102 protein-coding genes, 1 tRNA gene and 3 pseudogenes (2 of these 106 cut by a window edge) are annotated in these 115343 nt (G+C 73.7%); 44 read left to right on the top strand and 62 right to left on the bottom strand.

All coding sequences use genetic code 11. The features are described from left to right. Positions 1–410, top strand: the 3' portion of a protein-coding gene (locus GA0070560_RS16050; RefSeq protein ID WP_091297603.1) for a hypothetical protein. 307 nt of this gene lie to the left of the window's left edge; the window shows 410 of its 717 coding nt (coding positions 308–717); its start codon lies beyond the left edge, outside the window; the stop codon is at positions 408–410. A 182-nt stretch (positions 411–592) separates the two neighbouring features. Here GA0070560_RS16050 and GA0070560_RS16045 read toward each other — a convergent pair whose 3' ends face one another. From GA0070560_RS16045 to GA0070560_RS16035, 3 genes are read right to left on the bottom strand one after another with little or no spacing between them, the layout of a single operon-like run. After that, positions 593–1642, bottom strand: coding sequence for a type III polyketide synthase (locus GA0070560_RS16045; RefSeq protein ID WP_091297599.1), 1050 nt, complete (start codon positions 1640–1642; stop codon positions 593–595). Positions 1643–1677: 35 nt separating this feature from the next. Further along, a complete protein-coding gene (locus tag GA0070560_RS16040) occupies positions 1678–2844 on the bottom strand; it encodes an acyl-CoA dehydrogenase family protein (protein ID WP_091297596.1) in 1167 nt (388 codons plus the stop codon). Positions 2845–2887: 43 nt separating this feature from the next. Beyond that, complete coding sequence (locus tag GA0070560_RS16035) at positions 2888–3643, bottom strand: methyltransferase domain-containing protein (RefSeq protein ID WP_091297592.1); 756 nt, start codon at positions 3641–3643, stop codon at positions 2888–2890. A 45-nt stretch (positions 3644–3688) separates the two neighbouring features. On the opposite strand from GA0070560_RS16035, the gene GA0070560_RS16030 reads away from it, so the two are divergent. From GA0070560_RS16030 to disA, 4 genes are all read left to right on the top strand, one after another. Next, positions 3689–4528, top strand: a complete 840-nt coding sequence (locus GA0070560_RS16030) for a UbiA family prenyltransferase (protein WP_091297587.1) — start codon at positions 3689–3691, stop codon at positions 4526–4528. A gap of 141 nt (positions 4529–4669) precedes the next feature. Beyond that, positions 4670–5392, top strand: coding sequence for a copper chaperone PCu(A)C domain-containing protein (locus GA0070560_RS16025; protein ID WP_091297583.1), 723 nt, complete (start codon positions 4670–4672; stop codon positions 5390–5392). Between the two features lie 88 nt (positions 5393–5480). Next, a complete protein-coding gene (radA, locus tag GA0070560_RS16020; RefSeq protein WP_091297580.1) occupies positions 5481–6935 on the top strand; it encodes a DNA repair protein RadA in 1455 nt (484 codons plus the stop codon). A gap of 143 nt (positions 6936–7078) precedes the next feature. Beyond that, positions 7079–8260 (top strand): DNA integrity scanning diadenylate cyclase DisA, encoded by a 1182-nt coding sequence (gene disA / locus GA0070560_RS16015; RefSeq protein WP_091297718.1) that lies wholly within the window; start codon positions 7079–7081, stop codon positions 8258–8260. Positions 8261–8270: 10 nt separating this feature from the next. On the opposite strand, the gene GA0070560_RS16010 is transcribed toward disA, so the two are convergent. The 3 genes from GA0070560_RS16010 to GA0070560_RS16000 all read right to left on the bottom strand — a co-directional run bounded on the left by GA0070560_RS16010 (position 8271) and on the right by GA0070560_RS16000 (position 10173). Next, positions 8271–8999 carry a hypothetical protein gene (locus GA0070560_RS16010; RefSeq protein WP_091297577.1) on the bottom strand — a complete coding sequence of 243 codons (729 nt, stop codon included), beginning with the start codon at positions 8997–8999 and terminating at the stop codon, positions 8271–8273. 104 nt (positions 9000–9103) lie between these two features. After that, the gene (locus tag GA0070560_RS16005) at positions 9104–9664 is read right to left on the bottom strand and encodes a peptide deformylase (RefSeq protein ID WP_091297574.1); all 561 of its coding nucleotides are present in this window, start codon (positions 9662–9664) and stop codon (positions 9104–9106) included. Beyond that, positions 9661–10173, bottom strand: coding sequence for a glycine cleavage system transcriptional repressor (locus GA0070560_RS16000; RefSeq protein ID WP_091297570.1), 513 nt, complete (start codon positions 10171–10173; stop codon positions 9661–9663). Before GA0070560_RS16000 ends, GA0070560_RS16005 begins: the two co-directional genes overlap by 4 nt. Before the next feature lie 96 nt (positions 10174–10269). Between GA0070560_RS16000 and GA0070560_RS15995 the strand changes: the two genes are divergently transcribed. Beyond that, positions 10270–11172 carry an HhH-GPD family protein gene (locus GA0070560_RS15995; RefSeq protein ID WP_091297567.1) on the top strand — a complete coding sequence of 301 codons (903 nt, stop codon included), beginning with the start codon at positions 10270–10272 and terminating at the stop codon, positions 11170–11172. Between the two features lie 173 nt (positions 11173–11345). Here the strand turns inward: GA0070560_RS15995 and GA0070560_RS15990 are convergent, their stop codons facing one another. From GA0070560_RS15990 to GA0070560_RS15945, 10 genes are all read right to left on the bottom strand, one after another. Then, positions 11346–13877 carry an ATP-dependent Clp protease ATP-binding subunit gene (locus GA0070560_RS15990; RefSeq protein WP_091297564.1) on the bottom strand — a complete coding sequence of 844 codons (2532 nt, stop codon included), beginning with the start codon at positions 13875–13877 and terminating at the stop codon, positions 11346–11348. A gap of 469 nt (positions 13878–14346) precedes the next feature. Further along, the gene (locus tag GA0070560_RS15985; RefSeq protein ID WP_170839434.1) at positions 14347–14697 is read right to left on the bottom strand and encodes a histone-like nucleoid-structuring protein Lsr2; all 351 of its coding nucleotides are present in this window, start codon (positions 14695–14697) and stop codon (positions 14347–14349) included. Positions 14698–14805: 108 nt separating this feature from the next. Continuing rightward, complete coding sequence (gene lysS / locus GA0070560_RS15980; RefSeq protein ID WP_091297554.1) at positions 14806–16314, bottom strand: lysine--tRNA ligase; 1509 nt, start codon at positions 16312–16314, stop codon at positions 14806–14808. Between the two features lie 196 nt (positions 16315–16510). Beyond that, positions 16511–17269, bottom strand: coding sequence for a type III pantothenate kinase (locus tag GA0070560_RS15975; protein ID WP_091297551.1), 759 nt, complete (start codon positions 17267–17269; stop codon positions 16511–16513). A gap of 13 nt (positions 17270–17282) precedes the next feature. Continuing rightward, positions 17283–18179: a carboxylating nicotinate-nucleotide diphosphorylase gene (gene nadC / locus GA0070560_RS15970; protein ID WP_091297548.1), complete on the bottom strand. Its 897-nt coding sequence runs from the start codon at positions 18177–18179 to the stop codon at positions 17283–17285. 117 nt (positions 18180–18296) lie between these two features. Further along, on the bottom strand, positions 18297–19991 hold the full coding sequence (locus GA0070560_RS15965; RefSeq protein WP_091297544.1) for an L-aspartate oxidase: 1695 nt from the start codon (positions 19989–19991) through the stop codon (positions 18297–18299). A gap of 73 nt (positions 19992–20064) precedes the next feature. Beyond that, positions 20065–20958: a septum formation family protein gene (locus tag GA0070560_RS15960; protein ID WP_091297540.1), complete on the bottom strand. Its 894-nt coding sequence runs from the start codon at positions 20956–20958 to the stop codon at positions 20065–20067. Between the two features lie 190 nt (positions 20959–21148). Next, entirely contained in the window at positions 21149–21574 is a 426-nt protein-coding gene (panD, locus tag GA0070560_RS15955; RefSeq protein WP_091297537.1) for an aspartate 1-decarboxylase, read from the bottom strand. 31 nt (positions 21575–21605) lie between these two features. Further along, positions 21606–22454, bottom strand: coding sequence for a pantoate--beta-alanine ligase (panC, locus tag GA0070560_RS15950; protein WP_091297533.1), 849 nt, complete (start codon positions 22452–22454; stop codon positions 21606–21608). Beyond that, positions 22451–23482, bottom strand: coding sequence for a Rossmann-like and DUF2520 domain-containing protein (locus GA0070560_RS15945; RefSeq protein ID WP_091297529.1), 1032 nt, complete (start codon positions 23480–23482; stop codon positions 22451–22453). The genes panC and GA0070560_RS15945 overlap by 4 nt, the downstream gene beginning before the upstream one ends. A 275-nt stretch (positions 23483–23757) precedes the next feature. On the opposite strand from GA0070560_RS15945, the gene GA0070560_RS15940 reads away from it, so the two are divergent. Together GA0070560_RS15940 and GA0070560_RS15935 are read left to right on the top strand one after the other, a co-directional pair. Further along, positions 23758–24927, top strand: a complete 1170-nt coding sequence (locus GA0070560_RS15940) for an SAM-dependent methyltransferase (RefSeq protein WP_091297526.1) — start codon at positions 23758–23760, stop codon at positions 24925–24927. Next, positions 24924–26093, top strand: coding sequence for an NADH-quinone oxidoreductase subunit D (locus GA0070560_RS15935; RefSeq protein WP_170839433.1), 1170 nt, complete (start codon positions 24924–24926; stop codon positions 26091–26093). Before GA0070560_RS15940 ends, GA0070560_RS15935 begins: the two co-directional genes overlap by 4 nt. A gap of 53 nt (positions 26094–26146) precedes the next feature. Here GA0070560_RS15935 and GA0070560_RS15930 read toward each other — a convergent pair whose 3' ends face one another. The 4 genes from GA0070560_RS15930 to GA0070560_RS15915 form a co-directional block, all read right to left on the bottom strand. Continuing rightward, positions 26147–27568: a hypothetical protein gene (locus GA0070560_RS15930; RefSeq protein WP_091297519.1), complete on the bottom strand. Its 1422-nt coding sequence runs from the start codon at positions 27566–27568 to the stop codon at positions 26147–26149. A 168-nt stretch (positions 27569–27736) separates the two neighbouring features. Next, entirely contained in the window at positions 27737–28741 is a 1005-nt protein-coding gene (locus GA0070560_RS15925; RefSeq protein ID WP_091297516.1) for a glycine betaine ABC transporter substrate-binding protein, read from the bottom strand. Positions 28742–28900: 159 nt separating this feature from the next. Beyond that, on the bottom strand, positions 28901–29623 hold the full coding sequence (locus GA0070560_RS15920) for an ABC transporter permease (RefSeq protein ID WP_091297513.1): 723 nt from the start codon (positions 29621–29623) through the stop codon (positions 28901–28903). A gap of 52 nt (positions 29624–29675) precedes the next feature. Continuing rightward, positions 29676–30362, bottom strand: a complete 687-nt coding sequence (locus GA0070560_RS15915; RefSeq protein WP_091297509.1) for an ABC transporter permease — start codon at positions 30360–30362, stop codon at positions 29676–29678. 2 nt (positions 30363–30364) lie between these two features. On the opposite strand from GA0070560_RS15915, the gene GA0070560_RS15910 reads away from it, so the two are divergent. Further along, a complete protein-coding gene (locus GA0070560_RS15910) occupies positions 30365–31357 on the top strand; it encodes an ABC transporter ATP-binding protein (RefSeq protein ID WP_091297505.1) in 993 nt (330 codons plus the stop codon). A 41-nt stretch (positions 31358–31398) separates the two neighbouring features. Here the strand turns inward: GA0070560_RS15910 and GA0070560_RS15905 are convergent, their stop codons facing one another. The 7 genes from GA0070560_RS15905 to folP form a co-directional block, all read right to left on the bottom strand. After that, positions 31399–31899, bottom strand: coding sequence for a hypothetical protein (locus GA0070560_RS15905; protein WP_091297501.1), 501 nt, complete (start codon positions 31897–31899; stop codon positions 31399–31401). 62 nt (positions 31900–31961) lie between these two features. After that, on the bottom strand, positions 31962–32267 hold the full coding sequence (locus GA0070560_RS15900; RefSeq protein ID WP_091297715.1) for a hypothetical protein: 306 nt from the start codon (positions 32265–32267) through the stop codon (positions 31962–31964). Between the two features lie 50 nt (positions 32268–32317). After that, on the bottom strand, positions 32318–33544 hold the full coding sequence (locus GA0070560_RS15895; protein WP_091297712.1) for an ABC transporter permease: 1227 nt from the start codon (positions 33542–33544) through the stop codon (positions 32318–32320). A 98-nt stretch (positions 33545–33642) separates the two neighbouring features. Beyond that, positions 33643–34179 carry a DUF3180 domain-containing protein gene (locus GA0070560_RS15890; protein ID WP_091297498.1) on the bottom strand — a complete coding sequence of 179 codons (537 nt, stop codon included), beginning with the start codon at positions 34177–34179 and terminating at the stop codon, positions 33643–33645. Beyond that, positions 34176–34703: a 2-amino-4-hydroxy-6-hydroxymethyldihydropteridine diphosphokinase gene (gene folK, locus GA0070560_RS15885; RefSeq protein ID WP_091297494.1), complete on the bottom strand. Its 528-nt coding sequence runs from the start codon at positions 34701–34703 to the stop codon at positions 34176–34178. Before folK ends, GA0070560_RS15890 begins: the two co-directional genes overlap by 4 nt. After that, positions 34700–35059 carry a dihydroneopterin aldolase gene (gene folB / locus GA0070560_RS15880; RefSeq protein ID WP_091297490.1) on the bottom strand — a complete coding sequence of 120 codons (360 nt, stop codon included), beginning with the start codon at positions 35057–35059 and terminating at the stop codon, positions 34700–34702. The genes folK and folB overlap by 4 nt, the downstream gene beginning before the upstream one ends. Further along, a complete protein-coding gene (gene folP, locus GA0070560_RS15875) occupies positions 35056–36009 on the bottom strand; it encodes a dihydropteroate synthase (RefSeq protein WP_170839432.1) in 954 nt (317 codons plus the stop codon). The genes folB and folP overlap by 4 nt, the downstream gene beginning before the upstream one ends. A gap of 356 nt (positions 36010–36365) precedes the next feature. On the opposite strand from folP, the gene GA0070560_RS15870 reads away from it, so the two are divergent. Genes GA0070560_RS15870 through GA0070560_RS15840 form a run of 7 tightly spaced genes read left to right on the top strand, consistent with a single transcriptional unit; the run spans position 36366 to position 44956 of the window. After that, positions 36366–36680 carry a hypothetical protein gene (locus tag GA0070560_RS15870; protein ID WP_091297484.1) on the top strand — a complete coding sequence of 105 codons (315 nt, stop codon included), beginning with the start codon at positions 36366–36368 and terminating at the stop codon, positions 36678–36680. Positions 36681–36693: 13 nt separating this feature from the next. Then, positions 36694–37056 (top strand): hypothetical protein, encoded by a 363-nt coding sequence (locus GA0070560_RS15865; RefSeq protein WP_088976442.1) that lies wholly within the window; start codon positions 36694–36696, stop codon positions 37054–37056. 49 nt (positions 37057–37105) lie between these two features. After that, entirely contained in the window at positions 37106–40660 is a 3555-nt protein-coding gene (locus tag GA0070560_RS15860) for an ATP-binding protein (RefSeq protein WP_091297481.1), read from the top strand. A gap of 1 nt (position 40661) precedes the next feature. Further along, entirely contained in the window at positions 40662–42611 is a 1950-nt protein-coding gene (locus GA0070560_RS15855) for a hypothetical protein (protein WP_091297478.1), read from the top strand. Next, complete coding sequence (locus GA0070560_RS15850; RefSeq protein ID WP_091297475.1) at positions 42608–43165, top strand: hypothetical protein; 558 nt, start codon at positions 42608–42610, stop codon at positions 43163–43165. Before GA0070560_RS15855 ends, GA0070560_RS15850 begins: the two co-directional genes overlap by 4 nt. Next, positions 43162–44340, top strand: a complete 1179-nt coding sequence (locus GA0070560_RS15845) for a M23 family metallopeptidase (protein ID WP_091297471.1) — start codon at positions 43162–43164, stop codon at positions 44338–44340. The genes GA0070560_RS15850 and GA0070560_RS15845 overlap by 4 nt, the downstream gene beginning before the upstream one ends. Positions 44341–44353: 13 nt before the next feature. Next, positions 44354–44956 (top strand): hypothetical protein, encoded by a 603-nt coding sequence (locus GA0070560_RS15840; protein WP_091297465.1) that lies wholly within the window; start codon positions 44354–44356, stop codon positions 44954–44956. A gap of 4 nt (positions 44957–44960) precedes the next feature. On the opposite strand, the gene GA0070560_RS15835 is transcribed toward GA0070560_RS15840, so the two are convergent. Further along, on the bottom strand, positions 44961–45524 hold the full coding sequence (locus GA0070560_RS15835) for a hypothetical protein (protein WP_091297461.1): 564 nt from the start codon (positions 45522–45524) through the stop codon (positions 44961–44963). A gap of 201 nt (positions 45525–45725) precedes the next feature. Here GA0070560_RS15835 and GA0070560_RS15830 point away from each other — a divergent pair, with 201 nt between their 5' ends. Together GA0070560_RS15830 and GA0070560_RS15825 are read left to right on the top strand one after the other, a co-directional pair. After that, positions 45726–48281 (top strand): FtsK/SpoIIIE domain-containing protein, encoded by a 2556-nt coding sequence (locus GA0070560_RS15830; protein ID WP_091297457.1) that lies wholly within the window; start codon positions 45726–45728, stop codon positions 48279–48281. Then, positions 48278–48982 (top strand): hypothetical protein, encoded by a 705-nt coding sequence (locus tag GA0070560_RS15825; RefSeq protein WP_425412653.1) that lies wholly within the window; start codon positions 48278–48280, stop codon positions 48980–48982. Before GA0070560_RS15830 ends, GA0070560_RS15825 begins: the two co-directional genes overlap by 4 nt. Before the next feature lie 76 nt (positions 48983–49058). Here GA0070560_RS15825 and folE read toward each other — a convergent pair whose 3' ends face one another. The 4 genes from folE to GA0070560_RS28745 form a co-directional block, all read right to left on the bottom strand. After that, positions 49059–49721, bottom strand: coding sequence for a GTP cyclohydrolase I FolE (gene folE, locus GA0070560_RS15820; RefSeq protein ID WP_091297454.1), 663 nt, complete (start codon positions 49719–49721; stop codon positions 49059–49061). Between the two features lie 35 nt (positions 49722–49756). After that, positions 49757–51769 (bottom strand): ATP-dependent zinc metalloprotease FtsH, encoded by a 2013-nt coding sequence (gene ftsH, locus GA0070560_RS15815; RefSeq protein WP_091297451.1) that lies wholly within the window; start codon positions 51767–51769, stop codon positions 49757–49759. A 408-nt stretch (positions 51770–52177) separates the two neighbouring features. Further along, the gene (gene hpt / locus GA0070560_RS15810) at positions 52178–52753 is read right to left on the bottom strand and encodes a hypoxanthine phosphoribosyltransferase (RefSeq protein WP_091297447.1); all 576 of its coding nucleotides are present in this window, start codon (positions 52751–52753) and stop codon (positions 52178–52180) included. Between the two features lie 100 nt (positions 52754–52853). After that, positions 52854–52991: a hypothetical protein gene (locus tag GA0070560_RS28745; protein ID WP_170839431.1), complete on the bottom strand. Its 138-nt coding sequence runs from the start codon at positions 52989–52991 to the stop codon at positions 52854–52856. A gap of 151 nt (positions 52992–53142) precedes the next feature. Here GA0070560_RS28745 and GA0070560_RS15805 point away from each other — a divergent pair, with 151 nt between their 5' ends. Further along, positions 53143–54105, top strand: a complete 963-nt coding sequence (locus GA0070560_RS15805; protein ID WP_091297443.1) for a GlxA family transcriptional regulator — start codon at positions 53143–53145, stop codon at positions 54103–54105. A 20-nt stretch (positions 54106–54125) separates the two neighbouring features. Here GA0070560_RS15805 and GA0070560_RS15800 read toward each other — a convergent pair whose 3' ends face one another. The 4 genes from GA0070560_RS15800 to dacB form a co-directional block, all read right to left on the bottom strand. After that, entirely contained in the window at positions 54126–55760 is a 1635-nt protein-coding gene (locus tag GA0070560_RS15800; protein WP_091297439.1) for a gamma-glutamyltransferase family protein, read from the bottom strand. Positions 55761–55965: 205 nt separating this feature from the next. Next, on the bottom strand, positions 55966–56952 hold the full coding sequence (tilS, locus tag GA0070560_RS15795) for a tRNA lysidine(34) synthetase TilS (protein WP_091297436.1): 987 nt from the start codon (positions 56950–56952) through the stop codon (positions 55966–55968). 10 nt (positions 56953–56962) lie between these two features. Next, positions 56963–58030: a zinc-dependent metalloprotease gene (locus GA0070560_RS15790; RefSeq protein WP_091297432.1), complete on the bottom strand. Its 1068-nt coding sequence runs from the start codon at positions 58028–58030 to the stop codon at positions 56963–56965. Between the two features lie 59 nt (positions 58031–58089). Next, positions 58090–59916: a D-alanyl-D-alanine carboxypeptidase/D-alanyl-D-alanine endopeptidase gene (gene dacB / locus GA0070560_RS15785; RefSeq protein ID WP_091297429.1), complete on the bottom strand. Its 1827-nt coding sequence runs from the start codon at positions 59914–59916 to the stop codon at positions 58090–58092. A gap of 153 nt (positions 59917–60069) precedes the next feature. Between dacB and GA0070560_RS15780 the strand changes: the two genes are divergently transcribed. Further along, positions 60070–60576 (top strand): inorganic diphosphatase, encoded by a 507-nt coding sequence (locus GA0070560_RS15780; protein ID WP_091297426.1) that lies wholly within the window; start codon positions 60070–60072, stop codon positions 60574–60576. 51 nt (positions 60577–60627) lie between these two features. Here the strand turns inward: GA0070560_RS15780 and eccD are convergent, their stop codons facing one another. Continuing rightward, a complete protein-coding gene (eccD, locus tag GA0070560_RS15775; protein ID WP_091297423.1) occupies positions 60628–62028 on the bottom strand; it encodes a type VII secretion integral membrane protein EccD in 1401 nt (466 codons plus the stop codon). 100 nt (positions 62029–62128) lie between these two features. Between eccD and eccCa the strand changes: the two genes are divergently transcribed. From eccCa to GA0070560_RS15760, 3 genes are all read left to right on the top strand, one after another. After that, entirely contained in the window at positions 62129–66085 is a 3957-nt protein-coding gene (eccCa, locus tag GA0070560_RS15770; protein ID WP_091297419.1) for a type VII secretion protein EccCa, read from the top strand. Positions 66086–66160: 75 nt separating this feature from the next. Continuing rightward, positions 66161–67519, top strand: a complete 1359-nt coding sequence (gene mycP, locus GA0070560_RS15765; RefSeq protein ID WP_091297415.1) for a type VII secretion-associated serine protease mycosin — start codon at positions 66161–66163, stop codon at positions 67517–67519. Between the two features lie 40 nt (positions 67520–67559). Beyond that, entirely contained in the window at positions 67560–68321 is a 762-nt protein-coding gene (locus GA0070560_RS15760; protein ID WP_091297412.1) for a phosphatase PAP2 family protein, read from the top strand. 34 nt (positions 68322–68355) lie between these two features. Here GA0070560_RS15760 and GA0070560_RS15755 read toward each other — a convergent pair whose 3' ends face one another. The 6 genes from GA0070560_RS15755 to GA0070560_RS15730 all read right to left on the bottom strand — a co-directional run bounded on the left by GA0070560_RS15755 (position 68356) and on the right by GA0070560_RS15730 (position 73736). Further along, on the bottom strand, positions 68356–69534 hold the full coding sequence (locus tag GA0070560_RS15755; RefSeq protein ID WP_091297408.1) for a MarP family serine protease: 1179 nt from the start codon (positions 69532–69534) through the stop codon (positions 68356–68358). Between the two features lie 58 nt (positions 69535–69592). After that, entirely contained in the window at positions 69593–70315 is a 723-nt protein-coding gene (locus GA0070560_RS15750) for an NUDIX hydrolase (protein ID WP_091297705.1), read from the bottom strand. 14 nt (positions 70316–70329) lie between these two features. Beyond that, positions 70330–70980 carry a TlpA family protein disulfide reductase gene (locus GA0070560_RS15745; protein ID WP_091297403.1) on the bottom strand — a complete coding sequence of 217 codons (651 nt, stop codon included), beginning with the start codon at positions 70978–70980 and terminating at the stop codon, positions 70330–70332. Next, positions 70977–71765: an endonuclease III gene (gene nth, locus GA0070560_RS15740; protein ID WP_091297398.1), complete on the bottom strand. Its 789-nt coding sequence runs from the start codon at positions 71763–71765 to the stop codon at positions 70977–70979. The genes GA0070560_RS15745 and nth overlap by 4 nt, the downstream gene beginning before the upstream one ends. Positions 71766–71850: 85 nt before the next feature. Then, entirely contained in the window at positions 71851–73014 is a 1164-nt protein-coding gene (locus tag GA0070560_RS15735; RefSeq protein ID WP_091297395.1) for a CapA family protein, read from the bottom strand. Positions 73015–73070: 56 nt separating this feature from the next. Continuing rightward, positions 73071–73736 carry an adenosylcobinamide amidohydrolase gene (locus GA0070560_RS15730; RefSeq protein ID WP_091297701.1) on the bottom strand — a complete coding sequence of 222 codons (666 nt, stop codon included), beginning with the start codon at positions 73734–73736 and terminating at the stop codon, positions 73071–73073. Positions 73737–73959: 223 nt separating this feature from the next. Between GA0070560_RS15730 and GA0070560_RS15725 the strand changes: the two genes are divergently transcribed. From GA0070560_RS15725 to GA0070560_RS15685, 9 genes are all read left to right on the top strand, one after another. Beyond that, on the top strand, positions 73960–74637 hold the full coding sequence (locus GA0070560_RS15725; protein ID WP_088976469.1) for a Crp/Fnr family transcriptional regulator: 678 nt from the start codon (positions 73960–73962) through the stop codon (positions 74635–74637). Positions 74638–74837: 200 nt separating this feature from the next. Further along, positions 74838–75542, top strand: coding sequence for a metallophosphoesterase family protein (locus GA0070560_RS15720; protein WP_091297698.1), 705 nt, complete (start codon positions 74838–74840; stop codon positions 75540–75542). A 333-nt stretch (positions 75543–75875) separates the two neighbouring features. Beyond that, positions 75876–76553 (top strand): TetR/AcrR family transcriptional regulator, encoded by a 678-nt coding sequence (locus GA0070560_RS15715; protein WP_091297392.1) that lies wholly within the window; start codon positions 75876–75878, stop codon positions 76551–76553. Positions 76554–76593: 40 nt separating this feature from the next. Then, entirely contained in the window at positions 76594–77397 is an 804-nt protein-coding gene (locus GA0070560_RS15710) for a TIGR03084 family metal-binding protein (RefSeq protein ID WP_091297390.1), read from the top strand. A gap of 65 nt (positions 77398–77462) precedes the next feature. After that, positions 77463–79136: an acyclic terpene utilization AtuA family protein gene (locus GA0070560_RS15705; protein ID WP_245675546.1), complete on the top strand. Its 1674-nt coding sequence runs from the start codon at positions 77463–77465 to the stop codon at positions 79134–79136. Continuing rightward, the gene (locus tag GA0070560_RS15700; RefSeq protein ID WP_091297384.1) at positions 79133–80323 is read left to right on the top strand and encodes an acyl-CoA dehydrogenase family protein; all 1191 of its coding nucleotides are present in this window, start codon (positions 79133–79135) and stop codon (positions 80321–80323) included. Before GA0070560_RS15705 ends, GA0070560_RS15700 begins: the two co-directional genes overlap by 4 nt. Before the next feature lie 56 nt (positions 80324–80379). Then, a complete protein-coding gene (locus tag GA0070560_RS15695; RefSeq protein ID WP_091297379.1) occupies positions 80380–81981 on the top strand; it encodes an acyl-CoA carboxylase subunit beta in 1602 nt (533 codons plus the stop codon). A 12-nt stretch (positions 81982–81993) separates the two neighbouring features. Next, positions 81994–84105, top strand: coding sequence for an acetyl/propionyl/methylcrotonyl-CoA carboxylase subunit alpha (locus tag GA0070560_RS15690; protein ID WP_091297376.1), 2112 nt, complete (start codon positions 81994–81996; stop codon positions 84103–84105). Further along, the gene (locus GA0070560_RS15685; RefSeq protein ID WP_091297373.1) at positions 84102–85265 is read left to right on the top strand and encodes an acyl-CoA dehydrogenase family protein; all 1164 of its coding nucleotides are present in this window, start codon (positions 84102–84104) and stop codon (positions 85263–85265) included. The genes GA0070560_RS15690 and GA0070560_RS15685 overlap by 4 nt, the downstream gene beginning before the upstream one ends. Positions 85266–85275: 10 nt before the next feature. On the opposite strand, the gene GA0070560_RS15680 is transcribed toward GA0070560_RS15685, so the two are convergent. From GA0070560_RS15680 to GA0070560_RS28170, 3 genes are all read right to left on the bottom strand, one after another. Beyond that, complete coding sequence (locus GA0070560_RS15680) at positions 85276–86283, bottom strand: hypothetical protein (RefSeq protein WP_170839430.1); 1008 nt, start codon at positions 86281–86283, stop codon at positions 85276–85278. A gap of 29 nt (positions 86284–86312) precedes the next feature. Beyond that, complete coding sequence (locus GA0070560_RS15675; protein WP_091297368.1) at positions 86313–87251, bottom strand: transporter substrate-binding domain-containing protein; 939 nt, start codon at positions 87249–87251, stop codon at positions 86313–86315. 144 nt (positions 87252–87395) lie between these two features. Beyond that, positions 87396–87878, bottom strand: coding sequence for a hypothetical protein (locus tag GA0070560_RS28170; RefSeq protein WP_139131501.1), 483 nt, complete (start codon positions 87876–87878; stop codon positions 87396–87398). Positions 87879–87992: 114 nt separating this feature from the next. Between GA0070560_RS28170 and GA0070560_RS15660 the strand changes: the two genes are divergently transcribed. Further along, positions 87993–88310 carry a hypothetical protein gene (locus GA0070560_RS15660; RefSeq protein WP_091297357.1) on the top strand — a complete coding sequence of 106 codons (318 nt, stop codon included), beginning with the start codon at positions 87993–87995 and terminating at the stop codon, positions 88308–88310. Here the strand turns inward: GA0070560_RS15660 and GA0070560_RS15655 are convergent. The 7 genes and pseudogenes from GA0070560_RS15655 to GA0070560_RS15625 all read right to left on the bottom strand — a co-directional run bounded on the left by GA0070560_RS15655 (position 88297) and on the right by GA0070560_RS15625 (position 96442). Further along, positions 88297–89841: a serine/threonine-protein kinase gene (locus GA0070560_RS15655; RefSeq protein WP_091297352.1), complete on the bottom strand. Its 1545-nt coding sequence runs from the start codon at positions 89839–89841 to the stop codon at positions 88297–88299. The two genes, GA0070560_RS15660 and GA0070560_RS15655, sit on opposite strands and share 14 nt — an antisense overlap. Positions 89842–90006: 165 nt before the next feature. Next, positions 90007–90426, bottom strand: a pseudogene (locus GA0070560_RS15650) (hypothetical protein); the annotation flags it as partial. A gap of 232 nt (positions 90427–90658) precedes the next feature. Beyond that, positions 90659–94240 (bottom strand): adenylate/guanylate cyclase domain-containing protein, encoded by a 3582-nt coding sequence (locus tag GA0070560_RS15645; RefSeq protein WP_091297350.1) that lies wholly within the window; start codon positions 94238–94240, stop codon positions 90659–90661. Continuing rightward, positions 94237–95043 carry an MBL fold metallo-hydrolase gene (locus GA0070560_RS15640; RefSeq protein WP_091297342.1) on the bottom strand — a complete coding sequence of 269 codons (807 nt, stop codon included), beginning with the start codon at positions 95041–95043 and terminating at the stop codon, positions 94237–94239. The genes GA0070560_RS15645 and GA0070560_RS15640 overlap by 4 nt, the downstream gene beginning before the upstream one ends. Before the next feature lie 122 nt (positions 95044–95165). Continuing rightward, positions 95166–95627: a RidA family protein gene (locus tag GA0070560_RS15635; protein WP_091297339.1), complete on the bottom strand. Its 462-nt coding sequence runs from the start codon at positions 95625–95627 to the stop codon at positions 95166–95168. 129 nt (positions 95628–95756) lie between these two features. Then, entirely contained in the window at positions 95757–95912 is a 156-nt protein-coding gene (gene sp36 / locus GA0070560_RS15630) for a Sp36 family protein (RefSeq protein ID WP_013289021.1), read from the bottom strand. A 47-nt stretch (positions 95913–95959) separates the two neighbouring features. Beyond that, positions 95960–96442 carry a hypothetical protein gene (locus tag GA0070560_RS15625; RefSeq protein ID WP_091297336.1) on the bottom strand — a complete coding sequence of 161 codons (483 nt, stop codon included), beginning with the start codon at positions 96440–96442 and terminating at the stop codon, positions 95960–95962. Between the two features lie 325 nt (positions 96443–96767). Here GA0070560_RS15625 and GA0070560_RS15620 point away from each other — a divergent pair, with 325 nt between their 5' ends. Genes GA0070560_RS15620 through bagB form a run of 3 tightly spaced genes read left to right on the top strand, consistent with a single transcriptional unit; the run spans position 96768 to position 99553 of the window. Further along, positions 96768–97346 (top strand): Rv0361 family membrane protein, encoded by a 579-nt coding sequence (locus tag GA0070560_RS15620; protein ID WP_091297333.1) that lies wholly within the window; start codon positions 96768–96770, stop codon positions 97344–97346. Between the two features lie 26 nt (positions 97347–97372). Next, positions 97373–98350 carry an ATPase BagA gene (gene bagA / locus GA0070560_RS15615; protein WP_091297330.1) on the top strand — a complete coding sequence of 326 codons (978 nt, stop codon included), beginning with the start codon at positions 97373–97375 and terminating at the stop codon, positions 98348–98350. 54 nt (positions 98351–98404) lie between these two features. Further along, positions 98405–99553: an ArsA family ATPase gene (gene bagB / locus GA0070560_RS15610; RefSeq protein ID WP_170839429.1), complete on the top strand. Its 1149-nt coding sequence runs from the start codon at positions 98405–98407 to the stop codon at positions 99551–99553. Between the two features lie 6 nt (positions 99554–99559). Here the strand turns inward: bagB and GA0070560_RS15605 are convergent, their stop codons facing one another. Continuing rightward, positions 99560–99877, bottom strand: coding sequence for a WhiB family transcriptional regulator (locus GA0070560_RS15605; RefSeq protein WP_091297322.1), 318 nt, complete (start codon positions 99875–99877; stop codon positions 99560–99562). A 405-nt stretch (positions 99878–100282) separates the two neighbouring features. On the opposite strand from GA0070560_RS15605, the gene GA0070560_RS15600 reads away from it, so the two are divergent. Beyond that, the gene (locus tag GA0070560_RS15600) at positions 100283–102730 is read left to right on the top strand and encodes a penicillin-binding protein (RefSeq protein WP_091297319.1); all 2448 of its coding nucleotides are present in this window, start codon (positions 100283–100285) and stop codon (positions 102728–102730) included. 67 nt (positions 102731–102797) lie between these two features. On the opposite strand, the gene GA0070560_RS15595 is transcribed toward GA0070560_RS15600, so the two are convergent. Further along, positions 102798–103253 (bottom strand): GatB/YqeY domain-containing protein, encoded by a 456-nt coding sequence (locus tag GA0070560_RS15595; protein WP_091297316.1) that lies wholly within the window; start codon positions 103251–103253, stop codon positions 102798–102800. A 25-nt stretch (positions 103254–103278) separates the two neighbouring features. On the opposite strand from GA0070560_RS15595, the gene GA0070560_RS15590 reads away from it, so the two are divergent. After that, entirely contained in the window at positions 103279–104172 is an 894-nt protein-coding gene (locus GA0070560_RS15590; RefSeq protein ID WP_091297310.1) for a metallophosphoesterase, read from the top strand. A gap of 118 nt (positions 104173–104290) precedes the next feature. Further along, positions 104291–104364: transfer RNA gene (locus GA0070560_RS15585), tRNA-Pro, on the top strand. Between the two features lie 78 nt (positions 104365–104442). Here GA0070560_RS15585 and GA0070560_RS28740 read toward each other — a convergent pair. Continuing rightward, positions 104443–104589: pseudogene (locus GA0070560_RS28740) on the bottom strand (site-specific integrase); the annotation flags it as partial. A gap of 104 nt (positions 104590–104693) precedes the next feature. Here GA0070560_RS28740 and GA0070560_RS15580 point away from each other — a divergent pair. Next, the gene (locus GA0070560_RS15580) at positions 104694–105890 is read left to right on the top strand and encodes a helix-turn-helix domain-containing protein (protein ID WP_091297305.1); all 1197 of its coding nucleotides are present in this window, start codon (positions 104694–104696) and stop codon (positions 105888–105890) included. Between the two features lie 670 nt (positions 105891–106560). Next, positions 106561–106869, top strand: coding sequence for a hypothetical protein (locus GA0070560_RS29900; protein WP_091297300.1), 309 nt, complete (start codon positions 106561–106563; stop codon positions 106867–106869). A gap of 396 nt (positions 106870–107265) precedes the next feature. Here the strand turns inward: GA0070560_RS29900 and GA0070560_RS29485 are convergent. The 4 genes and pseudogenes from GA0070560_RS29485 to GA0070560_RS15545 form a co-directional block, all read right to left on the bottom strand. Next, positions 107266–107712: pseudogene (locus tag GA0070560_RS29485) on the bottom strand (SRPBCC family protein); the annotation flags it as partial. Between the two features lie 154 nt (positions 107713–107866). Beyond that, positions 107867–108094 carry a hypothetical protein gene (locus GA0070560_RS15555; protein WP_091297295.1) on the bottom strand — a complete coding sequence of 76 codons (228 nt, stop codon included), beginning with the start codon at positions 108092–108094 and terminating at the stop codon, positions 107867–107869. Further along, a complete protein-coding gene (locus GA0070560_RS15550) occupies positions 108091–108987 on the bottom strand; it encodes a right-handed parallel beta-helix repeat-containing protein (RefSeq protein ID WP_139131500.1) in 897 nt (298 codons plus the stop codon). The genes GA0070560_RS15555 and GA0070560_RS15550 overlap by 4 nt, the downstream gene beginning before the upstream one ends. A 332-nt stretch (positions 108988–109319) precedes the next feature. After that, positions 109320–109793 carry a hypothetical protein gene (locus GA0070560_RS15545; protein WP_170839427.1) on the bottom strand — a complete coding sequence of 158 codons (474 nt, stop codon included), beginning with the start codon at positions 109791–109793 and terminating at the stop codon, positions 109320–109322. Between the two features lie 134 nt (positions 109794–109927). Between GA0070560_RS15545 and GA0070560_RS15540 the strand changes: the two genes are divergently transcribed. Next, entirely contained in the window at positions 109928–110218 is a 291-nt protein-coding gene (locus GA0070560_RS15540; protein WP_245675539.1) for a hypothetical protein, read from the top strand. 188 nt (positions 110219–110406) lie between these two features. Here GA0070560_RS15540 and GA0070560_RS15535 read toward each other — a convergent pair whose 3' ends face one another. Next, entirely contained in the window at positions 110407–112119 is a 1713-nt protein-coding gene (locus GA0070560_RS15535) for a bifunctional metallophosphatase/5'-nucleotidase (protein ID WP_091297290.1), read from the bottom strand. A 320-nt stretch (positions 112120–112439) separates the two neighbouring features. Here GA0070560_RS15535 and GA0070560_RS15530 point away from each other — a divergent pair, with 320 nt between their 5' ends. Beyond that, positions 112440–113237: an alpha/beta fold hydrolase gene (locus GA0070560_RS15530; RefSeq protein ID WP_091297288.1), complete on the top strand. Its 798-nt coding sequence runs from the start codon at positions 112440–112442 to the stop codon at positions 113235–113237. 397 nt (positions 113238–113634) lie between these two features. Here GA0070560_RS15530 and GA0070560_RS15525 read toward each other — a convergent pair whose 3' ends face one another. Beyond that, positions 113635–114414: a phosphodiesterase gene (locus tag GA0070560_RS15525; RefSeq protein WP_091297285.1), complete on the bottom strand. Its 780-nt coding sequence runs from the start codon at positions 114412–114414 to the stop codon at positions 113635–113637. Positions 114415–114666: 252 nt separating this feature from the next. Between GA0070560_RS15525 and GA0070560_RS15520 the strand changes: the two genes are divergently transcribed. Further along, positions 114667–115343 carry the beginning of a sensor domain-containing diguanylate cyclase gene (locus tag GA0070560_RS15520; protein ID WP_425412656.1) on the top strand. Its footprint extends 700 nt past the window's final position, so the window shows 677 of its 1377 coding nt (coding positions 1–677); the start codon lies at positions 114667–114669; its stop codon lies beyond the right edge, outside the window.

Here is a 115343-nt window from a genome sequence, read left to right as displayed (position 1 = left end):
CGTCGGCCGAGCCGCCCGTGCTGACCGGCCGGCCGCTGCCCGCGCTCGACCTCGTCGACGTCGAAGAATCGCCGGTGCCGCTGCGCGGGCTGCTGCCCGCGATGATCATCCTGGTGGACGCCTGCGTCTGCGCCGCGCAGGTCGCCGCAGCGGCCGACGCGGCGCCCGAGGGCGTCTCCGTCGTCACGGTGACCGGCAGCCGTACGGTCGCCCCCGCCCCGGCCACCGGCGGCCCGGTCACCGCCCTCGCCGATCCGGCCGGCGGCCTGCGCACCGCGCTACGCCTCCCGCCACGCCCCGACACGGCCCCCGCGCTGCTGGTCGACCGGACCGGCACGGTGGTCCGCGTACTGCCCGCCCTCGATGCTGCCGGTGACTACCGCACCGACCTGACCCGCCTCGCCGCCTGACACACCCCCGCACCCCGCACCCCGCACCCCGCACCAAGATCCAGTAGCAGTTTCCGACACGACACGCCGAGCGGATTGTCAGAATCTGCATCCCGATCATGAGTTCGGCCCGGCCCGGCCCGGCCTGGGCCGGCCCAGGCTGGCACGGACCGGCCGCACAGCCGGACGCACGGGCGGGTGGGTCAGGCGCGTTCGAGCAGGGCGGCGTAGAGGGTGAGGCCCGGGCCGAAGGCGAGCATCACCACCCGTCGCGGCGGCGCCTCGCCGCGCAGCAGCCGGTCCAGGATCAGCAGCACCGTCGGGGACGAGCAGTTGCCGTGCTCGTCCAGGACGGCCCGCGAGGCGGCCAGCCCCTCCGGCGGCAGGGCCAGCTCGCGCTCCACCACGTTGAGGATGCGCGGCCCGCCCGGGTGGACCGCCCAGCCGTCGACCTCGGTGACGCTCGTGCCGTGCCGGGCCAGCAGGTCGTCGACCAGGCCCCGGACGTGGGTGGAGAGCACCTGCGGCACCTTCGGTGACAGGCCCATCCGGAAGCCGGTGTCGGTGACGTCCCAGGTCATGTGGTCGGCCGTGGAGGTGTCGGTGACCGAGGTGACCTCCCGCACCCGGTAACCGCCCGCCGCCCCCGGCACGATCACGGCGGCGACCGCGGCGTCGGAGAAGAGCGCGTGCGAGACGATCTGCTGGGTGTCCAGCCTGGCCGTGGCCGGCTGGATGTGCAGGCTGGTCAGCTCGGCGCAGAGCAGCAGCGCCGGCCGCCCCCGCGCGGTGACGAAGTCACTCGCCGCGCCCAGCCCCGGCAGGGCCGCGTAACAGCCCATGTGGCCGACGAACATCCGCTGCGTGTCCGGGGCCATGCCGAGGTCCCGGGCGAGCAGGATGTCCAGCCCAGGAGTGGCGTACCCGGTGCAGGAGCAGACGACGAAGAGGCCGACGTCCCCGGCGTCCAGGCCGGCGGCGGTCAACGCCCGGCCCACCGCCTCCTTGCCCAGCGGCAGCGCCTCGACCTGATAGCGCCGCATCCGGCGCTCGGTCGACCAGTCCGAGACGTCCTCCAGCAGCGGGTTGACCGCCGCCTGTCGACGGGACACCCCCGAGTTGGCGAAGATCCGCTCGGCCAGCGCGCGGGTGGTGCCCGAGAAGTGCCGGGAGAAGAAGCCCTCCCAGAGTTCGTCCTGCGCGGCGGCCGGCGGTTGCGCCGTACCGAGACCCGCGATCACTGGCACGGCCATGTCCCCCACCTCTCGTCCGGTCCTGCCTGCCCGCCCTACCAACGAGGAGCCGATCCGTCCCGGTCCGGGTCGCCGCCCAACGCCGCCACGCCCAGCCAGTCGGCGCAGACGTCCGAGGTGGCCGGGTGCAGCGAGCCGCACCGGGCGTCCCGGTACAGCCGCTCCAGCGGATGGCCCCGCCGAGTCGCCGAGGTGCCGGCCGCCTCCAGCACCGAGGCCGCCACGTCGGCCGCGGTCGTACCGGCGAGCAGCTTGGCCCGCCACACCCAGCGGTTGGTCTCGGCGTCCCCGGGGGCGTCGTCGACCCGGCGGGCCGCCTCGGCCACCACCAGGTCGGCCGCCGCCACGGCGGCGTCGGCCCGGCCCAGCCGCGCCCGGACCGCCGGCAGGCCGGCCAGGTTGCGGGCGTTCAGGTGCTCGACGGCGGCGTCGACCGCCGCCCGGGCCACCCCGACGTAGACGGCGGCGTAGCTCGCCACCAGCCAGTGCGGCATCAACTGGGCGACCACCAGGGCCAGCCCCTCCACGCCGCCGAGCAACCGGTCCGCCGGGACGGTGACGTCCAGGTGCAGGTCGTGCGAGGAGGTGGCGCGCATGCCGAGCGAGTCCCAGGTCGCCTCTACGGTCAGCCCCTCGCCGGCCGGGACCAGGAACTGGGAGACCGTCGACTGGTCGGCGGCGCTGCGGGCGGCCACCAGGTACCCGTCGGCGTGCCCGGCGCCGGAGCAGAACGTCTTCGCGCCCCTGAGGTGCCACCCGCCGTCGACCGGCTCGTAGACGGTGCTGAGCTGGGAGAGCCGGGCGCCCGCGCCACGTTCGCTCATCGCCACCGCATACCAGGAGCCCTCGGTGGCCGCACGGAGCAGACGGTCCCGGGCGGCCAGCGCCTCCTCCGGTACGCCCAGCGCCTCGGCCAGTTCCTCGGTGACCGCGCCCAGCGCGCCGGTGACCGAGGCGTGCATGTTGAACACCAGCGCCGTCGCGCCGTTGCCCCGGGCCAGTTCGGTCGCGACCGCCACGTACTCGGCGAAGGTCGCGCCCAGGCCACCCAGCTCACGGGGGACCATCAACCCGAACAGCCCGGCCTCGCGCAGGTCGGCGAAGTCGTCGACCGGGAACGAGCCGTCCCGGTCGTGCTGCGCCGCCCGCGCGGCGAACCGCGGCGCCAACCGGCGGGCAGCCTCCAGCGCGTGCACCGTCATGTCGCTCCCTTCTCGGCGTCCCCACTACCCTCACCCGGGCCCTTCATCCGTGCCGGACGCCACGCCCCTGGTACAGCACCGCCGTGGACCGGGTCGGCTTCATCCGGGGCTCCCGGCCGGCCGTCCGGACCGGACCGCCGCGCAGCCGCCGGAACAGCCACGCCGCCGTGCCGCGCAGCCCCGGACGGATTCCCCGCACCCGCAGGTGGACGCCATTCCGGGCGGCCTCGGCGATCAGTTCGCGAGCGTCCACGAACAACCGTGGATCATGGATTCCCCGGGGCACCGTCGGCAGCCGCTCCCCGATCCGCACCGCCACCAGACGGGCCAGCGCGGTGTCGTTGAGGGTGTCCAGCACCAGCAGTCCGCCCGGGCGGAGCAGCCGGCACGCCTCGGCGACCGCGCGCCGCCAGTCCGGCACGTGCTCCAACACCTCACCGGCAGCCACCACGTCGGCGCAGCCGTCGGCCAGCGGCACGGCGGTGGCGTCGCCGACGAGCACGGTCACCCCGTGGTCGGCGGCCTGGTCCAGGGCGGACCGGGTGAGGTCGACCCCTACGTGCCGGTAACCCTTGCCGGCCAGGTGCGGGGCCATCAGCCCGGCGCCGCAGCCGAGGTCGACCAGGAGCGCGCCGGGACGCCCCGCCGGCGGCACCAGGGCCGCCCGCGCCCGGGCGAGCCAGTGCAGCATGGCGAACGCGCCGTCCGGCCGCCACCACTCACCGGCCAGGTCGTCGTACTGGCGCGGGTCGTTGCGGGGGAGGACGCGGGGCGGAGGTGGAACCGGACCGTTCCGCATGGACCGAGCGTGGCACGACTCCCCGGTAACGACCAGACTTCCCTTATGTCGTCGACGGTGTTAGGGCTGGTCAGAGCGAGCCACCCGGAGCCGACGATCGCGGTCACCGCGGTCGCCGGGCTGCTCGCACAGGGGGTGGGCCACTCCTGGCCGGGCGTCTCCGCCGTCGTCGGCACCGTGCTGGCCAGCCAGCTCGCCACCGGCTGGGCCAACGACGCGCTGGACGCCGGACGGGACACCGCGGTGGGGCGTACCGACAAACCGGTGGCCGCCGGGACGGTGCGCCGCCGGACGGTGGCCGTGGCCGCCGCGGTGGCCGCGACCGCCACCCCGCTGCTGGCGCTGACCACCAACCCGGCGGCGGCGCTCTGGGCCACCGTCGGCCTGCTCTCGGCGCTGCTCTACGACTGGCCGCTGAAGTCCAGCCCGGTCTCGGTGCTGCCCTACGCGGTCTCCTTCGGGGCGCTGCCCGCCTTCGTGGTGCTGGCGCTGCCCGGGGCCCCGGACCCACCGGCCTGGCTGGTCGTCGCCGCCGCCCTGCTCGGCGCCGGGGCGCACTTCGCCAACGTGCTGCCCGACCTCGTCGACGACGCCCGCACCGGGGTGCGCGGCCTGCCACACCGGCTCGGCCCGGCCGGCAGCCGGGTCGCCGCCGCCGGGCTGCTGCTCGCCGCCACCGTCGCCCTGGTCGCCGGCCCGCCCGGGCCGCCGTCCTGGCTGGGGTGGTCGGCGGTCGCGGCCGCCGTCGTGGTGCCACCCCTCGGCTGGTACGGCGGACGCGCCGGCACCCGGGTCGGTGGCCGTCCGGTGGCCGCCTTCCGGGCGGTGATGGTGGTCGCCCTGATCGACGTGGTGCTGCTGGTGGCGAGCGGCCGGGTGGTGTGACCGGCACCCCACCAGGTGGCAATACCGGGTCGGCGTGCGACCGTCGATCCGGCCCAACTACCCTGGAGCGCGGTCTGCGCGGGTATGACCACCCCGCGCCCGGGGAACGGCCGGGTGGGGATCGTGACGAGGAGGACCGACGTGACGCGCTCGATCAGGGGTTCCCGGCGGGCGGCCCTGCTGCTGTCCGGCATGGCGGCGGCGACCGCTCTGCTGGCCACGGGATGCGGCGCCGGCCAGGTGGCCGAGACCGCGAACAAGGAGCCGTCGATCCAGGGCGTCAATGTCCAGACTTCCGACAACGCCTACAAGGTGCGGGGCCTCCACCTCGAGTACCCGGGCACCGAGGGTTTCGCCGCCGGCGCGAACGCCGGTGTCAACACGGTCATCTACAACGACACCCGCGAGCCGGTGACGGTGACCGTCACCACCGACAGCGCGCGGGAGATCGTGCTCGTCGGCGCGACCGGCTCGCCGAACCCGTCCGCCACCGCGTCGCCGTCGGAGAGCCCCTCGGAGAGCGCCACGCCGTCCGGGAGCGGGTCGCCCTCGGCCAGCCCGTCGGAGAGCGCCTCGCCGAGCCCGTCCGCCCCGGCCGGCGAACCGGCCCGGATCGAGATCCCGGCGCTGAGCTACGTGCAGCTCACCGTGGCGGGCGGCCGCCACCTCCAGCTGGTCGGCCTCAACGAGAAGCTGCTCGCCGGCCAGCAGGTCAACCTGACCTTCGACTTCGGCAACGGCCGGACCATCAGCACCCCCGCCCCGGTCGGCGTCCCGCTGACCCCGGCCGCCCCGCCGTCGCCGATCATCCACCGCGAGGGTGACCTCGGCAAGGAAGGCGGCGCCGAGGGCGGCCACGGCTGAGCCACGGACGAACTGCCGACGACACCGTCGGCGTGGTGACCACCACGCCGACGGTGTTTTCGTCACAGGAGGGGGTTAGCGTCCTCGGGTGACCACCTCCCGATCGACATCGGCGCGCGGCGGCGCGGCGGGCGCGTCCCGCGGCCGGTCCGCCCGTGAGCCCCGCCCGGCCTACGAGTGCGACGCCTGCGGCCACCAGCCGCCCAAGTGGGTGGGGCGCTGCCCGGAGTGCGGCGAGTGGGGCTCGGTGGTCGAGTGCACCGTCACCGGCCCGCTGGTCTCCGGCAAGGTGGTCAGTTCCCGGATGCCGTCCGAGCCGGCCCGCCCGATCGCCACCATCAGCGCCGCCCCGGCCCGGGCCCGCCCCACCGGGGTCAGCGAGCTCGACCGGGTGCTCGGCGGCGGCCTGGTCCCGGGCGCGGTGGTGCTGCTCGCCGGCGAGCCCGGGGTCGGCAAGTCCACCCTCCTGCTCGACGTGGCCCAGCAGTGGGCCGCCGGCGCCGGCAGCCCCTCGCTCGTGGTCAGCGGCGAGGAGTCGGTCAGCCAGGTCCGGCTGCGCGCGGAGCGGATGGGCACCCTGCACGACCAGCTCTACCTGGCCGCCGAGAGCGACCTGAGCGCCGTGCTCGGCCACCTCGACGCGGTCAAGCCGGGCCTGCTGGTGCTCGACTCGGTGCAGACCATCTCCACCACCGGCACCGAGGGGGTGCCCGGCGGGGTCACCCAGGTCCGGGCGGTCACCGCCGCCCTGGTCGCGGTCGCCAAGGAGCGCGGCATCGCCACCGTCCTGGTCGGTCACGTCACGAAGGACGGCCAGGTCGCCGGTCCCCGGGTGTTGGAGCACCTGGTCGACGTGGTGCTCCACTTCGAGGGCGACAAGCACTCCTCGCTGCGGATGGTCCGCGGCGTCAAGAATCGCTTCGGTGCCGCCGACGAGGTCGGCTGCTTCGAGATGCACGAGGGGGGCATCAGCAGCCTCGCCGACCCGTCCGGGCTCTTCCTGACCCGCTACTCCGAACCGGTGCCGGGCACCTGCGTCACGGTGGCGATGGAGGGGCGGCGGGCGCTGGTCACCGAGGTGCAGGCGCTGATCGGCGCGACGGTCGCCGGGTCGCCGAGGCGTACGGTCTCCGGCCTGGACGGTGCCCGGCTGGCCATGGTGCTGGCCGTGCTCCAGCGCCGCACCGAGCGGCTCACCCTGCACGACCGGGAGGTGTTCGCGGCCACCGTCGGCGGCATCCGGGTGGTGGAGCCGGCGGCTGACCTCGCCGTCGCGCTGGCCGTCGCCTCCGGCGGGCTCAACCTCGCCATCGCCCCGCACCTGGTGGCGATCGGCGAGGTCGGGCTGACCGGCGAGGTGCGACGGGTGGGGGCGGTGCCCCGGCGGCTGGCCGAGGCGGCCCGGCTCGGCTTCCGGGTGGCGCTCGTGCCGCCCGGTTGCGGCCCCGGCAGCACCGGCGTCACTCCGGAGAACATGCAGGTGACAGAGGTCACGGACGTGCGGTCGGCGCTCCAGGCTGCCGCCCGCGCATCCGCGGCGTGACACACGGTGGCGACCGCCCCGGGGCGGCCCGGCCATACCCGGACAACGCCCGCCACGTCCGGCAGGGTGGAGAGGGCCGACGCCGTGACACATCACAGTAACCACGACAGCACCCACCGCACGCCAGTCCGTAGACTGTGCGCGTGCCGATCGACCGCGACACCACCAAGCCTGCCGGCGCGACACCCCACGCCCGCACCGGTGCAGTGGGCTCGCCCGCCCGCGCGATCAGCGTGAGCGTGACCGGAGGCGCCGGGAGCGCCGGTGACCCGCTGCGCGCCAACCTCGCCCTGATGGCGCCCGGCACGGCGCTGCGGGACGGGCTGGAGCGCATCCTGCGCGGCCGCACCGGCGCGCTGATCGTGCTCGGCTACGACAAGGTCGTCGAGCAGATCTGCACCGGCGGCTTCCCGCTGGACGTCGAGTTCTCCGCCACCCGGGTCCGCGAGCTGTGCAAGATGGACGGCGCCGTGGTGCTCTCCAGCGACGGCACCCGGATCGTCCGCGCGGCGGTGCACCTGATGCCCGACCCGTCGATCCCGACCGAGGAGTCCGGCACCCGGCACCGCACCGCGGAGCGGGTGGCCCGACAGACCGGCTACCCGGTCATCTCGGTCAGCCAGTCGATGCGGATCATCAGCCTCTACGTCAACGGCCAGCGGCACGTCCTGGACGACTCGGCGGCGATCCTCTCCCGGGCCAACCAGGCCCTGGCCACGCTGGAGCGCTACAAGCTGCGGCTGGACGAGGTCTCCGGCACCCTCTCCGCGCTGGAGATCGAGGACCTGGTCACCGTACGGGACGCGGTCGCGGTGGTGCAGCGGCTGGAGATGGTGCGCCGGATCGCCGACGAGATCGCCGGGTACGTGGTGGAGCTGGGCACCGACGGTCGGCTGCTCGCCCTCCAGCTCGACGAGCTGATGGCCGGTGTGGACGCCGACCGCACCCTGGTCATCCGGGACTACCTCCCCACCGGCCGCAAGTCGCGCACCCTGGACGAAGCGCTGGTCGAGCTGGACCTGCTCGGCGCCACCGAGCTGATCGACCTGGTGGCGGTGGCCAAGGCGATCGGCTACCCGGCCGCCTCCGACGCGCTCGACGCGGCGGTCAGCCCGCGCGGCTTCCGGCTGCTGGCCAAGGTTCCGCGCCTACCGGTGGCGATCGTCGACCGGCTGGTCGTGCACTTCGGCAGCCTCCAGCGGCTGCTCGGCGCCACCGTGGAGGACCTGCAGGCCGTCGAGGGTGTCGGTGACGCCCGGGCCCGGGGCGTACGCGAGGGGCTGTCCCGGCTCGCCGAGGCGTCCATCCTGGAACGGTACGTCTGACCGCTCCCGGTCAGTTGGCCGCGATGGTGAGCTTCACCGGCTCGCTGAGCTTGCTGCCCACCCGGGCGAAGACCTGGTACGGCCCCGGCGGCGGTGTCGGCCCGGCCGCCACCCCGTCGGCGCACTTGCTGACGTCCCGGCCGTTCCAGGTGAGCTGGTAGAGCCGCTCGAAACCCGGGGTGAACGACTGCACGTCGGAGCCCTTGCCGGTGCCGCAGGTGTCCGACGACCAGACCCGCTCCGCGCCGGACTTGATGAACAGCTCCTGGAGGTCGGCGCCGACGTCCCGGCTGCAGGTGCGCTGGGACTTGTTCTTCACCCGCAGTTGCAGGTCGACCAGGTTGCCCGGCGGGACGACCGAGGGCCGCGCCACCGCGGTCACGGTGATCTCGGCGTCGGTGCAGGCACCGGCGTCGCTGCCACTTCCCCCGACCGGGGCGACCGGCGGATCGGCGGGCGGCGGCGCGGCGGGCGTACCCGAGCCACCGGCCGGACCGCCCGACGGGCCCGGACCGTCGGGTCCGGCCGACGGGGAGACGGAGTCCGGGGTCGGTGTCGCGTCCGACGGCTCCACGGCGGAAGCGGACGAGGTGGACTTCGCACCGGGTGTCTTCGCCGTGTCGTCCGCCCCGTTGCACGAGTAGAGCACGACAATCAGGAAGAGGAGCCCGGCTCCGAGTACGACGGCACGACGCCGCCAGTACACGGCGGATGGCAGGGGACCGACCGTCAGACGCATGATGCCCCCACCGTAGCGGCGTACCGCGCACAGCGCCGCCGCGACGCGCCGGACTTCGTCCGCCTCACCCGATCGACCATCCACTCAGGACGCGGTCGAATCCGTCACAGGTAGACCTTGCGCTGGTAGACGGCGTGCGCGCCGGCCACCCGGTCGAGGAAGAGCAGACCGGCGCAGTGGTCGATCTCGTGCTGCAACGCACGCGCCTCGAAACCGTCGGTGGCCAACCGGACGGACTTGCCGGTGCCCGGCAGCTCCCCCTCCACCACCAGCCGGCTGGCCCGCTTCACGTCCCCGGTCAGGTCGGGCACCGACATGCAGCCCTCCCTGCCCGCCTTCCACCGGCTGGCCTCCACCACCCGGGCGTTGCAGAGCACGAAGGTGCCGTGCACGGTGACCGCCTTCGGGTGCCCGGTGATGTCCACCGCGAAGACCTGCGCGCCCACCCCGACCTGCGGGGCGGCGAGCCCGACGCAGCCCGGCGAGACGCGCATGGTGGCGATCAGGTCGGCGGCCAACTGGACGGTCTCCTCGGCGGTCGGATCGACCTCCCCGCCGGGACGGCTCAGCACCGGGTTCGGGGCGGTGACCACCTGACGCACCTGGCCCGGCAGGGCCAGCGCGTCCGGGGTCCAGCCGCCCAGGCCGGCGTACTCCTCGCTCACAGCAGGTCCGGGTCGGCGGGGCGCAGCGAGACCTCGACGCCCAGGTCGGCGGCGGTGGCGGCGAGCCGGCGGGCCAGCGCGTCGGCGATGCCCGGCGGCAGGTCCACCTCGGCCACCACCACGTAGAGCGACCCGGTGAGCCGGGTGCTCAGGTCGGTGACGTTGCCGCTGGCCTCGGCGAGCACCCGGGTCATCGCCGCCACGATGCCCATCCGGTCCGCGCCGTGCACCGCCATCACGTACGGCTCACCGGCCGGCGCCGTCTCGCCGTCGGGGCTGACCGCGCGTACGGTCGCCAGCAGTTGGCCGTCGGCGGCGAGCGGGGCCAGGGCGGCCTCCACCTCGGCGGCCGCCGGACCGACGCAGATCAGGGTCATCGCGAAGTGACCCCGCAGCCGGGTCATGGTGGAGTCGGTGAGGTTCGCGCCGAGCCGGGCGAGCACCTCGGCGACGTCGGCCACGATGCCGGGCCGGTCCCGGCCGATGACGGTGATCGCGAGCTCGTTCATCCGGGCATTCTGCCCGATCCACCCCCGCCCCCCGAATCGCCCCGCCCGGCCCGCCCATCCTGCGGGAACGCATCGCGTGACATCATCGTCGGCGCGATGACTGAACCGACCTTCGCCACCCTGGTCAGCCGGTGGTACGAGCAGAACGCCCGCGACCTGCCGTGGCGCGAACCGGACGTGGGCGCGTGGGCGATCCTGGTCAGCGAGGTGATGCTCCAGCAGACCCCGGTGGTCCGGGTGCTCCCCGCCTGGCAGGCATGGATGGACCGCTGGCCGACGCCGGCCGCGCTCGCCGCCGACACGCCCGCCGAGGCGATCCGGATGTGGGGACGGCTCGGCTACCCCCGCCGGGCGGTACGACTGCGCGACTGCGCGGTGGCGATCGTGGACCGGCACGGCGGTGACGTGCCGGAGCGGCTGGAGCAGTTGCTGGCGCTGCCCGGCGTCGGCACGTACACGGCGCGGGCCGTCGCCGCGTTCGCGTACGGGCAGCGGCATCCGGTGGTGGACACCAACGTCCGCCGGGTGATCTCCCGGGCGGTGGCCGGCGAGCCGGACGCCGGTCCGGCCACCCGACCGTCCGACCTGGTCGCCTGCGAGGAACTGCTGCCGACCGGGCCGGCCGCCGCCGCCCTGGCCAGCGCCGCGTTCATGGAACTCGGCGCGGTGGTCTGCACGGCTCGCGCGCCACGCTGCGCGGTCTGCCCCGTCGAGTCGGTCTGCGCCTGGCGGGCGTCCGGGCGGGAGGCCCCCGCCGGCCCCACCCGACGGCCCCAGCGGTACGCCGGCACCGATCGTCAGGTCCGTGGGCTGCTGCTCGGGGTGCTGCGGGAGGCCACCGGCCCCGTCCCGCACCAGCGGCTCGACCAGGTGTGGCACGACGACGTGCAGCGCGCCCGGGCGCTGGCCGGGCTGGTGAAGGACGGCCTGGTCGAGCCGGTCGGCGAGGAGTCGTTCCGGCTGATCGGCGACGGTCCCGCCGCCCAGCCCGTCGGCTGACCCACCCCGGAACCGTACCTCGGCTGATCTTTGGCCCACTCCGTTGCGGCGATATCGCGGTGTCACCAGGCGTCGGATACCGCCACGTCTCCGACAAGGAGTCGATCAAGAACGGAAAGGGCGACGGCCCGGTGGCATCCGCCACCGGGCCGTCGCCCTCGCGCTGTCGTCCCTTACTCGTCCGCGCCCGCGGCGGCGGTGCCACCGAGGTCGGCGGGGACCGCGTCCGGCACGTTGACCGGACGCTCCGCGCCACGGAAGACCAGCTTGGACTTGTCGATGTCCTCCGGGTCGCCCTCGCAGTCCACCACCACGATCTGACCCGGGGTCAGCTCGTTGAAGAGGATCCGCTCGGAGAGGTTGTCCTCGATGTCGCGCTGGATGGTCCGACGCAGCGGCCGGGCACCCAGCACCGGGTCGAAGCCCTTCTTCGCCAGGTACTTCTTGGCGTTGTCGGTCAGCTCCAGGCCCATGTCCTTGTTGCGCAGCTGGGTCTCGATCCGCGCGGTCATGATGTCCACGATCGAGAGGATCTCGCCCTGACGCAGCTGGTGGAAGACGATGGTGTCGTCGATCCGGTTGAGGAACTCGGGCCGGAAGTGCTGCTTGAGCTCGTCGTTGACCTTCTGCTTCATCCGGTCGTAGTTCGACTCGGAGTCCTCAGAGGCCTGGAAGCCCAGCGAGACCGCCTTGGCGACGTCCCGGGTACCGAGGTTGGTGGTCAGGATGATGACCGTGTTCTTGAAGTCCACGATCCGACCCTGGCCATCGGTGAGCCGGCCGTCCTCCAGGATCTGGAGCAGCGTGTTGAACACGTCCGGGTGGGCCTTCTCGATCTCGTCGAAGAGGACCACCGAGAACGGCCGACGCCGCACCTTCTCGGTCAGCTGGCCACCCTCGTCGTAGCCGACGTAGCCGGGAGGGGCACCCACCAGCCGGGAGACCGTGTAGCGGTCGTGGAACTCGGACATGTCGAGCTGGATGAGGGCGTCCTCGCTGCCGAACAGGAACTCGGCCAGCGCCTTGGAGAGCTCGGTCTTACCGACGCCGGACGGGCCGGCGAAGATGAACGAGCCGGACGGGCGCTTCGGGTCCTTCAGGCCGGCCCGGGTACGCCGGATCGCCTTCGAGACCGCCTTGACCGCGTCCTCCTGGCCGATGACGCGCTTGTGCAGCTCGTCCTCCATGCGCAGCAGGCGCGAGGTCTCCTCCTCGGTCAGCTTGTAGACCGGGATGCCGGTCCAGTTGCCGAGCACCTCGGCGATCTGCTCGTCGTCCACCTCGCTGACGACGTCCAGGTCACCGGCCTTCCACTCCTTCTCCCGCTGCGCCTTCTGGCCGAGGAGCTGCTTCTCCTTGTCGCGCAGCTGGGCGGCGCGCTCGAAGTCCTGCGCGTCGATCGCGGACTCCTTGTCGCGACGCACCTGGGCGATGCGCTCGTCGAAGTCGCGCAGGTCCGGCGGCGCGGTCATCCGGCGGATCCGCATCCGGGCGCCGGCCTCGTCGATCAGGTCGATCGCCTTGTCCGGCAGGAAGCGGTCGGAGATGTACCGGTCGGCCAGGGTTGCGGCGGCGACGAGGGCGGCGTCGGTGATCGAGACGCGGTGGTGCGCCTCGTACCGGTCGCGCAGGCCCTTGAGGATCTCGATGGTGTGGGCCAGTGACGGCTCACCCACCTGGATCGGCTGGAACCGGCGCTCCAGCGCGGCGTCCTTCTCGAGGTGCTTGCGGTACTCGTCGAGCGTGGTGGCACCGATGGTCTGCAGCTCGCCACGGGCCAGCATCGGCTTGAGGATGCTGGCCGCGTCGATCGCACCCTCGGCCGCGCCCGCACCCACCAGGGTGTGGATCTCGTCGATGAAGAGGATGATGTCGCCGCGGGTGCGGATCTCCTTGAGCACCTTCTTCAGGCGCTCCTCGAAGTCACCGCGGTAGCGGGAACCGGCCACCAGGGCGCCGAGGTCGAGCGTGTAGAGCTGCTTGTCCTTGAGCGTCTCGGGCACCTCGCCCTTGATGATCTTCTGGGACAGCCCCTCGACCACGGCGGTCTTGCCGACACCGGGCTCGCCGATGAGAACCGGGTTGTTCTTGGTACGGCGGGAGAGCACCTGCATGACCCGCTCAATTTCCTTCTCGCGCCCGATGACCGGGTCGAGCTTGCCCTCGCGGGCGGCCTGGGTCAGGTTGCGGCCGAACTGGTCCAGCACGAGGCTGGTCGACGGCGCGGCCTCGCCCGGCGCGGCGCCGGCAGCGGCCGGCTCCTTGCCCTGGTAGCCGGAGAGCAGCTGGATCACCTGCTGGCGGACCCGGTTGAGGTCGGCGCCGAGCTTGACCAGCACCTGGGCGGCGACGCCCTCACCCTCACGGATCAGCCCGAGCAGGATGTGCTCCGTGCCGATGTAGTTGTGGCCGAGCTGCAGCGCCTCACGCAGCGACAGCTCCAGCACCTTCTTGGCCCGCGGCGTGAACGGGATGTGCCCGCTCGGTGCCTGCTGGCCCTGGCCGATGATCTCCTCGACCTGCTGACGGACGCCCTCGAGGGAGATGCCGAGGCTCTCCAGGGCCTTTGCCGCGACACCTTCACCCTCGTGGATCAGGCCCAGCAGGATGTGCTCCGTACCGATGTAGTTGTGGTTGAGCATCCGGGCCTCTTCTTGGGCCAGGACGACAACCCGTCGCGCTCGGTCGGTGAACCGCTCGAACATGCCCTCGTGCTCCTCACGTGCCGTGCGCCTCGATGTGCGAGATCTTGGCGGGGCCGGTGCGCGGACGTCCGGGACGGGCGTCCTTGCCTCATTACTCTATCGCCGCCGACGGGCTCCGCTGAGGTCGTGTGCCCCCGTGACGAGCCGTTCAGACGTCGTTTTGCCCAACCCTCCGCGCTCAGGAGGTGTTCCGGGCACCCGGCCTGTACGCGCAGAGCGAAATTCGCCCCGGGTGCGGAAGGCTCCCCGGCGGCCCGATGGCTCGTCCACAGGCTGTGGACAGATTCTCCACCGGCTGTGGACAACGCCGCCCCCGGCGGGAATCTTCCCGGCCGGACGAGCCCCGGGACAGGGCGTGCCCGGGCCGGCGCGTGGACGGCGGTCCGGGGGCGGCGGTCCGGGGGCGGATACGGCGACGCCGGCCCGGAGACGTGCTCCGGTCCGGCGTCGGGTCGCCTCCGCGGTCGGCTCAGTGACCGGCCTTGGAGTGGTACTCGTCAACGATCTCCTGCGGGATGCGGCCGCGGTCGGAGATCTCCTTGCCCGCCTTCTTGGCCCAGGCCCGGATCGCCTTGTTCTGCTCCCGGTCGGCGGTGGCGCCACCACGGCCGCGCGCGGCCCGGCCGCCGACCACCACCCCGCCCCGACCGACCCGGGTGCCCGCCGCCACGTAGGGCGCGAATGTCTCGCGCAATTTCTCCGCGTTCGAGTTCGAGAGGTCGATCTCGTACTGAACGCCGTCGAGGGCGAACTTCACGGTCTCGTCCGCGTCCCCGCCGTCCAGGTCATCGACCAGCTTGTGAATGATCTGCTTGGCCACGTCCCACATTCCTTTCGAGCAGGGCGCTCCTGCGATACAAACAAGATAACCCGGGCGACGCTTGCCCCGTCAACAGGATGCGGTAACGAGCCGGAGATGGTTCGCCCGTCACTCAGGGCGAACCAAGGGGAACAGGATGGTTTCCCGAATTCCCAGGCCGGTCAGCGCCATCAGAAGCCGGTCGATTCCCATTCCCATGCCGCCGGCCGGCGGCATTCCGTACTCCATGGCCCGCAGAAAGTCCTCGTCGAGCCGCATGGCCTCGTCGTCGCCCCGCGCCGCGAGCTGCGCCTGCGCGACCAGCCGCTCCCGCTGCACCACCGGGTCGACCAGCTCCGAGTACGCGGTGCCCAGCTCGAAGCCGAGCACGTAGAGGTCCCACTTCTCGGCCAGCCCCGGCTCGCTACGGTGCGCCCGGGTCAGCGGGCTGGTCTCCTCCGGGTAGTCGCGGACGAACGTGGGCGCCTGCAACCCCGGCACGACCAGTTCCTCGAACAGTTCCTCGGCCAGCTTGCCCGGCCCCCACTTCGGGTCGACGGAGACGCCGACCTTGTCGGCGTACTCCACCAGACGGGAGCGCTCGGTGCGGACCGTGACCTCCTCGCCGAGCGCCTCGGAAAGCACCCCGAACAGGGTCACCGAGCGCCACTCGCCGCCCAGGTCGAACTCGCGGCCGTCGGCGTGCGTCACCACCGTGGAACCGCTCACCGCGACCGCCGCCCGCTGCACGAGATTACGGGTCAACTCGGCCATGGTGTCGTAGTCGCCGTACGCCTGGTACGCCTCCAGCATCGCGAACTCCGGCGAGTGCGAGGAGTCGATGCCCTCATTGCGGAAGTTGCGGTTGATCTCGAAGACCCGGTCGACGCCGCCGACGACCGCCCGCTTGAGAAACAGTTCCGGCGCGATTCGCAGATACAGATCGGTGTCGAGCGCATTGCTGTGGGTCACGAATGGGCGGGCCGCCGCGCCGCCGTGCAGCAACTGGAGCATCGGGGTCTCGACCTCGATGAATCCTTCGCCGTGCAACGAGTCCCGCAGGCTGCGGACCGCCGCCGCCCGGGTACGCACCATCTGCCGGGCCTGCGGGCGCACCACCAGGTCCACGTAGCGCTGGCGGACCCGGGCCTCCTCGCTCAGCGGCTTGTGCGCCACCGGCAGCGGGCGCAGCGCCTTGGCGGTGACCGCCCACTCCTGCGCCAGCACCGACAGCTCGCCCCGGCGGCTGGTGATCACCTCACCGGTGACCCCGACATGGTCGCCGAGGTCGACCAGGCGCTTCCAGTCCTCCAGCCGCTCGGCGCCGACCCGGTCCAGCGAGAGCATGGCCTGCAACTCAGTGCCGTCCCCGTCGCGCAGCGTCGCGAAGCAGAGCTTGCCGGTGTTCCGCACGAAGATCACCCGACCGGTGACCGAGACCTGGTCACCGGTGGCGGTGTCGGTGGGCAGCTCGGCGTACTTCTCGCGGATCTCCGCCAGGGTGCTGGTCCGGGGATATCCGACGGGGTACGGCTCGACGCCCTCGGCGAGCATCCGGTCCCGCTTCTCCCGGCGGACCTTCATCTGCTCGGGAAGGTCGTCGGCGGGGTCCACTGGCACGGCGTTCTGCTCGGTCACGGCACGCTTCCTCAAGCTAAGGGAGTTTCGGCGGGTCAGCCCATGAGCGTACTCAAGGGCCCCGGTGGCCGTTACGGGATAACCTGCCGCCCATGACGGACCCCACTCACGCCCTCTCCTTCGGCGCTGCGACGGCCCGACACGACCGGTTCCGGCCCTGTTGTCCGGAGGCGGCGCCGAGCCCGGCGGCGGCCGGTCAGGTGTTGCGCTCGTAGACCATCCGCAGGCCGATCAGGGTGATCATCGGCTCGTGGTGGGTGATGGTGCGGCACTCGTTGATCACCAGCGAGGCCAGGCCGCCGGTGGCGATGACCGCCTTCACCTCGCCCATCTCGTCGATCATCCGCTCGACGATCCGGTCCACCTGGCCGGCGAAGCCGAAGTAGAGGCCGGCCTGGAGGCACTCCACGGTGTTCTTGCCGATCACCGAGCGGGGCTTGGTCGCCTCCACCTTGCGCAGCTGCGCGGCCCGGGCGGCGAGCGCGTCGAAGGAGATCTCGATGCCCGGGGCGAACGCGCCGCCCAGGAACTCGCCCCGCCCGCTGATCACGTCGAAGTTGGTGGTGGTGCCGAAGTCCACCACGATCGACGGGCCGCCGTAGAGGGTGTACGCGGCCAGGGTGTTGACCACCCGGTCCGAGCCGACCTCCTTGGGGTTGTCGATCGCGAGCTGCACCCCGGTGCGCACCCCGGGCTCGACGACCACGCTCGGCAGGTCGGCGTAGTAGCGGGCCAGCATGGTCCGCAGCGAGCGCAACGCGGCCGGCACCGTCGAGCAGGCGGCCACCCCGGTGATCTCCACCGCGTCACCGGCGAGCAGCCCCCGGAACATCAGACCCAGTTCGTCCGCCGTGGACCGGGCATCGGTCTTGATCCGCCAGGAGTGCACCAGCTTGTCGCCGTCGAAGGTCGCCAGCACGGTGTTGGTGTTTCCGATGTCGATGCAGAGCAGCACGCACGCAGCCTAGTCACTCCTCCCGTAGGTCCAGCGCGACGTCCAGGATCGGCGAGGAGTGGGTGAGCGCGCCCACCGACAGGAAGTCAACGCCGGTGGCGGCGTACTCGGCGGCCACCTCCAGGGTCAGCCCGCCGGTCGCCTCCAACTCGGCGCGGTCACCGACCTTCGCCACCACCTCGCGCAGCGTCTCCGGGGGCATGTTGTCCAGCAGCAGGAAGTCCGCGCCGGCCTCGACCGCCTCGACCGCCTCGGCGACCGTGTCCACCTCCACCTGCACCGGCACGTCGGGGAAGGCCTCCCGGACCCGCCGGTAGGCCGCCGCGACCCCGCCTGCGGCGAGCTTGTGGTTGTCCTTGATCATGGCGACGTCGTGCAGGCCCATCCGCTTGTTGGTGCCACCACCGGCGCGCACCGCGTACTTCTCCAGGGCGCGCAGGCCCGGAGTGGTCTTGCGGGTGTCCAGCACCAGCGCCTTCGTCCCGGCCAGGGCATCCGCCCAGGCCCGGGTGTGAGTGGCCACCCCGGACATCCGGCAGAGCAGGTTGAGCGCCGTGCGTTCGGCGGTGAGCAGCAGCCGGGTCGGGCCGGTCACCGTGGCCAGCACGTCGCCGCGCGCCACCCGCTGCCCGTCGTGGGCCACCAGCGACACCTCGACGGTACGGTCCGCGCCGGTGACCTCACCGACCAGCTCGAACACGGCGGCGGCCACCGCCAGCCCGGCCACCACGCCGGGGGCCCGGGCGACCAGGTCGGCGGTGTCGGTCTGCGCGTCCGGGATGGTGGCGACGCTGGTGACGTCGAGGAAGTCCGCCCCCAGGTCCTCGGTGAGCGTGTCGACGATCACCCGCCGCACCCGCTCCGGGTCCAGGCCGCCCGTCGTCAGCGCCAGCTCCGTCGACTCCCTCACCGTGACTCCTCCTCCGTTCGCGACCGCGGGGCTCGCAGGACCGGCTCACTCCTCGCGCTCACACCGACCCCTCCGTTCGCGACTGCGGGGCTCGCAAGACCGGCTCACTCCTCGCGCTCACACCGACCCCTCCCACCGGGACGTCAACCTGCCCTGCGTCCCGATCCCGGCGACCAGGTGGCCCTGCCAGCGCTCGTCGGCCGTCGGGAAGTCCTCCCGCCAGTGGCAGCCCCGGGTCTCCCGGCGGGCGTACGCGGCCGCGACCAGCGTCGACGCCACGGTGATCAGGTTCGTCGCCTCCCAGTCGGCGGTACGCGGGGTGCCCCGCTCCTGGCCCAGCCCGGTCAGCGTGGCGGCCGTCTCGGCGAGGGTCCGCGCTGAGCGGAGCACACCCGCGCCCCGGGTCATCGCCCGTTGCAGGGTCGAGGTGCCCTCGGCCGGGACCACCCCGCCCTCGCCGCCGACCCAGGCGCCGGTCTCCGCCGGTCTGGCCTGCTCGGGCAGTCCGGCGGCGATGTCCTCGGCGATCCGGCGGGAGAAGACCAGCCCCTCCAGCAGCGAGTTGCTGGCCAGCCGGTTCGCCCCGTGCACGCCCGTGCAGGCGACCTCGCCGCAGGCGTACAGACCGGGGATGGAGGTGCGGCCGCGCAGGTCGGTGCGGACGCCGCCGGAGGCGTAGTGGGCGGCGGGGGCGACCGGGATCAGGTCGGTGGCCGGGTCGACGCCGATGGCCAGGCAGGAGGCGACGATGGTCGGGAAGCGCCCGGCGAGGAAGTCCCCGCCGAGGTGGCGGGCGTCCAGCCAGACGTGGTCGGCGCCGGTGGCCAGCAGCACCCGGTGGATGCCCTTGGCGACCACGTCCCGGGGGGCCAGTTCGGCCAGCTCGTGCTGGCCGACCATGAACCGCTTGCCGTCATCGTCGATCAGGTGCGCGCCCTCGCCGCGCAGCGCCTCGGAGACCAGCGGCTGCTGGGCCAGGCCCGCGCCGGGGACCCGGGCGTGCTCTCCGACGATCAGCGCGGTCGGGTGGAACTGCACGAACTCCACGTCGGTGACCGCCGCGCCGGCCCGCATGGCCAGCGCCACCCCGTCGCCGGTGGAGACCGCCGGGTTGGTGGTCGCCGAGAAGACCTGGCCCATGCCGCCGGTGGCGAGGACCACCGCCCGGGCCAGGATCGCCCCGACGCCGTCCTCGCTGCCCTCGCCGAGCACGTGCAGGGTGATGCCGCAGGCGGGGCCGAGGCCGTCCGGGCCGTCGCCGGGGGCGCGCAGCAGGTCCAGCACCAGGGCGTGCTCGACCAGGCGGATCCACGGGTCACGGCGGACGGCGGCGTGCAGCGCCCGCTGCACCTCGGCGCCGGTCGCGTCACCGCCGGCGTGCACGATCCGGTCGGCCCGGTGCCCGCCCTCACGGGTGAGCATCAGCGAGCCGTCCGGGTTGCGGTCGAACTCCGCCCCGATACGCATCAACTCCCGCAGCCGGGTCGGCCCCTCCTGCACCAGTACCCGGACCGCGTCCGGGTCGCAGAGCCCCACGCCGGCGATCTCGGTGTCCGAGGCGTGCGCGGCCGGGGTGTCCGCCGGGTCGAGCACGGCGGCGATGCCGCCCTGCGCCCAGCGGGTCGACCCCTCGTCGATGTTGACCTTGGTGACGACGGTGACGTGCAGGCCCGCCTCCCGCAGGTGCAGCGCGGCGGTGAGACCGGCGACCCCGGAGCCGACCACGATCACGTCGGTGGTCTCCACCCAGCCGGGCGCGGGAGCGGCCAGCAGACGGGGCAGGGCCGGCAGGTCGACGGTCGGAAGGTCCATGCAGACAGTCAACCCGAAGGCCTCTCATCCCGGGCGGCGGGGGCACGACGAGTGGTTTGGGCTACGACGTCCGCTACCTGGTCCGGACGGGTAGGCCGGCCGGGCCTGCGCCCTTGAGCGAGGCGGTCACCGTACGGTCGCTGAGCCAGAGGTAGCAGCGCACGCCCCGGTCACCGACCCGCCAGCGCCCCGCCCCGGGCGGGCGTACCACGACGCCGCTGCGGAAGCGCAGGTTCGCGTCGTCGGGCACCCCGACGTACCGGCCGAGGACCGTGCGGCAGCCGGCATAGAGCGGGGCCCACTCGGCGTCCTTCGTCGGGTACGGCCGGTCCGGCGCCGCCCACACACCGACGAACTCGGCGTCGTGCGTGACGCCGCACTCCACCGGGGTCAGGGTCCGCACCCGCCCGGCACCCTCCGTCGTCCGCTGGCAGCCCAGGCGCAGCGGCGAGGGGCCCTTGAGGGCGTCGCGCAGGCTGCCGGTGCGGGCCACCACCTTCGCGGCGGCCTCGACCGTGTCCAGTTCGCTCAGGTCGCACCGGAACCAGCGGGAGCCGGCCGCCCAGCCGGGCGCGGCGGGCAGCGCCACGGCCAGCCGCAGCCGGCCAGCCCGCCACTCGTCGCCGACATACCCGGTCGCCTTCGTGTCGCACTCGGCGAAGGCGCCGCGCAGCTCAGGCGAGCCGACGACCGGTGGCTCGGCCCGGCCGGCGGGGAACACACCCACGTGCACCGTCTCGACCCGGTGCGCCACCGCGCAGTCCACCGGCGCGTACGCCGTCAGGGACACGGTGTCGGTGAAGTCGCCGACCTGGCAGACGCCGGCCTCGGGCGTGAACGGGCCGGGCGCGGCCAGCGCCGCCCAGTCGTCGGTGAGGTCGCCGTCCAGCCCACCGGTCCCGGCACACCCGACGAGCAGGACCGCCGCCACCAGCGCGGCGGCCACGCTCCTCATCGCACGGCGCATCGCGGCCTCCCCCAGCCGACGACCGTCGATCCCGACGGCCCGCCCAGCGTAACCGCCCCCAACCCCCCGGTGACAGACCGGACCTTCCCGCCCACCCGCCGCGATCTTGCACTTGGGGCCGGGAGGAAACGCGCCTATCGGGGCATTTCGTCGACCTCAAGTGCAAGATCGACGGGGAAAGGGGGTGGGCTCAGGAAAGGAGGGCCAGGGGGTTGGGGATGGGGGTGCCGGCGGTACCGGGGGCGGCGGTTGCCGGGTCGGTGCCGAGGTCGACGATCCTGTTGTCGGCGTCGACGTGGACCACGCGGGGGTGGTAGGTGCGGGCCTCGGCGTCGTCCATCTGGCCGTACGAGATGAGGATGACCAGGTCACCGGGGTGCACCAGGTGCGCGGCGGCACCGTTGATGCCGATCACGCCGCTGCCCCGCTCGCCCGGGATCACGTACGTCTCCAGCCGGGCCCCGTTGGTCACGTCCACGATCGCGACCTGCTCGCCCGGGAGCAGGTCGGCGGCGTCGAGCAGATCCTGGTCCACCGTCACCGAGCCGACGTAGTGCAGGTCGGCCTGGGTCACCGTGGCCCGGTGGATCTTCGACTTGAGCATGGTGCGGAACATGGGGCGCCTTTCAGCAGGTGTGGTCGGGTGGTCAGGAGCGAGGGGTGAGCCGGATCGCCATGTTGTCGATCAACCGGGTGCCACCCACCCAGGCGGCGACCAGCAACCGGGCCGACCCGGACACCGGGCCCGGCTCCAGGTCCGGATCGGTGAGCACCAGGTAGTCGAGCCGCGCCTGCGCACCGGCGGCGGCGAACGCCCGGTGGGCCGCGGCGAGCACCTCCCCGGCGTCGTACCCCTCGTCGGCGGCGGCGGCCCCGGCCCGCAGCGCGGCCGACAGGCTCAACGCCGTCCGCCGCTCCTCGGGCGAGAGGTAACGGTTGCGGCTGGACAGCGCCAGGCCGTCCGGCTCCCGCACGGTCGGCACGCCGACCACCTCGACCGGCACGTCCAGGTCGCGGACCATCCGCCGGACCAGGGTGAGCTGCTGGTAGTCCTTCTCGCCGAAGAAGGCGAGATCCGCACGGGTCAGCTGGAGCAGCTTCAGCACCACCGTCAGCACCCCGTGGAAGAACCCGGGCCGGCTCAGCCCCTCCAGGTCCTCGCCGAGCTGCCCCGGGTTGATGCGTACCGCCGGCTGCCCGTCCGGGTACATGTCGGCCACCGACGGGGCGAACACCACGTCGGCCCCGGCCCGGCGGCAGACCTCCAGGTCCGCGTCGAGGGTGCGTGGGTACCGGTCGAAGTCCTCGTGCGGCCCGAACTGCAACGGGTTCACGAAGACCGTCACCAGCACGTGGTCGGCCCGCTCCCGGGCCGCCCGGATCAACGTCTCGTGGCCCTCGTGGAGCGCGCCCATGGTCATCACCACGCCCACGACCCCACGCAGGCCGTCCCGCGCCTTCGCCAGTTCGGCCCGGGTGTGCACCAGCTCCGTCACGGCTTCACCTCGGTTCGCGACTGCGGGGCTCGCAAAACCGGCTCACTCCTCGCACTCACGGCTCCACCTCCCTTTCCGGCCAGCACGTCGAGCAGCGACTCCGCGTCCACCGGCCGCAGCCGGCCCGCCGCGATGGCCCGGTCGGCGCTCCGCCTGGCCAACGCCAGGTAGGGGGCCACAGATTCCGGCGCGGTCTCCGCCAGCCGGGCCAGGTGCCGGCGTACGGTGCCCGCGTCGCCCCGGGAGACCGGACCGGTCAGCGCGTCGTCGCCGAGGCGAAGCGCGTTCTCCAGGGCCGCCCGCAGCAGCGGGGCGAGGACCTTCTCCGGGTTGGCCACACCGGCGTCCCGCAGCCGGTCGGCCGCCTCGTTGACCAGGGTCACCAGATGGTTGGCGCCGTGCGCCAGGGCCGCGTGGTAGAGCGGGCGGTCCGCCTCGCCGACCCACTCGGGCACCCCGCCCAGGTCGGCCACCAGCCGGGCCGCGAGGGGGCGCAGCTGGGCCGGGGCGGTCACCCCGTACGAGATGCCGGCGAGCCGGCCGACGTCGTCCGGCGTACCGGTGAAGGTCATCGCGGGGTGCAGGGCCAGCGGGTGCGCGCCCACAGCGGCGGCCGGGGCCAGCACGGCCAGCCCGTGCGCGCCGGAGGTGTGCGCGACCACCTGACCGGGGTGCAGCGCCCCCGTCTCGGCCAGGCCGGCGACCACCGAGGCCAGCGCGTCGTCCGGGACGGCGACGATCAGCAGGTCGGTGGCGGCGCGGGCCACCGAGGTCGCGGAGCGGTTCCGGGCGCCGGGGAGCAGCAGGGCGATCCGGGCCTTGGCGGCGCCGGAGACGCCGGAGGCGGCGACCACCCGGTGCCCGGCGGCGGCGAGCGCGGCGCCCAGCACGGCACCGACCCGGCCGGCGCCGATGACACCGACGGTGAGGGTACGGGGGAAGGTGAGCGGGGCGCCGGCAGAGGCGCCGCCCGGCGGTACGGCGGCCCCACGCGGGGCGGCCGGACGCGGGCGCAGCGGTGCGCTCATGGCAACGATCCAGTCCTCGAAGGGGGTACCGGTCGAGGGCAAGTATGCGCTGTGGTTACGGAGCTCGAACAAGGGTGTGTGAAAACCTTCACCGAGGGTGGGACCGGGCCGCTCCGGTTGCGCACAGCGACCCGGTCCGGGTGTCACCGCAGGCCGCGCGGGAACCCGGTGCCGACGAAACTCGACGTCGGTGTCCGGGCGGGGACGAACACTCGTTTCATACCGGCTGACCGTAGGGTCGGCACGGTGACGCACCCTGAACCTGGGATGAACTGATGTCGATGCGGTGGTGGAACGCGATGGACCGGGCGCTGTACGGGCCGGGCGGCTTCTTCGTCGCCGGCTCCGGGCCGGCCGCGCACTTCCGCACCAGCGTGCACGCCTCCCCGGTCTTCGCCACGGCCCTGTTCCGCCTGCTCACCCGGGTCGACGCGGCCCTCGGCCACCCGTCCCGCCTGGACCTTGTCGACGTCGGGGCCGGCCGGGGTGAGCTGCTGGTCGCGTTGCTCCGGGCCGTGCGGGTTTCCGGGTCGCCGCCCGAGGGCCCGTCGTCCGCGCCACCGATTCCGCTCGCCGATCGGGTACGCCTGGTCGCCGTCGAGAAGGCACCCCGGCCCGACAACCTCCCTGCCGACATCGAGTGGACCGACGACATCCCCGGCAGGATCATCGGACTGCTGGTCGCCACCGAGTGGCTGGACAACGTGCCGCTCGACGTGGCCGTGCCGACCCCGGACGGCTGGCGGTACCTGCTGGTCGACCCGACCACCGGCGAGGAGACCGTGGGTGACCCGGTCGACCCCGCCGACCGGGAATGGCTCGACCGGTGGTGGCCCGCCCCGACAGGCCACCCCGTCGACGGGCCCGGAACCGGCGAGATCGGAGCGACCGGATCGGGGTTCCGGGCTGCCCGACCGGCGGAGGGATCACGCCTGACCGCCCGGAGCCGGTCGGGCAGCCCGGAACCGCCGCACCCGATCGGCCCACGGGCCGAGATCGGCCGGACGCGCGACGAGGCGTGGGCAGCAGCCGTCAGCAGGGTCGACCGGGGGCTGGCGTTGGCCGTGGACTACGGACACCTGAGGGAGGAGAGGCCGGCCGGCGGAACGTTGACCGGGTACCGGGGTGGGCGGCAGGTGCCGCCGGTGCCGGACGGGTCGTGCGACGTCACCGCGCACGTCGCCATGGACTCGGTCGCCTCCGCCGGTGAACGGGTCGCCCGGTGCGCGTACTCCCTGATGTCGCAGCGGGAGGCGCTGCGGGCGCTCGGGGCCGACGGCGGGCGACCACCACTCGGCCTGGCCTCCCGCGACCCCGCCGGGTACGTGCGGGCGCTGGCCGCCGCGTCGACGGTGGCCGAGCTGACCGACCCGGCCGGCCTCGGCGGGCACCGCTGGCTCCGGCAACCGGTCGGCGTCGCCGCCGATCCCCTCATGGCACGATGACGGGCATGACCACGGACGCGGGCGACCTCCGCGAACTGACCGTCGGCACCGGCGCGGGCGGGCAGCAGCTCGGCGCGGACATGGTGCTCAACATCGGGCCGCAGCACCCCTCCACGCACGGCGTGCTCCGGCTGAAGCTGGTGCTCGACGGCGAGCGGGTGGTCGCCGCCGAGCCGATCGTCGGCTACATGCACCGGGGGGCGGAGAAGCTCTTCGAGGTCCGTGACTACCGGCAGATCATCGTGCTGGCGAACCGGCACGACTGGCTGTCGGCCTTCTCCAACGAGCTGGGCGTGGTGCTCGCCGTGGAGCGGCTGATGGGCATGGAGGTGCCCGAGCGGGCCACCTGGCTGCGGATGGCCCTCGCCGAACTGAACCGGGTGCTCAACCACCTGATGTTCCTCGGCTCGTACCCGCTGGAGATCGGCGCGATCACGCCCGTCTTCTACGCGTTCCGGGAACGGGAGACCATCCAGGCGGTGATGGAGGAGGTCTCCGGCGGCCGGATCCACTACATGTTCAACCGGGTCGGCGGCCTGAAGGAGGAGGTGCCGGCCGGCTGGACCGGCCGTGCCCGGGCCGCGATCGGCGAGGTGCGCCGACGGATGCCCGACCTGGACAACCTCATCCGGCGCAACGAGATCTTCCTGGCCCGCACCGTCGGGGTGGGGGTGCTCTCGGCCGCCGACGCCGCCGCGTTCGGCGCGTCCGGACCGGTCGCCCGGGCCTCCGGCCTCGACCTGGACCTGCGCCGCGACGAGCCCTACCTGGCGTACGACCAGCTCGACGTGCCGGTGGTCACCCGCACCGCCGGGGACTGCCACGCCCGCTTCGAGGTGCTGCTCGACCAGGTGTACGCCTCGCTCGACCTCGCTGAGCAGTGCCTGGACCGGGTCGACCGGCTGACCGGGCCGGTCAACACCCGGCTGCCCAAGGTGGTCAAGGCCCCCGAGGGCCACACCTACGCCTGGACCGAGAACCCACTCGGGATCAACGGCTACTACCTGGTGTCCCGGGGCGAGAAGACGCCGTGGCGGCTCAAGCTGCGCACCGCGTCGTACGCGAACGTGCAGGCGCTGGCCACCCTGCTCCCCGGCTGCCTGGTGCCGGACCTGATCGCCATCCTCGGCTCGATGTTCTTCGTGGTCGGCGACATCGACAAGTGACCCGTCGGGTCACGGCGGTCGCGGCGCCGGCCCGGGTGGCCTCGACCCGGGGTTCAGCGCCAGCGGCCACCGGCGCGCGGGGTCTCGTCCTGCGGCGGATAGCCGTACCCCTCGCCACCACCCCACTGCTGGCGCGCCGGCGGCTCCGGCTCGGGCGCCCGCCACGCGTCGACCGGCTCCCGCGGCGCGGGAGCCCGCCACTGCCCGGCCGGCTGCTGCGGGCTCCACTGCTCCTCGGCGGGCTGCCAGCCGGCCGAGGACGCCCGCCACTCCTGCGGTACGGACACCCCGCCCTGCGGCAGCGCCGGCCGGTCCTCCGGCTCGGTCCAGCCGCCACCGTACTGGACGCCCGGCTGGCGCGACCCGTCCTGGCGTACCGACGCCCAGCGGTCCTGCATCCGGAACCCGGCGCCGTCGGCGTGCACCTCGGCCCGCCGCTCCCCGACCCGCACCTCGCGGGCACGCCCGTCCTCGCGTACCTGGGCCCACCGGTCACCGACCCGCATCCCGGACCAGCCCTCGTCCGCCGAGTACGACCCACCGGCCCAGGATCCGTCGGCGCGGTCGTCGGACCGCCCGTCCCAGGACCGCTCCTCCGGCCACGACCGTTCCTCGGGCTGGCCACCCGGCCAGGCCCGCTCGTCGCGCTGACCCGCCCAGGGGCGCTCGTCCCGCTGGCCCGCCCGGGCGTGCTCCGGCTCGGGCGCGTTCCACGACGGCTCCTCGCCGGCCGGCGACCAGCGGCCGGCGTACCCGCCGTAGCTGCCGGCGACCCCCGGGTCGGCGCCGTCGACGACGGTGTGCCGGGTGGTCACGTGCACCGTCTCGGTGTGCCGCACCACCGGGCGGCCCCCCGGGTCCGCGGCGGCCGCCCGGGCCGAGCCGTACACACCGGCCTGACCGGCGGCGGGACGGTCAGCGGCGTACCGGCTGCCGGCCGGCTCGTCGTCCCGGTCGGCGGTCGCCCGGCCCCAGGCCGGGGCCTCCTCGGCGGCGTGACGCCGTCCACCCACCGCGTCGTCGTGGACCTCCGGGGCCGACACCCGCGCCCGACCGGCACCGGCCGGGTCCTCCGCCCCGGTCAGCCCGGCGGCTGCGGCGATCCCGGCAGCGGCGGCGTCGAGGCGACGGCGCAACGCGGCGACCTGGTCATCGACCCGCTGCGCATGGTCGAGCGCCTGGTTGCCGCGCTGGGCGGCGGCCACGATCTCGGCACGCAACTCCCGGCGCAACTGCGCCAGCTCGTCGAGGAACTCCTCGCTGCGCGCCGGGCCGCCCGAGTCGTTGCGGAGCGCGATCGACAGGCCGATCAGGACCACGGCCATGATGGCCAGCACGGCGGCGAACCGCAACGGGCCGTTGCCGTCGGCGACCAGCAGGATCAGCGCCGCGACCGGCGCGATCGCCACACCGATCCAGAACAGGACGGTCAGCAGCTGGGGACTGCGCTGCTCGGGGAGAGCCGGGGCGGGCATGGGTGTGGAGCCTACCGACAGATGCCCTGGCTGGGAACGGTGCCGGAACCCGGAATCCCCGGTCAGGAATGGTGCCTGGTTCACCGTGCCACCTTGGTGGCGGGCGGAACGCGACGGTGACGGTCCCCGGGCGCGGCCGGTGCGAGGCGACCGCGCCCGGAGCCGGGGTCAGCTCGTGGCGAGCGCGCCGTCGGAGGAGAAGACCAGACCGACGCTGGCGCTGCCGGTCTTCAACGCGTTCTTGGTCTGCGGGCCACCGGCGTCCAGCGAGCTGAACGAACCGGCCTTGAAGTCGTAGACCTGCACCAGGCCGGCCTGGCACTTGGGGCGCTGCGGGCACTCCGGCGGACCGGCCAGCACGGTCGCCTGACCCGAGCACTTGGCGGCCAGGTCGGAGAGGGTCTTCAGGCCGTACTTGTCGGCGAAGGCCTTGGTGACGGCGAAGGCGTTCTGGTCCTGCGCGGCGGCGGGAGCGCCGAAGACGATGCCGGCCTTGTCCCCGGCGGCCTTCAACGCGGTCACGGTCTTGTCCAGGTCCGGTGAGGAGACCGCGGCGGCGTCCTTCCCGTTGGCCTTGGTGTTGAGGAACTCGGCCATGGTCGCCGCGTACTCGGGGACGACCTGGATCTCCCCCTTCTCCAGCGCCGGCCCGTAGAGCTCCCGGTTGCCGATCTGCTGCACCTTGACCTGGTAGCCGGCCGCGGTGAGGGCGATGTTGTACAGCTCGGCCAACGTCTGGCTCTCGGAGAAGTTGCCGGCGCCGACGACGATCTGGCCGCCGGGGCCCTTGGCGATGCCGGCGGTGAGGTCGTTGGCCGAGGCGAACTCCTCGGCGGCGGCCTTCGGAGTCTTGCGGTCGACGTCGACGGCCTTGTTGAGCGCGATCAGCTTCGGTGTGTCCAGCGCCGCGGAGACCTTGTCCAGCGCGGCGACGAGCTGCGGGTTCGCCGTGTCGGCGTGGACCGCAGGGATGATGTTGTCGGTGTTCTGGAGCTTCTTGTCGTCGTCGAGGACGACCAGTTGGTCACCCGCGACCGGGGCGCAGCCCGCCCCGGCGGCGCCCGGCTCGGGCGCGTCCGTGCCGGAGGAACCGGCGTCCCCACAGCCGGTGAGCAGCCCGGCCACCGTGAGGGCGCCGACCGCGCCGACCGCCACCCGTGTCCGTACGCGCATGTGTTGCCCGCCTCCCGTGTCCCGGCGCGACCCTCCGGGGGCCGGCCGCGTATCCGACGGACGATCCGATCGGGCCGCCCGCGAGGTCCAGCCAATATCCTCCGGACCGGACGGACAAACCCGAAGCGGATTTCGTCACCCGTTCGTCACCTTGGGCGATCAGGCGCCCGCCGTCGCATCCGCCGCCCGTCGGTTCGCCGCCCGCCGGGTACGCCGCAGCGGGCGCGGGGTGACCACCCGCTCGACCAGCGCGAGGACCCCCTCGACCAGCAGGGCCAGCCCGGCGACCAGCAGGCCCCCGGCGATGATCTGCCCGCCACCGGCCGCGATGTCCAGCCCGAAGCCGGCCCGGATGATCTGCCCGAGGCCACCGCCGTTGACGAACGAGGCGAGCGCGGCGGTCGCCACCACCTGCACCGTGGCGGTCCGGAAGCCGGCGGCCAGGTACGGCACGGCGAGCGGCAGTTCCACCCGGCGCAGCACCTGACCACCCGAGAGCCCCATCCCCCGGGCCGCGTCCCGGGCCTCCGGATCGGCCTGCCGCACCCCGGTGTACGCGTTGGCCAGCAGCGGCGGCACCGCGAACACCGCCAGCGCCACCACCACGGCCGGCCGGCCGAAGCCGAGGAAGGTCAGCGGCAGGATGGTCAGCAGCGCCAGGGTGGGGATCGCGAGCGTGACGTTGGAGATCAGCAGCACCAGCCCGCCGCCGCGCCCGGTGTGCCCGAGCCAGAGCCCGACCGGCCAGGCCACCAGGCAGCCGAGCAGCACCGCGGCCACGGACATGCTCAGGTGCTCGCCGAGCCGGTCCAGGATCCCGCCCGGGTTGGTCCAGTTGAGCGGGTCGTTGAGCCAGACGACGGCCTGCTGCACCGGGTTCATCGCGTCCGCCTTCCCGCCGCGACGGCGTCCGTCGCACCCGTCCCCACGGCGCTCATCGGGACCGGCCCCGCAGCCACGGCGTCAGCAGCCGGCCCACCCCGGCGAGGAGCAGGTCCAGCACCAGGGCGAGCAGGACGCAGAGCAGCGTCCCGGTCATGATCTGCGCCTTGTAGAAGTTGTTCTGGAAACCGGCGAAGATGAGCTGCCCCAGGCCGCCCCGGCCGACCACCACCCCGACGGTGACCAGGGCGACCGTGGAGACCGTGGCGAGGCGTACCCCGGTGAGGATGCCGGGCAGGGCCAGCGGCAGGTCCACCCGGAACAGTCGGGCCCACCGGCCGTACCCCATCCCCTCGGCCGCGTCGCGCACCTCGGGCGGCACCTGGTTCAGGCCCGCCACCGCGTTGCGCACGATCACCAGCAGCGCGTACAGCACCACGACGGTCAGCACCGTGACCGCGCCGATGCCCAGGTACGGGGCCAGGAAGGCGAACAGCGCCAGCGACGGCACCGTGTAGAGCACCCCGGTGAGTGCGAGAATCGGGCCGGCGAGACCGCGGTACCAGTACGCGACGACCGCCAGCGGCAGCGCCACCAGGGCGGCGATCAGCACCGCCCGGCCGGTCAGCGAGGCGTGCTCCCGCAACGCCGCGAGGATCGTGTCAGAGTTGTCCCGCACGTACTGCCAGGAGAACCAGGGGTTGCCCGGCTCGGCCCGGCGGCTCAGGTGGAAGGACACACGTGGACGTTACCCCGGGGGGCACCGCCGACGCCGGACACAGCGCGGCCTCGATCACCCTCGACGGCATCCGCAAGCGCTACCCGGACGGGACCGAGGCGGTGCGGGAGCTGAGCCTGGAGGTCAAGGCCGGCGAACTGGTGGTGCTGATCGGCCCGTCCGGCTGCGGAAAGTCCACTGTGCTGCGGATGGTCAACCGGCTGATCGAGCCGACCGGCGGCCGGATCCTGCTCGGCGACGAGGACATCACCCGGGTCGACCCGGTACGGCTGCGCCGCCGGATCGGCTACGTCATCCAGAACGTGGGCCTCTTCCCGCACCAGACGGTGAGCGCCAACGTGGGCACGGTGCCCCGGCTGCTCGGCTGGCCCAGGGAGCGGATCCGCCGGCGCACCGGCGAGCTGCTGGAACTGGTCGGGCTGGACCCGGTCCAGTTCGGGCGGCGCTACCCGCACGAACTCTCCGGCGGGCAGCGGCAGCGGGTCGGGGTGGCCCGGGCGCTCGCCGCCGACCCGGTGGTGCTGCTGATGGACGAGCCGTTCTCGGCGGTCGACCCGATCGTCCGGACCCGGTTGCAGGAGGAGTTCCTCCGCCTCCAGGCCGAGGTCCGCAAGACCATCGTGCTGGTAACCCACGACCTCGACGAGGCGGTCCGGCTCGGCGACCGGATCGCGGTGCTCTCCGAAGGCGGCCGGCTGGAGCAGTACGACTCCCCGGCCGCCCTGCTCGGCGCGCCCGCCTCGCCGTTCGTCCGCGAGTTCGTCGGCGCCGACCGGGGCATCCGCCGGCTCGCGGTCACCCCGGTGCCCCGGGACGCGCTCGCCCCGGTCCCGCCGGACCGGACCGGCCTGCCCACCCTGACGCTGGGCGGCTCGGCGTACGACGCGCTGGCCGCGATGCTCACCGCCGGCACGGACGCGGTGGTGGTGACCGTGGACGGTGAGCCGGTCGGTGCCCTCGACCGGACCCGGGTACTGGAGCTGGCTCGGGCCTGAACCTCCCCGCCGGACGGGCGCGGGGCCTACTGGGCCGGGAGTCAGGCCCGGCCGCCGAGACTGGCCAGGCCGATGATCCAGCCGGCGAAGAAGCCGTACGTGGCCCCCGTGCCGGTGGTCTCGAAGTCGGCGAGCAGGGTGCCGCCGGAGGTCAGCAGCGCCGCCAGGAGGGTGGCCGCCCCGCCGGCGAGGACGTACGCGGCCCAGCCGGAGAAGAACTGGCTCAGCGAGCCCTGCACCCGGGCCACCTGCGAGGCGGGCAGCAGGTAGAGAAAGGTCACCGCGAGCACCAGCAGCAGGACGGCCCGCGCGTCGGTGGCGAGGAGGCTCTGCTCCGGGTCGGTGGACTCCAGCCGCCAGGCGGGCCACGCCAGCAGCCGCAGGAACCAGCCGCCGGCCGAGTTCGGGTCGGTGTTCCCCTCGGCCCAGTCGACGTACCACGGGCTGCCGCACACCCCGACCAGGATGAGCGTGGCGAGGGTGCCGGTGCCGGCGGCCGTGCCGTACCCCCGGACGGTCGCGGAACGGTTGGTGAGGGCCATGCGGCGGAAAGTTCCCGAGCCGCCCGGGCGGGCAAACCTCCGCCAACCGGCGGTACGACCGGTCAGTGCTTCATCAGGTAGTCGATGAACTTGGCCCGCAGCAGCGGCGCCGACTCCTCGTAGCCGTGCCCGGTCAGTTCCCGCCACAGGGCGGCGGCCTCGTCGATGGTCGGCCCGACCGAGTTGGGCGCCCCGTCGAGGGCGGCGGCCTCGTCGGCGTTCGGCAGGTGGCGCAGCACGGACCAGAAGAAGCCCACGTCGCGCCGCTCCCGGGCCAGCGCGAACGCCCGCTCCCGCAGCTCCTCGGTGGAGAGCGCGTCGAGCTCGTCGAAGGTGCGGCCGGTGCCGGCGGAAGGAGTCTCGGTCATGCCCGCGAGCCTAACCGGCGAGATCACCGGCGGCGCGTCGGACGCGGCGCTCACCGGTCCCGGTCGTCCCAGCGGCCGGGCCCGGTGTCCCAGCGGGGAGCTTCCCAGGGGTCGGGCGGGGTGTCCGCAGCCGGGGTCGGGGTCGGCAGCGCCGGCGTCCAGGTGTCGGCCGGGCCCGGGCGGGTCAGCGTCCAGCCGGAGCTGATCGAGCCGTCGGAGACGGGGGCGACGTCCGCCACCTCACCGGTCACCCCGCGCGGCCGACCGTACGCCTCGACCAGCCGGGTAACCACCAGTCCCACGGCCAGGGCGGCGCCGCCGACGGCCCAGCGGCTGAGCGTCCGGCCCTCCACCGCCGTCCAGTCGAGCAGGACGACGACCAGGCTCACCGCCAGCAGGGTGCCGAGGATCCCGCCGCGCCGGCCGTACGCGCTGGTGCCGCCGAGCATCGCGACGCCGACCGCCAGCACCGTCCAGTCCAGCCCTGTCCCCGGCACGACCGGCCCGGTCCCGTTCGCCGCGAGCAACGCCCCGGCCAGCATGGCGAGCACGGTGGAGCAGACCAGCGCCGTCGCGGTCACCACGGCCGCCACCGTGCCCCGGCGGTGGGCCGGGTCGGCCACCGGCCGGAAGCGGCCGACCAGGCGTCGGACCGCCCGGATCGCGCCGAAGAGCCCGCCCAGCACGGCGACGGCGGCGAAGCCGGCGAAGAGGTGGAAGGCGACGCCGCGCGGGTCGTGGGCGCCCTGCAGGGTCACCGGGGCGGTGCGCTGCTCGATCCAGGCGACCACCCCCGCCGCGCCGGCGAGGCTGGCCGCCCAGCCGGGCACGTGTAGGACCACCACTGCGAGGGCCAGCGCGAGCCCGCCGAGCGCGGCGACCACCAGGGCGGGCACGAGCGCCTCCCGCAGCCCTCGGTCGCCCTGCTCGGCGAGGTGCAGCCCGGCGGCGACCGCGACCGGGCCGACGGCCAGGTTCACCGCGGCGGTACGCAGGCTCAGCCCGGCGGCGAGGGCGAGCAGACCGAGGGCGACGACGTCGACCAGGAGGCTGCGCAGCCGGTCCCCGCGCAGGGCGTCGGCGTCGGCACGCCAGAGCAGGTAGGCGAGCCCGGCCAGCGCGAGCAGGAGCAGCAGCTCCCACACCACGTGCACGGCGACCCGGTCCCGGCCCGGCTCACCGTGGGTGGGGTCGTCGAAGACGTTCTCCAGCACGGTGGCGGGTACGCCCGGCGACGGCTCGGCCGACGCGGCCCGGCCTGGTTGGTCGTACGCCATGCCGCGCGCCTCCCCCTGCCGGCCGTCCCCGTCGACGGCCGCCTGCATCGGTCGTCAGGGACGGTACCTGCGCGGTACGACCCGGCGTAACCCCCTGGTCAGCGACGGGGCGAGCGGCCCTGCCGGTCGCCGGGTTCGCGATCCTCGTCGTCCTCCTGCTCGGGGACCCGGCAGGCGCGCTCCAGCCAGAGCGCGGCGGCGGCCAGGGCGAGCGAGGCGAGCAGCCCGGCGCCGGCGGCCGGCCGGTCGCTCACGGCGGCGTTGGTGTCCTCGATGAAGAGCCACCCGGTGAGCCCGGCGTAGAACCCGGCGAAGATGGCCCCGGCCAGCGCGGACGCCTTGGCCAGCACCACGAACCGGGCGACCAGCAGCGGGTTGACCGGGTCGCGGCCGGGCCGGCGTTCGATCCGGCTGCGGGTGTTGACCGCCGCGTACGCCTCCAGCACGGCGAGGGCGGCCAGGGTGACCACCGGCAGCCAGGGCAGCTCCGGCGCGACGTCGTAGTAGAAGGCGCTGATCAGCAGCCAGGCGATCGCTGCGGCGGCGAGCGCGGCCACCACCAGCGTGGAGATCCGGGTGGGACCCATCCGGAAGCGGTCGGGGCCACTTCCCCGCGGGGACTGCGCCTGGGTCATGTGTCCGACTCTAACGCCAGATCCGGCCGGGGGCTGAGTTCCAGGGCGTCACCGGCCAGCGGCTCGGCGTTGAGCAGGTCGGTCAGCCAACCGTGCCCGGGCAGTCGCCCGTGCGGCTCGATGTCGATCCACGGCCGGAGCACGAACGCCCGCAGGTGGGCCCGCGGGTGCGGCAGGGTCAGCTCGGGGTCGTCGCTGAGCACCGGTTCACCCGCGTCGTCCCAGACGGCGATCACGTCGACGTCCAGCGTGCGCGGCCCGAACCGGCGCTGCGGATCGCGGACCCGGTCGGCCGCCTGCTCGGCCGCGCGGGCCCGGGTCAGCCAGTCCCGCGCGCTGGCCGCCGGGTCGAGGGCCAGCACCGCCGCGTTCAGGTACGCGGGCTGGTCGGCGTCACCCCAGGGCGGGGTCTCGTACACCCCGGAGACCACCCGGACCGTCTCGCCGAGCGTGGCCACGGCCGTGCGCAGGTGGCCGAGGCGGTCGCCGAGGTTGCTGCCGATCGACAGCACCGCCCGGCTCACCGGGTACGCCGCATCGTCACGGCCACGTCCGCGAACGTGTGCGGGATCGGGGCCTCCGGCTTGTGCACGGTGACGGTGGCGGCGGCGACCAGCGGCTCGGCGAGGCAGACCGCGAGCAGCCGGTCGGCGAGCGTCTCGATCAGGTTGACCGGCTCGCCGGTGACCACGGCGACCAGGCGCTCGGCCAGCTCGCCGTAGTGGACGGTGTCGGTGACCTCGTCGGAGCGGGCGGCCGGGGCGAGGTCGAGTTCGAGCACGGCGTCGACGACGAAGTCCTGCCCCTGGTCGCGTTCGAAGTCGTAGACGCCGTGGCGGCCACGCGCCCGGAGCCCGGTCAACTCGATCCGGTCGGTCATCGTGCTCCCTCTCCCCGGCCGGCGTGTCCGGCCACCTCTGCGGCCCCGACCGGTCCACCGCCTCCCGTGCCGTACGCCGGACCGACGCCGGCCGCCCCGGCGGCGGTGGGGGCGGCCAGGCGGGGCCGGCCGGTGGCCGCCCAGACGGCGAGCGCGTCGGCGGTGGTCCGGACGTCGTGCACGCGTACCCCCCAGGCGCCGGCGGCGACCGCGAGCAGGCTGGTCGCGATGGTGGCGGCCTCCCGGCCCGCGGTGGGGCGGGGGGTGCCGTCCGGGCCGGCGAGCAGCCGGCCCAGGTACGACTTGCGGCTCGCCCCGAACAGCAGCGGGAAGCCGAGGGCGACCAGTTCGGGCAGGCGGGCGCTGAGCTCCCAGTTGTGCGCGGCGGTCTTGGCGAAGCCGAGCCCGGGGTCGACGATGATCCGGTCGGCCGCCACCCCGGCGGCGAGCGCCTCGTCGATCCGTCGGCCCAGTTCGGCCCGGACGTCGGTCACCACGTCGGTGTAGGTGGCCAGGTCTCCCATGCCGCGCGAGTGGCCGCGCCAGTGCATCAGCACCCAGGGGCAGCCGGCGTCGCGGACCACCCGGGCCATGTCCGGGTCGGCCAGGCCACCGGAGACGTCGTTGACGACGGCGGCTCCGGCGGCGAGCGCCGCCTCGGCCACCGAGGCGCGGGTGGTGTCGATGCTGACCGCGACGCCGGCGGCGGCGAGCTCGCGGACGACCGGCAGGACGCGGGCGGTCTCGGTGTCGGCGTCGACCCGGTCGGCGCCGGGGCGGGTGGACTCACCGCCGACGTCGACCAGCCGCGCCCCCTCGGCCCGCAATCGCACTCCGTGTGCGACGGCGGTGTCGAGGTCGGAGTACAGACCACCGTCGGAGAAGGAGTCGGGCGTGACGTTGAGGACGCCCATCACCACCGGGGCCTGCGCCCGTACCAGATCGGTCACGACTAGACGGTACCGGTCGTCACGGCCCACTCCGGTGGCCCCTGCCGGGCGGCCCGAGGCGGGCCATGACGTGGTCATTGGAACAGGTGTACGATCGGTCGTCCGGGCGGTTTCGGGCCGAGTCTTCGCGGGTTGTCGCAAAGGAGGGCGGCCCGTACGCTGTGGAATTGCCCAGCATCGAGATGGCGAAGCCTGGAGGGAGGGGCCTAAGCGGGAAAAATCCCCCCAAAGCTCGCCACTCTCCGTTGTGGGTGACGAACGTAGCGTCGCCAACGCTGCGCACAGTGAGTAGTTCCCGCCAGGCTTGCCCACCGCACCGCCGCGGCACCGCCGGCCGCGTTATGGGGAGGTTTCCAGTGACCGCCTTCGAGCTCATCGAGACGGCGTCGTCCGGCGTCGCGCAGGCGCTGCACACCCTGGCGTCGGCCCCGCTCGCCGAGCCGGCCCCGAAGGGCATCGACACCAACGGCGTCGTCACCTTCTTCGCCAGCAAGATCGCGCCGATCCTGCTCGCGGTGCTCGGCGTCATCTTCATCGGCCGGGCCAGCCGGGGCGAGATCTCCAAGGTGCTGACGAGTTCCGCCATCGCGATCGTCGGCCTGGCGTTCATCGCCGGCGCGGCCACACTCTTCTTCGTCGGTGACTACCTGATCGACCTGATCTTCGAATAGGCGCGGGCTTCAGATGCGGCTGCGCACCGACGACGACATCTACCGGGCTCGCCTGGTCTACCTCGGGCCGCCCGGTTACACCCTTCCCGTCCACCTGCCGTACGCCCAGTACGGCCTGTTCATGCTGCTCGTACCCCTCTACATGTTCATCCACTGGCTGTTCACGCTGCAGGTCGAGCTCTTCCCCGCCTGGGAGATCGCCCTCGCCATCGTGACCACCTCGTTCATCTTCCGGTACGTCGACCCGGACCGGCCGGCGCGAATGGTGATCCGCACGGCGCTGACCGACTGGCGACGCACCCGGGAGCCGGCCGCCGAGCAACGGGATCCCCGCCTGGTCGGCAGCCGGATCAGGATCCGGGAGGAACTGGCATGACCGGGCGTACGCCGATCGAGCAGTCGAACCACGCGGGTGAGGCGGTCGAATGAGTCGCTCTTCCACGCCGGGTTTCCCGGCCGGACGTCACAGCACCCCGCACGGTAACCGTGCGCGGTCGCTCGACTACCCCGAGCAGGAGCTGCCGGACGAGGAGGCGTACGATCCCGCCCTCGTCGCCAGCCCCGGCAACGGCGGGGTCGGCGTCTTCCAGGCCCCCCGCCCGGCTCCCGGCCGGGGCGTACCCCCGGGCGAACCGACGACCCCGATGCTGGTCGGGGACGGCACGGACATCGACTCCCCGTTCCTCGACCTGTTCGGTGGCGCCGGCCCCACGGCGCGACCGTCCCGGCAGGGTGCCCTGCCCGCCGGGGCGCCACCGCGCCGCCCGACCGGCCGGGAACACCCGCCGATCCCCCACCAGTCGGTCGCGCCGCCCGCGTCCGCCGCCCCCGCGCCGGCCGTCGAGCCGGACACCCCGCCCCCGGCCATCGAGGCGCCCCCCGCCGCCGGTCCGCCGGCGCGGACCCGCGTCCCGCACCAGCCCGGCGACCGGCTCCCGGCAGTCCGGCCGCCGGCCGAGACGGGAACGGTCACCGACCGGGCGGTGGAGACGCCGCCGCCGCGATCGCCCCGTCGCTCGCCGGCCACGCCCGCCGGTGAGCCGCTCACCGCCCGGGAGGCCGCCGAGCGGACCCGGCGCGAGGCCACCGAACGGGCCCGCCGGCAGGCCGCGCACCGGACGGCGCGCGCGCCCGCCCCGCCGACCCCGCCCCGGCCCGCCGATTCGGCGCCACCTGCGCCGGTCGAGCAGGTCTGGCCGGAGGAGACCGAGCCGGCCCGGCCCGTGGCCCCGCCCCCGGCACCCGCCGTTCCGGACCCCGGCCACCGCGCCGTCGCCGCCTCCGGCCGGCGTGAGCTGGCCGAACCGGCCCCGCAGAAGCCGGCCGAACGGGCCTCCCGGGAACTGGCCCCGCCGCGCCAGCGCGCGGCGAGCCGGCGCGACACCCCGACCAGGCCCGTCCGGATACGCCCCCCGAAGATCAAGTTCGGGGACCGGGACCCGTCGATCGACCTGGCGATCACCGAGATCGCCGGTCACCTGACCTTCACCCCCAACACCGTCACCGCCTGGTACTGGCTGCCCGAGGTGCGCTGGGCGTTCCGCCCGGACGCCGAACGGGAGGCGCTGCTCTCCGCCATCTCCGAGCAGTACGCCGGCCTGGCCGGATTCCGGCTGCACCTGCGGCGCACCACCCGCCCCTTCCCGGCCGACGAGTGGGCCCGCACCATCGACGCCCACACCGCCTCGCCGCTGCCCGACGTCCCGGGCACCGCCGGTTGGGCCGACCACCTGGTGGCCGCCCAGCAGCACCTGATGTCGGTCAACCACGCAGAGGGGCAGACCTACCTGGGCGTCACCTTCGCCCGCCGGTCGCTGGGCAACTCACTCACCGAGCGGATGCTGCGCGTGTTCGGCCGGGGCACCGCCGACGGCGAACGACGCAAGCTGGGCCGGACCGTCGAGCAGTTCGACGAGGTGCTCGGCGCGTTCGGTATGCGCGGGCGCCGGGTGACCGCGCAGGAACTGGAGTGGCTGCTCTACCGCTCCGTCGCGCTCTGCATGGCCCCGCCCGGGGCGCTCTCCCCGGTGACCAACGGCCGGTGGGAGCGGGGCGACCTGCTCGCCCTCACCGAGCAGGTCGAGCGCTACCGCACCCCGTACGGCTCGACGCTCAAGCTGGTCAACCGGATGACCGGCGAGGAACGGCACGTCGCCGTGCTGGCCGTCGGCCGGATGGAGCCGCTGGAGATCCCCGAGCGGCACGAGCCGTGGCTGCACTTCCACGAGCGGCTGCCCTGGCCGATGGAGATCTCCACCCGGGTGGACATCCTCGGCTCCGGCGACTCCTTCCGGAACCTCGAGCACCGGCTGCGGATGATCCGCTCCCAGCAGCTCGACTACGCCGAACACGGCATCGACGCCCCGCCCGAGCTGGAGCGACTGGCCAAGCGGGCGCTGGTCATCGGTGACGAGATGACCACCGGCCTGCCGGTCGACTCCGCCCGGGCGCACGGCTGGCACCGGCTCGCGGTCGGCGGCCGGACCAGGGAGGAATGCCTGGAACGGGCCCGCCGGCTCATCCAGCTCTACTCCCGCGAGCTGCGCATCTCGCTCCAGCACCCGAAGAACCAGGACTGGCTGGCCCGCGAGTTCATCCCCGGCGAGCCGATCGCCAACACCGGCTACGTCCGCCGGATGCCGGTCCCCCTGCTCGCCGCCGCGCTGCCGCAGGCCGCCTCGACGGTCGGCGACCGACGCGGCGACCTGATCGGTCGTACCGCCGGCACCTGCCGCCGGCCAGTCTTCCTCGACCTGCACTTCCCGATGGAGGTGCGGGAGCGCTCCGGCCTGGCGGTCTTCGTCGCCGAGCCGGGCGGTGGCAAGTCGACCCTGCTCGGCGCGCTCGGCTACCTGGCCGCCCGGCGAGGTGTGCAGGTCACCCTGCTCGACCCGTCCGGCCCGCTGGCCCGGCTCTGCGCGATGCCGGAGCTGCGGCCGTACTCGCGGGTGCTGAACCTCACCGGGTCCGAACACGGGACGCTGGCGCCGTACTCGCTCATCCCGACCCCGCTGCGCAGCGAGTTCGGCAGCGGCGCGGCGGGCGACCGGGAGTTCGAGATCGCGGTCTCCAACGCCCGCGCCGAGCGCCGGATGCTCGTGCAGGACATCTGCATGATGCTGGTGCCGCCGCAGGTGGCCCGGGAGGCGTCCACCGCCACCCTGTTCCGGCACGCCGTACGCCAGGTGCCGGCCGAGGAGACCTCCACCTTGGACGACGTGGTCGCCTGCCTGCAGGGGATGGACGACGACGCCGGCCGGGAGCTGGCCAACCTGCTGCTGGACACCGCCGAAATGCCGCTGGCGATGCTCTTCTTCGGCCGCCCGCCGGAAGGGCTGCTCGGCGCCGACGCCGCGCTCACCGTAATCACCATGGCCGGCCTGCGGCTGCCCGACCTCAAGATCGAGCGGGAGTACTGGTCGGCCGAGGAGGCGCTGGCGCTGCCGATGCTGCACACCGCGCACCGGCTCGCCGTCCGCCGCTGCTACGGCGGCTCGATGTCGTCGCGCAAGCTGGTCGGCCTGGACGAGGCGCACTTCATGGAGGGCTGGCGCTCCGGCCGGTCGTTCCTGGTCCGGCTCGCCCGGGACTCCCGCAAGTGGAACCTCGCCGCGCTGGTCGCCTCGCAGAATCCGAAGGACATCCTCGGTCTCGACGTGCAGAACCTCGTCTCCACCGTCTTCGTCGGTCGGATCGCGGAGGACACCGAGATCGCCTCCGAGGCGCTGCGGTTGCTCCGGGTGCCGGTCGACGACGGGTACGAGGCCACCCTCGCCTCCCTCTCCGCCGTCGACGCCACCTCGGCGGCGCGGCTCGGCTTCCGCGAGTTCGTCATGCGGGACGTGGACGGCCGCGTGCAGAAGGTCCGCGTCGACGTGTCGTACGTCGACGGGCTGCTGGAACACCTGGACACCACCCCCGCCGCGGTCGCCCAGGCGGCCGGGCAGCTGCCGACCGTCCTGGCTGATCTGGAGGCGTGACATGGCGAGGGCCCGGGCACGGATCGCGGCGCTCCTCCTCGTGCTCGGCGTACTCGCCGGTGCCACGATCTCCTGGCCGGTGATCGGCGCGACACCGGCGGCTGCAGCTCCGCCGGCGGCCCAGGCGCAGGCGATGGCGGAGCTGTGCAGCACGAAGGAGTGGCAGGCGAACTTCCGCGCCTGCGTCGCCAAGCTCCAGGACATCAGCGAGGACGAGGTCAAGTGCCGCAACGCACCGGTCCCGTCCGCGCCGGACTCCGGGCTCGCCGGGTGGTTCGCCTCCCGGCCCGACTCCTCCAAGCTCGCGGGCCCGAAGGGCCTCTACAGCGACTACGGCTATGCCGGTTACAGCTTCAACACCTACGACGTGGAGGGCGGCTGTGCCTCCACCGTGCTCCATCCCGACTACACGTTCACCACCACGATGGCCAACGGCGAGTTCATGATGGCCACGGCGATCGTGGGGGCCTCCAACGCGCTCCGTGAGCGAGCCTGGGACCCGCGCTCGATGTGGGGTTGGGCCGACCCGCTGGTGGAGAAGGCCACCAAGGCCGTCTATCAGAAGGTGTTCAGCGTCTTCGGCATCATCACGCTCTGCGTCGTCGGTCTCTACCTGCTCTGGCGCTCCCGCCAGTCGGACATGAGCAACGCGATGACCACGGCGGGCTGGGCGCTGCTGGTGATGGTGGCGGTGACCGCGCTGGCCGCCTGGCCGGTCAAGTCGGCCAATATCGCCGACGGCACCCTCATCACCTCGCTCGGCGTAGTGCACGACGCGGTCGGTCCGGCAGCCAGGGACACCCCGCCCGGACAGTGCGACGATCCCAACCCGGAAGCATGCAAGGACAACCGTCCCCCCGCTGTCCGGGCCAGTGACACCGCGACCGAGTCGATGCTCTATCGGAACTGGTTGCGGGGCGTGCTGGGGTCGGCCGACAGCGAGACCGCGAAGAAGTACGGGCCGGCGCTCTACGACGCCAAGTCGCTCTCCTGGGAGGAGACGCAGAAGCTCCGGCAGAACCCGGCAACCCGTGAGGCGACCATCAAGGCCAAGCAGCAGCAGTGGGCCCGGGTAGCGGAGCAGATCAGCAAGGAGGACCCGGAGGCGTACGAGTACCTCAAGGGCACCAGGGACATGGACCGGATCGGCTCCGGCTTCATCGCGGTGCTGGCGGCGCTGCTCTTCGCCATGTTCGACCTGACCGCGTCGCTGCTGGTGCTGCTCGGCTTCCTGATCTTCCGGTGGGCGGTCATCGCCGCGCCCATCCTCGGCACCATCGGTCTGCTGCGGCCGGCCAGCGCCGGTCTGCGCCGTCTCGGCAACGCGGTGGTCGCCGCCGTTTTCAACATCGCCATCTTCGGCACCGGCGCGGCGATCTACCTCTTCGCGGTCGACCTGATCATGAGCACGCCCACCCTGCCGGGCTGGCTCCAGGTGGTACTGGTCTGGCTCTGCGGCGTGGTCGGTTGGCTGCTGCTGCGCCCGTACCGGCGGATCACCCAGCTCGGTGGAAAGGACAGCAGCGAGGCGGTCAGCTCGGCCGGTTCGTGGCACCGTCGCTTTTTCCGGGACATGCGCGTCGCCGCCCGGCTCGACGTGGCCGAACCCGGTGGCACCGCCGAGCCGGCCCTCGCCCGCCGGCGAGGCGCGGCGCTGGAGCCGTCGAGGCTCCGCCCGGAGGCCCGTCGGGAGGATCCGTCCCACTCCGCCACCCCCGAGGTCCGGGAACGGCCCGACGGTCGCGAGCGCCCCGACGAGACCGACCCGCCGGAGCAGCGGCCCAGCACGGGCGGGGCCGCCACCGCCCCCCGTCAGCGCCGGCAGCCGGCGAGCTGGACCGAGCCGGACGTGCCGGAGGAGACGCCGTCGTTCGTGGTCTACCGTCCTGACTCCGCCGAACGGGCGCCGGCCCCCAAGCCGAGCCCCCGGGTGCGCTCCGAGGCACGGTGAGGGCGATGCGACGGACGCTCGAATCTCTGTTCCGCCGGGTCCTGCGGTCCCGGATCGGCGTCGCGGCCGGGATCGCCGTGCTGGTCCTCGGGGTGCTCGGGACAGCCCGCCTGGTGGCCGGCCCCGCCGACCCCACGGACGGGCTCAGCAGCCGGCCCCGCCAGCCCATCACGACGGTCGACCCGCACGAGGGCGACGACGGTGTCATCGCCACTCCGGTGCCGCGGTCCCCCCGGACACGACCGGGTGAGCCGACTCCCGAGCAGACCGCCACCCGCTTCACCGCCGCGTGGCTCGAGGGCCCCGCCACCACCGCGGAGCAGTGGCAGGCCGGACTACGTCCGTTGTCGACGTCAGGGCTCACCGAGAAACTCGCCGGCGCTGACCCGCAGGGTGTGCCGGCCGAGAAGGTCACCGGTGCGGTGACCCTCCGGCCGCGGACCGAGGCCTTCACCGAGGTGCTGGTGCCGCTGGAGACCGGTCGGCTCCGCCTCGAACTGGTCGCGCCCGACGGGCGCTGGTTGGTGGACGCCGTGGACTGGGAGCGGGAATGACTACCGAGCTGCCGGGGGTGGGTCAGCCACCCCGTCGCCGACTTCGGACCGGCACGCTGGTCACCGCGTTAACCGCCACCTTCGCTTTGCTCTGCTGCGGCGGCGGAAGCGCGGCCTTCTTCCTCACCAACCTGGGTGGAGAGCGGGACAACCTGGTCTCGAACGAGATGACCTGCGAGCAGGACCACAAGGTCGACGTGACCGGCGACATGCCACGGATGTCGGACTACGGTGACAGCCAGCTCCGCAACGCCGCCATCATCATCAAGGTCGGCCAGGAGATGAAGGTCCCGCCCCGTGGTTGGGTCATCGCGGTGGGCACGGCGATGCAGGAGTCCGCACTGCGGAACCTCGCCAACAGCACCGTCCGGGGTTCCCGCGACATCCCCAACGAGGGCGTCGGCCGCGACCACGATTCCGTGGGCCTGTTCCAGCAACGGGCGGGCTGGGGCAGCGTCACCGAACGGATGACCCCCTCCTACGCCGCCCGGAAGTTCTACGAGAAGCTGCTCCAGGTCGACGGGTGGGAGCAACTCTCGCTGACCCGGGCGGCCCAGAAAGTCCAGATCAGCGCATATCCCGACGCCTACGCCAAGCATGAGGACACCGCCGCGAAGATCGTTAACGCGCTGGCCAAGGGAGCCGCCCGAACCGTCCAGATCGCCGACAAGGCGGTCTGCGACCGGGCCTCCGCGAAGACCATCGCCGCTTCCGGCTGGACCGCGCCCGTCCCGGGAGGGGTCGGCTCCGGTTTCCGGACCAGGAGCCGGCCCCGGCACAACGGGGTGGACATCGCCGCACGCAAGGGCACGCCGATCCACGCCGCCGCCAGCGGCCGGGTACTCGTCGCCCGCTGCGACCCCGATCACAACGGCCGCCGCGACTGCGACGTGGACGGCTACCCAAACAAGGGCGGCTGCGGCTGGTTCGTCGACATCCTGCACGCCGGTGGATACCTCACCCGCTACTGCCACATGGTGCAGAAGCCGCTGGTCGTCCCCGGTCAAGAGGTCAAGGCCGGCGAGATGATCGGACGGGTCGGCAGCAGCGGCAACTCCTCCGGCCCGCACCTCCACTTCGAAGTGCACCGGGACCGGGACCGCAGTTCCGCCGGGGCGATCGACCCGGTGCCGTGGATGCGGCAGCGCGGCGCGCCGCTGGACGGCTCGGCGTGAGGCACCCGGGACGATGACCGGTCCGCTGCCGGATCCCTTCGCCGGCCAGCCGGACTGGGCACCCCTGCCGCCGCGTCCGGTCGAGATCCTGCCCGCCACCGGACGGATCGAGCTGCGGGGACGACGGGTGCTGGTCGGGCTGCCCGGCCTCGGCTGGCGGGGCGACCTGCGGGCCGACGAGCGGGTGGTGCAGGGCAGTCGCACCTACGTTCCGATCATCCCGGAGCACGAGTGGTACCGGGCGGAGTCGGAGCAGGTCGAGGTGTTCGCCCCGCTCGTACCCGTCGAGCGGGTCTGGGTGGAGACGGTCGGCGGCCGCCCCTCACCCGGCACGCCCGGCCGCGAGCAGGGCATCCGGCTGGTGTCCCTCGACGCACCCACCCACCAGGCCCCCACGCCGGTGTTCGAGGCGGACTCGGTCAGCGGCCGGCGGGTGGTGCGCGTCGAGGACGGCGTCGAGCACCGCGACCTGCGCGCGGTGACCGAGACCTACTCCGGTGCGGACGGGGACATCTGCATCCGGGTCACCTCGGAACTGGAGTGGTACCGATGGGCCTGGCGCGGGCAGCCACCGACCACGATGGAGGTGCCGGTGCACCTGCTGTGGATCGAGTGACGGCTCAGACCGCCTTGCGGCCTCCGCAAACCCGCCATCCGTCGGCCGTATCGACCACGTCGAAGGTCCAGTCCTCGCGACGGCTACTGCGGGGCTGCCCGTCCGAGGAGCCAGCGATCGTCAAGGTGGTCGTCACCGCTTCACCGGCGGCGCTCCTGGTGCTCGTGAGCGGCCCCCAGCTTACCCGCACGACCACGTTGAAGTTTGCTTCGCGCTGCTCCACCTCGGCCCGCAGGGCCTCTACCGCCTCCAGATCAGGGTGCCCGTCACACACAAGGAGCGTCGCTCTGGTGTCGTTGCGATTGACGAGGAACTCGCGCAGGTAGTTGTCCACCACCACGTCCGGCGCGCTCCGGTCGGGCGTCGTCGCGCGGTCGTACAGCACGTAGCCGATGGCCGCCCCACTCACGCAGAGCAGCGCCAACACCCCGGCGACGACACTGAGGACCGTGCGGGTCCGGCGGGGCTGCGGCGGCGGCACCGGGGCGACGGCAGGGGGCGCCAACTGCTCCGGCGGGGTCCGCTGCGCCGGTACGCGGGAGACCTGGGAACCGGCGGGGGGCTGCACTGATTCCACCCCCTGAGGCTAGCGGTTGAGCGGCTCGCACCCAATGCCCCAGATCCTGCGGATCGTGACAGGGCGACCCCGGGAGGTGACAGTTCAGCACCAGGTGCGACAGGACCGGCGCATCGCCGTCCCGGTTCCGGGGTGCGCGACCCGACCTGGGATACGGTCTGCTCGGGGAGGTTTCCAACCTCGGAAAGAGGGGTGGACACGGTGGCCGGTCCGAAGGGTCGTACGAACCGTGCCACCGCCCTGCACCGGCGGGCCGCCGCCACGGTCGCCGCGGCGGCCGGCGTACTCGACGAGACCCGACCGGCCCCCGCTGACCAGCGCCGGCAGTACGAACTGGCCGACCGGCTCCGGACGGCCGCGGCCCTGGTCGCCCCGGGCTGGGCGGGTGCTCCGTTGGACTCGCTCCCGCCGGACACCCCGGCCGGTGAGGAGAATCCGCCCTTCATCCGGGTCGGCACGGCCGCCCCGCTGGACGACGCCCGCTTCCCCGCTCTGGTGCCGCTGCTCGGCACCGGACACCTCACGCTCGACGTCGACGCCCGGGAGCCGCGGGCGGTGGGCCTGCTCCGGGCCGTACTGCTGCGGTTGCTGGCGGCGACGCCGGCCGGTTGCCTGCTGGTCCGCGCGGTGGACGGCGCGGGCGCGGGGGACACGTTCGCACCGTTCGCGGCCCTGGCCGACGCCGGCCTGTTGCCACCTCCGGCGGTGGACGTGGGCGGGCTGCGGGCGGTGCTCACCGAGGCCGAGCAGTGGGTGTCGCCCGGCACCGGCCGTCCCCGCCGGCACGACCGGACGCTGCTGCTGATGGTCGCCGGGCTGCCGGAGCACACGACGCCGAGCGACCTGGACCGGGTCGAGGCGCTGGCCGAGGCGGGCCGGCCGGCCGGTCTGCACCTCGTGGTCGCGGGCTGGCCGCCGGCCACCCGCCGGCCGCTGCCGCAGGCCACCCGGCTGGAGCTGCGTACCGCGTACGCGCTGCTCGGTGATCCGCCGGGCAGCCCGTTCAGTGGGCCGGGCGCGGACTCCCCCGGCGGGTTGAACTCCCCGGTCTTCGTGGACGAGGACCCGGGGCCGGAGCTGGTCGGGGCGGTCTGCCGCCGGCTGGCCGAGCAGGTCGAGGCGGGTTCCCGACTGGACCTGACGGAGCTGCTTCCGGCGGAGACGGAACCGCTCTGGGGTGCCTCCTCCGCGCGCGGACTCTCCACCACGGTCGGCGACGCCAACGGGCGTCCGGTGACGGTGGGCTTCACCGAGCTGACCCCGCACTGGCTGGTCAGTGGCCGGTCCGACGCGGGCCGTGCGGCGTTCCTGACCAACGCGCTGCTCGGCCTCGCCGCCCGGTACGGCCCGGACGAGCTGGTCCTCCACCTGGTGGACCTCGGTGACAACGAGTCCTTCGTGGAGTTCCTGCAGACCGAGCGGGACCGGTCCTGGGTGCCGCAGGTGCGCGCTGCCGCGATGGCGGCCGACCCGGAGTACGTCCGGGATCTCTTCGACCAGTTGGCGGCGGAGGCCCGTCGCCGGGAGGAGGCCGGCGTCCGGGCCGGTGGACAGCGCTTCGCCGAGCTGCGGGAGCACCGGTCGCTGCCCCGGATCGTCTGCGTGATCGACAACTTCCCGCTGCTGCTGGCGGACCGGGACCCGGTCGCCGCCGACGTGCTGGCCCGGCTGGACGGGCTGGCCCGGGCCGGGCGCGCGTACGGCGTCCACCTGGTGCTGTCCGGTGTGGGCGACCTGGGCATCGGGGCCGGGGCGGCCCCGAGGGACTCGGTGCTGGGGCAGTTCCCCGTCCGGGTGGCGCTCTCCGGCGGCGGCGCGGTGCTGATGCCGACGAACGACGCGGCCGCCGGCCTGGCGGTGGGCAGTGCGGTGGTGAACACCGCCGGCGGCCTGGGCGGGCCGCGCGGTGCCACCCGGGGGCATGAGCGGCTGGTCCGCTTCCCCGATCCGCACGACGACCCCGGGGCCGTCGAGCGGCTGCGGCACCGGCTCTTCGAGGCCCGTCCGGAGGACGCCGCCCCGCCGGTGGTCTTCGCCGGTTGGGCCCGGCCGCTGCTGCGCAACGATCCCCGGATGCGGGCTGCGGTGGCCGGTCGGGCCGGGGGCGTCGAGGCGCTGCTCGGTCGGGCGGTGGACGTGGCCCGGACGACGGTCGCCGTCCCGCTCGGCCCGGTGGCCGGGCGCAACCTGGCCGTCCTCGGTCCGGGCGCGGCGGCGGCCCGGCTGCTGGTGACCGCCGTACGCAGCACGGCCGCGCACCACCCGCCGGGCACCGCCCGGTTCGTGCTCGCGCCGCTGGCCGACGGCTCCGCCGCGTTGGCCGAGCAACTGGCGGCCGAACTGGCCGAGCGGCAGCGGGTGGAGACGGTGGACGGTCCGGGCCTGCTGACGGCGCTGGACGGCGACGGGCCGGGATACCTGGTGGTGTTCGGTCTGGACCTCGCCAGGCCGGCGGAGCTGCCGGTCGACCGGCTGCGGACGCTGCTGCGCGACGGGCCGCCCGCCGGAACGCACCTGCTGGGGTGGTGGCGTACGGTGCCGCCCTTCGCCGCGCTGCTCGAACCGGAGGGCGAGGTGGACAAGCTGGCCGCTGTCGCCGTGGTGGACGTGCCGGGGGCGATGCTCGGCGCGGTCTTCGGCCGGCCGGTGTCGTGGCGGCCCCGCCCGGGCCGGGCCGTGCTCTGGGACGGTCCGGGCGAGCGGGGCACGGTGCTCGTGCCCTTCGCCGACGAGGAGGAACGGGCGTGAGCGTCGACGAGGTGGGTACGGCGGCCACGGTCCGGCAGCGGGCCGGCGACGAGCCGGTCGGCGCGGTCGCCGCCGCCTGGACGGACTACCTGGCCGCCGCCCGCCAGCTCGACGGGGTACGCCGGGCCGCGGCGACCGCCGCCGCGGAGCAGGCCCGCGCGGTCGAGGCGGCCCGGGAGGAACTGGCCGGGGTGCACGCCCGGCTGGCGCCGCAGCAGGATCGCCTGCGTGAGCTGGGCGTACCACCGATCTCACTGACCCCGACGCCGCCGGAGCTGACCGAGGCGGCCCGGTCGATGGTCGGCGGCCCGGCTGCGGTGCTGGCCGCGCTGCGGGTGGCCCGGGGCTGGGCTGACTCCGCCGATGCGACGCTGGCCGCCCGGGGCCCGCTGCGTCCGTCGGCCTGGCCGCCACGGGCCCGCAACCTGCTGGTGTACGGCCCGCTGGCGCTGCTGGCGCCGCTGGTGCAACTGGTCGTCCTGCTGGTCGCCGGGGCGGGCGCGGCGAGCGTCGCGGCGCTGGTGGTCGGGGTGCCGATGCCGGCGGTGGCGTTCGCCGTCGGCTGGGTCGCGGTGGGGCGGTTCTTCCCGGCCCGGGCGGGTGAGCGGCTGGACCGTACGCCCCGGCTGGGGGCGTTGACCTGCCTGGTGCCGGCGGTGGCGGTCGCGGGCGGGATCATGCTGGCGCTGCTCGCGGGCTGATCCGGGACAGCGGGCTGACCCGGGGCACGCGACGGCCGCGGTGCTCGCCAGCGCCGCGGCCGTGTCGTCGGGTGGGTCAGCGGGGGATGATCAGGGCCATCGCCTCGGCCCGGGACTTCGCGTCGTGCTGGAGGGTGCCCCGCACCGCCGAGGTGATGGTCTTCGCGCCGCTCTTCTGGATGCCACGCATCGCCATGCACATGTGCTCGCACTCCAGCACCACGACGACGCCGCGCGGTTGCAGCTTGCTCATCAGCAGGTCGGCGATCTGCGAGGTGAGCCGTTCCTGCACCTGTGGCCGGCGGGCGAAGACCTCGACCAGTCGGGCCAGCTTGGACAGGCCGGTGATCCGGCCGTCCGGGCCGGGGATGTAGCCGATGTGGGCGCTGCCCCGGAACGGCAGCAGGTGGTGTTCGCAGAGGCTCATCACGTCGATGTCCCGGACCAGCACCAGCTCTTCGTGGTTGGCCTCGAAGGTGGTGCTGAGCACCTGGGCCGGGTCGACCCGCAGGCCGGCGAAGAGTTCCGCGTACGCCCGGGCGACCCGGGCCGGGGTCTGCTGGAGGCCGTCGCGGTCCGGGTCCTCCCCGACCGCGATGAGGATCTCGCGGACCGCCTTCTCGATCCGGGCGAGGTCCATCGTGTCCTCGATCGGGCGGCCGGTGAGCCTGCCGCTGATCAGTCGGGCGGCGACGTAGTCGAGCACCTCGTCACCGGGCTCGGTGGACGAGGCGGCCAGCCCCGAGGGGTCAGGGCTGGCCGCGGCGTCGGTGTTCAGTGCGTACCGTCCGAGTTGTTCGAGGAACCTCCGACGGAGGCGCCGTCGGCCTGCGCCTGCGCCTTCAGCTTCTCCTTCTCGGCCGGGGTGAGCACCGGCGGCTCGGTGGAGGGCTGGCGCTTGCCGAAGCCGTTGTAGGGGGCCATCGGCGGGCGCTTCACCACCCGGGCGCAGATCCGGGCCATGTCGGCGGTGGAGAGGGTTTCCTTCTCCATCAGCTCCAGGACCATGTTGTCCAGGACGTCCCGGTACTCCACCAGGATCTCCCAGGCCTCGTCGTGGGCCAGCTCGATCAGGGCCCGCATCTCGCCGTCGATCTCGGCGGCCACCACGTCGGAGTAGTCCCGCTCGTGGCCCATGTTGCGGCCGAGGAACGGCTCGTCGCCGCTGGTGCCGTACTTGATCGCGCCGAGCTTGGAGCTCATGCCGTACTGCGTGATCATCGCGCGGGCCAGCTGGGTGGCCTTCTCGATGTCGTTGCCGGCGCCGGTGGTCGGCTCGTGGAAGACCAGCTCCTCGGCGGCCCGACCGCCCAGCGCGTACGCCAGGGTGTCGATCATCTCGGCGCGGGTCTGGGTGTACTTGTCCTCGGTCGGCAGGACCAGGGTGTGCCCCAGCGAGCGGCCCCGGGACAGGATGGTCACCTTGTGCACCGGCGCGGCGTGCGGCAGCGCCCAGGCGACCAGCGCGTGCCCACCCTCGTGGTACGCGGTGATCTTCTTCTCCTGGTCGCTCATCACCCGGGTCCGGCGCTGCGGGCCGGCGATCACCCGGTCGATCGACTCCTCGAGCGAGTCGTTGGTGATCGCCCGCTGCTCCTTACGGGCGGTGAGCAGCGCGGCCTCGTTGATCACGTTGGCCAGGTCGGCGCCGCTGAAGCCGGGGGTACGCCGGGCCACCGAGTCGAGGTCGACGTCGGGGGTGAACGGCTTGCCCTTGGCGTGCACCCGCAGGATCGCCTTGCGGCCCTCCATGTCGGGGGCGTCGACCGGGATCTGCCGGTCGAAGCGGCCCGGGCGCAGCAGCGCCGGGTCGAGGATGTCCGGCCGGTTGGTGGCGGCGATCAGGATGACCCCGCCCTTGGTGTCGAAGCCGTCCATCTCGACGAGGAGCTGGTTGAGCGTCTGCTCGCGCTCGTCGTGGCCGCCGCCCATGCCGGCGCCGCGGTGCCGGCCGACGGCGTCGATCTCGTCGACGAAGACGATCGCCGGGGCGTTCGCCTTGGCCTGCTCGAAGAGGTCGCGGACCCGGCTGGCGCCGACACCCACGAACATCTCGACGAAGTCGGAGCCGGAGATCGAGTAGAACGGCACCCCGGCCTCGCCGGCGACCGCGCGGGCCAGCAGCGTCTTACCGGTACCGGGCGGGCCGAAGAGCAGCACGCCCTTCGGGATCTTGGCACCCAGGGCCTGGTACTTCGCCGGGTTCTGCAGGAAGTCCTTGATCTCGTGCAGCTCCTCGACGGCCTCCTCGGCCCCGGCCACGTCGGCGAAGGTGGTCTTCGGCGTGTCCTTGGTGATCATCTTGGCCTTGGACTTGCCGAAGTTGAGCACCCGGGAGCCGCCGCCCTGCATCTGCGACATGAAGAAGATCAGCAGGAGCACCAGCAGGACGATCGGGAGCAGGTTGACCAGCAGGCTCACCCAGATGCTGTCGGACGACACCTTGGCGTCGGCCGGGCCGGTGACCCGGTTGGCCGCCTTGGCCTCCAGGACCTCGTTCCAGACGTCGTCGCCGACCTCGTACGGGAACTGGGCCTCGATCCGGTCGGTGGTGGTGTCACCGAACTTGGTCTTCTCGGCCAGGTCGAGCTGGAGCGTCTGCTCCTTGTCCTGGAAGACGACCTTCTTGATCTTGGGCGTACCGGTGTTGAGCTGGTCGAGCGCAACGGAAGTGTCCACCCGGTGGTAGCTGGGACCAGCGGTGAACAGCTGACTGAGCACAACGGCGCCGAGGATGACCAGGATGATCCAGACCACCGGTCGGCGGAAGAAACGCGTACGTTCCATACTGTTGTCGAGCGCCGAGACGCCCGCATCCTCCTGATCGACGTCCTGACCGTCTGAATGGTGTCGCCGCTGTCGGCGACGCCGGGCCGCCGTGCGGGCCGGCCTCGACCCCGAGGCGCGAACTGCCGCGCCGCGGTCATTCGACGGTACACCGTTCGTGCCAGGCGTGAGCTTGCGAGCCCAGCACTTACGCGGACGGCGAACCGAGGTTTCAGCCGGTGTGGCGGAGAGTTCCGCAGCCGGCCGACCCGACCGCCCGGTCACGCGGGTCGAGGGCCGGACGCGGAGTCGCCTCCACGCCACCGACACCTACCGTAGTCGGATTCGCTGAGAGCCCGCTGAACGTCCGCTCGATGGACACCGATACACACGGCCGCCGGGCCGGGCGGCGCCGGCCCGGCGGAGAACTCAGGACCGGGCGTAGACCTCGGGCTTGAGCACGCCGACGTACGGCAGCTCGCGGTACCGCTCGCCGAAGTCGAGGCCGTAGCCGACGACGAACTCGGTCGGGATGTCGAAGCCGACGTACTTCACCGGGACGGGGACCTTCACCGCGTCCGGCTTGCGGAACAGCGCGACCACCTCGACGCTGGCCGCCGAGCGGGACTCGAGGTAGCGCAGCAGCCAGGAGAGGGTCAGGCCGGAGTCGACGATGTCCTCCACCACGACCACGTGCCGGCCGGCGATGTCCCGGTCCAGGTCCTTGAGGATGCGGACCACGCCGGAGGAGGTGGTGCCCTGGCCGTACGAGGAGACGGCCATGAACTCCAGCTCGGCCGGCGGGCCGTGCCGGCCGAGCGCCCGGGCGAAGTCGGCCATGAACATGACCGCGCCCTTGAGCACACAGACGAGCAGGAGTCCGTCCTCGACGCCGGCGTAGTCCGCCGAGACCTGCTTGGCCAGTTCCGCGGTCTTCTCGCGGATCTGCGCCTCGGAGATGATCACGTGATCGATGTCGGCGTCGTACCAGGAGCCGTCAGCCATGACTCCTAGCCTGCCGTACGCCGGTCGACCTCCGTCGGCGGGGCCGCCCCTTTTGGAGCGGTCCCGACGTGGATTTTATCGGCAAACCCGACGAACCACCTCAGCAGGCACGGGAGCGCCAGCGGCGACCGCCGTCGGTGGGCTTCCAGTCGGCCGAGTCGCGGCTGTCGGAGGTGAGCCCGGCCGCCGAGGCGACGGCCAGGACGACGAGGAAGAGAAGCAGCAGCAGAAACTCCATGGCGGCGCTCGCTTTCGCGTTGATTCGAGTGGTTTTCGCCGCCGGTGCGCACCGGACTGGACCCAGTCTCCGCCCACCGTCCGAGCCCGGACAGTGGCAGGAACGCCATCACCCCTCGATTTCCTGCCACCGCTGCGGTTACCCTCGTCACATGCTCCGCACCGTCGCCGTCGTCGCCCTGGACGGGGTCGCCACCTTCGAGCTCGGCGTGCTCGCCGAGGTATTCGGCACCGACCGGACAGCCGACGGGTTCCCCGCCCACCGCTTCCGGGTGTGCAGCCCCGACGGCGCGGCGGTACGCACCTCCTCCGGCTTCCACCTGACCCCGCACACCGATCTCGGCGCCGTCGAGGACGCCGACCTGGTCGCCGTCCCCGCCCACCAGCACGGCACCACCGCCCCCGGGTGCGTGCTCGACGCGCTGCGCCGGGCCGCCGAACGGGGGGCGTACCTGTTCAGCGTCTGCTCGGGCGCCTTCCTGCTCGGCGAGGCCGGGCTGCTCGACGGCCGGAAGTGCACCACCCACTGGCGGTACGTCGACGAGCTGCAACGTCGGCACCCGACCGCCCGGGTCCAGTGCAACTCGCTCTACGTCCAGGACGGCAAGCTGCTCACCAGCGCCGGCACGGCGGCCGGCATCGACGCCTGCCTGCACCTGATCCGGCAGGAGCACGGCTCGGCCACGGCCACCCGGCTCGCCCGCCGGATGGTGGTCCCGCCGCACCGCGACGGCGGACAGTCCCAGTACGTCGAGGCACCCATCCCGAAGGCCCCCGAGGCGCCCACCCTGGAGCCCGTGCTGGAGTGGCTGATCGGACACCTGGACCGGCCGACCACGGTGGAGGACCTGGCCGCCCGGGCGGGCATGTCACCGCGTACCTTCGCCCGGCGCTTCCGGGCCGAGACCGGCACCACCCCGCACGACTGGCTCACCAACCAGCGGCTGCTGCTGGCGCGGCGGCTGCTGGAGGACACCGCGCTGACCGTGGAGGCGGTCGCCGACCGGGCCGGCTTCGGCGACGCCGCCGCCCTGCGGCACCACTTCACCCGCCGGATCGGCACCACCCCGCACGCGTACCGCACCACCTTCCGGGACCGGGTCACCGCCCACTGACGGTCGCCTGCCCCGAAGGATCAGTACCCGACGGCGGCACCGTCGACCCGGGGCTCCGAGCCCGCCACGTACCCGCCGGACGGCGACCGGAAGATCGCCTGCCCGTACCCGAAGGCGGCCCGCTCGGCGGTGACCGCCACCTCGTGCCCCCGGGCGCGCAGCCGGCCGACCAGGCCGGGCTCGGCCGCCAGCTCCGGCTCGACGAGCAGGGTGCGGCCGGTGTGCCAGTACCAGCGCGGGGCGTCCAGCGCGGCCTGCGGATCTCCGTCGGCGTCGAGGGCCGCGGAGACGAACTGCACGTGCCCCTGCGGCTGCATGTGCCCGCCCATCACCCCGAACGGCCCGACCGGCGCGCCGTCGCGGGTCAGGAAGCCCGGGATGATCGTGTGGAACGGCCGCTTCGCCGGGCCGACCACGTTCGGGTGGTCGGGGTCGAGGCGGAAGCCCAGACCCCGGTTCTGCAGGGCGAAGCCGTACCCGGGCAACACCACGTACGAGCCGAACGCCAGGTAGGTGGACTGGATGAGGCTGACCATCATCCCGCCCGCGTCGGCGGTGCAGAGGTAGACCGTGCCGCCGCGTTCCGGCTCCCCGGCCACCGGGTCGCCGGCGGAGTCGGTGACCAGCCGCCGCCGGGCGGCCGCGTACCCGAGGTCGAGCAGGGCGGCGGTCGGGGACGGCGCGCGATCCGGGTCGGCCACGTGGGCGTGGGCGTCGGCGAAGCCCAGCTTCATCGCCTCGACCTGCCGGTGCACCCGCTCCTCGACGGTGCGCCCGGCCAGATCCGTGCCGTCGAGGATGTTCAGCGCGAGCAGCGCGGCGATGCCCTGGCCGGGCGGCGGCAGTTCCCAGACCTCGTGGCCCCGGTAGGACACGCCGACCGGGTCGACCCAGGTCGAGGTGTGCCGGGCCAGGTCGTCGCCGGTGAGCAGGCCGCCGGTGCGCGCGGCGTGCGCGTCGAGCGCCGCCGCGATCTCGCCGGTGTAGAAGTCCGCCGCACCGGTCTCCGCGATCCGGCGCAGGGCCCGGGCGGCGTCCGGGTTGCACCACCGCTCGCCGGGGCGGGGCGCCCGCCCACCGACGGTGAACACCCGGTCGAACTCCGCGTACTCCTCGCCGTGCAGGCCGGCGTGCCCGGCCACCGCGCGGGCCCAGGTGGCGGCGGTACCGGCGGAGACCGGGTGGCCGTGCTCGGCGTACCCGACCGCGTCGGTGAAGAGGTCGGCGAAGGGCAGCGAGCCGAACCGGTCGTGCAGGTCCCGCCAGCCGGCCGGTGCGCCCGGCACGGTCACCGGCAGCCAGCCCCGGGGCGGCATCGCCGGGCCGCGCGCCTGCGCGCCACCGAGCGCCCCGGCCGGCTGCGCCGCCTGCCGCCCGGTCGCGGCGAGCACCACCTCACGGGTCAGCCCGGCCGGTGACCGGCCGGCGGCGTTGAGGCCGTGCAGCCGCTCGCCGTCCCAGACGATGGCGAAGAGGTCGCCGCCGATGTCGTTCGACGGCGGCTGCACCACGGTCAGGGTGATCGCGGTGGCCAGTGCCGCGTCGACGGCGTTGCCGCCGCGCCGCAGCACGGCCAGGCCCGCGGCCGCCGCGAGCGGCTGGCTGGTCGCGACGGCGCCGTTCGGGGCCAGCAGCGGCAGTCGGGGGTACGCCATCCGCCATGTCTACCGCCTGCGGCGGCTCCCGGCGAGAGCTACGCCCACCCGCCGCCGCGCCCCGCTCCGACCTGTCCCTCATGATCGGGTAGCGGAATCGGAGTCGACACGCCGACCGATCCGCCCCGGCGTGCTACCCGATCGTGGGCGACCCGATCCGTCCGAGTGGAATGCCGGCCCGGATGCACAGCCGGCCCGGGGTGCTTCAGTCGACGGGCCGCAGGGTGCCGTCGCGGCGGGCCACCCGCAGTCCACCGGGCAGCGCGGTCGCGCCCTGTCCGTGCCAGTCGGTGACCAGCGCGTCGAGCGCGGCGACGTGCCGGTGCGAGAGCGCGGCGGGCGGCGCGCCCAACTCCCGCGCCCAGGCGTGCAGCACCCGGGTGCGGACCGCCCCGGGCAGGTCGGCCAACACCGCCACGGCGAGCCCGTCCGCCCCGACCCGTGCCCCGGCGAGCGCGGCGCTGGCCAGGTCGTCCAGGGCGGCCGTGTCCGCGGCGACCAGTCGGGCGGTGCGCGCCAGGTTGTCCAGCACCCCCTCGCCGAGCGCCCCGACCAGCACCGGCAGCACGTCGGCCCGGACCCGGGCCCGGGCGTACGACGGGTCGGCGTTGTGCGGGTCCTCCCACACGGTGAGCCCGAGCGCTGCGCACGCCTTGCGGGTCTGCTCCCGGGTGACGTCGAGCAGCGGGCGCAGCAGCGGCACCCCGTCCAACTCCCGGCGCGGCGGCATGCCGGCCAACCCGCGCGGCCCCGCGCCCCGGGCCAGGGCGAGCAGCACCGTCTCGGCCTGGTCGTCGCGGGTGTGCCCGACCAGTAGCGCGGCGGCCCCGTGCCGGCGGGCAGCGTCCACCAGCGCCTGGTACCGCGCGTCGCGGGCGGCCGCCTCGGGACCGCCGGGTCGCCCGGCCACGGTCACCGGGACCGCCTCCACCGGGTCGAGCCCGGCTTCGACGCCCCACCGGGCCACGTCGGCGGCACGGCCGGCGGAACCCGCCTGCAACCCGTGGTCCACGGTGACGAGCCCGGCGCGACGACCCGACCGGGGCGCGACGAAGGCGGTGGCGGCGGCGAGGGCCAGCGAGTCGGCCCCACCCGAGCAGGCCACCAGGACCGGCCCGCCGCCGGGCAGCCCGGTCAGCGCGCGGCGGACCGCGAGCCTGATCGCGGCGACCGGCGGGGCGAGGGCGGCCACGGCCGGACGCTCAGCCGGCGGCGGGAGTGGCGCCGGCCGGCCCGTGCACCCGGGCCACCCAGGCGTCCGGGTCGCCCAGCTCGTCGAGTCGGGGCAGGGTCAGCGGGGAGCCGAAGATCTTGTTGAAGCCGTCCATGCCGACCCGGTCGACGACGCCGTGCACGAATTTGCGGCCCTCGGCGTACTGGCGCATCTTGACGTCCACGCCGAGCAGACGGCGGATCGCCTTCTCCAGCGGGTTGCCGGCCTCGCGACGCCGGTTGAACGCCGCCCGGATCCGCTCCACGCTCGGGATGACCTGCGGGCCGACGCCGTCCATGACGAACTCGGCGTGCCCCTCCAGCAGCGTCATCAGGGCGGTGAGCCGATCCAGCACGGCCCGCTGGGCGGGGGTCTGCACGATGTCGAGGACGCTGGTCCGGCTCTCCGGGTCCTTCACCGCGTCGGAGAGCGTGGACACGCCCCGGCGCAGCCGCTCCAGCAGGTGCTCGCTGCCCTGCGAGGCGTCCACGAACGCCTGCACCTCGCCGAGGAAGTACGCCCGCATCCAGGGCACCGCGGTGAACTGGGTGCGGTGGGTGACCTCGTGCAGGCAGACCCAGAGCCGGAAGTCGCGCGGGTCGGCCTCCAGCTTCCGCTCCACCTCGACGATGTTCGGCGCGACCAGCAGCAGCTGACCGGGATCGGCGGAGAAGACCTCGTACTGGCCGAGGACCCGGCCGGAGAGGTACGCCAGCACGGTGCCGGCCTGCACGCCGGTCACCCGGGAGCCGACCGCCTCGGTGAGCGGGCCGGGACGTTTGTCGCCGGTGAGCCGGTCGACCAGCGGGGTGATCACCTCGCGCAGGCCGGCGATGTTGGTCGCGGCCCAGTCCCGCCGGTCGACCACCCGCACCGGCGGGTGCGACACCTGCGAACGCAGCCCGGTGTAGTCGGCGACGTGCCCGGCCGCCTCGTCGGTGAGCCGCCGCAGGTCGCCGACCGCCTCGGCGGCCTCCGCGTACGACACGCGGGGGCCCGACCTGCCCAGCGCCCCCGCGGTCGCGGCGGCCAGATCCCAGTCCACGAACTGCGCCATGCACCCCACCGTACCCGCGCCGGAACACCCCGGCCCGGCGTGCGACGGCAGGGACGGAATCAGCGGCAGCCGCAGCCGGCCAGGGCGCCGGTGATCCGATCGAGGGCCTGACGGGGGACGTCCGGGTCGATCGCCGGGGCGCGGTCGGTGAGCACGGCGAAGGTGAGCAGCCGGCCGTCGGCGGTGGTGACCAGCCCGGCGATGGCGTGCACCCCGGTCAGCGTGCCGGTCTTGGCCCGCACCACACCGGCGCCGGCCTTCGTCGCGGCGGCCCGGTACCGGTCGCCGAGGGTGCCGGACCAGGCGCCGACGGGCAGGCCACCGAAGATGCCACCCAGCTCCGGGTGGTCGCCCTTGCCGGCGAGCGCGATCAGGTCGGTCAGCAGGGACGGGCTGATCCGGTTGTTGCGGGACAGCCCGCTGGCGTCGGCGAGGCTGATCTCGTCGGCCGGCAGCCCCAGCTCGGCGATCACCGCGTCCATCGCCGCCGCTCCGCCACTGAACGAGGCGGGCCGGTCACGGGCCAGCGCCACCTGCCGGGCCAGCGCCTCGGCGACCACGTTGTCGGAGTCGCTGATCATGATGTCGACCAGCCGGATCATCGGCAGCGACTCGACCTTGCCCAGCTCGGTGCCGGGCGCCGGAGCGGCACCGGCCGAGGCGCCCGCGGCGGAGGGCGCCTTTCCCTTCGTCACCTGGGCGTCCCCGCCGAGACCGAGCAGCCGGGCGAAGGCGCGGCCGGCGGCGAGGTCGGGCCGCGGGTCGCGCCGGGCCGCGCCGTGGGTGTCGTCGAAGGTCCGCCGGGCGGTCTCCGGGTCGGTCCGCGCGCCGTCGGTCATCAGCGCGGTGATCGCCGCGCCGTACCCGCCGGTGGGGATGTCGGCGTCCCAGCCGGGGGCGTGGACCGGGCCGGGGAAGAGCGTGGAGTCGACGATCACCTTGGTGGGCGTGGTGCCGCCGAGCGCCTGCTTCACCTGCGCGGCGAGGGTGTCGAGGCGGGCCGCCCCGGGATAGAAGCCCTTGCCGTCGACCGCCAGGGTGGGGTCGCCACCACCGACGAGGACCACCTCGCCGGGGGTCGCCCCGGCCACCACGCGGGTGGGGATCCGGTGGCCGGGGCCACGGGCCTCCAGCACGGTCACCCCGGTGACCAGCTTGGTCACCGAGGCGGGCACGGTGCCGTCGTCGCCGCCCCGGGTGAAGAGCGACTGCCCCGTCTCCACGTCGGCCACCGACACGTTGACCCGGCTGCCGAGCGCCGGCTGGCCGAGCAGCGGGTGGAGCGCGGCGCGTACCCCGTCGGGGGTGGGCTGCGGGGCGCCCGCGTCCGGGCCGGCGAGCACCGGCACCGGATCGGGCTCGGGCGCGCGGGCGGTGGCCGGCGCGTCGGCCTGGTCGCCCAGCCAGCCGGCGACCGGGCCGGGGCGGACCAGCACGGCGAACCCGGCCAGCGCGAGCAGCAGCACGGTGACGAGCGCGGCGACCGGCAGCAGGCGCCTGCGGCGCGGCGCGGCGGCCGCGGGCGGTGGGCCGGACCCGGCCGGCGGTGGGGAGACCGGGACGGAGCCCGCGGGTGGGGAGACCGGCACCGGACCGGCCGCGGGGGACACCGGTGCCGAGCCGTACCCCTGGGGGCCGGCGGGCACCCGGGCGGAGCCGGCGGCCGGCGGCGGACCGGACGGGACACGGGCCGACCCGGTCGCGGGCCGGTTCAGGTCGGGGCCCGGCGAGGGCTGGCCGGAGCCGGGACCGGACGGGGCCGCGAATCGGCCGGACGGGTGGACACCGGGCACCCGGACGCGGCCGCTGGCACCCCCGGAACCGGGTCCGCCGGATCCGCGTCCGTCAACCCCGTCCGGGCGGTAGTGTGAATCTTCCCTCCCCACGACCCCCTCCTTCCGCGTGCGGAACCAGCCTGGGCGACACTACTTCGGTCCGAAGACTATGCGGCGTCCGGAGCCGGCGGGTGGCCATTCACCCGTACCGGGGGCGTCAGTGGTTCCGTTCAGCCAGCGTGGGCAGACGAGGGAGCGTGGAAGATGGATTTCGACGTGACGGTTGAGATCCCGAAGGGTCACCGCAACAAGTACGAGGTGGACCACGTGACCGGCCGGATCCGGCTGGACCGCACCCTCTTCACGTCGACCCAGTACCCGGCCGACTACGGCTTCATCGAGGGCACCCTGGGCGAGGACGGCGACCCGCTGGACGCCCTGGTGCTCGTCCCCGAGCCGACCTTCCCGGGCTGCCTGATCCGCTGCCGCACCATCGGCATGTTCCGGATGACCGACGAGAAGGGCGGGGACGACAAGGTCCTCTGCGTACCCTACGAGGACCCGCGCCAGGAGCACCTGCGCGACATCCACCACCTGGGCGAGTTCGACCGGCTGGAGATCCAGCACTTCTTCGAGGTCTACAAGGACCTGGAACCGGGCAAGTCGGTCGAGGGCGCGACCTGGGTCGGCCGGGTCGAGGCCGAGGCCGAGATCGCCGCGTCGTACCGGCGGGCCAGGGAGGCCGAGGAGCGCGGCGAGTCCACGCACTGACACCAGCACGTCGACGAAGGCCCGGGCCCACGCCCGGGCCTTCGTCGTGGGTCAGCCCAGCAGGCCGCGCGCGGCGTCGTACAGGTCCAGCACCGCGCAGGCCACCGGCACCACCGCGACCACCAGCGCGGTGTCGGTCAGGTCGGCCACCCGACCGAGGTACGGCGAGACCGGCCGCCGGGCGTACGTCGTACCCGCCGCCACGGCGGTGAGCGCGACCAGCAGCCCGCCTGCCGCCAGCGCGAGCAGGCCGGCGTCACCGGCACCGGTGGCGAGCAGCACGCCGAGCACCGCGAACCCGGCCAGCCCGGCCAGCACCGGCGGCACCCGGTGGCGCACCGCCACGAAGAGCCGGGTACGCAGCAGCAGCACCGCGGCGCAGACCGCCACCAGCAGCCGCCCGGCCACACCCCCGGTCACCCCGAGCACGTACGCGGCGGCGACCGCCAGCACGGCGTGCCCGATCAGCATCCCGGTCAGCATCTCCTCGGTCCGGGCCACCGCCACGTGCACCCGGGCCCGGTCCGGCAGGTCCCGGACACCGTCGGGACCGCCCACCGGCCCGCTCGGCAGGGTGATCGGCGGCAGCGGCATCTTGCCCAGCCGGATGGCCAGCAGCGGCAGCGCGCCGACGGCGAAGACCAGCACGCAGACCAGCACCGCGGCGGTGCCGGCCGGGTCGAGCAGCAGCCCGCCCAGGGCGGCCGGCGCACCGGCCACGCCGACGGTCGCGCCGGCCACGAAGATCCGCAGCCGGGTGGCGACGCCGAGCAGGCCGAGCACCGCGACCAGCAGCAGCGCCACCGAGCCGGACAGCAGCTCCGCAGCGCCCAGCCAGGGCAGCGGGCGGAACACCCCGACCGGGTCACCCGAGGCGACCGCGAGGGCGCCGGCGGCGAAGGCGTACGGCAGCGCGTACCCGGCGAGGCTGGCACCGGTGGTGCCGTCCCCGTACGCCCGGGAGGCGACCGCGCCGGCGACGCAGAGCAGCAGCGCCACGGCGGCCGCGACGGACCAGCCGGCGCGGTGCTGCGGCCCGCCGGCCAGGACGGCGACCAGCCCGACGGCGAGCGGCACCCCCGCCCCGGCGAGCGTGGCGGCCCGGGTGGCCGCCGGCGACCAGGCGCTGCCCCGGCGGCGGGCGCCGTCGGCGATCGCCTCGACCACGTCGTCGTACTCCAGTTCCGGCCACTGGTCGTGGGCCGGTACGAGGTGCAGCACCTCGCCGTCGCGCACTCCCTGGGGCAGCAGCGCCTGCGCGGTGGCCAGGACCGCGCCGTCGGTACGCCGGAGCACCCAGCCGCCGTGCCGCTCGCCGTCGTCGGCCAGCCCGACGCCCGCGTGCCGCAGCACCTCGGGCAGCAGCTCGGCCAGCGGAACCTGCTCCGGCAGGGCCACGTCGACGCGCCGCCCGGGGGCGCTGATGGTGACCCTGGCCAGCCCGGTGGTCATCGACTGATCTCCATATCGATCGGGAGCGGTGGCTGACGGACGACAGGACTTTACCTACCATGAGCCAGGCTCGGGTTACCGAGCGCCACAGGGAGGCCCCGTGTCCACTGTCGTCATCAAGCGGCCGCCGCGCCGCCCCGCCCCGGAGATCCCGGTCGGTGAGCTGCCCGTCGAGGCGCCCCCGGAGATCCCGGCGGTGACCGGTGGCCGCTGGCAGCAGGCGCTGATGGTGCTGCCGATGCTGGGCGGCACGGTGGCGATGGCGATGATGTTCGGCCGGGGCGGCGGCGCCTACTCGTACGTGGTGGGCGGGCTGTTCGGGCTCTCCAGCCTGGCGATGCTGGTGACCTCCTGGGGCAGCGCCGCGGGCACCCCGAAGAAGTCCGAGATGATGGCGGCCCGCCGCGAGTACCTGCGGCACCTCACCGCGCTGCGTCGCCGGGTCCGGCAGACCGCCCGGCAGCAGCGGGCCGGCCTCTACTACCGGCATCCCGACCCCGGCCGGCTCTGGTCGACCGTGGACAGCCACCGGGTCTGGGAACGTCGTCCCGGCGACCCGGACTTCGCGGTGGTACGGGTCGCCGTCGGGCCGCAGACCCTGGCCACTCCCCTGGTGCCTCCGGTCACCCGGCCGTTGGAGGAGCTGGAGCCGATGACCGCCGGGTCGCTGCGGCGCTTCCTCGACGCGTACTCGGTGGTGCCGGACCTGCCGGTGGCGCTCTCGCTGCGCAGCTTCGCCCGGGTCCACGTCAAGGGTGAACCGGGCGTCGGCTCGCCGCACACCGGCTCCCCGGCCGCGCAGGCGCTGGCCCGGGCCATGCTCACCCAGCTCGCCGTCTTCCACGCCCCGGACGAACTGCTCATCGCCGTCTGCGCCGGGCCGGAGCGGCGTGCGCTCTGGGAGTGGGTGAAGTGGCTGCCGCACGCCCACCATCCCGGCCGCACCGACGCGCTCGGCCCGGTGCGCCTGGTCACCAGCTCCGCCGCCGAACTGGAACGGCTCCTCGACGACGTGCTGGCCAGCCGGTCCCGGTTCAGTCCGGCCGGCCCGGCCACCGACGGCCCGCACGTGGTGGTGCTCCTCGACGGCGGCGACCTGACCGGGGCCACCGATCTGACCGGCGACGGCGGCATCGACGCGGTCACCGTGATCGACCTGGACACCCCGCCGCCCCGCCTGCTCGACCGGTACGCCCTCCTGCTGGAGCTGCGCGGCGACCGGCTGCACTCCTGGTCCGCCGAGGGGCACGCGGAGGTGGGCACCGCCGACCGGCTGGAGCCGGCCGACGCCGAGGCGGTGGCCCGCCGGCTCGCCCCGCTGCGGCTCGCCACCGCCGTACGGGGTGGGGAGGCCGCGCCCGGAGCCGAACCGGGCCTGCCCGAGCTGCTCGGCATCGGTGACCCGGAGGGCTTCACCGCCGAGCAGGGCTGGGCGCCCCGCTCGCCCCGGGAACGCCTCCGGGTGCCGATCGGGGTGGGCGCCGACGGCGGTGCGATCGACCTGGACCTCAAGGAGTCGGCGCAGGACGGCATGGGCCCGCACGGGCTGCTGATCGGCGCGACCGGCTCCGGCAAGTCGGAGCTGCTGCGCACCCTCGTGCTGGGGCTGGCCGCCACGCACAGCTCGGAGCAGCTCAACTTCGTGCTGGTGGACTTCAAGGGCGGCGCGACCTTCGCCTCCTTCGACCGACTGCCGCACACCGCAGCCGTGATCACCAACCTGGCCGACGCGCTGCCGCTGGTGGACCGGATGGTGGACGCCATCAACGGCGAGCTGATGCGCCGCCAGGAACTGCTGCGCCGGGCCGGCAACTTCGCCAGCCTGCGCGACTACGAGCGGGCCCGGGCCGCCGGCACCCCGCTCGCTCCGCTGCCGTCACTGCTGCTGATCTGCGACGAGTTCTCCGAGCTGCTCTCCGCCAAGCCGGACTTCATCGACCTGTTCGTCCAGATCGGACGGCTGGGCCGGTCCCTCGGCGTGCACCTGCTGCTCGCCAGCCAGCGCCTGGAGGAGGGGCGGCTGCGCGGGCTGGACACCCACCTGTCGTACCGGATCGGGTTGCGGACCTTCTCGGCGCTGGAGTCGCGGACGGTGCTCGGCGTGCCCGACGCGCACGAGCTGCCCCGCTCCCCCGGGCACGGCTACCTGCGCGCCGGCACCGACCCGCTGGTCCGGTTCCGGGCCGCGTACGTCTCCGGGCCGGTACGCCGGCGCGATGGCGCGGCCGGTGGCGGCGCGGGCGGCACCCCGCGGCTGCTGACCTTCTCCACCCATCTGGTGCCGGTACCCGAGCCGGCCACCCCGGCGGCGCCGACCGCCGTCGAGGAGGAGGCCGAGAGCCTGCTCGACGTGCTGGTCGGCCGGCTGGCCGGGCAGGGCCCGCCGGCGCACCAGGTCTGGCTGCCGCCGCTGGACCGGGCCCCCACACTCGACGAACTGCTCGGCCCGGCGGGTGCCGACCCGCAGCGCGGCCTCACCGTCGCCAACCCGGAGCTGCACGGCGCGCTCCAGGTGCCGGTGGCGCTCGTGGACAAGCCCTTCGAGCAGCGCCGCGACCTGCTCTGGCTGGCGCTGGACGGCGCCGCCGGGCACGTCGCCGTGGTCGGTGCGCCGCAGAGCGGCAAGTCGCACGCGCTGCGGACCCTGATCTGCGCGCTGGCGCTGACCCACACCCCGGCCGAGGCGCAGGTCTACTGCCTGGACTTCGGCGGCGGCGGGCTGGCCGCGCTGCGCGACCTGCCGCACGTCGGCGGGGTGGCCGGACGCGCCGACCCCACGGTGGTCCGCCGGACGATCGGCGAGATCGCCACCCTGCTCGCCGAGCGGGAACGCCGCTTCGCCGAGCTGGGCGTGGAGTCCATGGCCGCGTGGCGGCAGCGCCGGTCCGCGCTGGCCGCGGCCGGCCAGCCCACCGTCGACCCGTTCGGCGACGTCTTCCTCGTCGTGGACGGCTGGGCCACCCTGCGCGGCGAGTACGACGACCTCGAACCCCTGATCACCGACCTGGCCACCCGGGGCCTGTCGTACGGGGTGCACGTGGTGGCGAGCGCGGTGCGCTGGATGGACTTCCGGCCGGCGATCCGGGACCTGTTCGGCTCCCGGTTGGAGCTGCGCCTCGGCGACCCGTCCGACTCGGTGGTGAAGCGGGTCGCGGCGGCGAGCGTGCCGGAGAAGACCCCCGGTCGGGGCGTCACCACCCAGGGCCTGCACTTCCTCACGGCGCTGCCGCAGCTCGCGGGGGCGGAGACGGCCGAGCTGGTGAAGGCGGTCGCCGCCGCCTGGTCCGGCCCGCCGGCCCCCCGGGTGCGCCTGCTCCCGCCGGTGCTGCCGTACGCCGAGCTGGACACCGGCGCGGCCACCGGCCTGGCCTTCCCCATCGGGGTGGCCGAGGCGGACCTGCGCCCGGTGGCGCTGGACTTCGCCACCGAGCCGCACTTCGTGGTCTTCGGCGACGCCGAGTGCGGCAAGTCGTCGTTCCTCCGCGCGCTGGCCACCTCGATCGTCGACCGGTTCGCCCCGGAGCAGGCCCGGATCATCGTGGTCGACTACCGGCGCAGCCTGCTCAGCCTCAAGGAACTGCCACACGTCATCGGGTACGGCAGCGCGGCGCCGTACACCGGCGAGCTGATCGAGTCGGTGGCCGGCTACATGCAGGCCCGGATACCCGGACCGGAGGTGACCCCGGCCCAGCTGCGGGAGCGGTCCTGGTGGTCCGGGCCGGAGCTGTTCGTGCTGGTCGACGACTACGACCTGGTGGCGAACGGCCCGGCGAACCCGCTGCGCGGGCTGGAGGAGTACCTGCCGCAGGCCCGCGACATCGGGCTGCACCTGGTGCTGGCCCGCCGTTCCGGCGGCGCAGCCCGGGCCCAGTACGAGCCGGTCGTCCAACGGCTGCGGGAGCTTTCCACCGCCGGGCTGGTGATGAGTGGCAGCCCGGACGAGGGGCAGTTGGTGGGCCCGGTGCGGCCGGGTCCGCTGCCCCCGGGACGGGGCCGGCTGGTGACCCGGCGCGAAGGCGTACGGCTGGTCCAGCTGGCCCACCTGCCACCGGTGTGAGTGGCCCGGCGCGGAACGTGCCGCGGCCGGCGGTGGAACCGGTAATCTCCCACCAGCATGTGTCCGTCGTGATGAATGGTTGAGGATGTGACCAGGGTTCGGCACGGCTCCCCGAGCACGCTGCACCGGTTCGCCGGCCGCGCGCTGCTCGGTGCGGCGGCGGCCGCGGCGACGGTCGTCGGCGTGCTTCCGCCCCCGGCGTCGGCCGCGTCCCCGCCGGTCGCCGCCGCCGCGCCGGGCGCCGGCGCGCCCCTGGCCGAGCCGGACTTCGTCCCGGTGGAGACCGCGACCCGGGCCGACCGGATCCGCGACGACCAGTGGCAGCTCGCCAAGCTGCGGGCCGCCACCGCCTGGCAGTCCTCCACCGGGCGGGGTGTCACCGTCGCGGTGATCGACTCCGGGGTGGACCCGACCCACCCGGACCTGGCCGGCCAGGTGTTGACCGGCCTCGACCTGGTCTCCCCCGGCGGGGCGGCCGAGCCGGACCCGGTGGGGCACGGCACCACGGTGGCCAGCCTGATCGCCGGGCGCGACGACGACCAGAAGGGCGTGGTCGGCCTCGCACCGGACGCCCGCATCCTGCCGGTCCGGGTGCTCGACGACGAGAACCGCTACGACGACGCGATGATCGTGGCCAAGGGGGTGCGCTGGGCCGTCGACAACGGCGCACGGGTGATCAACCTGTCCCTCGGCGGCAGCGGGGACAGCCCGGCGCTGGCCGCCGCGCTGGACTACGCCTTCGCCCGGGACGTGGTGGTGGTCGCCTGCACCGGCAACGTCGCCACCTCGACCAGCCCCAAGGTCTGGTACCCGGCCCGAGAGCCCGGGGTGATCGCCGTGGCCGGTCTGGAGGGCTCCAGCGAGAACCTCTGGTCCGGCTCGATCACCGGGCACGCCACCACCCTCACCGCGCCGGCCACCCGGCTCGTCGGCGCCCGCCCCCCGAACAGCTACTGGGGGGTCCAGGGCACCAGCTTCGCCGCCCCGCTGGTCGCGGCCACCGCCGCGCTGGTCCGCGCCCGGTACCCGGAGATGTCCGCCGGGGACGTGGTGAACCGGTTGCTGGCCACCGCGAAGGACATCGGCCCGGTCGGCCGCGACGACCGCTTCGGGTACGGCCTGGTCGACCCGGTCGCGGCACTGACCGTGGACGTGCCGCTGGTGCACCGCAACCCGCTCGACGACAACGACTCCCCCGGCGTGGTCGGGTTCGGCCCGGCACCCGGCTCCGTGGACGACGCGCGGGCCGGCGGCACCGGCAGTGACCCGCTCGGCTTCACCGAGCCCCGCCGGCAGACCCGCTGGGAGGCCCAGCCGGCCGGTGTCGCGGACGACACCGCGCCCCGCCGGTTCTGGCCCGGGGTGGCCATCCTGGTCGCCCTGGTCACCGGGGCTGCGCTGACCGTTCGCCGGTTCCGACAGTACGGTCGCTGACCCGGCCTGAACCGGGGCCGCACCGGGTAGTGGGCTTCCCATGGACTCCCGTGCCCCGGTTCGACCACCGGCCCGCTCCTGGCGGGACCGCCGCCTCGACCGGGACGGTACGCGGGGCCTGCGGTTGACCCTGTCCGCGCTGGCGGCGTTCCTGGTGGTGATGCCGTTCGCGCTGCTCGCCGTGCTGGTGGCCGGGGCCTGGCCGCCGCTGCACGACCTGGACGCGGCGGTCACCGACACCATGTACCGGTACGCGGTGGAGCACCCGACGTGGACCCGGACGATGAACGTCTGGACCGACGCCTTCGGTCCCGGGCCGCTGCGGATCGCCGCGCTGGCCCTGGTGGTCCGGCTGTGGGCGCGGGACGCCCGACGGCTGGCGCTCTGGGTGGTCACCACGATGGCAGTCGGCGGTCTGCTCGGTGCGCTGCTGAAACTGCTCGTCGGGCGGGACCGGCCGGACCCGCCCGACCCGGTGGCCGAGGCGGTGGGTTACGCGTTCCCGTCCGGGCACACGCTGAACGCCACCCTGGCGGCCGGGGTGCTGCTGGTGGTGTCCCTGCCGTACAGCCGGGGCCGGCCGGGGGCCCGGACGGCACTCTGGGCGGCCGCACTCGTCGTCGCCGGGTTGACCGGGCTCAGCCGGGTCGCACTCGGCGTGCACTGGACGAGCGACGTGTTCGCCGGCTGGCTGCTCGGGGTGGCGGTGGTGGCGGCCACCTCCGCCGCGTTCGTCGTCTGGCGGGCGCCCGGGGTCGCCGCGTCGGGCGGGGACGGGGCCGCCGCCCGCGCGGGTCGCTGACCCCGGCCGCGTCCACCGGGCCACCAGGTCGGGGTCAGGTGCAGTCGCCGGTGCCCACCCCACGGGTACGCTCCGCGCCGGCCAGCGCCACCGGCCGCGCCTCGGCGGCGGTCACCGCGAAACCGGTGTTCGGGTCGTCCGCGGCGGCCGCGAAGATCACGCCCAGCACCAGGCCGTTCGAGGAGACCAGCGGGCCGCCGGAGTTACCGCTGCGGACCAGCGCCCGGATCGTGTAGATCTCCCGGGTGACGTCCCCGGAGGAGTAGATGTCCGGCCCGGTGATCCGGTCGACGTCCCGGACCCGGGCCGGCCGGGCGTCGTACGGGCCGTCGAGCGGGAAGCCGAGCACGATCGCGTCGGCGCCGGTGCCGGCCTGGCCGGCGGCGAAGCGCAGCGACGGGCCGGGCAGCCCCGGCACGTGCAGCACGGCCAGGTCGCGGTCCGGGTCGTAGACGACCACCTCGCCGTCGTACCGCTCGCCACGCAGCTCGACGGCGACGGAGCGGGTACCGGCGACCACATGCGCGTTGGTCATCACCCGGTCGTCGGCGTACACGAAACCGGAGCCCTCGATACGGCGCGAGCAGCTCGGTGCGGACCCGAGCACCTTGACCACCGAGCGCTGGCTGTTCGCCACCACCTGCGAGCCGGCGAGTGCCGGGTCGGGCGGGGAGACCTGCCGCGCGTTGGTCCGGCCCAGCCCGTTGAAGACCTCCGGGAAGCCGTTGGTGTCCACCGTGTCGCGCAGCGCGGTGGAGAGCTCCTGCGCCCGGTCCGGCAGGACCCGGTCCACCACGGTCAGCAACGCGCTGTTCTTGACCGAGGCAGCCAGCCAGGGCAGTGACGAGGAGCCGAGCGGGACGGCGACCAGCCAGGCCACCAGCATCACCGCGAAGAGTGACACGAACGCGCCGCCGATGTCGTCCGCCTTCTTGGCCACGTCGTTGGTGATCGTCCTGCGCAGGTGCGAGCCGAGCCAGCCGGCCAGCGCCTGCCCGAGCACCGCCAGCCCGAAGACCGCGACCAGGGAGACCAGGACCCGGGTGCCGCTGTCGACGAACTGCCGGGCGAACAGCGGCCCCACCTGGAGCCCGAGCAGCGCGCCCAGGAAGAACCCGGAGAGCGACAGCGCCCCGATGGCGAAGCCCTGACGGTATCCGCTGATCGCGAACACGAGCATGAGCAGGAGCAGAACGAGATCCACGACGGACACGGGTCAAGGGTACGGGCACCCGGCCCACCGGGGGCGCTCCGCATGCGGAACGTGACGGTCAGGTCAGCGGACCGGCCATCTCGTCGACCTCGTCGGTGCCCGCCGAGGGTGCCGGGGCGGCTCCGGTGGGTGGCAGGTCCAGCACCCGGTCACGCGGCCACGGCCGGGCCCAGCCCCCCATCTCCAACAGGGTGGCGAGCACCCCGGCGGTGAACCCCCAGACCAGCATGCCCCGGACGGAGAAGGCCGGGCCGATCCAGCCGCTGGGGTGGCGTACCCGCATCCGGTTCTCCGGGTCGATCAGTTCCGCGACCGGCAGCCGGGCGACGTGCGCGACCTCGGCCGGCTCCCGCGGGTGCACCGGGTGCGGTGTGTGCCACCAGGCCAGCACCGGGGTCACCACGAAGTCGCTGACCGGGATCCAGAGTCTGGGCAGTTCGGCGAGGACGGTGACGCTGGACGGGTCGAGGCCGACCTCCTCGTTCGCCTCCCGCAGCGCGGTGGCCGACGCGTCGGCGTCCTCCGGGTCGGCCGCGCCGCCGGGGAAGGCCGGCTGGCCGGCGTGGTTGCGCAGCGTGAAGGCACGCTGGAGGACCAGCACGTCCGGCCCGAGGCCCGGCTCCTCACCGAGCAGCACCAGCACCGCGCTCTCCCGGCCACCCTGCTCGGGGGTGGTGAGCCGGGTGAAGTCCTCGACGCGGGCGGTGCCGAGCCGGCCGATCAGCGGTTCGATCCAGGCCGGCGGGCGGGCCGTCGCGCCTGCGCCCGGGCCGCCGCCGATGTCGTCGCGCACGCTCACGCCGGCACCGCCAGGCCGAGGTGCCGCTGCACCAGCGCGGCGAGGCGGGCGTCGTCGAGGGCGCCGCTGGCGTCGACGTGGACCACCCGGCCCTCGGCGTCGACCAGCAGGGTGAGCGGGAGGGCGTTGCGTTGCAGTTCCCGTTGCAGCGCCTCCCCCTGGTCGAACAGGACGGGGAAGCGGATGCCGAAGTCCTCGCCGATCGACTGGGCGGCGGTGCGGCTGTCCCGGCTGTTGACGCCGAGCACCTGGAGCCGGCCCGCCGCCCGCTCGCTGAGGCGCTGGAAGGCGGGAAGCTCCTTGCGGCACGGCGGGCACCAGGAGGCCCAGACGTTCACCACGGCGGGGCCGCGCACGTCCCGCAGGGCCACCGGCGCACCGCCGGTGAAGCAGTTGAGGGTCAGCTCGGGCAGGAGCGCCTTACCGGCGGCAGCGCCGCCGGGCGTACCCGGGGCGGAGCCGGAGTCACCCGGGGCGGAGCCGGACGGGGACGGGCCCGGCGCGCGGGTCAGCGCGGCACAGTCGGCGAACGGCGACGGCCGCTCCGCCCGCCCGGTCGAGGTCGTCTGCCGCTCCGGCTCGGCGGCGGTGCAGCCGGCCACGGCCAGCAGCACCGGGACGAGCAGCGCGGCGAGTCGCCGGTTCACGGTGCCTCCGCGACGACGGCCTGCTGCGGCACCAACTCCGGGTCGACCCCGGCCGCGGCCGCCAGGTCCCGGGCGCGGGGGCCCTTGAGCAGCTTCGCGGCGGCGGCCGGCTCGACCGGCCCGGTGCCGTACGACGGGCAGAGCTTCGCCAGGGTGCAGGCGCCGCAGGCCGGCTTGCGGGCGTGGCAGACGCGCCGGCCGTGGAAGATGATCCGGTGCGAGAGCATGGTCCACTCCCGCTTCGGGAAGAGCGCCCCGATCTCGTGCTCGATCTGCACCGGGTCGGTCTGGGCGGTGAGCCGCCAGCGCTGCACCAGCCGCTGGAAGTGGGTGTCGACGGTGATCCCGGGGACGTCGAAGGCGTTGCCGAGGATGACGTTGGCGGTCTTGCGCCCGATCCCGGGCAGGGTCACCAGGTCGGCCAGCCTGCCGGGGACCCGGCCGTCGTACCGCTCGACCAGGGCCTGACCGAGCTTGATCAGGGAGTCGGTCTTGTTGCGGTAGAAGCCGGTGGGCCGGATCAGCTCCTCCAGCTCCGCCCGGTCGGCCCCGGCGTAGTCGGCGGCGCTGCGGTAGCGGGCGAAGAGCTTGGGGGTGACCTCGTTGACCTTCTTGTCGGTGCACTGCGCCGAGAGGATCGTGGCGACGGCCAGCTCCAGGGCGTTGGAGTGGTCGAGTTCACAGTGCGCGTCGGGGTGCGCCTCGGTCAGCGCCCGGCCGAGCCGCCGGGCGCGCCGGGTGCGGCCGAGGTCGGTCTCGGCCCGTACGGGGGAGCTGGTGGTCACGCCGGCCAGCCTACGTCGCCGGGACGACCACCCGCCGGGCCCACGCCCGCCGGGTCAGGCTCAGCGGTGCGGACGCGCCGACCGGTCAGTCGGCCTGCGGGGCGCTGATCTTCCCGTCCGCGTCGAAGCGAGCGCCGGTGCGCGGGAAGTCGCTGCGGCTGAGCTGCTTGATCAGGCCGAGGCCCTGGTCGGCCGGGTCCATGGTCGGCTTGCCGACCGAGTTCATCCGGGTGGAGGTGAACGAGCCGCCGGCGAAGCTGCCGTCCGGCTTGAGCGACACCTTGAGCACGCCGCCCCAGCCCAGCCGCCCGCTGGGGTTCAGCGACCGGCCGCCACCGGCGAAGTTGCCGAGGCTGTACGCGATCAGCCGGCCCTGGTGGAACTCCATCCCGCGCAGCACGTGCGGGCCGTGCCCGACGACCAGGTCCGCGCCGGCCTCGATCACGGCGTGGGAGAACTTCACCGGGTCGCCCCGGTTCTCGCCGTAGAACATCTCGGTGCCGGGCTTCACCCGGGTCTTGTCGGAGCCCTCGGCGCCCATGTGCACCTGGACCACGACGATGTCGGCCATGGTGGCGGCCTTCTCCACGACCGCCGTCGCGGCGTCGATGTCGGTCAGGCTGTTCGACCACGGGTACGACGAGAAACCGGCCACCGCCACCTTGACGCCCTTGACCTCGACCACGGTGATCTGGTCCGGCGCGCCGGTGTGCTTCAGCCCCTGCGCCTCCAGCGCCTTCTGGGTGTTCTTGTAGCCCTGGGGCCCGTAGTCGTACCCGTGGTTGTTGGCCTGGTTGAGCAGCTCGAAGCCGGCGTCCTTGAGGTGCGCGGCGTAGCTGGACGGGGCCCGGAACTGGTAGCAGGCGGTCGAGTTCGCGCCGCACTTGCCGGTGCCGGTGTCCTCGGTCAGCGGCTCCTCCAGGTTGCCCATCACCAGGTCGGCGTCGAGCGCGTCGGAGATCTCGTCGAAGAAGCCCTTGCCGCCGTTCGCCGGGAGCCGGGAGGGGGCGTTGCCCATGATGATGTCGCCGGTCGCGGAGAGCGAGATCGCCTCGCCCGTCGTCCCGTCCCGGGCCGTGCTCCCGTCCGACGGGACGGGCGACGCGCTCGTGCCTCCGCCGCCGCCCGGCTGCCAGACCACTGCCTCCTCGTCGGACCCGGTGCAGCCGGTCGCGAGCAGCACGGTGAGGAGCGTGCCGGCGGCGAACGCGGCACGACGACGGACCCGGGAAGGCGCGGAAGCGGACATCGCTGGCGACCCTACCCGCCGGTCACCAGCTCGACGACGGCCGATCGGACGGAATGTCACTCGGCCGCCCGCCGGTCGGACCACGGCACGCAGGGCACGGATCCGCCGTCGGAGACGGCGGCGTGCACCGCCCGGGCCAGCGGGGCGCCCCAGGTGGACCGCGGCCCGCCGTAGGGCTCCGCCGGCCCGTCGGCCGGGCAGAGCACGGTCACCGAGTCGGTGGGCGTACCGGTGCCGGCCAGGCCCAGCTCGCGGATCGCCTGCGTCTTCGCCTCGGTCGCGGTGGCGACGGCGTTGACCAGGGCGGCGTCGCCGAGCGCCGCCGGGACGTACACCACGATGTTGACCGTGCCCACCCGCTGTGCCGGCGCCGCCGGGGCCGGCGCGGCGGCCTGGACGGGCGTGCCCAGCCCGACGGTCGCCCAGGCCCGGACGCCGGTGTCGACCCGGTGCACCACCTCCGCGACGTCCACCCCGGTGAGCAGGCCGACCCCGGGCCCGTCCAGGCCGAGCCGGTCGGCGAGGGCGGCCAGGTGCTCCGCCGGATCGTCCCGGTGGTACGACATCGGCACGGTCGCGTTCACGATCCAGTTCCGTACGCCGATCCCGCCGCCGAGCGGGCCGGAGCTGACCGCCCGCAGCGGAGCTGCGGCACGCCACACCAGCAGCGGGACGTCCCACCCGTCCTCGGGTCGGGTGGTCAGTTCGGGCTCGCTCAGCACGTCGGTCACCCTACGGCCTGCCGTGGCGACCAGCGGTGAGCACCCGGGGGTCGGACGCGCGATCATAGCCCCTCATCAGGGCGGAAAGGTTACGCCCAACGATCAAGTTTCCAGGGGTGCAGCTCTGATTCGTGCTGACGTGCACTTAGACTTGGCGACGCGCGAGGGATAAGCGGACGGCGGACCCGGCCGACGGACGGCGACGCGCAACCGGAGGTGCGCGATGGACGAGGTACTGGCCCGCAGCGGGATCTTCCAGGGTGTCGACCCGGAGGCTGCCGAGGCACTCGCCAAGGAGATGGAGACGATCGACGTCCGCAAGGGCGAGGTCGTGTTCAACGAGGGCGAGCCCGGCGACAGTCTCTACATCCTCCTGTCGGGCAAGATCAAGGTCGGGCGTCGGGCGGCCGACGGCCGGCAGAACCTGATCGCCGTGATGGGCCCGTCGGACATGGTCGGCGAGCTGTCGCTCTTCGACCCCGGCCCGCGTACGGCGACGGCCACCGCGGTGACCGACACCCGACTGGTGCGGCTGCGCAAGCAGGCGCTGCGGCCCTGGCTGAACAACCGGCCCGAGATCGCCGAGCAGCTGCTGCGGGTGCTGGCCCGCCGGCTCCGCCGGACCAACGACTCGCTGGCCGACCTGATCTTCACGGACGTGCCGGGCCGGGTCGCCAAGAACCTGCTCCAGATGGCCGGCCGCTTCGGCACCCGCGACGGCGGCGTCCTGCGGGTGACCCACGACCTGACCCAGGAGGAGATCGCCCAGCTCGTCGGCGCCTCCCGAGAGACGGTCAACAAGGCGCTGGCCGACTTCGCCTCGCGGGGCTGGCTGCGGCTGGACGGCAAGAGCATCATCATCCTCGACCCGGAGCGCCTGGCCCGCCGAGCGCGGGTCTGACGCCCGTCCGGCCGGATCACCCCGGCCACCGGTTCCTCCCGGCCCACATCGCCGCCCGGCCCGGACCGCCCCGCGGTCCGGGCCGGGCGCGTTCTCCGGCCACCGCGCCGCCACGCCCGGCCCGTTCACCCCCGCACGGCGTCGGTCTGCCCGGCGCAGAATCGCTGGACGCCCGGGTACGTCACGCCCACGCTGTGGTGATGGTCGAACGTGTCGCCGTACTCTCCGACGTCCACGGGGCCCTGCCCGCACTGGAGGCCGTCCTGGCCGAGCCGGACGCGGCCGGCGCGCAGCCGGTCGAGGTGCTGGACCTGCTCGTCGCGCTCGGTGACCGGGTCCGCTGGGTACGCGGCAACGCCGACCGGGAGCTGGTCGAGGTGCGCGCCGGCCGGCCCTCGCCGATCGCGGTGTCGAACTGGGCGGCCACCCAACTCCGTGACGACCAGCTGGCGCTCCTCGCCGCGCTGCCGCTCACTCTCACCCTGCCGGTCGCCGGCCTCGGCGACGTGCTCTTCTGCCACGCCACCCCGCGCGACGACGAGGAGGTCGTGCTGGTCGACTCGCGGCCGGAACGCTGGTCGGAGGTGTTCGCCGGGCTGCCGGTCGAGGTCCGCACCGTGGTCTGCGGGCACACGCACATGCCGTTCACCCGACTGGTGGACCGTCGCCTGGTGGTCAACCCGGGCAGCGTCGGCATGCCGTACGGCGGGCCGGGGGCGTACTGGGCGCTGCTCGGGCCGGGGGTGCAGCTGCGGCGCACCGGTTTCGACGTGGACGCGGCGTGCGCCCGGGTGGCCGCCGAGTCGGACTTCCCGGCGGCCGACGACTGGGCCGACGAGTACCTGCGCTCCCGGCACAGCGACCTGGACGCGTTGGCCGCCTTCGGCCCCCGCGACGGCCGCTGAACCGTCGACGCCCTCCGACCCGGCGCGGCCGGTGAGCGGCCGGTGAGCCGGCATGGGTTGGGGAACGCTACAGACTTGATGGCATGGATGGATCACGGTGGGCGATCCATCGGTGCCATCAAGTCTGTAGTAACCGCAGCCCCATCCCGCTCCTTCCGCCGGACCGCGCTGGCCGGCCGCCCCGGACACCCCGGCGGGCACGGTGGACGCAACCGTCCAGGCCCTCGCCCGCACGGCCCCGGCTTCGCCCCGTCCCACCGCGACCCGGCGGCCGACCCCACCTCAGAAAAAGTCAGTCTTGACTGTTTGTTTCAAGGGGAGCAGGCTGTCCCCGTGTCCGCCGCATCGACCCGCGTCCCTCAGCAGGAGCGCAGCCGCGCCACCCAGGCCCGACTGCTGGAGGCGACCGTCGACTGCCTGGTCGAACACGGCTGGTCCGGCACCACCACCACCGTCGTCGCGGCCCGGGCCGGCGTCTCACGCGGCGCGCAGCTGCACCACTACCCGACCAAGGCGGCCCTGGTCACCGCCGCCGTGGCCCATCTCGCGGACCGGCGCGCGGCGGAGCTGCGCAGCGAGGCGGAGGCCCTGCCCGCCGGCCCCCAGCGGCTCGACCGGGTGATCGACCTGCTCGGCGTCGCCTTCACCGGGCCGCTCTTCGTCGCCGCCCTCGAGCTGTGGGTGGCCGCCCGCACCGACGCCGAGCTCCGCGACGCCCTGGTGCCGCTGGAGGCCCGGGTCGGTCGGGAGATGCACCGGCTCACCGTCGCGCTGCTCGGGGTCGACGAGCGTCGCCCCGGCGTACGGGAGGCCGTACAGGCCACCCTCGACCTGCTCCGCGGGCTGGGCGTGGCCAACCTGCTCAACGACGACACGGCCCGCCGCACCGCCCTGCTGCACACCTGGAAGCGCCAGCTCGCCGCCCTGCTCACCCCCGACGCGGGCCCGCCCGACCGCCGCCCACCGGCGGCGGAGGCCCCACCCGGAGAGCCCGCGTACGACAGGCACTGACCCACCCGCCCTGACCGGCACCACTTTGCCCGGAGGCACCATGGTCGACCTGACAGCACTGCTCGCGGATCTGGCCGCCGAGTCCGAGCAGCTCGACGCGCTCGTCGCGGCACTGCCACCAGCGGCGTGGGACCGGCCCACACCGGCTCCCGGGTGGACGGTGGCCCACCAGATCGCCCACCTGGCCTGGACCGACCACATGGCCCGGTTGGCCGCCACCGACGTCGACGCCTTCTACGCCTCGATCACCTCGACGCCGGACCCGAGCCGGCTGGTCGACGACGGAGCGGAGCAGTTCCTGGCCCCACCCGGCGACCTGCTCGCCCGGTGGCGGGCCGGTCGCGCCGCACTCGCCGGGACCCTCACCGCCGTGCCGGTGGGCCACAAGCTGCCCTGGTACGGGACCAGCATGTCGGCCGCCTCGATGGCCACCGCCCGGATCATGGAGACCTGGGCGCACGGCGAGGACGTCGCCGACGCGCTCGGCGTCACCCGCACCCCGACCGGCCGGCTGCGGCACGTCGCGTACCTCGGTTTCCGTACCCTCGGGCACAGCTTCGCCGCCCACGGACGTGCGGTGCCGACGGCGCCGGTCCGGGTCGAGCTGACCGCGCCCCACGGCGACACCTGGGCTCTGGGGCCGGCGGACGCGGCGGACCGGGTCACCGGACCGGCACTCGACTTCTGCCTACTGGTCACCCAACGCCGGCACCGCGCCGACCTGGCCCTCGTCGCCACCGGCCCGATGGCCGACGCCTGGCTGGACGTGGCGCAGGCGTTCGCCGGGCCGCCCGGCGCGGGGCGGACGCCCGGCTCCGTCCCCGAGGCGGGGGTGCCGGTGTGACCGGGGTGCTGCGGGTCGGCAACGCCTCCGGCTTCTACGGCGACCGCTCCGCCGCCTGGCGGGAAATGCTCGACGGCGGCGAACTGGACGTGCTCACCGGCGACTACCTGGCCGAGCTGACCATGCTGATCCTCGGCCGGGACCGGATGCGCGACCCCTCCCTGGGATACGCGAAGACCTTCCTCCGCCAACTCGAAGGCTGCCTCGGCACCGCGCTCGACCGGCGCGTGAAGATCGTGACCAACGCCGGCGGCCTGAACCCGGCCGGACTGGCCGCCGCGATCGGCGCGCTCGCCGACCGGCTCGGCCTCACCGTGCGGGTCGGGTACGTCGAGGGCGACGCCGTGGCCCGTCCGGACGCGCTCGCCGCCAACGCGTACCTGGGGGCGTTCGGGATCGCGGCCTGCCTCGACGGCGGTGCGGACGTCGTCGTCACCGGGCGGGTCACCGACGCCTCCCTCGTCGTCGGGCCGGCCGTCGCCCACTTCGGGTGGGGGCGCGACGACCTCGACGCGCTGGCCGGGGCGACCGTCGCCGGGCACCTGGTCGAGTGCGGCGCGCAGGTCACCGGCGGCAACTTCAGCTTCTTCACCGAACTGCCCGACGGCGGGCACCGGCCCGGCTTCCCGATCGCGGAGCTGCACCCGGACGGCTCGTCGGTGCTCACCAAGCACCCCGGCACGGGTGGCGCGGTCACCGTCGAGACGGTCACCGCCCAACTGCTGTACGAGGTGGCCGGGCCCGCGTACCTCGGGCCGGACGTGGTGACCCGGCTGGACACGGTGCGGTTGAGCCAGGACGGGCCGGACAGGGTACGCGTCACCGGCGTCCGGGGCACACCCCCACCGCCCACCCTCAAGGTCGGCGTGAACAACCTGGGCGGCTTCCGCAACTCGATGACGTTCGTCCTCTGCGGGCTGGACATCCCCGCCAAGGCAGCCCTGGTCCGGGGCCAGATCGAGGAGGCAGTCGGCACCGAGGGGCTGGAGTTCACCCTGGCCCGCACCGACCACCCGGACGCCGCCGACACGGAGGCGGCGAGCGCGCTGCTGCACGTACACCTGCGCGACGGCGACAAGGCGCGGGCCGGCCGGGCGTTCTCGGCGGCCGCGGTGGAGCTGGCCCTGGCCTCCTACCCGGGCTGCACGCTGACCACCCTGCCCGGCGACGCCACCGCGTACGGGGTGTTCACGGCGGACACGCTGCCGCAGGACGAGGTGGCACACGTCGCCGTCCTGCCCGGCGGAGCGCGGATGCCGATCGCCCCGCCGGCCCGGACGGCGGCCCTCCCGACCGACCCGGCCGGGCCCGACGGCTCGACCGTGGTGGATCCGGCCGGCCCGGGTCGGGTAGCGGTCGAGCCGACGCGCGGCACCCGCCCCACCCGGCGCGGGGCGCTCGGTGAACTGGTCGGGGCCCGCTCGGGAGACAAGGGCGGCGACGCCAACCTCGGCGTCTGGGCGCGCACCGACGCGACGTGGGCCTGGCTGCGCGACTGGCTGACCGTCGAACGGCTGGCCGCGCTGCTGCCGGAGACCGCCCCGCTGGCCGTGGACCGGTACGAGCTGCCGAACCTGCGGGCGGTCAACTTCGTGATCCGTGGACTGCTCGGGCCGGGGGTGGCCGCCTCCACCCGGTTCGACCCGCAGGCCAAGGCGCTCGGTGAGCTGCTCCGCTCCCGCCTCGTCGACCTGCCCGCCGGACGGCCCGGGGACGCCCCAGGAGAGGACCTGCCGTGACCATCGTGGACACCCCCGAACGGCGGCAGCTCCGCGAGCTGACCCGGTCCTTCGTCACCCGGGAGGTGCTGCCCCACCTGGACGACTGGGAGCGGGCCGGTGAGGTGCCGCGCGAACTGCACGCCACCGCCGCGAAGATCGGCCTGCTCGGCATCGGCTTCCCCGAGTCGGTCGGCGGCAGCGGCGGCGACCTGCTCGACTCGATCGTCGTCACCGAGGAGATCATCCGGTCCGGTGGCTCGTCCGGGCTGATCGCGGCGCTCTTCACGCACGGCATCGCGCTGCCGCACATGGTCGCCGCGGCCGGTGCCCACACCGGCGGCTCCCTCGGTGCCCCGCGCGGCGGCGCCCCGGCCGGCAACCACCTGGTCGACCGGTACGTCCGTCCCACCCTGGCCGGGTCCATGATCGGAGCGCTGGCGATCACCGAACCGGACGGTGGTTCGGACGTCGCGGCGATCCGCACCACCGCCCTGCGCGACGGCGACCACTACGTGGTGAACGGGTCGAAGACCTACATCACCAGCGGGATCCGCGCCGACTTCGTGACCACCGCGGTCTGCACCGACCTCCCCGGCAGCGGCTCGCTCAGCCTGCTGGTGATCGACAAGGACACGCCCGGCTTCACGGTCGGGCGGCGGCTGGAGAAGCTGGGCTGGCACTGCTCGGACACCGCCGAGCTCTCCTTCGTCGACGTACGGGTGCCGGTGGCGAACCGGATCGGCGAGGAGGACACCGGCTTCCTGGCGATCATGCAGAACTTCGCCGCCGAACGGCTCTCCCTGGCCACGCAGGCGTACGCCACCGCGCAGCGCTGCGTCGAGCTGGCCACCCGCTGGTGCCGGGACCGGTCCACGTTCGGCCGGCCGCTGGCGAGCCGGCAACTCGTCCGGCACCGGCTGGCCGAGCTGCACACCCGCGCCGAGGCCGCCCGTGCGTACGTGCACGACGTGGCGACCCGGGTGGCCGCGGGCGAGCCGGTGGTGACCGAGGTGGCGATGGCGAAGAACGTCGCGGTGGCCGCCTGCGACCACGTGGTGGACGCGGCGCTGCAACTGCACGGCGGCTTCGGCTACCTGCGGGACGCGGAGGTGGAACGGCACTACCGGGACGCCCGGATCCTCGGCATCGGCGGTGGCACCACCGAGATCATGAACGAGATCATCGCGAAGGGCATGGGCCTGTGAGTGCGAGGAGTGAGCCGGGCCTGCGAGCCCCGCAGTCACGAACGGAAGGGAGCCCTGTGACCACACTCGACAGCGCGATCGACCCGTCCTCGCCGGCGTACCGGGCCAACCGGGAGGCCCTGCTGGAACGCCTCGCCGAGTTGGACGCCGCCCTCGACCGGGCCCGCTCCGGAGGCGGGGAGAAGTACGTGACCCGGCACCACGGGCGCGGCAAGCTGCTCCCCCGGGAGCGGATCGAGCTGCTGCTCGACCAGGACAGCCCGTTCCTGGAGCTGTCACCGGTCGCGGCGTACGACACCGACTTCCCGGTCGGGGCCAGCGTGGTCACCGGCATCGGGGTGGTCGAGGGCGTCGAGTGCCTAATCGTCGCCAACGACCCGACGGTACGCGGCGGCGCGGTCAACCCGTGGTCTCTGGCCAAGACCCGGCGGGCCGGGGAGATCGCCCTGGCCAACCGGCTGCCGATGGTCAATCTGGTCGAGTCGGCCGGGGCGGACCTGCCCACCCAGGCGGAGATCTTCATCCCCGGCGGCCGGGTGTTCCGCGACCTGACCCGGCTCTCCGCGGCGAAGATCCCCACGGTCGCCGTGGTCTTCGGCAACGCCACCGCCGGCGGCGCGTACGTGCCGGGGATGTCCGACTTCACCATCATGATCCGGGACCGGTCGCAGGTCTACCTGGCCGGCCCACCGCTGGTGAAGATGGCCACCGGCGAGGTCACCGACGACGAGTCGCTGGGCGGCGCGGCCATGCACGCCACGAAGTCCGGCCTGGCGGACTTCCTCGCCTCCGACGAGCGGGACGGCATCCGGCTGGCCCGGCAGTGCGTACGCCGGCTCAACTGGCGCAAGCAGGGGCCGCCGCCGCGCAACCGGATCCCGCAGCCCCCGAGGTACGACCCGGAGGAGCTGCTCGGCGTCGCCAGCGCCGACCTGAAGGTGCCGTTCGACCCGCGCGAGGTGCTGGCCCGGGTGCTGGACGGCAGCGAGTTCGACGAGTTCAAGCCGGGCTACGGCAGCGCACTGGTCACCGGCTGGGGTGAGCTGCACGGATGGCCGGTCGGCGTGCTGGCCAACGCCCGGGGCGTGCTGTTCAGCGAGGAGGCGCAGAAGGCGGCCCAGTTCATCCAACTCGCCAACGCCGCCGACACCCCGCTGATCTTCCTGCAGAACACCACCGGCTACATGGTCGGCACCGAGTACGAGCAGCGCGGCATCATCAAGCACGGCGCCCTGATGATCAACGCGGTGGCGAACTCCACGGTGCCGCACCTGACGGTCAACCTGGGCGCCTCCTACGGGGCCGGCAACTACGGCATGTGCGGCCGGGCGTACGAGCCGAGGTTCCTGTTCACCTGGCCGAACGCGAAGTCGGCGGTGATGGGGCCGGCGCAGCTCGCCGGGGTGCTCTCCATCGTCGCCCGGCAGGCCGCCGCCGCCCGGGGTCGCTCCTTCGACGAGGACTCCGACGCGGCCATGCGGATGATGGTCGAGCAGCAGATCGAGTCCCAGTCCGGGGCGCTCTTCCTCTCCGGCCGGCTCTACGACGACGGGGTGATCGACCCCCGGGACACCCGTACCGTCCTCGGGCTCTGCCTGTCGGCGATCCACAACGGACCGGTGAAGGGCGCCGACGGCTTCGGCGTCTTCCGGATGTAGGGAGTCGGACTCATGATCACCAGACTTCTGGTCGCCAACCGGGGCGAGATCGCCCGCCGGGTCTTCGCCACCTGCCGCGCGCTCGGCGTCGAGACGGTCGCCGTGCACGCCGACGCCGACGCCGACGCGCCGTTCGTCGCCGAGGCCGACCAGGCCGTACGCCTGCCGGGCAACACCCCGGCCGAGACGTACCTGCGGATCGACCTGGTCCTGGACGCGGCCCGCAGGACCGGCGCGGACGCGGTCCACCCGGGCTACGGCTTCCTCGCCGAGAACGCCGGGTTCGCCCAGGCGGTGACCGACGCCGGGCTGACCTGGATCGGCCCGGCGGCCAAGGCGATCGCCGTGATGGGCGACAAGATGGCGGCGAAGGCGCTGCTCGCCGAGGCGGGCGTGCCGATGCTGCCGACCTGGACCGACGCCGACGAGATCACCGACTTCCCGGTGCTGGTGAAGGCGTCCGCCGGTGGCGGCGGGCGGGGCATGCGGGTGGTCCGCGAGGCCGCCGGGCTCGCCGAGGCCGTCGCCTCCGCCCGGCGCGAGGCGGCCGGCGCGTTCGGCGACGGCACGGTCTTCATCGAGCGGTACGTCGAGCGCGGCCGGCACGTCGAGGTGCAGATCGTCGGTGACACCCGCGGCACGGTGGTGGCCCTCGGCGAACGGGACTGCTCGATCCAGCGCCGGCACCAGAAGATCGTCGAGGAGGCGCCCGCGGTCGTACCGCCGGAGCTGCGGCGGCGGCTGCACGAGGCGGCGGTGGCCGCCGGACGCGCCGTCGACTACGTGGGCGCGGGGACGGTGGAGTTTCTGCTCGCCCCGACCGGGGAGTTCTTCTTCCTGGAGATGAACACCCGGCTCCAGGTGGAGCATCCGGTCACCGAGGCGGTCACCGGGCTGGATCTGGTCCGGCTGCAACTGCTCGTCGCCGAGGGTGCCCCGCTGCCGGTGGCGGCCGCACCGGCCGAGGGCCACGCGATCGAGGTGCGCCTCTGCGCCGAGGACCCGGGGCAGGGCTTCCGGCCCGCCACCGGCACCCTGCGCCGCTTCGCGGTCCCCGGGGTGGCCGGCGAGTTCACCCCGACCCGTGGCCTGCGGCTCGACTCCGGGGTGGTGGACGGCTCGGTGGTGGGCGTGCACTACGACTCCATGCTCGCCAAGCTGGTCGCCTGGGCGCCCACCCGGGCGGAGGCGGCCCGGTCGCTGGCCGCCGCGCTGGCCCGCGCCGAGGTGCACGGCGTCACCACCAACCGGGACCTGCTGGTGCGGGTGCTGCGCAGCCGGGAGTTCGGCGCGGCGGAGGTCGACACCGGTTTCCTGGACCGGCACGCCGAGGTCTTCGACCCGCTGCTGCCGGCCGCGCTGGTGCCGGTGACCGCGCTGGCCGCCGCGCTGGCCTCGGCCGCCGGCCGCCGCGCCGAGGCCGGGGTGCTCGCCGGCCTGCCGTCGGGCTGGCGGAACGTGCCCGCGTTCCCGCAGGTCACCCGCTTCGCCGGGCCGGACGGCGGCGACATCGAGGTGCGTTACCGGCTGGACCGGGCGGGCGCGCTCGCCGAGTGGTCCACCAGCCCGCCGGTCCTCCCCGGCGGCGGCGCGGCGGGCACCGGGCCGGCGGGTGCAGCCGGGGCGGCGGGTGCAGCCGACGGCGGTCCGCCGGACACGGCAGCCGGGCCCGCGCCCACCGTCGGCCTGGTCGAGGCCGCCCCGGACCGGGTCGTGCTCGACGTGGACGGGGTGCGACGCGCGTTCCGCGTGCACCGGGTGGGGTCGGCGGTCTTCGTGGACGGCCCGGACGGCGCGGCGGAGCTGGTCGAGCTGCCCCGGTTCCCGCTGCCCACCGCGGAGCTGGCCGCCGGGTCGCTGCTCGCGCCGCTGCCCGGCGCGGTGACCCGGGTGCACGTCGAGGTCGGCCGGCGGGTCGCCGCCGGTGACCTGCTGCTGACCCTGGAAGCGATGAAGCTCGAACACCCTGTGCTCGCCCCGACCGACGGCGTGGTCGCCGAGTTGCCGGTGCCGGCCGGCGGCCAGGTCGACACCGGTGCCGTGCTGGCCGTCATCGACAGCTCGGCGCGACTGGCGCCGCGCCGCGATCTGGAGCCGTCGAACCCCGAGGAGGACCTCCGATGAACTTCGACCTCACCCCCGAACAGGACCAGCTCCGCGACGCCGTGCGGGCGCTCGGCCGCAGGTACGGTCACTCCTATTTCGTAGCGAAAGCGAAGTCGGGGGAACACACCACCGAACTGTGGGAGGAGGCCGGTCGGCTCGGCTACCTCGGCGTCAACATCCCCACCGAGTACGGCGGCGGGGGCGGCGGCATCACCGAGCTGGCCATCGTCTGCGAGGAGCTGGCCGCGGCCGGCTGCCCGCTGCTGCTGCTGGTCGTCTCCCCCGCCATCGCCGCCACGGTCATCGCCCGGCACGGCACCGACGAGCAGCGCAAGCGCCACCTGCCCGGCCTGGCCGACGGCTCCCGGAAGATCGTCTTTGCGATCACCGAGCCGGACGCCGGGTCGAACTTCCACCGGCTCGGCACGGTGGCCCGCCGGGACGGCGACGACTGGTTGCTCACCGGCCGCAAGGTCTACATCTCCGGTGTCGACGAGGCACAGCACGTGCTGGTCGTGGCCCGCACCGAGGACGCCACCACCGGCAAGCTCAAGCCGGCCCTGTTCATCGTCCCCACCGACGCGCCCGGCCTCGAACGCGCCAAGCTGGACATGGAGATCCTCTCCCCGGAGAACCAGTTCCTGCTCTACCTGGACGACGTGCGGCTGCCCGCCGACGCGCTGGTCGGCGAGTCGCTGGACGCCGGCCTGCCGGCGCTCTTCGCCGGGCTCAACCCGGAGCGGATCACGGTGGCCGCGATGGGCGCCGGCACCGGCCGGTACGCCATCGAGCGCGCCAGCGAGTACACCGCCACCCGCAAGATCTGGGGCGGCCGGAGCATCGGCTCCCACCAGGGCGTGGCGCATCCCCTCGCACACGCGGCGGTGCAGGTGGAGCTGGCCCGACTGATGATCCACAAGGCGGCCACCCTGTACGACGAGGGTCGTGACCTGGAGGCCGGCGTCTCGGGCAACATGGCCAAGTACGCCGCCGGCGAGGCCGCCGCGCTCGCCGTCGACACCGCCGTGCAGGCGCTCGGCGGGGCCGGCATGACCACCGAATACGGCGTGGCCACCCTGCTGGGGGCGGTACGCGCCGGCCGGATCGCCCCGGTCAGCCGGGAGATGATCCTCAACTTCGTCGCCCAGCACGTCCTCGGCCAGGACAAGTCGTACTGAGCGCCCGGGCTCAGCGCACGACGCGGCAGGCGGCGTCGATCCGGTGCACCGGGCGTACCCGCCGGCCCATCCCCTCAAGCAGCGAGTCCTCGACGTGGAAGTCCCGGATGCGCAGCCGGTGCCGGGGCAGCTCCGCCTCGCTGGGGCAGAGCACCTGCGCCCGGACCTGGTCGACCGGCACGTAGCGGACGCCGCCGCGCTCCTGAAGCAGTACGACGTTGACGTCGTCGACGGTGACGATGTGCCCCCGGACGTCCTCGGTGACCCCGGGGGCGGGCTCGACGGTGGTGACCGTGAGCGGCAGCACGGGGGTGCTGATCACCGGCAGCGCCGCCCACACCAGCATCGCCAGCACGGCGGCCTCGGTCACCGACGCCAGCGGCCGGATCACCGCCGCCGGCAGCGGCCCGGTGATCCCGAGCGCCAGCAGCGGCGGCGCGACGAGCAGCAGCAGCGCCAGCAGTTCCCCCTGCCGTCCGGCCTCGACGAGGGTGGGGGCGAGCAGCCAGGCGTACCCGACGAACAGGGCCGCGAGGAGGAGCAACCGCGGCACCCACTGCTCGTGCAACCGCGCGGGGGTGAGCTGGAACGCGGCCACGAACGCCGGGATCAGCAGCGGCAGGTAGAGCAACTGCCAGGTGACCAGGGCGAGCAGGAAGCCGGCCAGCACGAACCAGGCCGGGACGATGTCCATCCAGCGGACGAAGAGCGGCCGGCGGACACCGGCGGGCATCCGGTCCACGCTGACCCGAAGCACCGCGCCGAGCGCGAAGACGGCGACCAGGCCGGTGGAGAGCAGCCGGGCGGCCGTGGTGAGGAAGCCGGCCAGCAGGTTCACCGGGCCGACGTTCGCCACCAGCAGCAACGTCGTCTGGAGTTCGCCGCCGGCCTCCACGCCGAGCCGCAGCACCGAGAAGATCGCCGGCACGCCGACCACGGCCGTCCAGAACGACTGGGCGGCCCGGGCCCGCCGCTCGGCGAGATCCGACCCGTCCCATGAGGCCACGACGGGGCCCACGCCGTCCGTGACGGGCGCCGCCGGGGCGCTCACCGGGTGGGAGCCTTGTCGTCGAAGTCCACCAGCTTCGGTACGTCGAGCGGCTGCGGTTGCACCTTGGGCTGCTTCATCCAGGGCCCGAGGGTCCGGTTGTACGCGGTCAGCCACGGACTGCTGAGCCCTTGACGGCCCTGCTGGTAGCTCTTGTCGAGGAAGAAGGCGACCAGGTCGCGCAGGGCGGGGTCGCCGATCGGCACCCCGATGCCGAGCGTCTCGCTGGTGCCGAAGGGCATGTCGACGATCTCGAACTCGGTCGGGTACTGGGAGAGGAATCCGGCCAGGATCGTCTCGTCGGAGCTGACCGCGTCGTACCGGCCCTCGCGGATGCCCTTGACGCAGTCGCCGACCCGCTTCACCACCAGCGCTCTGACCTGGTGCTTCTCCAGCTCGGCCTCGGTGGTGGAGCCACCGCTGGTGCAGATCTTGTACTCCGGCCGGCGGAGGTCCTCGATGGTGCGGATCCTGTCCTTGAGCCGGTTCGGCACCATCACCTCCTGGGTGGTGACGAAGTACGGCCCGGCGAAGCTGACCAGCTTCTTGCGCTCCTCGGTCATCGAGAAGCTGGAGACGACCAGGTCGGCCACCCCGCCCTGCAGGGCCGGGATGCGGTCCTCGGTGGCCAGCGGGACGAACTCGATCCGCTGGTCCCCCTCGAAGCCGAGGGACGAGGCGATGTAGCGGGCGATCTCGACGTCGAACCCGGTGTAGGTGCCGTTGCGCAGCTCACCCATCAGCGGTTCGGTGGCGGCCACCCCGATCCTGATCCGAGGCTGGCCGTCGATGTGCGACTCGCGCAGCTTGTCCAGCACCGAGGGGAGCGGCGGATCGCGACGGTTGTCGCAACCGGCGGCCGCCGCGAGGCTGAGGGTCAACGCCACCGCCAGCGTGGTGGCGACCGAACGGAGCCGGTGGGAGGAGAAGGCATTCATCGGCGACCTCGCTCACGGACACGGCCTGCGGGACACCGAGGGTAGCGGTCCCGGTCCATCTGTGTGGTCACCGGCCGATGCAACGAGACTTTCACGATCGACGCCAGCCGCATTCCGCTCGGCAGTTGAGACGGGCAGCCACGGTCAGTAGCCGCGACCGAGCGCCTCGAACCAGGCGGGCGTCGGCTCGGTGGCCGGACCGTACATGTCGGACGACGGGGTGAACTCGTCGACGATCCGCCAGCCCGAACCGCCCTCCCGGGCGTACACGTAGGCGTCGATCTCGCTGCTCGGCGCGCCGACGCCGTGGACGACGCCACCGTCCACGGTGGCCTCCCTCTTCGCGCAGACCGCGCCCGGGCCCGGCCGGGCCTCGCGGCAGTCCCCCACGTACCGGTGGTCGCCCTGGTAGGTGGCCCGCACCCAGGCCGCCATGGTCTGGGGGAAGGTCGTCCTCGGCTGCGGGTTCAGCGACGGCGACGGCGTCGACGGGGGCGGGGCGGCCCCGGACGGCGTCGCCGTGCCGCCGGGGTCGGCCGGGGGCGACGAGGGAGCCTGCTCCGTCCCGCACGCCCCGAGCACGCCTGACACCAACAGTACGGCGACGATCCGGGTGATCCGCTGCACCGGCGTTCCTCTCCTCGGACGGGATGATCTTCACGGTCATTGAACCGGACGGCGGCGGCTCACGACGTCCCCGACGCGGGTTGACAGCCGGCGTCCGGTGAGGATGCTTGTCGGGTGGGGCGAATCCTCAGACCGGACGCGCGGACCGTGGCGGTGCTCGCGGCGCTCGCGGCACTCGCGGTGCTGGCGGTCCTGCTGAGCTGGCACCCCGCCGGGATCCTGACGGTGGCGCTGGCGCTGCTCGTCGTCCTGCTCGCGACGGTCACCGGCACGGCGGTGGCCGCGCTGCGCGACCGCGACGACCGGGCGCAACGCGGCGCGACCCCGGCGGGCCAGCCGGACGCCCTGCTCGGCGGCATCGACGCGGACACCCTGGACACGCTCGACAGCTCGGCGGTGCGCTCCCGCCTGGACGGGGTCAGCGACCGGTGAGGGTCGGCGCGAGCAACGCGTTCGCGCCCTTGCCGGCGAGGCAGCGGTAGGTGCGGTCGGTGCCCGTGCCGCTCGGCGGCAGGACCTCCAGGTTCCACTCCTGCGGGTAGCTGATCCGGCTGGTGAGCTGGAAGGTGCGCGAGTTGCACACCCGCTTGACGGCCGGATCGGCGACGACCTCCGCGTGCCCCGCCCCCACCAGCGCGGTGGGCAGCTCGCCCTGGACGTAGGTCTCCCAGGTGTGCCGGCCGTCGCACGAGACCTGGGCCGCCTCGGCCCGGTCGCCGCGCAGCCGCACCGGCCCGAAGCACTCCAGTTCGGGGGCGCACCGGGCCCCTGCCGGCAGGGACGCCGCCGACGCCCCGGACAGGCAGCCGGGCAGCGCGCCCCAGCTCCCGCTCGGCTCCGACGAGGCGCTGGCCACCGGTGTCGGGGTCGGCGCGGCCACCGGCGGGGCACCGCCGGCGACCCAGGCCCCGGCGCTCGCCGAGGCGGCCAGGGCGAGGACACCGGCGCCGCCGAGGAACCAGCGTCGCCGCCGCCGGCCGCTGCGCGACACCGACGGTTGGGCGTCCTCCACCGGCGGCCGGGGCGGGCCGGACGGGTCCACCGTGTACGACCCGCTGGTGGTGAAACCGACGCCGGTGGAGCCGCCGGACAGCGGTGCGCCGCTCACCGGCGCCCCGCTCACCGGGGAGGGCGCCGGGTCCAGCGGCAGGGCGACGAGCAGGTCCCGCAGCTCGATCGCCGAGGGCCGCGCGCCGGGGTCGTTGGACATCCCGGCGCGGAGCACGTCGATCAGTTCGGTCGGCACCCCGGGCAGCTCCGGGATCGGCTGGTTGAACATCTCCAGCACGGTGACGAGGCTCGGGTTCCGCTCCGACTGCCAGCGCGGGGGCCGACCGTTCATCACCGCGTAGAGGGTGGCGCAGAGGGCGTACACGTCGACGGCCGGCGAGGGCGGGCTGTGGCTGAACATCTCCGGCGGCGCGTACGCCGGGGTCAGCACCTCCAGGGTGACCGAGGCGTCGCGTGCCTCGGCCAGCACGGCGAGCCCGAAGTCGGCCAGCACCGCCGGATTGAAGTGCGAGTAGAGGATGTTCGCCGGCTTGACGTCGCGGTGCAGCACTCCGGCCGCGTGCGAGTGGGCGAGCGCGTCAGCGATCTTGATGCCGAGGTCACGGGTCTCCGAGGCACCCAGCGGCGAGTGGCGCATCCGCTCGGCGTACGAGCCGTCACAGAGCTCCATGATGAGATAAGGGTGCTGGTCGACGGTGACCCCGACGTCGAAGAGGTCCACCACGTGCGGGTGGGACGACATCCTGCCGGCGGCACGCGCCTCCCGGAGGAACCGGGCCTGGTCCCGCTCGCTGGCCAGCGTGCGGTTCTCCACCTTGACGGCGACCTCGCGCCCCACCGAGATCTGGGTGGCCCGGTAGACGGTGGCGTACCCACCCCGGGCGAACACCCGCAGATCGGTCAGACCGGGCACGATGGGCAGCCGGAGGGCGCCGGGCGGGGTCTCGGTCACGGCTCGAAAATACCTGTTACGCCGGGACGCTCAGCGATCCGTACCGGCGGCGGATCCGGGACCGGCCGCCGCCGGACCGGCCGCCGCATCGGTGACCTGCGGGTTTGTCACGGACTCCGGACCATCGACGGTCACCACGGCGGCCGGGCCGTCGACGACTCCGGTCGTCGCGGGCCGGTCCCGGCCGGCGCGGCGGGCGTCCCAGCGCAGACCCAGCGCGGTGGCCACCGCACCGAGCCCCTCCCACAGGGCCACCCCGAGGAACTGGCCGGGCGCCACGTCGGCCAGCACGGTCAACGTGAACACGGTGCAGGTGACCAGCCGGAAGACCACGGTGAAGCGGTAGAAGGCCCGCCACTCGGTGGCGACCGCCAACAGGTAGTAGACGCCCATGTTGAACGAGGCCATCGAGGACGCGGTGAGGAACGTGCCGGTGTAGTCGCCGGCCGCCCGCCGGTCCGGCACCTCGAACCCGAGCATCCGCAACTGCACCTCGGGCCAGAGCAGCCCGAGTGCGCCGAGCAGCAGCGCCAGGACGCCGAAGACCGCGATGGTCCAACCGGCGCCGGAACGCGGCAGCCTCATCTGTCCTCCCCATCCGCGACCACCGTCGTGGGCGGCCTCCCGGACCCACACGCTAGACCGGCGCACCCGCCCCACACATCCCCGGAACCGCCAGACCTCCCACCCCGACCCAGCCCCGACCCCGCCTGTTGATCACGAGGCTCGCGTCCCCGGGCCTGGACCCCGACCAGGACGTTCCTGGTCGACACGCGGGTAGGGGTCGCCGGTCCGGGGGTGCAGGGGCCGGTGAGAGTCAGCCGGCGACGAGGCGGACGCGCAGGGCGTCGGCGGCGACCCGCTCGCTGCGCTGCTCGGTCGCGTACGCCAGCCGGACCGCCTCCTCGGCACTGGCCAGCGCCTCGACCGGCCGGCCACAGGCAGCCAGCGCCTCGGCCAGCACACTCGCCCCGATCACCTGGCTGCGGACGTCCTCGGCGGGAGCGGCCACCGCGCGTCGCGCCCAGTCCAACGCCTGCTCCCGCTGGCCGTGGGCGAGCAGCGCGGAAGCGTACCGGGCCATCGTCTGGCGGCGGGAGAAGAGCAACGTCGGGGTGCTCGCGGCGGTCGTCGCGACCGGCGCGAGCAGCCCCACCGCGGTGGCCGAGTCCCCGGCCGCAAGCCGGGCGGTGGCCAGCAGCACCCGGGGCGCGGCCTGCGCCGGCGCCTGCGGGTTGTGCGGCTCGACGGCGGTCAGCACCGCCCGGGCGTCCCGCTCGGCGGTCTCGCAGTCGCCCATGTCCAGCGCCACGAAGCCGCGCAGTGTGCCGGCCATCCCGGTCAGCAGCGGGTGCGAGGTGCGCCCGGCGAACGCCAGGGCGTCGGTGAGCAGGTCTGCGGCGTGCTCCGGCTCGCCCAGCCCGCGTGCCACGGCCCCCCGGACCACCAGCGCGAACCCGCGCCCCCAGTCGTCGGAGACCTCGGCGAAGTCCCGGTACGCGCGACGGGCCTCCCGGTCCGCCTCGGCGACCTCGCCCAACTCCGCCCCGGCGAACGCCTCGACCGCGCGCAAGGTGCCGACCGCCCACGCCTCACCGACCCGTTCACCGAAGGGCAGGAAGACCCGCGCCAGTCGGCGGGCCTCCCGCAGCCGGCCGGCGAGCAGCCTTGCGAACGCGGTGGTGCCCCGCAACCAGGCCCGCCCGTACGGGTCCTTCAGCTGGGCGAAGAGCCGGGCGGCCCGGCCGAGCACCGCGTCGGTGCCGGCGAAATCGCCCCGGGTGGTGGTGACCCAGGCCAGGTTCTGCAACGACCACGCCTGCCCGCGCGGGTCCTGAGCGGCGAGGCTGACCTGGTACGACGCGGCGAGCCGGCTGCTGGCCTGACCGAGCCGGCCGGCGATGAAGTCGGCCATGCCGAGCCGCCGCATCGCCGAGGCGCGCAGGGTGGGCAGGCCGCCGGCGGTGGCCACCTGCAACGCCTCCTGCCAGCAGGACACCGCCCGGCCCTGATCGCCGAGGGTCTGGTGCGCCTGCCCGGCGAGCAGCAGTGCGCTGGTCCGCACGGCCGCCTCGTCACCGGCGTTGGCCGCGATCTTCTCGGCGGAGGCGAGCGCGTCGGTCGCCCGTCCGACCTGGAGCAACGCCCGGGCGTGCACCACCCGGTCGGCGGCGGGCGCCCCGTCGGGGGCCAGCTCGGCGGCGCGTTCGGCGTACTCGACCGCGAGGGCCGGCTCCCCGGCGTGCAGCGACCGGCGCGCGGACCGGCCCAGCGCGGCCACGCCCAGCGGGGTGACCGTCCGGGCCGGCGCGTCCGGGCGCAGCTTGACCGCGTCGGCGAGCGCGGCGGCCCGTTCCACGTGCTCGGCGACGAAGTCGTCCCGGGCCGGGTCGGTGAAGCCACCGGGCGCGGAGCCGGTGCCGCCGGGCACGGCCCAGCGGGCCAGGGCGGCGTGCCGCTCGGCCAGCTCGGCCTTGCTGACCCCCGCGTACGCGGCCTCCCGCATCAGCGGGGTGGCGAAGGCGTAGCCGCTGCGGGTGCGGTGCAGCATCCGCCGCTGCAGCAGCTCCTCGACAGCCCGCTCCAGCTCGACGGCGGCCACCGCGGCGGGCCGGCCGTCCCGCCCGGCGCGCTGCTCACGCAGCGCCTCCAGCGCCCCCTCGGGGACGGTGTCACCGACCACGGCGGCGTCGCGCAGCACCGAGCGGGCGTCCTGCGGCAGCGCGTCGATCCGGGCCGCGAGCACGGCCGCCAGGTCCCGGGAGAGCAGCCGGCTGCCCAGCGAGCCGGGGGCCAGCCGCCAGCCGCCGGGACCGCTGCGACGCTCGGCGACCGCGGTGAGCGCGCCGCGCTCCATCAGCAGGGTGACCAGTTCGGCGAGGTAGAACGGATTGCCCTGGGCGGTGGCGAGGAGCCGGTCCGCGTCGGCCTGCGGCAGTTTCCCGCCCCCGAGGTAGCTGGTGAGCAGCCGGGCCGCGTCGGCGCCGCGCAGCGCGGGCAGCACGTGCACCTCGGCGTCCGCGACCCGGGTCAGCGCCCCGGCGGTACGGACCAGCTCCGGGCGGCCCAGCAGCAGCACCAGCACCGGGCCGCTGAGCCGGGAGAGGGTCAGCCCGAGTGCGCTGATCGTCTCGGCCGTCGCGTCGTGCAGGTCGTCCACCACCATCACCAGCGGCGCCTCGCTGGCCAGGGCGCTGAGCAGGCCGGCGACGGCGTTCGGCACCGCCTCGGCGTCGGCGGGCGCGGCGGTGCCGCTCCACTCCCCGTTGTCGGTGGCGGTGCCGTGCCCGCCGGGCAGTTCCGCGTACCCGAGCAGGGCCAGCAACTGGTCGGTGGCGAGCGGGCTGCCGCCACGCTGCCCGAGCCGCTGACCGAGCCGGCGCAGCCGCTCCTCCACTGCCGGGCGGGTGAGCGCGGTGGAGATGTCGTTGGGCAGGCCGACCGCGGCCCGGACCAGATCGGCGAGGGGGGCGAGCCGGCGCCGTTCGCCGAAGGCGGCGCAGCGTACGGAGAGCACCCGGGCGCCGGTGTGCGCGGCGTACCGGCCGGCACCCACGTCGTAGCCGGCGGCGAGGCGTTCCACCTCGGCGGCGAAGCGGGACTTGCCGATCCCCGCCTCGGCGGTCATCAGCAGCACCCGGGGTTCGCCGCGGTCGATCACCTCGGCGAGCCGGCCGGCGACCCGACCGATCTCGGTCTCCCGGCCCACGAAGGGCGCCTCGTCACCGAGGCCGGAGCGGGTGCCCGGGGCGTCCAGGAGGCCGAGCAGCTCGTACGCCTCGACCGGCTCCCGCTTGCCCTTGAGCCGCAGCGGGCGCAACGCCCGCCAGGACGCCACATGCCGGGTGGCGGCGGAGGTGCGTCCGCCGGCGTAGACCGCGCCGACGGCGGCGGCGTCGGCGAGCCGGGCGGCGGTGTTCACCGTGTCGCCGATGACCGTGTACTCGATGGCGGCCTGGATGCCGGCGATGACGTCGCCGGTGTTGAGCCCGACCCGCAGGCCAAGCGGCGCGCCGCCGCCCCGCTCGTCGTCGAGCACCCGGCGGACCGCCCGCTGCATGGAGAGCGCGGCACGCACGGCCCGCTCCGCGTCGTCCTCGTGCGCGACGGGCGCGCCGAAGACCGCCATGATGCCGTCACCGGTGAGCTTGTCGACGTGCCCGCCGAACGTCTTGACCGCGCCCGCGAGGGCGGCGAGCACCCGGTCGGTGACCGCGCCGACCCGCTCCGGGTCGAGATCCTCCGACCAGGAGGTGAAGTCGGAGAGGTCGCCGAAGAGCACGGTGACCACCCGCCGTTCGGCGGTCGGCAGGGCGGCGGCGGCCGGCAGGGCCGCCCCGCAGTTGTGGCAGAACCGCGCCCCGGGGACGGCGAGTGTGCCGCAGACCGGGCAGGTCACGGCTGTTCCGTCCCGCCCACCCCGAGGTATTCGAGCTGCGCGCGGACGGACCATTCGGCGGCCCACCACAGCGAGCGGTCGACGTCGGCGTACACCCTGGCGACCACCTCGGGCGCGGTGGTGGCACCCGCGTCGACCGCGGCGCGGACCTGGTCGAGCCGGGCGCGGCGGTGGGCCAGGTAGAACTGCGCGGCTGCGCCGCAGTCGGCCAGCGCCGGGCCGTGCCCGGGCAGCGCCGGGATCCCCCGGTACGCGGACAGCAGTTCCAGGCTGGCGAGGTAGTCGCCGAGATGCCCGTCGGGGTGGGCGACGACGGTGGTGCCCCGGCCGAGGATGGTGTCACCGGTGAGGACCACCCGCTCGTCGCCGCGCTGGGCGAGGAAGCAGACGGAGTCGGCGGTGTGCCCCGGGGTGGGCACGAGCCGGATGGTGAAGCCTTCGGCCTCCAGCGGGGCGTCCGGGGTCAGCGGCGTACCGCCGATGGTGTGCGCGGGGTCGGCGGCCCGGACGGCCGCGCGGTCGAGCCGGTCGGCCAGCGGCGCGGAGCCCTCGGTGTGGTCCGGGTGCCCGTGGGTGATCAGCACCGACCCGACCGGCGCGTGCGCGGCGATCCGGTCGAGGTGGTCGTCGTGCGCCGGGCCGGGGTCGATCACCACGGCCGGCGCTCCGGGGGCGGCCCGCAGCACCCAGGTGTTGGTGCCGTCGAGGGTCATCGGCCCCGGGTTGGGTGCCCGCAACAGCGTCACCCAGTCCGGCAGCGCGTCGGCGAGCGCCGCCGCCGGCACGGTCAGATGCCCGGTCATGGCTGCGATCGTACGACCCTGCCCGCCACTCCCCGCGATCTTGCAGTTTCGGCCTCAGGTTTGTCAGCCTTCACGGCTTTCGTCCCGGCCGGAAGTGCAAGATCGCGGGGCAGGGAGGCGGGTCAGGCGATCTCGACGATGACCTCGACCTCGACGGGGGCGTCGAGGGGGAGTTCGGCGACGCCGACCGCGGAGCGGGCGTGTCGGCCGGCCTCGCCGAAGACCGCGCCGAAGAGGTCGGAGGCGCCGTTGATGACGCCGGGCTGGCCGGTGAACCCGGGCGCGCTCGCCACGAAACCGGTCAGCTTGACGATCTTGACGATGTTCTCCAGGCCGACCAGCGCGTCGATCGCCGCCAGGGCGTTCAACGCGCACCGTTCGGCGAGATCCTTGGCCTGCTCGGCGGAGACCCCGCCGCCGACCTTGCCGGTGGCGAGCAGCTTGCCCTCGGCCATCGGCAGCTGGCCGGAGACGTAGACGTGCTGGCCGGACTGCACCGCCGGGACGTAGCTGGCCACCGGCGGCACGACCTCGGGCAGGGTCAGGCCGAGCTCCGCGAGCTTCGCGTGCGGTCCGTTGCTCACAACGCGCCATCCTTCGTTCGCGACTGCGGGGCTCGCAGGCCCGGCTCACTCCTCGCGCTCACAACGCGCCATCCTTCGTTCGCGACTGCGGGGCTCGCAGGCCCGGCTCACTCCTCGCGCTCACGGCGCTCAGCCCTTCGGGCGCTTCAGGTAGGCGACGAGCTGCTCCGGGTTCGGGCCGGGGACCACGGAGACGAGCTCCCAGCCGTCCTCGCCCCAGTTGTCGAGGATCTGCTTGGTCGCGTGGACCAGCAGCGGGACCGTGGCGTATTCCCACTTCTGCATCGGTGGAGGGCTCCCTTGCCTGGCGTGGACGTGTTACCAGGCACAGCCTACGGTCCGGACGAGGGCGGGGGTGCGGGACGCTGCTCGGGCGCGACCGGCGCCTCGCCGCAGGGGCCCTCGTGGTCGTACGGCTGGGGGCAGCGGGACCGGTCCGGCAGCGGCAGGTCACAGAAGACCCGGTGCCGGTTGTTCTGGTCGTCGGCGGTGGAGACGGTCATCTCTCCGGCGTCCAGCTCGGCCAGGAAACCGAGCGAGGTCGCCACCGTGTCGGCCAGGGCGGTCGCCGTGGCGAGATCGGCGACCCGGATCGGCAGGTGGATGACGTAGCCGGGCTCCTCCTCGTCCCGGCCGCGGCCGCGGGAGCGGTTCACCATGCGCAGCACCTCGTTGGGCCCGACGGACCGCCGGTACGACCGCTCGTTGATCGGCAGCCCGCCGTTCGACCCGTCCGCGTCGCCCCGGGCGCCGACCCGCCCGGCCCCGCCACCGGGCGGGAACTGGGCTCGAGCGATGTTGTCCGCGTCGCGCATGCACTGCCTCCGGGCCTCGTACGTAATCTGACCGCCGTCCGGACCGGACCCGCTGTCCGACCCGCTCCTCCGCGCCGGCACGAAGGTAGGACCGGTCGGCGGAAGCCACAACGGGACGCGCACACCCGATCACGCTTAGTCACATATGCGACACACCGCCGGTCCGGAAGGTGACCGCGCCGAACCGCACCTCGTGAGCAGTTGGTCACAAATCATCCATTGACCGCTACCCTTCTGCCTCGGACGGGCGATCAGGGGTCGCCCGCCGTGCCCGAACCCGCGTCCGCGCCAGGGGCGGCGAGGACGCCCATCCCCGGGGGACCACATGACCCAACCGCCGGCCGACGGTCCGACCGGATCGTCCAGCTCCCCGCCTCCCGGCCCGGTCTCGGCGGGCGCGTCGTCGCCGGGGGCCGTGACACCTCCACCGGCGTACCCGGCCTACCGGTCCCCGGCGGGCGAGCGCAAGCGCGGCATGCTCGTCGCCACGCTCACCCTCGTCGGAGCGATCCTGCTCTGTGGCGGCGGTGGCACGGCCGCCTTCCTGGCGCTGCGGGACACCGAGGAGGGTGCGGGCGCGAAGGAGCCGGCGGTGGCGGTGGACGACTTCCTCAGCGCCGTCTACCGGGAGCGGGACGCGAGGAAGGCGGCCGACCTCGTCTGTGCGGCGTCGCGGGACCCGGAGAAGATCGCCGCCAAGGTCGCCGAGGTGGACAGGTACGCCGCCGAGTACGCCAACCCGCGCTTCCGGTGGGCCACCCCGACGGTGGACAGCCAGAACGGCGACCGCGCCACGGTCAGCGCGAAGGTCACCATGACCACCGCCGACGAGAAGATCGCCGAGCAGGCGTTGCGCTTCACCGTCGTACGGAAGACGGGTTGGCGGGTCTGCGAGGTCGCCTGACGCCGCCGGGTGGATAGGCTCGACGGGTGCGAGCTGCTGACCCCCCGACCGAACCGGCCGGCACCGGATGGCCGTCCCGCCTGCACGTGGTCACCGGCAAAGGCGGCACGGGCAAGACGAGCGTGGCGGCGGCCCTGGCGCTGGCCCTGGCCGCCGGCGGGCGACGCACCCTGCTCGTCGAGGTGGAGGGGCGGCAGGGCATCGCGCAGCTCTTCGGCACCGATCCGCTGCCGTACGAGGAACGCCACCTGACCGACGCCCCCGGCGGCGGTGAGGTGCGCGCCCTGGCGGTGGACGCCGAGGAGGCGCTGCTGGAGTACCTCGACATGTTCTACAAGCTCGGGGCGGCCGGGCGGGCGCTGCGCAAGCTCGGGGCGATCGACTTCGCCACCACCATCGCCCCCGGGCTGCGCGACGTGCTGCTCACCGGCAAGGTGAAGGAGGCGACCACCCGCACCAGCGGCCAGCGCCGCACGTACGACGCGGTGGTGCTGGACGCGCCGCCGACCGGGCGGATCGGCCGGTTCCTCAACGTCACCGCGGAGACCGCCCGGCTGGCGAAGGTCGGCCCGATCAAGACCCAGAGCGAAGGGGTCGCCGCACTGCTGCGCTCCCCGATGACCGCGGTGCACGTGGTGACCCTGCTGGAGGAGATGCCGGTCCAGGAGACGGTCGACGCGATCGCCGAGCTGACCCAGCTCGGGTTCGGAGTGGGACGGGTGATCGTCAACGGCACCCGACCGCCGGTGCCGGCGGGACGTGAGGTGACCCAGGCGGAGCTGAAGCGAGGGCTGCTCGCCGCCGGGCTGCCCGCCGACCGGGCAACCGTCGCCGGGCTGGCCGAGGAGGCGCGGGACCAGCAGGTCCGCCGGGAACTGGAGGACTCGCTCCGGGCCGACCTGGTGGAGCTGGGGCTGCCCATGACCGAGCTGCCGCTGCTGCCCGACGGGGTGGACCGGGCCGGGCTGGAGACGCTGGCCGAACTGCTCGGCCGGGCCGATTGACTCACACCTGACGTCGGCTCGGGCGCACGGACGGCGGCGGCCCGATACGCTCGATTGGTGCCTTCCGAAGACGCGGCGCCGCGGCTGGACGTCGACCAGATCCTCGCCGACCCCGGCGTACGGATCGTCGTGTGCTGTGGGGCCGGCGGGGTGGGTAAGACCACCACGGCGGCGGCGCTCGCGCTGCGGGCGGCCGAGCAGCACGGCCGGCGCACGGTGGTGCTCACCATCGACCCGGCCCGCCGGCTGGCCCAGTCGCTCGGCCTGACCGAGCTGGACAACACCCCGCGCCGGGTCAAGGGGATCGACGTCGAGGCCAGCGGCGGCGAGCTGCACGCCATGATGCTGGACATGAAGCGCACCTTCGACGACGTGGTGCTCCAGCACACCGATCCCGCGAAGGCGGCGGAGATCTTCGCCAACCCGTTCTACCAGGCCATGAGTTCGACCTTCGCCGGCACACAGGAGTACATGGCGATGGAGAAGCTGGGCCAGCTGCACGCCCGCGGCGAGTGGGACCTGATCGTGGTGGACACCCCGCCGTCCCGCTCCGCGCTGGACTTCCTGGACGCCCCGGCCCGGCTCTCCCGTTTCCTCGACGGTCGGATGCTGCGGCTGCTGCTCGCGCCGGCGCGCACCGGCGGGCGGAGCATGTTCAGCTTCGTGACCGCCAGCTTCGGGATGTTCTCGAAGGTGGTGCAGAAGGTGCTCGGCGCCCAACTGCTCACCGACCTGTCCGGCTTCGTCGCCGCGCTGGACTCGATGTTCGGCGGCTTCCGGCAGCGCGCCGAGCAGACTTACCGCATCCTGCAGGCCCGGGAGACGGCTTTCCTGCTGGTCGCGGCACCGGAGTCGGACGCGGTCCGGGAGGCGGCCTACTTCGCCGGACGGCTGCACGAGGAACGGATGCCGCTGGCCGGGCTGGTGCTCAACCGGGTTCACCGGCCGGTGGTGCGGCTGGACGCGGCCGAGAGCCTGGCCGCAGCGGACCGGCTGGTGGAGCTGGGCGGTCACGCGGCCACCGTCGACGTGCTGCGGGCACACGCCGCGCTGGCCCGGCAGGCGGTACGCGAGCAGCAGGTGGCGGCCCGGTTCACCGAGGCGTTCCCGACGGTGCCGGCGGTGTCGGTGACGGCGCAGCCCGCCGACGTGCACGACGTCGACGGGCTGCGGACGATCGGCGCGGCGATCAGCCGGCCGTGACCGGCGTCAGCCGGCGGTGACCAGGACCTTGTCCTTGCCGGCCTTGTCCTTGGCGTTCTTCTTCATCGCGGCCTCGAACATCTTGCGCCAGCTCGTCACCTGCGGGTGACGGCGCAGCAACGCCCGGCGTTCGCGTTCGGTCATGCCACCCCACACCCCGAACTCGATCCGGTTGTCGAGCGCGTCGGCCAGGCACTCGTACCGAACTGGGCAGCTCCGGCAGATCCTCTTCGCCACGTTCTGTTCGGCGCCCTGTACGAACAACGCGTCCGGGTCCCCGTTCTGACATGCCGCCAGTGACGGCCAGTCAGTGATCATGCCCATCTGTACACGTCCCCCCTTGCAGTACCTACCGACCTCGTGCGACCAGCCGTCGATTCCCCCGGTCGTCCGGCCCGTTCCTTCCCCAAGGAGGCACGGACGACGTGTGGCCGTTGTCGCCGCCACCCATCATGCTCTGTAGTCGCCTGATTACGCAACGTTGTCGGCGAAATCCATCATTCCTGACACTCCCGGCTTCCCGGGCCTTCGCTCGCCGCATACCCGGCCCGAGTACGTGAAAACGCTGCGCCGCTCCACCGATCGGGTGGAGACTCGACGCCGGTCACACGCAACCACACACCGGGGGTCGTGCGTTTAGCACAACGAGGGTCGCGCGCGCAGGAAATGGGGAAAGAACGCCCCAGCGACCCTCCTTCCCTGCTCGCGTACCCTGTCGAGGTGACCTGGATGCGGAAACGTGACCACAATGTCTTCACCAACGCCGCATCGCTGCTGATCTGTGGCCTGCTGGCCGGCGTGGTGGTCGCGGCGGCGGCCTTCCCCGCGGTGGCGATGTCCGGACTGGCCGCGAAGGCCGGCGCCGAGACCTTCGGCGCACTGCCGAATGAACTGATCGTGGCCCGCGCGCCACAGATCAGCTACATGCTCGCCTCGGACGGCAAGACACCGCTGGCGACCATGTACGACGAGAACCGTCGCGACGTGAAGCTGGAAGACATCGCCCCGGTCATGCGGGACGCCATCATCGCCGCCGAGGACCACGACTTCTACAAGCACAACGGGGTCGACCTCAACGGCGTGGCCCGGGCCTTCGTCAACAACCAGTCCGGCACCAACTCGCAGCAGGGCGCCTCGACCCTGACCATGCAGTACGTCCGGCTGGCCATCGCCTACTCGGCGACCCACCCCGCCGACGTGGTCGCCGCGACCGAGGACACCAGCGCCCGCAAGTTGCGCGAGATGCGGTACGCCATCCAGATCGACAAGGAGTTCCCGAAGGACGAGATCCTGCGGCGCTACCTGAACATCGCCTCCTTCGGCAACGGGGCGTACGGCATCTACGCGGCCAGCCAGGTCTACTTCGGCAAGCCGCCGAGCAAGCTGAAGCTGGAGGAGGCGGCGCTGCTGGCCGGCATGGTCAAGGCGCCGACCACCAACGACCCGACCACCCGCAGCGGGTACCCGCTCGCGCTCGACCGGCGCAACTACGTCATCGAGAACATGGCCAAGATCGGCAAGATCAGCCGACAGGAGGCGGACGCCGCCAAGGCCGCCAAGCTCGTGGTGAAGGACAAGCGCACGCCGAACGGCTGCGTCTCCACCAACGAGAAGGGCTGGGGCTTCTTCTGCGACTACTTCTACCGCTGGTGGCTGCAGCAGGAGACCTTCGGCTCGACCTCGTACGACCGCGAACGGCGGCTGAAGAGCGGCGGCTACACCGTCGTCACCACCCTCGACGTGCAGGCGCAGCGCGGCGCGGACAAGGCGGTCCGCAAGGCGAAGAAGGAGACCGCCAAGGAGGCCGCCATGGTGGCCGTGGTGGAACCGGGCACCGGCCGGGTCCGGGCGCTCGCGGTCAACCGCCAGTTCAAGCTCGACGACCCGAAGAACCCCAAGAACAAGATCAACAGCGACCCGGCCAAGGCCAAGAAGAAGATCCGGGGCAACTACCCGGCCACGGTGAACCCGCTGCTCACCGGCGGCCAGGGCATCACCGGCTACCAGGCCGGCTCGACCTTCAAGATCTTCACCATCGTGGCCGCCCTGGAGAAGGGCATCCCGCTCAGCTACACCATCAACGCGCAGCAGACGTTCAAGTCGGAATACATCATCAGCCGGAGTTCGCCGGCCGCCTGCCCCGGCACGCACTTCTACTGCCCGAAGAACGCCGGCGGCAAGGCCGGTGGCGTGCAGACCATGTGGAGCGCCTTCGCCCAGTCGACCAACACCTACTTCGTCCCGCTCCAGCAGCAGGTCGGGGCGGAGAACGTCGTCGACGTGGCGCGACGGCTCGGCATCCAGTTCCGGGCCAGCAACGACGCCAGGTTCGCCGGCACCAAGGAGAGCGCCCACCAGTGGGGCGCGTTCACCCTGGGCGTCTCGCAGACCACCCCGCTGGAGCTGGCCAACGCGTACGCCACCCTCGCCGCCGACGGCAAGTACTGCGAGCCGATCCCGGTGCAGGAGATCCGGGACCCGGAGGGCAACAAGCTCGACATCGCCAACCCGCGCTGCGAGAAGCGGCTGAGCACCGAGGTGGCCCGGGCCGCCGTGGACGCCGCCCGCTGCCCGGTCGGCGACAACTCCTCCACCAGCAAGTGCGGCGGCAGCCGTACCGCCGCCCACGTGAAGCAGGTCGTCAAGGCGCCGGTGGCCGGCAAGTCCGGCACCACCGACTCCGAGAAGACCGCCGCCCTGGTCGCGATGACCAAGCAGTACGCGGTCGCCGGCATCATGGCCGACCCGGACTGGCCGCAGACCAACGTCAAGATGAAGCACAACCGGCCCGACGGCATCAACCCGCCGGTCTACGAGACGCTGCGCGACGCCATGAAGGGCAAGGAACGGATCAACTTCGAGCCACCCGGCAAGAAGATCTCCGAAGGTGACCAGCGCTCCATCCCGAGCGTCACCTGCCAGGACGTGAACACGGCGAAGAGCCGGCTCAAGGGTGCCGGCTTCGAGGCGGTCGTGTCCGACGTCAAGGTCACGTCGAACTGCCCGCCCGGCACCGCCGCCGGCACCAGCCCCGACGGCCGGACGATCAAGGGTGGTGTGGTCACCATCCAGATCAGCGGCGGTGGCGGCTCCACGCCGGGCGGGCCCACCGCCGGCCCCGGCGGCACCACGCCGACGAGCCCCACCCGACCGAGCCGGCCCCCGGGCCGCGGCTGACACACCCGCACAGCAGGACGGGCGGGCACCCTCAGGGGTGCCCGCCCGTTTCGTGTACCTCTGAAGGTCAGAGACCGAGCTGCCGGCGTACCTCGGCGGCGACCCGGCCCCCCTCGGCCCGGCCGGCCACCGCGGCCTGGGCCGCCTTCATCGCCGGGCCCATCTGCGCCTTGCCGGTGAACCCGCCCGCAGCGAGCGCCCCCGAGACCAGCTCGGCCAGTTCGGAGTCGGAGAGCTGCTTCGGCAGGTAGCGCTCCAGCACATCGCCCTCGGCGGTCTCCTTGGCGGCCTGCTCGGCGCGACCCGCGTCGGAGAAGGCAGTGGCGGCCTCGCGCCGCTTCTTCGCCTCCTTGGTCAGCACCGCGAGCACCTCGTCGTCGGTGAGCTCGCGCTTGGCCTTGCCCGAGACCTCGGCGGTGCCGACGGCGGCGAGCGCCATCCGCAGCGTGGAGGTGGTCAGCTCGTCGCGCGCCTTCAGGGCGGCGCGCATGTCGGCGGTGAGGCGGTCCTTCAGCGTGCTCATGGTCGGTCAAACTACCCTGAACGCCATGCGAAAGCGCACACTATTCCGGCTCGCCGCCGGGACCATCGCCGCCGGAGCGGCCACCCTGGCGTACGCGTCGCTCATCGAGCGCAACATGTTCACCCTGCGCCGGTACGACGTGCCGGTGCTGCCGACCGATGCGGAACCGCTGCGCGTGCTGCACCTGTCGGACCTGCACATGATGCCGGACCAGCAGCGCAAGCAGCAGTGGGTGGCGTCACTCGCCGCCCTCGACCCGGACCTGGTGGTGGTGACCGGGGACAACATGGCCCACCCCGCCGCCGTCCCGGGCGTGCTGCGGGCGCTGCAACCGCTGCTCGACCTGCCCGGTGCCTTCGTCTTCGGCTCGAACGACTACACCGGCCCGGTCCTGAAGAACCCGTTCAGCTACTTCCTGCCCGACCGCGAGTACGCCGAAGGCGTCGAGCTGCCCTACGAGGAGCTGCGCGACGTCTTCGTCGGGGCCGGCTGGGTGGACCTCAACAACGCCCGTACGACGCTCAAGGCCGGTGGTCGGCTGGTGGAGCTCGTCGGGGTGGACGACCCGCACATCGAGCGGGACGACTACCCGTCCGTCGCCGGCCCCGTCTCCTCCTCGGCCGACCTCTCCATCGCGATCGCCCACTCCCCCGAGCCGGCGGTGCTCGACCAGATGGCCGCCGACGGCTTCGGCCTGCTGCTGGCCGGGCACACCCACGGCGGCCAGGTCTGCGTACCCGGCTACGGCGCCCTGGTGACGAACTGCGGGCTGCCCCGCTCGATGGCCAAGGGCCTGCACCGCTGGCCCGGCTCCGACTCCTGGCTGCACGTCTCCGCCGGCCTGGGCACCCACCCCACCGCCCCGGTGCGATTCGCCTGCCCGCCGGAGGCGAGCGTGCTCACCCTCATCCCCCGCTGACCTGCGTGCCCGCCGCCTCCGCCCGGCCGGTACCCCCTGGACGCCCGGCCGACGCGGCGTCCAGGGGGTACCGAGTTTGACCATCGGGCCGGGTGGGCTACTATTTCTCAGCACGCCTCGGGGTGTGGCGCAGCTTGGTAGCGCGCTTCGTTCGGGACGAAGAGGTCGTCGGTTCGAATCCGGCCACCCCGACCGAGGTCAGGGGCCACTCTCCATCGATGAGAGTGGCCCCTGATGCATTCGTACAGCAGTCGAGTACAGCAGCGGCGGTCACCGCAGGCTCTCCCCCAGGCGCTTGAGGGCGTCGCGGGTGGCGTCCGAGGAGGCCTGTGAGTAGATCTCCATCGTCACCGACACCTCGGCGTGCCGAAGCACCTGCATGATGACGCGCGGGTGCACGTCCAGGTCGACGAGCAGGCGAGGGGTCATCGATGCATGAGCGTCGGGGTACCGTCGAAGCGGTGGCTCGCTGGGTCGCGGCCGAATGAGTTCGCCTGGACCCTTAGCCTTGGAGCGACGTTATGGCTTCTTCCGTCGACCTGCGCTTCGGTGTAGCTCTGCGTGAGCTTCGGCAGCAGTGTGGTCTGTCGCTTCGGTCTCTCGGGCAGCTCGCCCATCGGAGTAAGAGCCATCTGCACGAGCTGGAGACAGGGCTCAAGGCTCCAACGGTCGATACGGCGCGCCACTTGGACCGAATTCTCGACGCAGGAGGCGAGCTTGCTCGCTTGGTCGATGCGCCGATCGACCATGCGGCTGAGGCCGGGGAGCTGCGGGCGAGAGTTGCCGCCAGCGATGTCAGCGGGGACGTGGTCGACCGGATTGAGCAAGGCATCGATGACCTCGCCAGTTCCTATCCGACGATGGCTCCGGCTGATCTGCTGCCGCTGGTGCGGCGGCACCTCGCCTATGTCGGGCGGTTGCTGGATGGACGGATCACGCTTGCTCAACGGCGACGGTTGTTGGTTGCTGGCGGCTGGTTGGCGGTGCTGCGGGCCACCGTTCACATCGACCTGCGGCAGCGGCATGCGGCGGCTGCACATTTGCAGGCCGCTCGTGATCTTGCCGAACACGCGGAGCACGCGGAGATTCAGGCATGGTGTCTGGAAACCCGGGCTTGGGACATGTTGACTCAAGGTGACTATCGGAGGGCACTCGATCTTTCCCACCAAGCTCAGCGGGTCGCTCCGAAGGGCAGCTCTGCCCGCATTCAGGCGACTGCTCAGGAGGCTCGTGCGTGGGCGCGGATGGGGGATGTCGGTGCGACCCGGCGAGTGTTGGACCGGGTAGAGCGGCTGACGGCGAATCTGCCCGTTCCTGAGCGAGCCGAGCACCACTACCGCTACGACCCGGCCAAGGCCGCCGCGTACACGGCCACCACTTTGGCATGGGCAGGTGACCCAGGTGCCGAGCAGGTAGCGCGGTCGGTGTTGGCCGACCTGGACCCGGACGGCGACGGGGGAGTGCGGCCCCGCCGGTCCGCATCGGCCCGTCTCGACCTTGGTCTTGCCCTGGTCGCAGCCGGGCAGCCGGACGAGGCGGTTGTTCTCGGGACGCAGGCCGTGGCCTCCGGGCGCGTGGTGCCGTCGAACTGGTGGCGGGCTGCGGAGTTGCTGGCAAAGGTGGAGCAGACGGGGGTGCCGGAGGCGGCGACCTTGCGCGACCTGTGCACCGAGTATGCCCCTGGGCGCCGACCGCCAGCGGACAGCACAGCTGGTTAGCGGACAGTCACCTTCTGGATCGATGACGCGCGTGACGTAACGCTGGTCCTCAGTGCACTCGGGCGCGGAATGGTGCATCACCCGTTGAACCTCCGCGCCCTCGACGCGGAGGGCCGGAATCGTGGCGATGACTGTCGGACTTCTGCGGCGGCTCGTCCATGACTCGGGCACGCGCTCCGGCGAGCACGGCGAATGATCGCCCACAGGCCGGTGCCGCCCCTCTGGAGTTGCGGTGGCTGTGGCGGATCCTGGCCATGCCCCACTCGGCGTCGGGAGCTGCGCGCGGCTGTCGACGGTGCTCCGATGGCCCGGACGCAACGGGTCTCGTACGAGGAGTACCTGGTCGCGGTCGCCCTCACCCTGGCTCGCCGGCACCGGCCGGTGTGGTCCTGGCGGAAGTGGCGACAGGTTTGCCGCTGTGGAGCTGACCTGCCCTGCCATGCCCGGCACCGCATCCCTATCAACCGTGGCCACTGGCCGGGCGAGGAGACGCAGTGAAAGACGACCAGGAACAGGCGATCCTGTCCGTGCACGTGCGAGGGCTCGACGGCTTGTGCGTTGGATGCCGAGCATGGTGGTACCGGCTGGCCCCCTACCCGTGCTGGCAGGTGGAATGGGCGACCAGCCGGCAGGCCCGGACGATCACTGCTCGCTTCCTGGAGGGTGCGCGGTGACCACCCACGGCCCCGTCATGCCGATCTGGAGCTGCGGCGGCTGCGATCTACCGTGGCCTTGCCCCACTCGCAAGCGGGAGCTGCGCGCGGAGTACGTCGACGCTCCCGTCTCGCTGGCCCTCTACCTCAGCAGCTCGCTCGTCCAGGCCACCGAGGACATGCCCTGGACACCGGCCGGCGTACTGCATCACCGCTTCCTCGGCTGGACGCGGGAAGCCGACCAGCCCATGCCAGCAGTACAGCATCGAAGTACAGCAACCGTGCCAGCCAAACCGAGCCGAGCAGCGCCTCGGCAGGCCGTCTGACCTCGCATCAGCCCGCTCCGGCCAGCTCGCCGAGAGCTCGGGACGAAGAGTCGCCGTCTCCGAGACGGCCCGACGGCCCGGCCGCCGACCGGGTGGTCGGCGGCCGGGCCCCGCAGCGGTACGTCAGAGCGGGCGGTTCGGCTCGCTCACCGGGCCACCCGGGTACGTCGTCGTGGTCGGCTCGACCACCTCCGTCGTCCGGTACTCCGACCCGGTGGTGGGCGTCCGGTCCTCGTCGTCGGAACGGTGCCGGACGGCGGCGACTCCGGCGGCGGCTGCACCCGCGACGGCGGCACCGGTGGCGACCGCCGTACCGGAGACACCGGCCTTGCCACTGTCACCCTGCGAGGACGCGGCGTGCGCGACGCCCGGCGTGCCCACCCCGAGCCCCTGGCCGACCGAGCCACGCCAGGCGCCGGTCTCGACGTCCCGGGACTCGATGAAGCTCTTGAACTTCTCCAGGTCGGACTCGGCCTGCTTCTCGACGATGTTCACCTTGTCGCCGGCCTTCTCGACCAGCCCCTCCGGCTCGTACTCCAGGTGCAGCCGGACCATGGTCCGGCCGGTGCCGACGGGCTGGAAGTAGACCGCGCCGGCGTTGGTCGCGCCCTCGGTCGCCGCCCAGGCGACCTTCTGGTCCGGGACCTGCTCCAGGACGGTCGCGTCCCACTCGCGCTTGATCCCGGCGATCTGGGCAACCCAGTGCATGCGCCGGTCGTCGAGCTGGCGCACCTCCTCGACGCCACCCATGAAGCGGGGGAACTCCTCGAACTGGGTCCACTGGTTGTAGGCGGTGCTGACCGGGACATCGACTTCGATCGACTTCTCGACCACGGTGGTCATGACATTCCTCCTCGTTCCGGTCGAACCTCCCTCCAACCGGGAGGGAGCCGTGCTTGTCCACCGGAATCCGTACCCTCGGATTCGCGGCTCAACCGGAAAGCCCGGAGCCGGCACCCGCCCGCTGGTCGCGGGGGACGCCGGCTCCGGGGGTACGTCAGGACAGCGGCGCGATGAAGAAGCCCGCCTGGTCCACGATCAGCTCCGAGGCACCCGGGCCGTTGTGGTACACGCCGATCAGACCGTCGGTGCCCGCCTGGACGACCGCCATGTTCGCGGCCGTCTCACCGGCGACGAAGTTGACGTTCGACGCGGTGGGCGGGGCGGCACCGGTGCGCGGGTACGCGGTGAGGACGCCCGGCGAGGTCGGCCGGGTGACGGTCATGTTGAACACGGCGGCGGTGGGCGTCGCACACGTCGCCGGGCATGCCGTCTGGACGTACACGGGCCGATCAGGTTGTGGTCGGCCGTCGACCCGGCGATCGACCCCGCAGCGACCGAGATCGCGGTGGCCCTGGACGGGGCGTCGCAGGGCTGCGGGTCGTACTCGGGGCCGCCCGCGGTCTGGACGATGTTGTTGTGCAGCCGGACACCCGGCGAGGCCCCGGCCACCCGGATCGCCACGTCGCACTCGTTGACGACGGTGTTGCCGGTGACCACGGTGCCCGGCGCGTCGGTGACGTCGATCCGGGCGTCCTCGAGGGCGTTACCGGTGATCACCGCCCGGGTGACCCCCGGTTCGACCGCCACGCCCGCCGCTTCGCCGAGGGCGCGCAGCCACGTGCGGCTCACCGTGACATCGCTGGACCCGCCGGTCAGCCGCACCAGGGCAGGTGCCTGGAACTGGTTGAAGACCGCCAGGCCGTCCAAGGTGATCCGGGAGGAACGGTCCACCACGACGGTGCTGGCGTTGCTCCAGTTCGCGGCGAAGAAGCCCTGCACGACGACGTCGTGCACACCCACCAGGCGGAAGACGGTGTCGGTGACGGCGAAGCCGTTACCGACCTTGACCTCCCCGTCGGGGCTGTTGACCGCCCGGTAGGTGATCGGCGCGTCCACGGTGCCGGACCGGTCGAACGTGACCGTCTCCGGGTAGTCGCCGGGGTGCACCAGCACCGTCTGCCCCGGCTGCGCCACTGCCGCCGCCGCCCCGATGGTGCAGTACGGCTCAGCCATGGTGCCATCGGCATCCGGCGTGCAGTCCTTCTGGTTGACGTACACCTCGGTGCCGGACGCGGTCGTGGCGGTCGGTGCGGGCGCCGCCGTAGCAGGTGCCACCGATCCCACCAGGCCTGCGGCCCCGAGCAGCGGTACGACAACGAACAGGGACCATGCGGGTCTTCTCATCAACACCCCGTGAGTCGATCGATGACGTGCTGCGGCACCATACCCCCGGTGGACGCGGTCGGGGGTGCCGCCCGGGAGACTCCTCAATCTTCCCCGCCGCCAGCCCCTGACCTGTAAGCACACTGCCGGAGGGTGAGTCAGACCGACCAGGTGACCCGCTCCCACATCACTGTCAGCGGGCGGCGATGAAGTACCCCGACTGGTCGACGATGACGTGGCTGTGACCGCTGCTGTTGTGCTGGACAGCGATCCGGCCCGTCCGGTCAGTCGTGCCGCTCGGTGCGCTCGATCTCGGCGAACGCCGCGCCCAGGTAGCCCTCGACCGGCCGGCCGGTCACGCTGAGCAGATCGGCGACGAGCAGCGGGGCGTGCCGGGCGAGCGCGACCGCGTCGGGCGGGGCGTCGTCCTCGCCCGGGTCATAGACGCCGAGCGCCCCGGCCAGCAGGACCAGCACCACGTGCGGGTCGACGTCCGGCCACCACTGCGCCGCCGCCCGGACGCAGTGTTCCAGCACCTTCCGGACGTCGTCGGAGTCGAGCCCGTCCGGGTGGATTTCCTCCAGCAGCAGCCGTACCACCGAGCCGAGGACCAGCCCGGAGCGCTCCGCCGTGGCCAGCCGCGCGGTCGACAGGTCGTACGCCCCGGTGTCGCGGGCCCGGGCCGCCTCGACGGCCTCGGTCGCGGCGGCGGCGATCTCGCGGGCCGGTGTGGGCAGATGTCGCCAGGTCACGCTCACCGGGCCAGCATGGCAGAGCCGACCGACCGGCCCGCTCCCCGCACCGGCGGCGAGGACCGTCAGCAGCGGAGCGTGCGCTTGCTCACGTCGGCTCCGGCCCGCACTCGCAGCGGCGGCAAATCCTGTCGCGGCCGGTGATCCGGCGGATGGAGGGGCGCAGCCGTACCGGAGCGCTGGCGCTGGTCGGTGGGGTCTTCGCCGCCGCCTGGTTGATCCTCGGCGCGGCCGGCCTGGTGGGCACGGGCAACGCGGTGGTGGCGGCGCTCGGCGTGGTGGCCTGCGCGGCGGTCTTCGGCTTCGGCGAGACCATGCTCTCCCCGGTGATGCCGACGCTGACCAACGCCGCCGACGACCCGGTCGCCGCCCCCACCCCGGCTCACCGACAGCCCGCACCGCGCCGTGATCGTGCTGAATCATGGATGTAGTGGCATCGGCACGAGCTAAGGCCACAACATCCCGGATCGAGCGCGATCTCGACCGCCGGGCCAAGCCGGGCGGGACCGGCCAGGCCAGGCGTGCGGGCAGCGGGAGGGGCAGGCCGGGGCGGGAGGGACAGGAACGGCGACGGGCCCCGGAGCGGCTGCTCCGGGGCCCGTCGTGTCGAGGGCTGCCGTCAGGCGGCGGGGACCTCGGCGGTGGTACGGATCCGGTCCAGGGCCGGCGCGGAGACCGGCGAGGACGCGGTCAGGTACGCCACGAAGGCGTCCAGGTCGATCATGCCGGTGACCTGGTTGGTGCCGCTCTTGAGCGCGGTGAACCCGTCGCCGCCGCCGGCGAGGAAGCTGTTCACCGTGACCCGGTAGGTGCCGGAGTCGGTGACCGTGACGCCGCCCAGGGTCAGGCTGCCCCGGACGACCCGGGTGCCGGCGCACGGGTCGGCGGTGGTGCCGGTGGTGCCGTTCACGTCGACCGTGTAGTTGACCGTCGAGGACGGGTAGAGCGTCCGCCCGACGACGAACTGCTGCTCCAGCACGCAGTAGAGCTGCGCGCCGGTGAGGTCGAGGGTCACCAGGTTGTTGGCGAACGGCTGGACGGTGAACGCCTCCTCGTAGGTGACCGGACCGGCGTCGAGGTCGGCGCGGACACCGCCGGGGTTCATGAACGCGCCGAGCGCGCCCTGCTCGGTGTCGGTGGCGGCGAGCTGCGCGTCGGCGATCACGTTGCCGAGCGGGGACTCGCCCTTGGCCGTACCGAAGAGGGTCTCCTGGATCCGGTTGATCGGCTCGGCCGTGGTGCCGACGACCTTGGTGGCGACCGGGCCGAGGGCCGTCTTGTAGCGGGTGATCAGCTCGGTCTGCGCCGGGTCCTTGGCGACGTCGCGGGTGACCACGACGTTGTTCGCCGAGGCGGTGAGCACGTCACCGGACTTCCGGTCGATCTTCAGGTCGATGTCGGTCACCAGGCGGCCGAACGAGCTGGCGCTGGTGACCAGCTTGCCGTTGATCTCGCAGTTGTACGCCTGGTGGCTGTGCCCGCTGACCACCACGTCGATGGCCGGGTCCATCCGGTTGGCGATGTCGACGATCGGGCCGGTGAAGCCGTTGCAGTCGTTGATGCCGCCGGTCGAGTCCTGCTGACCGCCCTCGTGCAGCAGCACGACGATGCTCTCGACGCCCTGGGCGCGCAGCACGCGGGCCCACTTGTTGGCGGTCTCGGCCTCGTCGGCGAAGGTCAGGCCGGCGACGCCCTCCTGGCTGACGATCTGCGGGGTGCCCTCCAGGGTCATCCCGATGAAGCCGACCTTGACGCCGGCGACCTTCTTGATGCCGTACGGCGGCAGCAGCGGCTGGCCGGTGGCGGTCTTGAAGGCGTTGGCGGAGAGGTACTGGAAGCCGGCCCCCTGGTACGGGGTGCCGTCGGCGCAGCCGTCGACCGGGTGGCAGCCACCGTTCTGGATGCGGAGCAGCTCGTCGGGGCCCTCGTCGAACTCGTGGTTGCCGACGCTGGCGAAGTCCAGCCCGGCCATGGTGAGCGCCTCGATGGTGGGCTCGTCGTGGAACGCGGCGGAGAGCAGCGGGGAGGCGCCGATCAGGTCACCGGCGGCGACCGTGATGGTCCGCTCCCGCTCCTTCTCGGTGGTGCCGCGCAGTGCGGCGAGCTGGGTGGCGAGGTATTCCGCACCACCTGCGGGCTGGCCGGCGATGGTGCCGCTGGAGCCGCCCGGGGGCTCCAGGTTGCCGTGGAAGTCGTTGAGTGCGAGCAGCTTGATGTCGACCGGCTTGGGGCCGGCCTCGGCCTGGTTCGGGTTGACGGCGACCGTGCTCAGCGCGGCCACAGCGAGCGCGGTCAGACCGATGGCGGCCCTACGCATCCCGGGGACGGACATGGAACTCCTCGTGAGGTTCGGCGTTGGACGCTGCGCGGACGATGGTTCGCCCGGCGACCCTGATCCGTGCCGTGACAGGGGTCGACAGCGGATGGCGGCGGTCGGGGGTTCGCCGCTCCGTCGGGGGACAGCCTCTCATCTCCGCCCACCGCCGGTCGACTGGGGAAGTCGAACAGACCTGCGGATACGTCAGGTGGCGACAGTCGGACGTTCGGGCGATTCCGACATGACGGGTAGGTGACGGCGGTCCCGGGGAGCCGTCGGTTTTTTGTCGGCGGCTCCGACCAGGATGAGAGACGACAGCGACGGAGGGATGGAAGATGGCTGGGACGCCCCTGACGGTGGGCACCGCGCGGTCTGCGGACGGCACGACGATCGCGTACGAACGCAGTGGCGACGGGCCGGCGATCGTGCTGGTGGGCGGCGCGTTCAACGACCGCTCCACCACCCGGGAGCTCGCCGCCGCGCTGGCCGCGGACTTCACCGTCCTCGGGTACGACCGGCGCGGCCGGGGCGACAGCGGCGACACCGGCCCGTACGCGGTGGAGCGCGAGATCGAGGACCTGGCGGCGGTGATCGGGGCGGCCGGCGGCACGGCGTACGTCTACGGCCTCTCCTCCGGCGCGATCCTCGCCGCCCTGGCGACCGCCGCCGGCCTGCCGGTGACGGGGCTGGCGCTGTTCGAGCCGCCGTTGCAGGTGGGGGCGCACGCCGGTTCCCGGGTGGCGATCGCACCGAAGCTGGCTGAGCTGGTGGCGGCGGGCCGGCGGGGCGACGCGGTCGAGTGCTTCCTGGTCGAGGCGGTGGGGGTCCCCGCCGACGAGGTGCGCGGGATGCGGGAGCAGCCGATGTGGCCCTGGATGGAGATGCTGGCCCCGACCCTCGTGTACGACGCCACCGTCACCGGGGACGGCAGCCTCCCCGCCGAGCGCCTCGCCGCGATCACCGCGCCGACCGTGGTCGTCGACAGCACGGGCAGCCCGGGCTGGCTGCGCGATGCCGCGCGGGCCGCGGCCGGGGCGGTGCCGGGGGCCCGGCACCTGAGCCTGGCGGGCGGATTCCACGAGGTGCCCGCCGAGCGGCTGGCCCCGGAGCTGCGCCGCGCCCTGCTGGGCTGACTGCGACTCCTCTGCCGGGTGACCGTCCCGGGCGGCGCCGGCTCCGGTGCGAAGAGCCGCCGCCGAGCCCGGGACGGTCGGATGGCGTGCCGGTTCCCGGCCCCTCAGGGAACCGACGGCCATGGCGTGGACCGACAATATCGATGCCGTACGGCAATTGTGGACCTGAAGACCTTCGCCGCAGCAGACAAATCCGTCGGTCCCCGTCCACTGGACCCGTACGGCGGCCCGCTCGACGCGTTCGGCCGAGGGCGAGGTACGTCCGCCTTCCGTCCGTCAACCGATCGGCCAAGCCGATCCGACGGTGCCGACCAGGCGACGTCCGGGCGCTCGGACGGGTACGAGCTGCTGTCCGCTGTCGCGCGCGTCGTCCACCCGGCCCCGTCGCCGGCAACTCTCAGAAACCGCAGGTCAGGCCGGCGGCGTGGCTGACCTGCACGGTGTGGGTCACGCAGCCGCCCGGCTCGACGACGTGCAGCAGGAAGGCGGTCGGCTCGTCGACCCAGCCGATCTCCTCGTCGGGGCTGATGGTCAGCGACGCCTGCCGCCAGGTGCTGGGCGCGACGGTGAGCACGGTGCTGGCGAAGGCGGTGGTGGCCGGGCGGTGCAGGTGACCGGCGGCGACCCGGGCCACATGGGGGTGCCGGCGGATCACCGCGGCGAGGGCGTCACCGTCGGCGAGCCGGATGGCGTCGGCGGCCGGGACGCCGAGGGCGACCGGCGGGTGGTGCAGGAAGACCAGGGCCGGCACGTCCGGTCGCCCCGCGAGCACCCCGTCGAGCCAGCCGAGCTGGTCCTCGCCGAGCCGGCCGCCGCCCTCACCGGGCACCAGCGAGTCCAGCGCGGCGACGGTCAGCTCCGCATGATCGACGTGGTAGTACGCGGAGAAACCGCCGCCCAGGTAGGGCGTGCCGCCGAAGGCGTCCAGCAGCGACTCGCGGTCGTCGTGGTTGCCGGTGACCAGGTGCACCGGCAGCGGGTACCGGCCGAGCACCTCGCGCAGCGCCGCGTACTCGTCGGGACGGCCCTGGTCGACCAGGTCGCCGGAGATCACCACGCAGTCGGGGCGGGGCCGCAGCGCCAGCACCCGGCCGAGCGCCCGGTGCAGGCCGGCGGCGGGAGCGGCGGCGAGCACGCCGGTGGTCAGGTGCGGGTCACTCAGCTGGGCGACGAGCATGACTCCTCCACTGCGACCGGGACCCTCACGCTAACCCCGCCACGCACCCCGCGCGCGCCCGTCGGGAACCCACAGGCCGCGTCCACACCCTGTGGATGAAACATGTGTACGAACAGAATCGATCTTCGCACGGACGGGCACCGGTCGCTGAGTACGCTTGATCGCAGCCCCGGCACCCGCGCCGGGCCCGCCCTCACCTGGAAGAACGTGGATCACGAGAGAGTCGTCCGGGACGTCACGGTCCGCCTGCAGATGGCGTCGACCGCGGTCGAGGCGTGCCACTGGACCGTGACCGCGCTCGCCCGGTACGCCCCCGCGACGATCTCCGTCCTGCTCCAGGTCCACGACCGGCTGCGCTGCGTCGCGGCGACCGGGGCCTGGCAGGTCTTCTCCACCGTGCCGCCGAAGTCCGGCATCGTCGGCCGGGTCTACGCCTCCGGCGAGAGCGCCACCGTCGGTGACGTCGCCGACGACCCGGACTACCTCCCGGTACGCCCCGACGTCACCGCCGAGATCTGCGTGCCGGTGCTGGACCCGGCGGGCCGCCCGATCGGCGTGCTCGACCTGCAGTGGAGCGAGCCCGTCGAGCTGGGCTCCTGGCGCACGACCGCCGAACGGCTGGCCGGCCGGCTCGGCGCCCGGATCACGGCGCTCGGCGGGCCGCCGGCCGAGAGCCGCAGCGAGAAGCTGCTCCGGCACGCCACCGCGATGACCTCGGCTCCCACCGAGTGGGAGCTGATGGCCGCCGCGATCACCGCGGCCCGGGACGTCTCCACCCTCTCCGCCGCCGTACTGGTGCTCGGCGGCCGGCGCGGACCGCGGGTCGGCGACCCGACCGGCGACCCCGGTGAACTGGAGGCGCGCATCCGCGCCGAACTGACCGAGGCGGGGGCCGGGCCACTCGGCCGGCTGGTCGGCCGCGCCCACCG

It is taken from the genome of Micromonospora halophytica (assembly GCF_900090245.1).
GTDB lineage: Bacteria > Actinomycetota > Actinomycetes > Mycobacteriales > Micromonosporaceae > Micromonospora > Micromonospora halophytica.
The sequence above is the reverse complement of the archived record's forward strand: the minus strand, read 5'-3'. Positions and strand labels throughout refer to the sequence as shown.

Coding starts and splice junctions, on each gene's coding strand:
- GA0070560_RS16045 (WP_091297599.1), bottom strand. CDS start 1,642: ATGGCCGTGCCAGTGATCGCGGGTCTCGGTACGGCGCAACCGCCGGCC.
- GA0070560_RS16040 (WP_091297596.1), bottom strand. CDS start 2,844: ATGACGGTGCACGCGCTGGAGGCTGCCCGCCGGTTGGCGCCGCGGTTC.
- GA0070560_RS16035 (WP_091297592.1), bottom strand. CDS start 3,643: ATGCGGAACGGTCCGGTTCCACCTCCGCCCCGCGTCCTCCCCCGCAAC.
- GA0070560_RS16030 (WP_091297587.1), top strand. CDS start 3,689: ATGTCGTCGACGGTGTTAGGGCTGGTCAGAGCGAGCCACCCGGAGCCG.
- GA0070560_RS16010 (WP_091297577.1), bottom strand. CDS start 8,999: ATGCGTCTGACGGTCGGTCCCCTGCCATCCGCCGTGTACTGGCGGCGT.
- GA0070560_RS16000 (WP_091297570.1), bottom strand. CDS start 10,173: ATGAACGAGCTCGCGATCACCGTCATCGGCCGGGACCGGCCCGGCATC.
- GA0070560_RS15995 (WP_091297567.1), top strand. CDS start 10,270: ATGACTGAACCGACCTTCGCCACCCTGGTCAGCCGGTGGTACGAGCAG.
- GA0070560_RS15990 (WP_091297564.1), bottom strand. CDS start 13,877: ATGTTCGAGCGGTTCACCGACCGAGCGCGACGGGTTGTCGTCCTGGCC.
- GA0070560_RS15965 (WP_091297544.1), bottom strand. CDS start 19,991: ATGGACCTTCCGACCGTCGACCTGCCGGCCCTGCCCCGTCTGCTGGCC.
- GA0070560_RS15960 (WP_091297540.1), bottom strand. CDS start 20,958: ATGCGCCGTGCGATGAGGAGCGTGGCCGCCGCGCTGGTGGCGGCGGTC.
- panD (WP_091297537.1), bottom strand. CDS start 21,574: ATGTTCCGCACCATGCTCAAGTCGAAGATCCACCGGGCCACGGTGACC.
- GA0070560_RS15945 (WP_091297529.1), bottom strand. CDS start 23,482: ATGAGCGCACCGCTGCGCCCGCGTCCGGCCGCCCCGCGTGGGGCCGCC.
- GA0070560_RS15940 (WP_091297526.1), top strand. CDS start 23,758: ATGTCGATGCGGTGGTGGAACGCGATGGACCGGGCGCTGTACGGGCCG.
- GA0070560_RS15935 (WP_170839433.1), top strand. CDS start 24,924: ATGACGGGCATGACCACGGACGCGGGCGACCTCCGCGAACTGACCGTC.
- GA0070560_RS15930 (WP_091297519.1), bottom strand. CDS start 27,568: ATGCCCGCCCCGGCTCTCCCCGAGCAGCGCAGTCCCCAGCTGCTGACC.
- GA0070560_RS15925 (WP_091297516.1), bottom strand. CDS start 28,741: ATGCGCGTACGGACACGGGTGGCGGTCGGCGCGGTCGGCGCCCTCACG.
- GA0070560_RS15920 (WP_091297513.1), bottom strand. CDS start 29,623: ATGAACCCGGTGCAGCAGGCCGTCGTCTGGCTCAACGACCCGCTCAAC.
- GA0070560_RS15905 (WP_091297501.1), bottom strand. CDS start 31,899: ATGGCCCTCACCAACCGTTCCGCGACCGTCCGGGGGTACGGCACGGCC.
- GA0070560_RS15900 (WP_091297715.1), bottom strand. CDS start 32,267: ATGACCGAGACTCCTTCCGCCGGCACCGGCCGCACCTTCGACGAGCTC.
- GA0070560_RS15895 (WP_091297712.1), bottom strand. CDS start 33,544: ATGGCGTACGACCAACCAGGCCGGGCCGCGTCGGCCGAGCCGTCGCCG.
- GA0070560_RS15890 (WP_091297498.1), bottom strand. CDS start 34,179: ATGACCCAGGCGCAGTCCCCGCGGGGAAGTGGCCCCGACCGCTTCCGG.
- folB (WP_091297490.1), bottom strand. CDS start 35,059: ATGACCGACCGGATCGAGTTGACCGGGCTCCGGGCGCGTGGCCGCCAC.
- GA0070560_RS15865 (WP_088976442.1), top strand. CDS start 36,694: ATGCGGCTGCGCACCGACGACGACATCTACCGGGCTCGCCTGGTCTAC.
- GA0070560_RS15860 (WP_091297481.1), top strand. CDS start 37,106: ATGAGTCGCTCTTCCACGCCGGGTTTCCCGGCCGGACGTCACAGCACC.
- GA0070560_RS15855 (WP_091297478.1), top strand. CDS start 40,662: ATGGCGAGGGCCCGGGCACGGATCGCGGCGCTCCTCCTCGTGCTCGGC.
- GA0070560_RS15845 (WP_091297471.1), top strand. CDS start 43,162: ATGACTACCGAGCTGCCGGGGGTGGGTCAGCCACCCCGTCGCCGACTT.
- GA0070560_RS15840 (WP_091297465.1), top strand. CDS start 44,354: ATGACCGGTCCGCTGCCGGATCCCTTCGCCGGCCAGCCGGACTGGGCA.
- ftsH (WP_091297451.1), bottom strand. CDS start 51,769: ATGGAACGTACGCGTTTCTTCCGCCGACCGGTGGTCTGGATCATCCTG.
- hpt (WP_091297447.1), bottom strand. CDS start 52,753: ATGGCTGACGGCTCCTGGTACGACGCCGACATCGATCACGTGATCATC.
- GA0070560_RS28745 (WP_170839431.1), bottom strand. CDS start 52,991: ATGGAGTTTCTGCTGCTGCTTCTCTTCCTCGTCGTCCTGGCCGTCGCC.
- GA0070560_RS15805 (WP_091297443.1), top strand. CDS start 53,143: ATGCTCCGCACCGTCGCCGTCGTCGCCCTGGACGGGGTCGCCACCTTC.
- GA0070560_RS15800 (WP_091297439.1), bottom strand. CDS start 55,760: ATGGCGTACCCCCGACTGCCGCTGCTGGCCCCGAACGGCGCCGTCGCG.
- GA0070560_RS15790 (WP_091297432.1), bottom strand. CDS start 58,030: ATGGCGCAGTTCGTGGACTGGGATCTGGCCGCCGCGACCGCGGGGGCG.
- GA0070560_RS15780 (WP_091297426.1), top strand. CDS start 60,070: ATGGATTTCGACGTGACGGTTGAGATCCCGAAGGGTCACCGCAACAAG.
- eccD (WP_091297423.1), bottom strand. CDS start 62,028: ATGACCACCGGGCTGGCCAGGGTCACCATCAGCGCCCCCGGGCGGCGC.
- mycP (WP_091297415.1), top strand. CDS start 66,161: ATGGTTGAGGATGTGACCAGGGTTCGGCACGGCTCCCCGAGCACGCTG.
- GA0070560_RS15760 (WP_091297412.1), top strand. CDS start 67,560: ATGGACTCCCGTGCCCCGGTTCGACCACCGGCCCGCTCCTGGCGGGAC.
- GA0070560_RS15735 (WP_091297395.1), bottom strand. CDS start 73,014: ATGTCCGCTTCCGCGCCTTCCCGGGTCCGTCGTCGTGCCGCGTTCGCC.
- GA0070560_RS15725 (WP_088976469.1), top strand. CDS start 73,960: ATGGACGAGGTACTGGCCCGCAGCGGGATCTTCCAGGGTGTCGACCCG.
- GA0070560_RS15720 (WP_091297698.1), top strand. CDS start 74,838: ATGGTCGAACGTGTCGCCGTACTCTCCGACGTCCACGGGGCCCTGCCC.
- GA0070560_RS15710 (WP_091297390.1), top strand. CDS start 76,594: ATGGTCGACCTGACAGCACTGCTCGCGGATCTGGCCGCCGAGTCCGAG.
- GA0070560_RS15705 (WP_245675546.1), top strand. CDS start 77,463: ATGCTCGACGGCGGCGAACTGGACGTGCTCACCGGCGACTACCTGGCC.
- GA0070560_RS15690 (WP_091297376.1), top strand. CDS start 81,994: ATGATCACCAGACTTCTGGTCGCCAACCGGGGCGAGATCGCCCGCCGG.
- GA0070560_RS15685 (WP_091297373.1), top strand. CDS start 84,102: ATGAACTTCGACCTCACCCCCGAACAGGACCAGCTCCGCGACGCCGTG.
- GA0070560_RS15675 (WP_091297368.1), bottom strand. CDS start 87,251: ATGAATGCCTTCTCCTCCCACCGGCTCCGTTCGGTCGCCACCACGCTG.
- GA0070560_RS15640 (WP_091297342.1), bottom strand. CDS start 95,043: ATGACCGGGCATCTGACCGTGCCGGCGGCGGCGCTCGCCGACGCGCTG.
- sp36 (WP_013289021.1), bottom strand. CDS start 95,912: ATGCAGAAGTGGGAATACGCCACGGTCCCGCTGCTGGTCCACGCGACC.
- GA0070560_RS15625 (WP_091297336.1), bottom strand. CDS start 96,442: ATGCGCGACGCGGACAACATCGCTCGAGCCCAGTTCCCGCCCGGTGGC.
- GA0070560_RS15620 (WP_091297333.1), top strand. CDS start 96,768: ATGACCCAACCGCCGGCCGACGGTCCGACCGGATCGTCCAGCTCCCCG.
- GA0070560_RS15605 (WP_091297322.1), bottom strand. CDS start 99,877: ATGGGCATGATCACTGACTGGCCGTCACTGGCGGCATGTCAGAACGGG.
- GA0070560_RS15600 (WP_091297319.1), top strand. CDS start 100,283: ATGCGGAAACGTGACCACAATGTCTTCACCAACGCCGCATCGCTGCTG.
- GA0070560_RS15595 (WP_091297316.1), bottom strand. CDS start 103,253: ATGAGCACGCTGAAGGACCGCCTCACCGCCGACATGCGCGCCGCCCTG.
- GA0070560_RS15590 (WP_091297310.1), top strand. CDS start 103,279: ATGCGAAAGCGCACACTATTCCGGCTCGCCGCCGGGACCATCGCCGCC.
- GA0070560_RS15580 (WP_091297305.1), top strand. CDS start 104,694: ATGGCTTCTTCCGTCGACCTGCGCTTCGGTGTAGCTCTGCGTGAGCTT.
- GA0070560_RS15555 (WP_091297295.1), bottom strand. CDS start 108,094: ATGACCGTCACCCGGCCGACCTCGCCGGGCGTCCTCACCGCGTACCCG.
- GA0070560_RS15535 (WP_091297290.1), bottom strand. CDS start 112,119: ATGTCCGTCCCCGGGATGCGTAGGGCCGCCATCGGTCTGACCGCGCTC.
- GA0070560_RS15530 (WP_091297288.1), top strand. CDS start 112,440: ATGGCTGGGACGCCCCTGACGGTGGGCACCGCGCGGTCTGCGGACGGC.
- GA0070560_RS15525 (WP_091297285.1), bottom strand. CDS start 114,414: ATGCTCGTCGCCCAGCTGAGTGACCCGCACCTGACCACCGGCGTGCTC.